Below are 115,343 nucleotides of genomic sequence, written 5' to 3' on the forward strand. Positions count from 1 at the left end.
ATGGCTGCCTGCTCTGGCGGCAACCGTCCCTCCCTTGCGGAGTGGTGCAAAGATAGGGAGTTTATTAACAAACTTCCAAGACTTTTGTTCTTATTTCTTTTATTTTTCTGCTAACTAGCTGGAACGGTGGGGGATTGTTTTTCCCAGCAGGGGGTCTAGTGGGGTACGCGGGGACAAAAAAGCTGGGTTATGTACGAATATGCGGAATTGGGGGGCGAAGGGAGTACCGGTAAAGACAGATGGTGGGTTAGTACCGGATCTGCGGCGGGATTGGGGGCGGGCTGCTGGGGTCAATGTCCATAAAACATCTATGGAGATATCAAATGGAAGATATAGAAAAAAACGGCAAGAATACAGCCGGGAGGAGCTGCATAAAAACAGGTAATATAGGCTGGTCAAAGTATACTTAATTTATCTGTTTGGTTAGGGTTTACTTAGGGTTTGTTTAGGTTTAGTTTAGGTATTGTTTAGGTAAAAGCTAATTAATACCTAACTAAATACTAATTTAAATCTAGATTATTCCCAGACTAAAGGATAATCATTCCATAAACAATTATTACTATAACCACACGTTCTTAATCTCACTTAGAAAGAATATCACTGTTAATACTGCGCTTTTAATGAAAGTCTAAAAAGGAAAGGCTGAAACCGAAATCAAATATACATTGAGCCGTTTCACAAATAACCTGAAGTGGTCGCCACCAGATTACAATTTCACTAACAAAAAATCGAAAAAAAAGATTAAGTCTCCTGAAAAGGTATAAAAGAAAAAGCAGGATTAAGCTGAACTAACATCGTCCAATTGAAGGCAGGAAAATTACTTCTCTATTACTTTAAAAACCCAAAAACGCTGAAGCGTGTAATTAAAACCTAAAGAAACAAGCAACTCGACAAATAGCTTTGACAACAAAAAATTAAAATGGTACACATCCACTAGAAAATGGATACCGGTAGATTTAAGCAGAATGCTACCACAGACAACAATCACAAACTTCCATAACTGGCTAGCAACAGAATTTTGAGTGCTACCAAAAGACCAATACCGGTTGATCAGAAAATTTACGATCGCCCCCAGGCTACCACTGATTGCATTGGAGAAGGGAGCGCTAATATGAAACAGTTTATAACAAGCAGAATATACCCCAAAATCAAACAATCCGCCCAAAAAGGCGGAGAGTTGTGCTTTCAAAAAAGGAATAATCTTTGAAGACATATTTAGCTAACCTCCTCTTGCTGTTTTTTCAATTTGTCTTCCTTATCCTTCGCATCTCCCAATTTCAACAAGAGACGTGTGTCGTTTGCATTGATAATAAAAAGTAAAATACAGATCACAAATACACACCAATTAATGGAGCCCGGCATGAGCACTTCCAATAACATTACTAAGGAAATAATTACCCGTATTTCCGTTGGCCCCAATATACCTGCATCTATGGTGTACTTATCTGTAATCCTATACCGAAGCTGGGATATAATCATTGCCCAACCATATAAGGAAACCAACGTAAATCCAAGATACTTATAATCACCTGTCGTATAAAGTACATAGCCCAATCCAATAAAGACAGTACTGATCCAATCCATTACAATATCCAACGCAAATCCATACCAACGGCGCGATTTATTCCGATAAAAAGCAATACGCCCGTCTAACGAATCACCAAACCATTGCACAAAGAAACCTGGTATCCCCAAGAGTAAATAGCGAATATCCACGTATTCTGCAAGTATAAAGCTCCCCAAAACCATTAACGAGCCAAAAAAACCGATTGCTGTAAGCCCGTCCGAAGTAATCCAGTTAGGTACCCTTGGCACGAGGTACGTAATCAGCTTTTGTTCAGGTTCGCTCAGGATATTTGTTCTTTTCCGATCTTGGAAAAGCTTTTTATTTATTTTAAACTCACTCATTGTCTGTGATTATAACCATTTATTTTCTTTATACCAAGCTAGCGACTCCATTAAGCCTGCTCTCAAATCATATTTAGGTTGGTATTGTATCTGGGTTTGAGCCAATGAAATATCACAGCCCCAATTTTCAGCTGTAAGTTCATTCAATCGCTCTGGATATAGTACAGGTATCTTTTTCGAATTTTTATATAGCCGCTCAAAGATGATGGCCACCGCCTTAACAACTCCCAGTGGAATATGCATACGAAACATCTTCTTCTGGGTAAACTCTCTGAAAAATTTTGCCATTTCATATCTGTCATACACCTGACCATCACTCAAATTGTAGACCTTTTTCCCACCTTGATCCAAGCGGCAGGCATTTAAAATCGCCTGAACCAGATCCGTAACGTAGATAAAACTCAGTTTCTGAGGAGATCTTCCAACATAGGCATCCATTCCGCCGTTCATGGTTTTGAAAAGAATAAAAATATCCTTCTCTCTAGGACCATATACTGCTGTAGGGCGTAAAATTGTCAATGGTTGATCCACAAACTCGTTCAATGCAAGTTCCGCCTTGCTTTTGCTTCGCCCATAAGCTGTTACCGGACAGTAGGGATTACGTTCATCAATTAAATCGGATGCATAAGGCACTGGCCCTATCGCAGCAAGGCTGCTGACAAAAACAAATCTGCTGATTGGATTTTTCAGAGAGAAACAAGCCGATGCCAAGTTTTTGGTGTAACCAACATTGACCTTTTCCAAATCTTCTTCGCGTTTGGCACGTGTCATTGCTGCCGCATGTACAACATAGGTATAGTTTTCCGATTCCAATAAAGCCTTTATCGAAGCTTCATCAGCGAAATCAGGATAAACAAATTTATCCACAACAGAACGAATTTCAGAAACATCACTCGACTTTCTTACAGCAGCATGAACCTCCATCCCCGCTTCCTTCGCTGCCCTCGTCAAATGATAACCTACAAAACCACTCGCTCCAGTGATCAATATTTTTTCTATCATAATGATTTTTGATACAAACGATAACGTTTGTACAATTCTCCATTCATTTGCTCAATGGCATGGTTCATCATATAATTATGTTCCAACATCCATGAACATTCAGCCCCTTTTATATTAGAATCTTTTGATTCTTTAATAATTCGGCCATATAAACATGCTTCAATACCCATCTTGCGGTAATCTTCCAATACGCCCAACATCAACACCCGAAGCAAATTGATCTTTTTCTTCCCGAACAACAATTTGAAAATACCGGTAGGAAGCAGACGGCCTTTTTTTACTTTGATCAGAATTTGGTTGATATCCGGAATACCAAGACCAAAACCAACAAGCTCACCATCCTTTTCGGCTACAATAGCAAAACGTGGGTCTAAGATCATTTTCAGGTCTTTAGCCGTATAGTTAAATTCATCTTCCGTCATCGGAACAAACCCTGAATTTTTATCCCAGGCTCTGTTATAGATATCACGAACCTTCGCAGCTTCGTTTTTGAAATCTTTTACGTTAAATTGGCGAAGAGTAATGCCCGATCTTTTTAAACGTTCCTCCAGCTTATCCAACAACTTTACAGATCGCTTATCAGCAGTTTGCTCCATGACCAGATAGGCTCTTAGATCGACCTTATGTCCGTAACCGGCATTGATAATTAAATCGATGTAATAGGGCGAATTATAGGGCATCATCGCCACGGGTGGTCTATCGAAACCTTCCACCAAAAGTCCAACGGTATCATTGGTCGATAAATTGATCGGTCCAACGATGGTGTCTCCGCCTTTGGCTTTCACCCATTTTTCGGCAGTTTCGAACAACGCGTTAGCCACCTCCTGGTCATCTATACAATCAAAAAATCCCCATTGACCTTCATTCACATGATTAAAAGCATTGTGATTGTTATTCCAAATCGCGCAGATTCGGCCAACGACTTTATCGTCACGGTATGCTAAAAAAGGCTGTGCTTGGGAATGTTTATAAAAGGGATGCTTATCAGGGGAAAGCAAATCGTTTTGTTCAAGAAATAAGGCAGGTACATAATTAGGATTTCCCTCATAGAGACTATGAGGGAAATCGATAAACAACCGTCTTTGTTTCTTTGTTTCAACGGGTACAATCTGAATCATATACGATTAGATTTTATATTAATGTTTCAACTTCGGCTTGTTTGAATACTTTAACCATCTTCTCGATTGCTTCATCAATTTGGTCATAAGTATGTGTCGCCATCAATGAAAAACGAATCAAAGACTCCTCAGCAGGAACTGCTGGAGAAACAACTGGATTAACAAATACACCATCATCTTGGAGCATTTTTGTCACCCAGAAGGTTTTTTCATTGCTACGAATAAATATTGGTAAGATAGGACTTTCCGTAGCACCTAGATCAAAGCCATGATCCAATAATTGTGCTTTGGCATAATCGGTATTTTTCCACAGTTTCTCAATATGCTCAGGTTCATTTTGGATGATCTCCAACGCCTTCAATGTCGAAGCAACAGATGCCGGCGTCATCGAAGCACTGAACATAACCGAGCGTGCATTGTGTTTCAAGAAATCAATCACATCAGCATCACCGGCTACGAATCCACCTAAAGAAGCTAACGATTTACTGAAGGTACCCATGATTAAGTCTACGTCATCATTAAGCCCAAAATGTGATGCTGTACCAGCTCCCTTGTGCCCAATAACACCCAAACTATGCGCATCGTCCACCATAACCGCAGCATCAAACTCATTCGCAATTGTGGTAAGTTCCGGCAAGTTAACAATATCACCCTCCATACTAAAGATACCATCAGTACAGATTAATTTTGCGCTTTCTTCAGGTAACCTGGATAATTTAGCACGCAGATCATCCATATTGTTGTGACCGTATTTGATGACTTTCGCAAATGACAAACGGCTACCATCGATAATAGATGCATGATCACGTTCATCCAACAAAATATAATCATTACGCCCCATCAGGCAAGACAAAGGACCAAGATTTGATTGGAATCCTGTACTAAAAAGAATAGCGGCTTCTTTACCTACGTAAGCAGATAGTTTTTCCTCCAGTTCTACGTGAATATCCAACGTACCGTTTAAGAAACGTGATCCAGCACATCCCGTACCATACTTTTCCAAAGCATCTTGCGCTGCTTTTATAATACGTGTATCAGTCGTCAACCCTAAATAAGAGTTAGAACCGAACATCAATACACGTCTACCATCGATTTTTACCTCGGTATCTTGTTTTGATTGAATAGGTCTAAAATAGGCATATAAGCCCTTAGCTTTTAACTCCTCTACAATCTTAAATTGCGATATTTTTTCGCCTAACTTTCCTTTACTCATGCGATAAAAAGGTATTTCTAAAACTATTTCTAACTTTTAGATGTTATTGTAACAAACAAAATTCTCGAATTGGACTTTTATATAAAAAACTCTGTCTTCGAATAAAAATCTGCTCTATCCACAATGTAAGTTGAAATTCTACGTTGTATATATTCACAATAATTCCAAAAAACGTTGCAAACATACGAAAACATAATCTGACTTTCGCTTAAATTTAGTCATATTTTTAACACATCGCCCCAAAACAGTTAATTTTATTTTAATACTCCGCTAACATCTCCCACACAATTCTACTATAAAATAAGACAATTTTAATAATTATATTTGCGAACTATAAATTATCCTATAATTAGTTACATTTAGGTTCATTGCAATAGCAATGGTATAGACTTACTAATATACAACAATATATGGCTTTATCTTCAGATATCAATATAAAAAATAAAAAAGCTTCTTTTGAGTATCATCTACTGGACAAATACGTTGCTGGAATTCGACTTTTAGGCACTGAAATCAAATCAATACGCGAGGGAAAGGCAAATATTAACGATAGTTTCTGTAGTTTCTTCGACGATGGTCTTTACATTCGTAACATGCATATTGCCGAATATTCCATGGGTTCATTTTACAACCATGAAGCAAAACGTGACCGTCAACTTCTCCTGACAAAAAAAGAACTGAAAAAATTAAAAGAAAAGGGAGAAGAACGCGGTTTTACAATTGTTCCGTTACGCATTTTTATCAGCTCTCGCGGTTTTGCAAAAGTTGAAATTGCCCTGGCACAGGGTAAAAAAGATTTTGATAAACGGGAAAATATTAAGGAAAGAGATGTCAAACGCGAGCTCGATCGCGTTATGAAGTTCTAATACGGCCAATGCACCGGGGTCAAAGTATCCAAGGGAATACGTTCCTTATTCCTGAACACAACAGAGCAATTGAACTGATCGAACCTTCCGCGAAGATTTTTTGGATATTTACTAACGTAATTAAATGATCACTGATCTGTCGTGAAGGACGAGTTTAAAACGGACATAACCTGACGAAACGGATAGATACAAGCAAGGGGTGGATTACCCGCCCCTTCATTGAGTTTCTAGACAGCGCCAATGCTACCTATCCTTCTACAAGGAATAGATTACTCCACATCCAAGCCTTCAAGAACAGGAATTGGCTGCTTGTTTTCATCCAAAGCAACAAAAGTAAAAACACCTTCGATCGCCAGTTCCCTTCCTTCTTTATACATATGCTCCAGAAATATTTCAACTTTCACCTTCAGGCTGGTACGTCCCACATTTTGTACCCGCGCAATTGCCTCAATAATACTCCCGGAAGGAATTGCTTTATTAAAGTCGATACGGTCGGTTGATACCGTCACTAATGTCTTGCGGCAGAATCTCGTTGCGGCCATAAAAGACACTTCGTCCATAATGGACATTGCCTTACCGCCGAATAAGGTATCGTGATGATTTGTCAAAAACGGGAATACAGTTGTGCAGACATGTGTTTCCGATAAATCAATACGTTCTTGTAAAGTCATTTATTGTTATTTTTAAGGATTCAAGAGAGCACAAATGTAAGGCTATCTAAAAACAGTTGAGTCATTTTTATCCAATATTTTCCTCGATATCTACGCCTATCCCCTTCAATAACAAAGATGCGTTGAAGATCTTACACTCTCCTGTTTTCAGCTTATAGTCAAACAGCATCTGCCCTTCATTCACCTGAATATCAAAATGATAATTTTTAATGTCATTTGGAAATTCCTGTTCTAAACTGGACAGCTGGAGATCGTGTGTAGCCACCATACCTTTGCCATCCAAGCGAGCCAGCTGCTTAATGATAGCTCGTGAACCCAGGTACTTATCAACGGAGTTTGTACCCCGTAGCATCTCATCAATCAGAAAGAAACTATCTTTGTGCGAAGCCACTGTATCCAATATAAACTTCATGCGATTGAGCTCTGCCTTGAAGGTGGAAGTACTTTCATTCAGATTATCCCGGATACGCATATAAGATACAAGCTTATAAATCGGCAATTGAAATGACGTGGCAGCAACACTTGCGCCGGCATAGGCCAAAACTGCATTGACACCGATAGTACGCAAGAACGTACTTTTTCCGGCCATGTTGGATCCGGTCACCAAGGCGACCCGATGATCATTACTGGTATAATCGTTGGCAACCACTAACTCCCTTGGGATGAGTGGATGGTAAACACCTTGCGCATCAATTTTGTCCTCACCAGGATTATTTAAGATGACAGGGTAACTATAATCCGGATGGTTCCTTTTCCAAATTGCGAGGCTATTTACAGCTTCGACTTTTGCCAAAGTATCAAACGAATTCAGAATCTCCTGTTCGTACTTGTTTTTCCAGTCGATAATCGCCAGCACCTGTCTAAAATCCCACAGTAAGAAAAGGTTCAGAAATACGCCAACAAAAACATTGTTTCGCGCATCAAGATTATTGATAAGCGCAGCGAGTTTTTTAAATGCTTTTGAAATAGGCTCAGCATGCCCCCCCTGCTTTAATTCATTAGCCATTTCCTGTAAGGAAGCGGATTTCCATGGGTGACTTTCTATAGCTTGTATCGCATCGGCGTAGGAAGCCAGTATTCCGCCAATCTTATCTATCCTTGAAGAAAATAAACCAACACTACCCGCTTTCGCGAAAGCCCAGAGAATATGAAACAAACCTAATATCGTGGCAATTGCTGCAAATTTGGAAATAAAAAAACTACCAACAAGCGCCAACACAAATAAAACGGGTCCGACGTTAACATATATACGCATGAAAGCATTCCCAAAATTAAAATTCCGATCCTGGAAATAATTGGACAAAAAAGCTTTAATATCTAATTTATGATTAAGATTTGCCAGCAGTTTAGCCTGAAAATCCCAGATCCATTCCGATTCATCTTCCAGTTCCTTCGACGCTTCCTGATTACGTTGGATCTGCTCTCTATCCAGAGGAGCATTTAACCAGGATGCCAGTAAATCAATCCCCTGTTTTGTTGTTGAGCGATTCAGTTGGGCAAATAAGGAATGTGCACCAAATACGTCCATATCTGAACTATAAGCATGGCTGCCATCCTCGAAATTCTCTCCATTAGCATACATATTTGATTTTCCACCAGCGATGTTTTGTTCATTGGAGAGCACCTTCAAATAGGCTTCAAAATAGTTCTTTTGAAGCTCCAATTGGCTCTGCCGGCGTACCAAATAGGCAAATAGAAACAACAGCGCAAAGAAACAGAAGAAAACCAATGGAAGACTTTCCAGCTGAAAAGTATAAAACAATAGAGCTCCCCCACCAAGGATGACAAAGAGTCGTGTTAAACTCAACGTATTAACCTGCTTATTTAATTTTAAGACCGTGGCGGCAATTTCTTGATGCTTTTGGTCGTATAATGTCGTTATAGGATTCATTGATACATATTTTTTCTTATTCCATCAGTTGAACAACAAGCGCCCCATCCAAAATCACAACTGTAAGAAACTATAATTTTTAAATAGAGCGAATTCACAAGGAAAAATAAAAAAAAACGATATATTTCCATTTACATGTTGTCATAAAGACAAATAAGGGACCGAAGTGCCCTTAAATTTTTCAAAACAATATGAATCACCAAGCCTGATCACCAACCAATGGCACAAAACGGAAAGTGTCTAATTCAATGCGATCAAAATCATTTTCACCTACACGAATTATTGTCACCATTTTCTGAGACTTTTCATCCCCTACCGGAATGACAAAAATCCCGCCTATTTTCAACTGCTTCAACATAATTTCAGGCACAAAGGGAGCTCCTGCAGTCACAATAATCTTATCATAGGGAGCATGTTCTTCAATACCTTTGGAGCCATCTCCGAGAAAGAAATTTGCTTTGTATCCCATATAAGGTAATACCTGGATCGTCCGCTGATAAAGGTTTTCCTGACGTTCTATCGTATACACATCGGCGCCAAGTTCGAGCAAAATACAAGTTTGGTAGCCTGATCCTGTTCCGATTTCCAGTACCTTATCTCCTTTTTTCACGTGGAGCAATTCAGATTGATAAGCAACCGTATAGGGCTGGGAGATTGTTTGACCGTCACCTATTGGGAACGCAATATCGCGATAAGCCTGATTCCAAAACGTTTCATCAAAAAAGAAATGACGTGGTACCTTCCCAATAGCTTCCAATACTTTTTGATCTTCAATACCTCTTCCTTTAAGATGCTCGACCAATTTCTTGCGTGCACCTCTTTCCCGATAATTATCAATAAACTTATACGCCATGATGTTTCAAATTTACTTTTAAAAAGGGATATTTAGCCGAACTATTCACAAATCATTTAACATCAAGCCAATACAGGCAGTACACACTGATCATTTAAAAACACTCCCGTATAAAAAAACTAGCCCCAAGATCATAAATATCTCAACAATAGCTGGATCATATCGCATTCGGAACAGTTATTATTGGCACCCTACGGTATGGAAACTTAACAAATACACGTTATTATTAATAAGGATCAACATCGATCTGCACACGAACTCCGCTATTGGTCTTATCCAGTTCAAAATCCAATAAAACCGAGCGAATCAATTCCTTTACTTTGGCAATACTTATATTTGTTCGTTCGATCTTCAATGTAATCGTCTGGATAAAATTATTGCGGACACGGGAGACCAGCGGGGGTTCAGGCCCTAATACCCGGGCACCGAGCTGCGGACGTAAAGCCGCTGCAAAACGATTCGCGGCATCATAGCATTTTTGAAAATCTATATGTTTAATATCAACACGAATAAGCCGATAAAAAGGAGGATACAGGTAATTCTTCCGTTCGGTAATTTCCGTCATAAACATCCCTTCATAATCATTGTTGACGACCTGTTCCAAAACCCGGTGATTCGTTGTATAACTTTGAATAATTACTCTTCCTCCGGCTTCCCGACGGCCAGCACGGCCAGCGACCTGGGAAAATAGGGAGAAAGAACGTTCGTAAGCCCTAAAATCCGGAAAATTAATAATGGTATCCGCATTCACAACACCAATTAAACTTACCCGTCCAAAATCCAGTCCTTTGGCTACCATCTGGGTACCGATCAGTACATCAAATTCATGTTCATCAAAAGCGGTAATAATCTTATCAAAGCCATACTTTCCCTTGGTGGAATCTAGGTCCAATCGCCCAATACGGATCTCAGGCATCAGCAGTTCCAGCTCCTCCTCGACCCGCTCGGTCCCAAAGCCTTTACTTTCGATATGCGGCATTCCACAGGCTGGGCAGACCCGGAGCGGCGGCTCCACATGTCCACAGTAATGGCAATGCATCATATTGGAGCTTTTATGATAGGTTAAACTAACATCACAATTTACGCATTTGGCAACAAAACCACAGGTATTACATTGAATCATCGTGGTGTGTCCACGTCGATTCTGAAACAGAATAACCTGTTCCTTATTTTTAACCGCGTCTTCAATAGCTTTTAACAGCGTTCCGGAGAAATAGGAGAACATATTTTCCTTTCGCCCTTCCTCGGGAATATTGACCAGCTCAATACTTGGCAGCTGTGCATTGCCATAACGTTCCAATAGCTGCACAAACCCATACTTCTTTGCCTTTGCGTTATAATAACTTTCCAAAGATGGAGTTGCGGACCCCAACAGTACTTTAGTCTGATGTAAAAATCCTAGATATATGGCCGTATCCCGAGCATGGTAACGGGGCGCTGGATCAAATTGTTTATAGGAACTTTCGTGTTCCTCATCAACGATAATAATTCCCAGATCCTGGAATGGAAGAAACACTGAGGAACGTGCACCTATAACAACCTGAAATTCATTTTTCATGACTTTATGCCACACCTCAGCACGTTCATTATCATTGAATTTGGAGTGATAAACACCCAATTTATCGCCAAAGTGCAGTTTTAATCGTGCTGTAATCTGTGCTGTCAATGCGATCTCAGGCAAAAGATACAACGCTGACTTTCCTTCAGCGATTGCCTGTTCGATAAGACGTATATAGAGTTGTGTTTTCCCTGATGCAGTTACGCCGTGTAATAGGGTCACCTCCTTTTCCTCAAAAGACTGTTGGATCTCGCTGTATGCGCGTTGCTGATTTTCATTGAATTGAAAATTAGCATCCAGTTCGATATCTTCTCCCTGAAATCTGGACACGACCTTCTCCTTTATCTCAAACACGCCCTTGTCAATCAACGCGGTAATCGCTGCATTACCGCAGCCGGAAGCCTCAGCAAGCATGGGGCGGGTTATCTCCTCGGTCTTTTTAATAAGCTGCATAAATGCCAAAACCGCATCCTGCTGCTTGGGCGCGCGGTTGAGACTATCCAATAGTTCTCGTTTGGCATCCTCATTTCTAAAGTCTGGCGCAAAACGTAAGAATGCTTTTGTTTTGGGTTTATACCGTTCTGTTATTTCCTCCGAGATTAGCACGATCCCTTTTTCAAATAATTGTTTTAATATCGGAAATACAGTTTTCTGCCCCAGTAACTTCACGATATCATTGACTTTAAGTTCCCCTGCCACCTCCAGGGCCTCTATAATCAGATACTCTTTATCAGAAAGTGTCGAACGATCAAATTCCTCTGTTATCGAAGAGATCACTTTGGTTTCACTAGCCAGTTTCAACGCCGCTGGAAGCGCAGCCTGCATGACTTCGCCCAAACTGCACATATAGTAATCTGCCAACCAATCCCACAGTTTAAATTGAGCCAGATCAACAATAGGTTTGTCATCAATGATATCTAAAATATACTTTGCTTCGTATTTCAGGGGAGCTTCTTTGCTGATCGATTTTACGACAGCCGAATAAATTTTGTTTCTTCCAAATTGTACAATAACCCGTACCCCAATCTGTATCCGGTCATTCCAGTCAACCGGAATTCGATAGGTATACGTTCTGGCCAGGGCAAGTGGCAGAACCACATCAACAAACAAAGTATCTCTTTCACTAAAAATCGAAGATTGCGGATTGGACATATTTTTTTATTATGGGATAAAAATACAAAAAAAGCGCCACAAAGGATAGTAGAGTTAGGTCCATCAAAACGAAAGCCTTCCCGGATTTTCAATCACGGAAAGGCTCTCTATCTAAACAAGCTGCAAGCTTTATTGTATCCAGGCAGAAAATTATGATTTATTTTTTAGGGCTGCGACAAAAAGGGCAATCCAACCGATGATCAATGATAAACCACCCAAGGGTGTTATAGGACCTAGGATAGCCGGATTTCCAAAGCCGGTTATTTCTCTTACGCTAAGCAGATATAAAGACCCCGAAAAAAACAAAATACCAACAATAAAAGCGATAAATGACACCTTGATCGAATAGGTCTTTGCACGTGAGAAAGTCGATAGGAATAACAGTGCAAAAGTATGATAGAAATGATACTGATTTGCAGTTTTCCAAGTTTCAAGATGATATGTACTTACCTTTCCTTCCAAACCGTGGGCCCCAAAGGCACCTAATATTACAGCTAACGCTCCCAACAACGAAGCGGCTAAAATGATTTTCTTATTCATTATTATAAAGTGAATGCTGAAAACGTGTTTCTTCGATAAATGTATTAAAAACCGAACAAAATAAGGAATATTTTGTTAAATTTATATTACAAATACCCATTATTAGCATGATTTTCTAGTGCTTCCCGCATATTTTTATTAGGTTTGTTTTACAGATGAAACCATCATGCGTACAAGCTGATGATAGCTTCATTATCATAAAAAACAAATTGATTGAAACGTGTTCACTTATACCATTAACGATGAGCACTCATAAATATTTACGCTGATGAAAAAAACAATAATCATCACTATTCTACTGTTCATAGCTGTCATTGTGGCAACGATTTATCTTTTCGGAGATTTCAATAAAAATAACAAACAAGATTCCAAGGCCTTACAATACCTACCAGAAAATACCTTGGCCATTACATCTTTTGCCAATAATGAGGCTGTAGATACAATATTTAAAGATTACGAATTATTTAAAGCAGTTCTGGGACAGGGAAATTTCAGTAACCTAGAGCAGTTAAAAGCAGAATTATTGCAAAACGAACAACTGACACCTTTCGTCGCAGGCCAACAGATATTGCTGTCTTTTCACCAAGAAAAGGATCAGATAACAGCGCTTTATAGTGTGCAGGTCGGACAGAGCCTTGACAATAATACGCTGGAAAAACTGATGGGACAGGTCGAAAACAATTATAAAGTTCAACCCTTCGATACCTTGGGCCAACGGTTCTTTGGGCTCAATAAAGGAATAAAAGACAGCACACTCTATTGTGCTTATGCACACGAAATTATTTTTGCAAGTTATTCAAAACAGGTTCTTGCACAGATTTTCGATAAGAATGTAAAAAAAATAAACAATAAGCAAATTGAGTTCTTTGTCAATCACAACAATAAGAATACACCACTCAGTTTATATTTTTTCAATGAACAGTCAGCACAAATTGCCCGGATATTGATGAAATCCAAATTTGGCACTTACCTTAATTTAATTGATTCGTTGAAAGGCCAAACTTCCTGGAATATGAATTTCAAACAGGATGCGCTGATCTTTAAGGGTGAGACAGATCTAACAGGGAGCAAAAACAGCTATCTGCAATTATTCGCCAACCAAACTGCTCAAGTACAGGCTTTAGGAAACTATCTACCTAAAAATGCGGCATCTTATATCGATTTTAGCATTTCAGATGCCGCTAGCTTTCATGCAGGATTAAAAGACCTATTGATTCAGCAAAAGGAATATGAGCGTATCAGCAAGAGCATTAAGAATTTTGAAGAGGACAGCAAAGTGTCATTCGACAGTTTGATCACACCTTTGTTTAATGACGAATTCGCTTTGGCGGAATTAGATAATCAAGACGTACTGGGCTTAATCAGTCTGTCGGATTCCAGCCTATTTGCAAATAATTTCAAGAAATTCAGTTCCGATGTTGGTGACTCGATCTATCAATTTAAATATTCCCAGCTCCTATATGCCTCCTTTGGCGAACCATTCAAAAGCTTCACAAGACCCTATTTTACTATCGTTGACAATATTATGGTAGTTGCAAGTAGAACCGGAATTTTACGGGATTATCGGGAGTCATTCCGTGAAAAGCAATTTCTATCGGGCACTGCTATTTTCAAGAACCACGCAGCAATACAAAATAGCCGGAGCAATGTCACCTTTTACTTGGAACCCAAAGCTGCTAAAAGCAATATTTTGGATAACCTAAAATCTGATTATGCGAAGAATTTCAAGGATGAAGAGCAATTTGGTTTCCAGAACTTCTATTCCTGGTCTTACCAGTTGAGTGGCAATCAAGGAACATTCGCTTCCAGTTTATATGGACTTTATAAAAGCGATACACGTCTGGGCGGAAAACCGGAATGGACGGTCCAACTTGAAAACCGCATTATCAATAAGCCATGGATTCTGGATCAGGACGGTAAAAACAAATTTATTATGATCCAGGAACAGGATCACACCGTACATGCATTTTCACCAGATGGAAAGGAGCTTTGGCAAAATCTTTTCCAAGGCGAGATTTTAGGTGAACCGATTCAATTACAAGATCTCAGTATCGTCATGGTCACCAAAAGCCGTCTCTACCGGATTATGCCTGACGGGAAAAATATCAATGGCTTTTCGGTCGAGTTGCCTTCCAGTGCAAGCTATGGCGCTACAATTACCAACTTCAATAAAGAACAACGCATCTATATCCCAGCCACGGACCGCATTTTGGCTTACACATTAGATGGTAAGAAAGTGGAAGGAATGGAGAACAATACCGTTGACAGCCGTATTCTGTTTGACCTAAAAACAACTACACTGGGACAAACCAATTACATTATAGCCGGTACCAGTACAGCTTCGGTTTATTTTTTCAATGAATATGGTAAGATTATCCGTAAGCAAACATTAGATACCGAGGGTGAAAGTATTAAGAACCCCATCGGTTTAGTCGCTGCTTCAGATGAAAAAAATTCATTTGTCTATGTAGCGGATAATAAGGGAAGTGTTTTCAAGGTGCCTTTTGAAGGTGAAGCGAAAAAAATAAAATTGGGTACCTGGGGCAAGGATGCGTTCTTTAATTTCGAAGATATTAGCGGCGGTGCAGATCGCGATTTTATCATTTTAGCCAACAATAAATTGAATGCCTATAGCGCAAGGGACTCATCTTCCTATTTCGAATATAAATTCATTGAGGAAGCGAGCAATAGGCCACTTTTCTTTAAACGTATTGGTAAATCCGATGTACTGGGAGTTGGTACCGACAATCGCATGATCTATGTCTTTGGATCGGATGGTTTGGTACAGGAAGGATTCCCAATGGAAGGGTTCTCCAAGTTCTATTATGGACCGATTAACTATGGCGACAATGCGAATTATCTGATTTGCATGAAAAAGGATTTTAAGGTTTATGTATATAAATTTTAAAATATTGAAAATCAAATTTTTAAATCCAAAACAAAACGAAATAGTATGCAGAACATGTTTATAAAAAATTTGTCTAATCTAAATTTTTTATAGTAGGTTTGCAGACTTAATATGACTATGCTAAAATCGGAAGAATTAAAAGAATTATTGGCTGAACCAAAGCGTATTGTAATTACCACACATTACAAACCGGACGGAGATGCATTGGGTTCATCGTTGGGATTATATTTTTGGCTAACTGCAAAAGGACACCAGGTCAACCTGATCGTACCTTCAGATTTCCCTGCTTTTCTAGACTGGTTGCCCGGTTTGGAAAATGTACAGATTTATACACAGGATATCAACTTACATAATCAACAGATTGAAGCTGCGGATTTATTATTCTGTTTAGACTTCAATGGGCTAGCTCGTATTCATGAAATGGGTGATCCTATCCGTCAGGCAAAAGGAATCAAATGCATGATCGACCATCATTTGGATCCGGAAGGGTTTGAAGATTATGCATTTTGGGATCCATCTGCTGCGGCAACCGCGCAATTGATCTATCGCTTTTTGGTGAATGAGATGCAAGATGCGGATCATATTAGCGCGGATATGGCGACGTGTCTATATACGGGGATTATGACCGATACTGGTTCTTTCCGCTTCCGCTCCACGACATCCGAAATTCACCGTATCATCGCAACTTTGATTGACTGTGGTGCACGAAATTGGGCGATCCATGAAGAAATATATAATAGCTCTTCGGAAAGCCGGCTCAAATTTCTGGGATTTTGTCTACTCAATCGCCTTGAAGTTATCCATGAGTACAATACGGCAGTCATTCATGTCACTAAAGAAGACCTTAATCAGTTTCAGGTTATCACCGGAGACACCGAAGGTTTGGTCAATTACGCACTTTCCATTAAAGGAATTCGATTAGCGGCGTTAATTATTGACAGAAATGAACAAATTAAACTATCTTTGCGATCGATTGGAGAAGTTCCTTGTAATGAAATCTGTAAATTGTATTTCAACGGGGGTGGCCATCTCAATGCTTCAGGCGGAAATTCGAAAGATAGCCTTGCTGTTGTGATCGCAAAATTCAAATCGATTTTACCAGATTATAAAGAAATATTAACAAAATAAGATATCGTAACATACATTAGAAAATGAAGAAAGCAATTCTATTTTTCGCGGCTGCCGGTCTTTTGATGACGTCATGCCAAAAATTCAAAAAGGCTGAAGGTGGTCTTGAGTATAAAATCGTGGATGATAATGCAAAAGAGAAAGCAGTATCAGGCGATTTATTAGCACTTGACATTGTACAATCAACAGATAGAGATTCTGTCATGAGCAGCACCTACGAAATGGGAATTCCTCAGATCGTTCAATTATATCCAGACAGTATTATTGCAAAAAATCCAGGAGACCCTACAGGTCTATTCAAATATGTTGGTGAAGGTGATAGCTTGGTTTTCAAAATTAATTTGGATTCTATGGCCGCAAAAACACATCAACCAAAACCAGAATTTGCTGACAAGTTTTTAGTTTTCTCAATCAGAGTTAAAAAGCACTTCAAAAAAGGAAAATTAACAGATCAACAATTGGGTGAACAAGTTCAAAAATACTTTGAAGAAGAATTGAACAAGCACAAAGCTGCTGAGCCTGCAAAATTGGAAAAATACATCAAGGACAAAAGCTTGAAAACAACAAAAACAGCTTCAGGTCTTCAATATGTAATTACTAAACCTGGAACAGGTGCAAATGCTAAAGTAGGGGATTCTATCCATGTAAATTATGTAGGTTCTTTGACTACTGGAAAAGTATTTGATACCAACCTTCCAGATGTTGCCAAGAAAGAGAAAATCTTCATGCCACAACGTCCTTATGAAGCATTGAAATTCCAATTGGGTGTTGACGGTGTTATCCCAGGTTGGACAGAAGCATTCCAGTTGTTCAATAAAGGTACGAAAGCAACTTTGGTCATCCCTTCATCATTGGCTTATGGCGATCGTCCATCGGGCAAGATTCCTCCATATGCACCATTGGTATTTGAAGTAGAGGTATTGGATATTAAACCAGGAAAAGTTCCAGCGCCAGCGCCAACAACTCCGGGTACAGTAGCTCCAACAGCAACTGCCCCTGCTACAAAAGCTCCGGCAGCTAAAAAATAAGTTAGCCGATAAAATCAGCTAACATAAACAAAAGAGCCATTCCAAAAATTTGGAATGGCTCTTTTGTTTGTGAGATACCGATTAAGGCTGAACCTGCTTTTGCTTATCAGCCTGTTTTAATTTCCGGATCTTCCACCATAACACAATAACCGCAAGCACAAAACAGACAATCATAATGATCGTCAAGGCCATCAGCGCTTTATTGGTATGATAGTTTTCCGCATGCTGGATAAATAGCAGTCTAAAAATCCGAAGATAATGTGTTGAAGGAATTACATTGGCTATACCCTGCACCCAACCAGGCATCAGACTTGAGGGCCATGTAAAACCACTCAAGATAAAAGCTGGCGTCGCAATCACCATCAATACTTCCGTTGATTTCAGTTGAGAAGGCAACAGCATACTCACCAGCACGCCTATAAAACATACCGCCAGCAAAAACACGAAGGTACATAGTACAAAACGGCCAAAGTCAGCATGGAGTGGCATTCGATAATATTTTCCAAAGCCCCAATACAGTAGCAATATCCCTACCGACATTAGAACATAAGGTAATATCTTGATCAGAATAAGCCCCACTGGGTTCGAAATTTTTCTGACAAGATCGGGGAACGTATTCCCCTCAAACTCCGAAGAAAAGGATAAGGCCAAGCCGAGTAACAGGACCTGTTGCAACACGGTTATGAGTACCCCCGGCAACATAAAGTACAGGTAGTTTCCACTTCGGATATTTTGCTTTACAATCGTTGTCTTAAACGGTTCATACTGTTGAGCAGCGACCTTTGCCGGTACGCCACGTTTCATTTGTGCCTGAATCTGAATACCCGCTTTCATGGTCATCGCACAAACGTTGACGGCCATTAAAGCGGTATTTGAGGTCAAGGTATTTGCGCCGTCAACAAACACGGTCACCTCTGGCAAACGGCTCTGTTGTACACCTGAAGCAAAGCCCTTGGGGATATGAACTATTGTTGTTGCGTCATGCTGAACGGCGATATCTTTTGAATCAAACAAGGATGGCAATACCTTTGCGACCTGTATGCTTTCGTTGTCTGAAAGCATATCGATAAAGGAACCACTTAAGGGGCTATTATCTTCGTCCACAACAATGACAGGCATTTTAGTCACTTTTCCCTGTTGGTACACATGACCAACCAGCACACCATATAAGACCGGAGCTCCTAAAAAAAGCATCAACAATACCTTATTGTTAAAAAAGAGCTTAAACTCCCGTTGGATTAATTCTAGAAATCTTTTCACACCCATTCCCTTTAATTCGCATGGAGAACTACCAGCGTTTTTGTTAACAAATCTTTTGTTCCTGCAATATCCTCAGGCACGACCTTCAATTCAAAAACTGCTTGCTGTGGATCAAAATCTGGGTAAGCAGAAGCGATATTGGCATAAGAATTCAAGGCTTTTACGCTAACAATCTTGGCGGACACTTTTTTATTGCTCAGATAGGGCACCTCCACTGTCACTGTCGCCCCCTTTTGGAACTTCGCAATCTGATTTTCGGGCAGTGTAAATCTAAAATAAGTAGAACGGTCAAGGGAACCGTTGACAATCGGATAGCCTGCCATCGCCAGTTCCCCCACTTTGAGATTGATCGTCTCAACACTCATGTCCTGTGGTGCAATTACATATTTCTCCTGTGCAGCGACATTAACCTCAGATACGGCTCCAAGTGCCCTTTCCTTTTGCCCTAGTGCCATAATCTGTTGCTCTTGTCTAGCTCCGCCTCTTGCTTCGGCCATTTCTGCCTGAGCAGCGAGGTATTGGTTTTTAGCGCCCTGATATTTTGCGTAAGTTTCATCATATTTTTGTTGAGGGATCAGACTATCATGCAGTAAGGCCTCAAGCCGACTGATTGATTTCTTCGCAAATTCATATTGTTCTTTTAGACCATCCACCTTTGCCTGCAGTTGAACCAGCTGTCCTTTGGTAGCGCCCTTGACAGCCATATTATATTGTGCATCTGCAGACTGTAGGGCGCCTTTCGCCTGCTCCTCCTTTGCGTCCACCTCAGGAATACTCAAAATAGCCAAGGTATCCCCTTCATGTACAAAATCGCCCTCGGCAACCAAGATCTTCGCGATTTTACCCGGTACTTTTGTGACTACAGTCACTTGTTCGCGCTCCACCTTCCCCTCGATGGGTTTTTCTTTCACTTGGTTTGTACAGGAAACAAAAATCGACAAGGATAGTATCCCATATAAAGTTTTCATGTTACTCATGTATAGTTTGTAATAATTTTCCAGATGTGTGTAATAATTCAACCGCTGCATTCCGCTGTTGCAAAACGTTGTTAAAGTAGCCCAGATTGACCTTATACCAGTCGTTTTCAGCAGCCAACAATTCTGTCACGTCAATCAGTCCCGCCTGATATTGTTTTACGGCCATGGATAAATTGTTTTCAGCAACCTTTAACTGCTGTTCCCCTACCTTTAATTTTTGATTTCCGGTACTATAGCCAACTTTATTTTTACTCAATAAGAGGTTCAGCTTTTCTTCCGTATCCTCCTTTTTTGTCGCATTAATGGTTTGATCAAGTTTGACCTGTTTAATTTTGTTATGATGCTCTCCACCGGTATAAAGGTCCCATTTTACGCCCAGCCCGACCATGAGATTCGGACTCCCCTTGATTGAATTTAGTGGAAGGTTTACCGTTCCCAACAACGGTTGGTCTTTAATACTTAATTTTGAATTGAAGACATTTAAGTAATTTGCTGACCCAAAGGCAAAAACCGCGGGCAAAGATCCCCCTTTTTCCTTTTTGTAGAGGTATTCGTAAGCTTTTGATGAAGCTTCAAGTGCTTTAAGTTCCGATCGTTGTGCGACATCATTTGGTATTTCTGACAAAAATATCGGCTTCAATCCATAATGAATGCCGGCAACCTCCTGAAAAGAAACGCCTGTTTCCTGTTCAATTTTCTGACAAAGGAGATCCCGGTTTCCAGCGACCTCAACTTTCTTCTCTTCCAGTTCAAGCAGCGCCAGTTTGAGTTTATCCCGATCATAGGGAATAGCAAGTCCATTTTGAATGGCTTTGTTGACCTTTTCTTGTTCCTTTTTCAACCTCTTTTCCGAATCTGCGATAAGTTTGTCCACTTCATCCAAAAGCATCAACTGATCGAAAGAAGCAATAATATCTTTTGAAAGCGTCTCACGGCTTGCAGATTCCAGATATTGCTGTGCAACAGCTTTCTCCTTTAGCGCCTTTATCCCATTGGGTATCTGTAATCCCGAAAAGATAATCTGTTTCACCGAAACACCAGCATATGCGGCTTGTCCGTGCATGCTAAATCCGGTCGCTCCTTCAAAAAGCCCTAAATTCAGAAGCGGAACATTCACCGTAGGGATATCCACACTACCATTACTATGCACATAGCCATATAATCCCAAGGCCGACACATGTGGTAGTTTGTTGGCTTTTACCCCTTCGGCCTCCAGCCGCGCTTTATCAACCTCATAGGCCTTTAGTTTTAATTCCTTATTTGTCTGAAAGGCTTTTTGAATAACCTCTTTGACCGAAGGATCCACCAACGATTGCGCCTGCAGCTTATTTAAACATATAACCGACGCAAAGGTGAACAACCCCATGCATAGTTTCTTATTCCTCATATGATTCATTTATTCTTTAAAAAATAGGGCAACAACCGTTATACTGTTTAACAGCAAATCATAAAGTATGTTTTACCACACATGATTTTTTCCAAGATAAGAAAAATGTATAGCCCATATATGACCCAAATTCTCTTTTTAGATTTCCCTGGTACAAATATCCCGTAATAAGAGAATCCGTTATTAATTTTCATTTTGTTAATTAATAAGTTATCTTTGGAGAACGAATTGAAATTTTGGTAATGAAGCCTACCTCTTTATTCGATAATAATAAAAAGAAGTTTTTACCCTAATCCGCTTTTGCCTCCACGCAGAAAACTATGTTGCTTACTGATACACATACACACATTTACTACCACGCAGGTACCGATAAACTACAAGAACACTTGCAACGTTGTTTAGACAACCATATAGGAAGACTGTTTTTACCAAATGTAAATAGTGCTTCCATCAAACTTGTATTCGATACCGTGACGGCGTACCCTGAACACTGTTTTCCTATGCTGGGACTACACCCCTGCGATGTCAAGGAAAACTATGTGGAGGAATTAAACAACATCCAAAAGAGCTTGGAGAACAACAAAGTCCATGCCATAGGTGAAATTGGACTGGATCTTTATTGGGACAAAAGTACGCTAAACATCCAAAAAGATGCTTTTCGAACACAGGTGAAATGGGCTAAGGAACTCGGCTTACCGATAGATATCCATTGCCGTGAGGCCTTCACCGAATTGTTCGAATTATTGGAAGAACTTAAAGACGACAAGCTATTTGGTATCCTTCATTGTTTCACAGGAACATTAGAACAGGCCCAGCATGCGATTGACCTGGGTTTTGCACTTGGCATAGGTGGTGTTGTCACTTTTAAGAAAGCAGGATTGGACAATGTTGTCAAAGAAATCGATTTAAAACATATCGTATTGGAAACTGATGCCCCTTACCTTGCCCCAGTCCCCTACCGCGGTAAAGAAAATGAAAGCAGTTACCTGGTTTATGTCGCCCAAAAGGTTGCAGACTTACATGCGATGTCTATTGAACAGGTCGCAGAAATTACAACAGCGAATTCAAAACGTATTTTTGGTATATAATTTATAGAATCCCATGCACAATATATTTATTATCTACACTGGTGGAACAATCGGAATGGTCAAAGATGAAACGGGTACTTTTGTTCCCTTTGACTTTGAGCTGATTAAACGTAATCTTCCCGATTTAAGCCGTCTGGATTATAAACTGACCGTACATTCTTTCGAGCCGATCATTGACTCCTCCAACATGAAACCGGAAATCTGGATCGAAATGGCCCAGATCATCAAAGATAACTATGCCAGCTACGATGGCTTTGTTATTTTACATGGCTCGGATACCATGGCATTTACGGCTTCAGTATTGAGTTTTATGTTAGAGGGACTTCAAAAACCAGTTATCCTCTCTGGCTCGCAGCTGCCAATCGGAGAGATCCGCACGGATGCGCGTGAGAATATGATGACGGCATTGGAAATTGCATCGGCAAAACAAGATGGTGTTTCCATCATCCAGGAAGTCTGTATCCTTTTCGATAACAAGTTGTTTCGTGGGAATCGTTCTTTCAAATATAACTCGGCTAAATTTGAGGCATTTAGATCGCCTAATTACCCTGTGCTCGTGGAGGCCGGTATCCATCTTAAATACAATAACGATGCGTTATTAAATAATATTGACAAAGAGTTTATCTTACATACCAAGTTGGACAACCGGGTTGCTGTATTAAAGCTCTTCCCGGGGATATCTGCTCAGACGATCAAATCTGTCCTTGATTCGGATGTAAGGTCTATTGTGATGGAAACTTTCGGATCCGGCAATACCACTACAGACAGCTGGTTTTTGGATCTGCTAAAAGGAGCAATAGAACAGGGCAAGAATATCCTTAATATTTCACAATGTAAAGTTGGCTCGGTCGAACTAGGACGATACGAGACCTCACAGGGTCTGAAAGCCATTGGCGTGCTCAATGGCTATGATCTTACCTTTGAAGCAGCTGTTACCAAATTGATGTATCTTCAAGGCGAGCTCGAAGACCAAAAAGAAGTTGCCTACTGGGTAGAAAAAGATATCCGTGGGGAACTGACAGTTAACGATTAAAAAAGCTGTCCAAAAGATAGGATATAAAGAACAAGGATCATGGACTGCGCAGGATAAGCTTAGGCCTATCAAGCGGACGTCTTTGATCCTTGTTCTTTAAGCTTTAGGTTCAGACTTCGCTGCTATGTCTGCCAGAACCTCAGCCACCACAAAATTACTCCCCCCCACAAAAATCAGATCGCCATTTTCATAGGCCGCTTTAGCTGCTTCAAAAGCTTCCTGTACAGAAACGTAATCTTGGCCGTTCAAATCAAAAGCTGTAGCCTCCTTGCGAAGTAAATCCGAAGGCAGCGCCCTAGGCATATCCGGTGCGGAGAAATAATAAAGAGCATCTTTGGGTAGATAAGGTAACATGTGCGATAAGTCTTTATCACGCATAGCTCCGATTACAAAGTGCAATTTGTTATACGTTGTGTTATTTAAATTCTTTATAACCTCATGAATGCCGTCCTCATTATGTCCCGTATCACAAATGACAAAAGGATCTTTGGACAGCTGTTGCCAACGCCCCTGGATACCTGTGCTCGCCTGAACATTCTTCAAGGCTTCATGTACATCAAGCGGGCTGATTTCAAAACCTTGCTTACGTAATTCATCGACTGCCAAAAGAACGCCGGCGAGATTTTTCACCTGATAGGATCCTTTGAGATCCAATTGATAAAGATCTTCAGCACCATTTGCATCGATCGCTTCAATACTTAGGTAATCCTGATCCACAAGCAGCATTTTCGTTTGATAGACCTGGGAAGCAAATTGGATAGGAGCCTGTTCTACCTGGGCCTTGTCCAAAAATACGGCTGCGGTTTCGGCAGCATATTCCGAAATCACCACTGGTGTATGCTTTTTAATAATGCCTGCTTTCTCCCCTGCAATTTCAGCCAATGTATTTCCAAGCATATTCATATGGTCAAAGCCGATGTTGGTAATGACGGACAGCAGCGGCTGGATAATATTCGTACTATCCAATCGTCCTCCGAGTCCTACTTCAATAACAGCAATATCGACCTTATTTTTTTCAAAATAGTCGAAAGCCATCGCTACGGTAATTTCGAAAAAAGAGGGTTGCACATCCTCGATCAGCGCCTTATGTTGCTGAACAAAATCCGTCACGAATTCCTGTTCACACATGGCACCATTGACACGGATACGTTCTCTGAAATCCAGCAGATGTGGGGAAGTATAGAGTCCGGTTTTATAACCTGCCTGAGCTAATATCGCCGCCAGCATATGGGAGGTAGATCCCTTTCCGTTAGTTCCGGCAATATGTAAGGTTTTGATTTTTTGCTGCGGGTTATCCAGCGCATTGCAAAGTTTGATGGTATTATCAAGGTCTTTTTTGAAGGCTGAGGCACCATCCCTTGTAAACATAGGCAATCGAGTATACAGATACTCGATTGCCTCTTTATAAGCATTCATTTGAATGATTTTTATCTTAATCTAAAATTGAATACAATCCGTCCTGTTTGGGAATCCGGTGCATTCGGCAATTGGTTTAACCGTGCACCACGGACGGCACGTTCACATTTCTCTAACAATGTAGGATCTGTAATCGTTGTACCTTTTACGCCCGCACGCGCATAGGTAATAATCCCCTGCTTGTTTACCCTGAATTCAACAGCGACCTTACCGGCCTGTTGACCATTGTCATCAATACTAGGCCGTTGGGTGAAACTACGGTTTTCAATGGATAACATCATGTTACCGTTACCGGACCCACCCTCGCCGTAATTGCTGGCCAAAGGATCTCCCAGTTTAGAGCCCTGATTTCCCGGCGTTGTACCAGTACCATCACCAGCGCCCTTACCGTTGTTTTTATTTCCTTTGAAAAGCGCTTTCGCATTTGCCTGAGGTGCCACGGCCTTTGTCTCTTTGGTCGTTTCGGGAGCTTTTGACACCACTTTCTTCTCCGTCTTGGTTACCGCTGGAGCTTCTTCCAGATCTTGTGTGACAACCGCTTTTTCAGCAACTTGCTGTGTTGGCGTAGGCGTCGGGGTCTCCACAGGATCGATACGATCCGGACGTTCGTTATTGGCATTGGGATCTACCGAAGGTTCTTCCACACTCATATAATCATCGCCCATCCCTTCCGGAGAGGTACCATAGTTGACAATCATACCGCCCATTCCATACTCATCCGGGGCCTGCGCCTTAAAAACCACAAAGAAGCCAATCAACAGCAGTGATGCCATGACCAATGTAGATATCCCCAAGGCTTTGGGGAAGTTATTTTCTTCGTGTTGAAGATGATATCTCATTGTATAAATCTCCTATATTAACATATGAGCAATAAACTTCAAAAAAGTTTAATTGCCCCTATTTATCTTTTTTGGGTTCTGTTGCCAGCACCACTTTCACTTTTAGACGATTGGCTACATCCATGACTGAAATCACGTTCTGAATAGGAACGGTATTATCGACATATAACATAATTGTCAACTCTTCGCCGCTGGCCATCTGAGATTGGATTGCCGCCTCCAAACCTTCTATTGGAACTGGGGATTTATCGATAAAATAGCCCAATTCCTTGGTGATCGATATAGTAATTGTTTTTTTCGCGACAGATTGTTCACCTGCGCTTGACTTTGGCAACAATAGCTTGACTACTTGCGGGTTCGAAACTGCCGATGCCAACAGGAAAAACAACATCAGGAAAAACATGATGTCGTTTAGCGCTGAAGTATGTACTTCGGCAGAAGGTTTATTTTTTCTACTTCGTAAGTTCATTATCTTCCTGGTTCATCCAATAAATCAATAAATTCTACTGCATCGGTTTCCATACGTAAAATCAATCGTTCAACCATCATATTTAAGATATGATAGCCTAAATAAGCCAGGATACCGACAGCAAGACCCGAAGCTGAAGACACCATTTTCACATATAGACCACCGGATACGGATGCGATATCGATACCACCCGCCAATTCTACCTCGTGGAAAATCTTGATTACCCCAAAGATAGTACCAACGAAACCAAGCATCGGTGCGATACCCGCGATAATACCAAGAATATTGATATTTTTTTCCAATTTGGCAACTTCAAGTTTACCAACATTTTCAATCGCCCCTTCAATGTCTTTGATCGGTCTGCCGACGCGCAATAGACCTTTTTGCAACATACGTCCTAAAGCCGTGTTACTGGAACGACATACAGCCAAGGCTGAGTCCAAATTGCCCGACAATACATTTGCTTTCACTTGTGACATCAAACTATTATCGTATTTGGCCGCTCTGCGAATAGTCAGGTAGCGTTCAAAAAAGATCACCAATCCAATAAAGAACAATAATAGGATTGGAATCATTATCCATCCCCCTTTGATCATCATATCGATCAAACTCATGTTTTCTGTACTAGCAGCAGCAGGTAATGGTTGTTGCGCAGCTTGATTAAACGTATCTACAGCGGCCTTTGCTGTATCTTGCACTAATGACATAATTATTAATAGTTTTATATAGTTTCTATAATGTTTCTACCCAAGCACCTTCAATTTTTTTCTCCACGGATTTCTTAGCGAGGTCAGCCTCCGTTTTTGTCATGTAGGTATTCAAGATGATTTTCTTTCTATTCCTTTTAAACTTTCCTTCCACAGCGCGTGCAGTCTTGTAGCCCAGCGCACGGAGACGTTTCGCCTCTTCCTCTGCCTGCAGCATTGTACGCGCCGAACCAATAACGACTTGATACTTTGGTTGTGCTACAGGAATAGATTCTTTGATAACCGGATCAGCCTGCAAAACCGGCGTCTTTTCTGGAGTCTTGTTACCAACAGCTACTGCTGTACCTTTTAATGAATCTGTTTTTGATTTTGCCAGAGTATCCAGTTTATTTAAACTATCCGCTGCAAGCGCATTGCCTGTTGTATCATTGGTCGACAAATTATTTTTCTGCCCAATGGTATCAACGCCAGATTTCAGGGCTGGTTGTGTTCCCCCAAACAGTGAATTTTTCAAGCCCGGGTTGGTATATAAGACACCCACGGCAATCATGACCAATACTATAGCCGCTGTTAGCCAGTACCAGATCGCATTTGAATTGCGTGGTTCCTCCTCGTAAATATTAGGAGCATAAGTAGAATTTGCTGCGGCAATCGCACCAATTTCTTTTTGCTCAATTTTCTCCGCCTCTGCGGCGAGCTGGTTATCGTTATCCTCAGCTACTGCCGACATAGCTGCAGTAGCTACAGGCTCAGCTTCAACACTGGAATCCTCATCCACAATATCCTCCTCTTCAGTTGGAGCCATAGGTTCAACCAATTCGGTAACTGGTTCAGCGGTTGTAACAGTACCCTCGCTTGCTGCGTGCAACGCATGCTGCTCGTCCGCAGCTGCCTCTTCGATCTCAGTGTCGCTGTTAAGGACAGCTATCTCCTCATCGTTCTCTTCTTCGGCAGGCTCCGGGGTGATCGGTTCGTCTGGTTCAGCAAGCCTATGCTCGTCCTCCCGCACCGGAATAACGGTTTCGATTTCTGGACCAACAAGATTGACCACCGGTTGAAAATCAAAGCCCGATAAGTCCAAAGGCTTAAATACCAAACTCGAACCATAACTAATCAATAGACCGAGATCATCAAGTTTCACCTGACCAAATTGTCCTAAGTCATTCCTTAATCCCCCGACAGTATCATCAAGAATTTGCTGCGCCTGCCCCAAACTCAAATTTTCCTGTTGTTGGATATAATGCACAATATTGAATCCATGTTGTGCAGAATAATCCAGTTCGACATAGGATATAGGCGGCAAAAACACATTGTTCTGTTTATCAAATTGGGCCGGAGAATGAATTCTTTTGAACACACCTATTCCGGGCACGTATACTTCTGCATAGCGCCTTAATAAACTGTTGATGTTTTTGCCTAGATTCATTGTTCTATGATTTAAAGTGCAAATTTATAATCTTAATTCGTTAAAACGAATAATTAAGACCACCAATTACGTTGAATCCCAATCTTGGGTAATACATGTAACGCTGATATTCCTTCCCAAAGATATTATTTGCTTTCACGAAAACACCAAATTGTTTTTTAATTCGGTATTCAGCACCAGCATTTAGATCCGCAAAGGACGCAATGGTCACTTTATGACCGCTATCCGCTATACGGCTCCCGTCGGTGTTATAATCGTAAACATATGCATAAGTATTGCCTTGGCTGGAAAGCTCGGCATCCACAAAGAATTTATCTGAGATATTGAAACGCGCATTGGCCTGTAACCTAAATTTAGGTAAGCCCCAAGCCTCTTCCTCGTCGCTCAGGTTATAGTCATCAATAAATACTTTACCACCTAGATTAACCAACTGAGACAGGCGTACATTGATCTCCCCTTCCAATCCCATATGCTTCGCTTTGTTGATCTGGCCATCATAAACCACATCAAAAGCCCAAGGAATATACCCACCTTGATCATCGCCAAAGGCGCTATTCTTAAACAAAGGTAATCCTTCGATCTGTTTGTAGAACACCTTTACTTTATAACCGAATGTTGCACCGGCGTTGCCTTTCAAACCACCATACACATTCAATTTTTCAATGGAATTGGCGATTCTGACATTTGGCGCCAAATAAGGATTTTCTTTTGCAAAGTTACGGAACGAGCCCTGTCTCACATTACCATTAACACCGGCAAATAAAGAGATGTATTCCGGAGCCAAAGAAAAATCAGCTTCCACCGATGGAAAAACATTGAAACGGGACTCGTCACCAAATTCCGAAGTCAGGTTGGCACCCAAGGTTACGTTATAGTTATCTCCTTTAAATCGGATATATGGATTGATCAAAACCAAATTGTTTTTCACATTGGCCGTGTCATTTTCGTTTTTGACATTGTTCATGGTCACACTCATGTTGGCCCCGACATTAAACGCGCTCATGCGTTTGTTTAAATATCCGGACAAAGCGAAAGAATTTTCTTTTGCTTTATAGGCATCCTTGAACAGGTAACCATCTACTTTTGCAGAATAGCTTAGCGCTTGCTCATTCTTTGGGTCAACATTGCTTGCCAGCTCACCGTTTAAATAAATATCGGTAAATGTCTGTTTGTCCGGCGATATATTCAGTAAGGTTGTTCCTGGCTGGTCAAATGTCTGACCATAGAAATTCGTACCATATCTGTTGTAGCCTAAGGTACCTTTTACCGTTACGGCATCTAGCACACGACGTCCAAAAATGCCAACATCCTGTGTACTGAATTTCTGCCCTTCGATATTTCCTTTTTGGCTCAAGTGTTTCGCAAATAAGCCAAAACGTGTATTTTCAAATTGCTCCGACGCCAAGTATGCCTCACCCAGGATCGAGTTATAATTACCTATTCCAAATTTGACATAGTTGCTGCTGTTTTCAAAAGGTTGTGCAAATGGTATCTCCTGCACATTCAATTGTTTCAGACCAGTGTTGATATCCAACTTTTTGTCAATAATATTACCATAGTTTAATTTGGGCTGATATTCCCTTTTGTTGGTCATATCAGGACTACGGCGAATTTTCACAGCATCTGCAAGAATCGGTTTGTAATCACGAACAACATCAAAAGAATCAATAGTGACCGGTTTTTCAGGATCGTTCTTCTTGCCTGTTTCCTGTGCAAAAGAATTCAATCCCACGCCCATCAAAAGCGCTGCTAAGGTATATTTCTTCACATTTCTATTTTGCAACTTCTTCATTGTATCCTATTTCTTTTTGTTGTTCAATTTATTTAGACGTTCTTTTGCGGCAGGCAAAATATCATCTTTCGCATCGTAGTTATCCACAATTGATTCCAATGTCGCTTTCGCCTGGAATGTATCCCCTTTACCTGCATAAGCATCAGCCATTGTAATAAAGCTTTTTGCTACCCAATATTCATAAGAGGAGAAATTGTCGGATAGATCCATAGCCGTTTTGATACAGGCATCATACTGCTTGTTTTCCAACTGGATAACCGCAACATTATATTTTGCTTCAGCTCCAAATACGGTACGGCTCTTCAAGGCAGCTAAGCTAAACTCTTTCATCGCCTCCGCTTTTTTGTTTTGCTTTACATAACACTTACCAGCATATAAAAAGGCATTAGCGATCTCCTCTTCCGAGGATTTCTCATAGTTTTTGACAGCGTTGGTATAGTTTAACGCCTCTTTATAATCACCGATTTCATAATAGGAAACCATCAGGTTATTGATTGCGAAGCCGTAGTTAGCTTTATATTCAGAAGTCAGCTCCAGTTTCTTCAAGAGTTGCGTCGCTTCATTATATTTCTTTTGTTTCAAATACAGATTAGAAACTGAAATCAATGTACGCTCCGTATATGGAGATGTCCAGTCATTCAAGATAATATTATAATCATGCAATGCATCTTCTGTATTACCTAAGGCCGCATTACTTTCTGCACGTACAAAACGCGCATATTTTTCTTGGTTTGGTTTCGGGAATTTATCGAAATACGCATTTACAGCTTCTACAGCACCTTGGTAATTTCCACGGGAGAACAAGGTTGTCGCTGTTGAGAATGTCCGCGAATCTTGTTCCGATTTGGAAAGATCCCCCAGGTTGGTTCCTGTTGCATATTTGATATATCCGGTTGCATCCCCTTTATCCAGGTAAATATTCTCGATGGAACGCATAGCTTGTCTCGCTTCATCCGTAGCAGCATATTGATCAACTACACGTTGGAATGTCGCTAAAGCTGCATCATTATTGTCCTGATTGTATTGAACCAAGCCAATTGTTACCAGCGCGCGAGGCACATAACTGCTTCGTGGATATTTTTCCACCATCGATTGAAGTCCCGAAATTGCCTGATCGCTTTCGCCCATCAAGAAACGTGTATATGGAATCTCAAAAGCAATATCATCTGCATAGTTTGAATTCGGGAACTGCGCGATGACAGCGTTTAAGGTTGAGATCTTACCATTATTGTCTCCTTGTAGACCTTGGATAATACCACGTTGAAACAGGGCATAATCTTGACTTGGAGCTTTTGAAGAAATCAGCTTATTATATTCGGTCAAAGCTCTACCATAGTTTTTTGATGAGAAATAAGAGTCTCCCAAGCGGGCGATGGCATCATTCCGGGTATTGATCTCCAAACCTTTTGAACCACCTGAAGCCAAGAAACGTTCAAAGTAATTCGCTGCCGTATTGTAGTTTCCATTACGGAAAGCGGCGTAAGCCAGGGCATAATTTGCGTAGCCGTATACGTCTGTTTTACTTGCTCCTGGCAAGCGTAAAAATTTATTGAAATTCGTTACCGCTTCACCGTACTTGCGTACTTCGTACATCGCTTCTGCCTTCCAGTATGTAGACAGGGCATAAATTTCTTCATCATAACGGTGTTGCTCCGAACGTATAAATAAAGAAATCGCATTTTCAAAAGCACGCTCATTATAAAACTCCAGCCCTCTGTAGTAGGTTACCTTTTGATAAGCGGCGTTTGCCTCTTTACCACGTGTCGGAATAGACTCCAGAATATCAACCGCGTCACGGTAATTTTTGGTACTCAACAAGACTTCTGCCAACAAAGTTTTTGCTTCTTCTTGACGCTTTGATTTCGGATAGGTTTTTAAATACTCCTGTGTGGAAGCCAAAGCCACCTGGTGGAACTCCAATTCATAGGAAAGCTTTGCATAGTTAAACAAACCTTCCTCTTTCATCGCCGGATCAAAATCCAGTTTTGATGCTCTGAAGAACGCGTTACGGGCAGATTGTTTATTTCCTTTTTTCAGAAAGCTATCCCCTAGGGTAATCATAGCGGATTGGTAGTAAGCATCAGGCTCTGTCATTTTTTCCAGTTCCGTGATCGCTTTATCGTAATCCTTTAGCTTGTAAGCAATATAACCGATCTGATAGCTATCCTGGTTATTTTGGGTCTTGCCCTGGTCCTGTGCCTGGAACTTATCGTAGTAATCTTTTGATGTTTTTAGATCACCTTTGATAAAGTAGGTTGCCGCGATAATACGGAACATCTCGGTCTCGTTTTCCTGCTTGGTGCGCGATAAGATTGGCAATGCATAGTCCAATACATCATCGTAACGTTTATCCAGGAAATACAGGGCCGTAATATAGTAAGGATAGCTATTTTCAAATTGTTTTGAGCCATTTAAACGCTCAAATTCATTTAATGCAGTTTTATATTCCGCATCTAAATAACATAAGTAAGCATAATAGTAGATGGACGCTTCCTGAAATTCAGTTTTCTGATCTTTTAATCCTTCAAACAATGGTTTTGCCGTCTTATAATCTTTCGTCATAAAAGAAGCATAACCCAATTTAAAGCGATATTCCACATTCTCTTTACCTGCAAGGTTTTTACTGTCGATCTTTGTGAACCATTCGATCGCCTTTACATAATCCTTTTTGGCGTAATATGATTTACCGATCTGAAAATAAGCAGCTTTAGAATTAGCGCTGACGGGGAAATCTTTAATATATTTAAGAAAACGATTCTCGGCATCCGACTCGCCCAATTCCAAGGCACAGACAGCTTGGTAATACCGCACATTTTCCTTTAATAAAGATAGCTCTTCCGTCTCGTCCAATTGTAGGTTGGATTTTGTTCGCAAGGCTTCAACGCGATCAAATTGTGCTGACGCGGAACCGAATTTTCCGCGCTCATACAATTCCATTCCAGTTTTGTAAGCCTTGTTGATTTGTTGCCATTCTGTCTGTTGCGCTAATGCCGGCGTCGCCATAACGGTTAGTGCAACTCCCACCTGGTAAATCTTCTTATACATAATATGTGAAACCTTAATATGTTATTTATCTGCAAATGTAAATGAATCTCCCTTCAAACCGAGGTAAATTTGCCTTGAACCACAAATCCATTGACTTCTTTTCGCTGATTGACTATTTTAAAACAAGTCAAAATTTATTGAAAATCAATTCAAATACCCTCCCTGTTGGAAGATAGTTTTATTCATTTTACTAAATTATACTTTAATTGAGCTATTTTACACAAAAGTTATTAACATCTGTGTATAACCCTGTATTATAACGGAAATTTTGCACAAAAAATATGCCCGACCAAAAATAAAGTCAGGCATACTATTGTTGATTGAAGAACCTTGTAATTCGGTTATCCTGTATCGATCACACTGCCTTATTCGTTCCGTTACGGAAATGCCAATTAACCGCGTTGTCCGGCCAAGAGGTACAGTACAGCCATGCGGACTGCAACGCCGTTTTCAACCTGATCCAAGATAATGGAGTGCTCACTATCGGCCACATCCGAAGTGATTTCTACTCCACGGTTGATCGGTCCGGGGTGCATAATGGTGATCGGTTTTTCCAAAGAATCCAGGATTTCCTTATTTAAACCATATAACATGGAGTATTCTCTTAAAGAAGGGAAATAAGCAATGTCCTGGCGTTCTAGTTGGATACGTAGCATATTTGCCACATCACACCAATTCAATGCTTTTCTCAGGTCATGCTCCACCTTTACCCCTAAGGAAGTAATATGTTTTGGAATAAGGGTCGTTGGCCCACAGACCATGACCTCTGCTCCCTGTTTTTGAAGACACAGAATATTGGATAGTGCAACCCGGGAGTGTGTTATATCACCTACAATGGCTACTTTACGTCCTGCAACATCACCAAAGCGCTCACGGATGGAAAAAGAATCCAACAAGGCTTGTGTAGGGTGCTCATGCGCACCATCACCGGCATTGACGATCTGTGCATCCACATGTTTACTCAAAAACACACCAGCCCCAGCATAAGGATGACGCATCACGATCATATCGACCTTCATCGCGAGGATATTATTGACGGTATCGATCAGTGTCTCGCCCTTACTTACGGAGGAAGATGAAGCCGCGAAATTAACGATATCTGCAGATAGTCTTTTTTCAGCAAGTTCAAAAGAAAGCCGCGTCCGTGTTGAATTTTCAAAAAACACATTGGCAATGGTGATATCGCGTAAAGAAGGCACCTTTTTGATCGGTCTATTTAATACCTCTTTGAAATTACTCGCTGTATCCAGAATCAATTGGATATCTTTTTCATTTAGATCTTTGATTCCCAACAAATGGCGAGTACTTAATTGTTCTACTGCAGATGACATTTTATAGTATATTCAAGTATTTACTAATCATTTTATTTTAGTGTCTGTTATGGATTTACAACTTTTTCAGTATATATCGATACAGGCACTCCGTTCGATGCAAAGGCCAATCAGCACCTCCGCTTTTTCATCAAACCTGGTCTTAATCATTAACTGGCGTTTTCTTCTCCGTTACCAGGATAATGCTATCCTGATCGTCAGATTCTTTCCAGTTCACAATCACCTTCTGAGAATCTATAGAATCGACCTGTATGCCAATATAATCGGGTTGAATCGGAATCTGTCTGGAGAATCTACGATCGACCAAAACAAGCAACTCAATTCTTCTTGCCCTTCCAAATGCCTGTACAGCATCCATCGCTGCCCGAATAGTTCGTCCCGTCCACAAGACATCATCAATAAAAATGACATCTTTACCTTCTACAATAAAATTGATATTTGTGCTATTTGCTAACAACGGACCAGCATTACCTTTTGTACGGAAATCATCGCGGTAAAATGTAATATCCAAATCACCGACCAGGATCGGTTTTTCGATCATGCGTTCAAGTTCTTTGACAATACGTTTAGCTAAGAAAGTTCCTCTTGGTTGAATACCTATGACGACAGCATTTGAAAAATCACCGTGATTCTCAATCAATTGACGACATAGTCTTTGAATGGTGATTTGAAATTTTGGTCCGTCTAATAAAATCGACTGTTTCATTATGGGAATGTTTGAGCAAAGCTACACTTTTTTTGACAAAAACTACGGCTCGTATGCCAATTAATTTCAATAATTCACTTCTCTATAGACAGGTCGTTACAGACTAGAACGACTGGTCATTAAAGTAATTCAACGGCTCCAGAAGCGTCCTTTCAGCAAGAATGTACCCCCATTCGCTTAGGACCCATTCACTGTTTTTTGTTTACCCGCATAAAAACAAAAACTATGCAACCACAAGCCGTATAAAAGCCAGACCGACAGCATATCCATTTTATTTACCCATCGTTTCGTATCATGAAACAAAAGAGGTCTGCAATTGATCCCTGTATCAGATCGACGCAACCATCCCCCCACCTCAATCATTCTTCTGATTGCCACGTGCAAAAAAATACACCGGCACTCCGATCAATACCAGTATAAAACCGGGCCAGGTATACTGCGGTTTATAAATGATCAACAGGACACAAAATACAGTACCGATCAACAGGTAGATAATAGGTGTAATAGGGAATAAAAACGTTTTATAGGAGCGTTCTATTTCCGGTCGCCGGACACGTTGAATAATAACTCCCAATACCGTGATCATATAAAAGATTACAATAACGAAAGAGATCATATCCAGTAAATTGCCATACTGACCGCTCAAACAGAGTAAGGAAGCCCAAATGCCCTGCAGCCATAGTGATCGCGCAGGCACATCATATTTGTTATTCGGAATAGCCTGTTTTAAGAACAGACCGTCTTTGGCCATCGTTTGAAAAACCCGCGCTCCAGACAGCGCGAGACCATTGACACAGCCAAATGTAGATATCATGACCAGGATAGCCATTGCAATCGTACCAGTATGCCCCAACATCTTTTCGGCTGCTGCGATAGCCACCCGGTCATTTGTCGCAAAAGCGATTTCTTCGCGGCTTAAAGCAGAAAGATAGATATAGTTACAACAGATGTACAGCAGCATGACAAGACTGGTTCCGATCACGAGCGCACGCACCACGTTACGCTGCGGATTCACAATCTCGCCTGACACGAAGGTCACGTTTTCCCAGGCAACACTACTAAAGACCGAGCCTACCATGGCTGCTGCCAGTGCTCCCATTAAAGCGCCACCTGAAATCCCCATCCAGCCCTCGCCTTTCAAGTTCTGAAAAGCATCCCAGCTGTAGGCCATATTTTCGGAGAAATGGTTTTCTTTAATCAGAAACAACCCACCTATGATCAATAAAACCAAAGCGATAATCTTTGCAGAGGTAAAAAAAGACTGTACCGACTTGCCGCTCTTGATGCCGCGGGTATTGATATAGGTCAGCAGGAGGATCACCCCCATAGCGAGTATCTGTATCCAGGTAATCTTAAAGTCTCCGCGTTGAAATATCGGTGCCGCATCATTCAATTGCGGAATTAGATAGGCTGTAAACTTACCAAAGGCAACCGCGACAGCCGCGATCGTACCGGTCTGAATAACGGTAAATAAACTCCAACCATATAAAAAGCCTACAGGCTTGCCGAACACTTCAGTGAGATAGGTATATTGTCCACCAGCCTTAGGATACATGGAAGATAGCTCACCATAACAAATTGCAGCTGCTACCGTGGCAATGGCTGTCAACAACCATACGATTGCCAGCCAGTATCCTGAGCCCAATTGCCGCATCATATCGCTCGACACAATAAAGATCCCACTTCCGATCATCGAGCCCATGACCAGCATAATCGCATCCCACAATTTCAGTTGACGTTTCATCATAATATCAGGTTGGTTTTATGCCGTTAAGCTAAGAAAAAATAATCAAAAAAAGAGCTGCCCTCAGCGACATCCTATTCAAAAGATTATTTTTTTTGAATAGGTGCAGCCCTGGGCAGCTCCTTATACTTGAAATACTGGTTGACTGATTATTCTACACCATATTGTTGTTTATACGATTTTTCGAGTTCAGTTACCTGTTGCAGCAATTGTTTCTCGGAAGTCGAAGCTAAAATACTCTTATATGCACCCAAAGCACGTAGGGCAGTTCCGATATTGGAATATTCAAGTTCCGCTTTCGTTTGTGCAATATCCTGGTACCAACGCATATTTTGTGTCATAAATTTCAGGTTGCGACTGACAATCTCATTTGCACGTTTATTTTCACCGGTTTCATATAATACATTGATGATCGGAATATAGCCTAATACGTCACGCATCAGGTACACACGTTTTGGCATCTTCTCGTACGTTTCAACAGCCACTTTACGGGCTTCATCCTTATGGCCTTCCATCATTAATTGTGTTGCCGTTCCCCCCATCACGGTATTGGTGATCATGGTGATCATGCGGTAGGATTCAGGGTCCAAATAAGAAGCATTCGCCATATTACCCCATTGATACTTTGTGGTAATATCTTTAAAGGCTGACTGTGTATCCACTAAAGTACCTTCAGCTCCCGCCGGTGCCGCAATAGGCATTAAGCGCAGCGCAAAACCTTCTTGCACCAGGTATTTATCCAATCCTAGGTAGTTGTCATTCGGAACAGTCGCCGCAAAATAAATCGGACGTTTCCAGTTATTGTTCAATAACACATTTAGGATCGACAATTCCGCTCTGGATACATAGTTCCGGTTATAGGTCCAAGTCATGGTATCGACGATGGATTCCTGCCATGCTTTTGGAACAACATTGTTTTTTAGCACAGCTTCCTTGTTCACCGGAAGGCTAAAGTTTTTGGTCGGTAAGAAGTTTTCAAATTTACCACCACGCAATTCCAGTTTATTTTTCTGGTCATCAGACAATAAGATCTGCATCACCAGATCTAGATCCACGTGTCCTGGCACCTTCATATCTTGATAATAAAGTACTTCACGAACACCTTTTTTGAATTTTTCGTCATCAATATTGATTGGCAAGCCATCGGCCTGATTGACCTTTTGCTTCATCTGGCGCATATACCAGTCAGAGCTTAAAAGACTCAGGTTGACTACCCGTACATCAGGACGATAGTTTTCAACTTCTTGTACATACCACAATGGGTAGGTATCGTTATCACCATAGGTAAATAAAATCGCATTTGGCGCACAGGAAGCCAGGTAGTTTTTCGCTAAATCACGTGCTGTTGTTTTCTCCGAGCGGTCGTGATCATCCCAGTTTTGAAATCCGAGCAATACGGGGGCACCTAACAAACAAGCTCCCGTAGCAATACCGGCCGCCATCTTTCCATCAACCTTTTTGCTCAGGTAATCCGCAATAGCGAATACGCCCAAGCCGATCCATATCGCAAAGGCGTAGAACGAACCTGCGTAGGCATAATCACGCTCACGGGGCTGTAATGGACTTTGATTTAAGTATAATACAATTGCTAGACCAGTGAAGAAGAATAATAATCCGACAATTCCGGCATCACGCTGTCTTTTACCAAAATGCCAGAATGCACCGATCAAACCAATAATCAAAGGCAAGAAATAGTATTTATTATTTGAAGGATCCGTTTTTAATGAATCAGGGATGGCGTTCTGTCCACCTACATGCATCTGGTCAACAGGTTTAGCCCCTGAAATCCAGTTCCCCTCTGTGAAGGAGCCCTGCCCCTGTTGGTCGTTTTGACGACCGGCAAAGTTCCACAAGAAATAACGGCCATACATGTGCCCGATCTGATAACTGAAGAAAAATTTCAGGTTATCCCCAAATGTTGGGGACTGCCCCTCCGGAAGCTTTAGGTAATCGCGGTAATAATCGATATGTCCTTGGTCACGGGAGCTATAAACACGCGGGAAGAACATCGTCTTATCGTATTTATAATCCATTCCGTTTTCTACTTTCGTATATCTATCCTTGTCTTTTCGATAAGTATAGGTAGGCGCAGCATCTACAACCTGTGCATCAAATGTAGGCCCATTTAAAAGCGGTTCGCTCGCGTACTGCTCACGGCCCAAATAACTGACAAAAGAAAAGGCATTATCCGGATCACTATTATTTAAGGTAGGATTCGCTTTCGCGCGTACCATGATCATCGCGAAGGAGCTATAACCGAAGATGATAAATGCGGTACTGATCAGGATCAGGTTCAACATCGGTTTTGCTTTTTTGATCGAATACCAGATACCATATACAAAAAGAGCAACCACTAAGATCAAGAAAAGATTAAATCCGGTCCCGAAGCCCATACCTAAACTATTCACAAAGAATAAATCAAAATAAGCTGCCGCCTTGACGGTATACTGAATGATCCCCCATAAGATCAGGGCCAGCACAACCACACCAATCAAAAATGCTTTGGTAGCGCCCGAAGAAGTCACCGTTTTTGAACGTTTAAAATAAATCACCAGGGCAATAGCCGGAATAACAAGTAAGTTCAATAAGTGAACCCCAATTGAAAGCCCCATCACATAAGCGATAAAGATCAACCAGCGGTCAGAGCCGGCCTCATCGGCGTGATTTTCCCATTTTAATATCCCCCAAAATACAACAGCCGTACAGAGCGAAGACATGGCATATACTTCAGATTCAACAGCGGAAAACCAAAATGTATCCGTGAAGGCATAAGCCAACGCACCAACAGCACCCGAGCCAAATATTTTGATCAAGTCTGCTGAAGTATAGGACTCGCCGACTCCTTTTGCAACGACCTTCTTTGCTAGCGCTGTGATCGTCCAGAACAAAAATAAGATTGTCAGACCACTACATACAGCAGATCCCACATTCATCCAAAAAGCGATCCGAGTGACATCACCTCCGGCAAGATTGGAGAAAATGTTCTGAATCATTAAGAATAATGGTGCTCCCGGCTGGTGCACAATTTGAAGTTTGAAGGCTGAGGCAATAAACTCACCACAATCCCACCAACTCGTCGATCGTTCGGCAGTCATGACATATGCTACTGTTGCAATGAGCGCACATATCCATCCTAAAAGATTGTTGATTTTAGTATAGTTCATAAAATGATAACTGTAAAAGTATTATAATACGGCTCGAAAATAAGGATAAGTTAATAAGAAATGAACTTTATTCTGATTTTTTAACACATATTAATTGAAAAAATTTCATTAAGCGATGCAATATTGGCTGTAAAGAAAGCCTGATAAAGGCTCCGATGAGCTTGATCAGACCAATAGCAGTACAAAAAGGCAGCATGGTTAAAGTTAATTTTAGGACAAAACAAAAATTATTTCTTTGAAAATCAAGCTCAATGCACTTTACAGCACATTTTTATTTGCAGAAATAAGAATAGTCCGTATATTTGCATCATCAAATGTGAACGACATCATCACGATAACGAACACAATTGAATTGTTTGTCCGATAGTATAAGGGTAGTACGACAGTTTTTGGTTCTGTTTGTCTTGGTTCGAATCCAGGTCGGACAACAAACAATAGAAAAGGCTTGCAATCGCAAGCCTTTTCTGCGTTATATGCAAGGCTTATTATTTATAAAAGGGTTTAGATTTTTTTTAATTTGAATTTTGATTTTTAAAACAAATCTCTATCTTTGCGTCGTCAAAAAGAAAAAAACGGAAACGTTGACTTTTTAGAGACATTGTCCGATAGTATAAGGGTAGTACGACAGTTTTTGGTTCTGTTTGTCTTGGTTCGAATCCAGGTCGGACAACTTTTAAAGTTAAGAGTATATGGATTGTGAAAACAATCCATTTTTTTTAATGTTTAACTTTAAAAAATATTAGGGAATAAAAATATTGAATAATCGACAATACAATAACCCAACATAAATATACAAAACCATGCCTTTGCAATTCAACACGGTTAAACTATTTGCAGGTTCTGGCACTACAGAACTGGCCGAAAAAATCGCACAATCTTATGGGAAACCACTAGGAGACAAAACATTATCGCGTTTCAGCGACGGTGAGATTCAACCATTTTACAATGAATCTGTTCGTGGAGCCGATGTGTTTATCATCCAATCCACCAACCAGCCTACCGACAATCTTTTTGAGTTATTGTTGATGACTGACGCCGCAAAAAGAGCTTCAGCACATTACATTACGGCGGTTGTCCCTTATTTCGGTTTCGCAAGACAAGATCGAAAAGACAAACCAAGAGTTGCCATTGGCGCGAAAATGATTGCCAATCTGTTAACAGCAGCTGGAATTCACCGTATCATGACGATGGACCTACACGCTGCACAGATCCAAGGTTTTTTCGATATCCCTGTTGATCACCTTGATGGCTCTATTATTTTTGTTCCTTACATCAAATCCCTAAAACTTCCTAACTTGACAATTGCTTCACCAGATATGGGTGGATCATACAGAGCGCGTACTTTTGCTAAATTCTTCAATGCCGAAGTGATCATCTGTGACAAACGTCGTAAACGTGCGAATGAAATCGAGTCAATGTCTATCATTGGAGATGTAACAGATCAGGATGTTGTATTGATTGACGATATCTGTGATACAGCTGGCACGCTTTCAAAAGCTGCAGCACTAATCATGGAAAACGGTGCAAGATCTGTAAGAGCGGTTTGTACACATGCTGTATTATCAGGCAAAGCCTATGAAACAATTGAAAACTCGGTATTGTCAGAGATGATCGTAACCGACACCATTCAATTGGATCCTGAAAAAGCAAAACTATCAACAAAAATCAAAGTATTATCTACAGCTGATCTATTTGCGAAAGCAATTACAAGCGTAAACCAACATACATCAATCTCTGATCTATTTGACGTAGAATAGTCTTTTTTAGTATCGAGTATTGAGAAAGTAGTATAGAGACTCTGGTATGCTAAGCCGACGGCTGACATACCAGAGTCTTTTTTATGTACCGTCTTTTGCGGTAGAAATAAAAGATCCCGATTGCATTTGTCTAGGGCTTATCGCTTCCATAAGCAGGCTACTATCGTCTAACCAGACAGGATGACCGCCAAATAAATTTTATTGGGAGTATTTCTAAAAACCTTTTATATTAGTAGCTTAAACATGCTCGTCATATGAAATCTGTATTCTCATTCCTCTTATTTTTACTTGCAATCGGTTCTGGTGCACATGCACAAGAAGGCACACCGCGCCCCAATGCTTTAGCTATTCAATATGGATTAAGCACTGTGATCATCCCAAATGAATCTGCTGGAGCAGCTTCATTGGAAGGACATAGTCATTCCATCGGGTTGCTTTACTACAAAGATATCTCTTATGATCTTGGACTGGAAACAGGTCTACGCTACAGTTTCGATGCCATGAATAAAAGTGGCATCAATGGCGAGGGCCAGCAATTTGACATCGACTATAAGGCTTCCTATATACATCTTCCGATCTTGCTACAGTATAATTTCCTAAAAGTCCTTTTTGCCCAACTTGGACCGACGGTCAGTGTACAGGTACAGAATGAAGATAACATTAATAAATCCGGCGTCGGCCTCTGGGCATCATTCGGCGCCAAGCTAGAGAAAGAACGGTATATCCTTAAGCTCAATCCTTACTACCATAGCCAGTCGATGATTGCCTTTTCGTCCAATTCCTATCAATCCCAACAAAATCTAGGGGTCAATCTAAGTGTTGGACTTAAATTTTAAATGATTATCCATTCAAAATCAACAGGATTGACGATTAATAAATTTGAATAATCCAAAAATTAGATTATCTTTGCACCTCAAAATTTATAAAAAATTAAAAGATGAAATCAATTGCTATTAGCGGTTCTGTAAGACAGAACGTAGGGAAAAGAGATGCAAAAGAATTACGTTACCAAGGTTTAGTACCAGCGGTACTTTACGGAGGAAAAGAACAAACTGCTCTTTCTGTATCCGCAGCTGATTTGAAACCAGTTCTTTACACTGCAGATGTTGTAATCGTAGAATTAAACATTGACGGTCAAACAAAAAGAGCTATCGTTCAAGACGCACAATTCCACCCATTGACTGACGTAGTTACTCACATTGACTTTTTAGAGTTATTTGATGATAAAGAAGTATCATTGAATATCCCTATCAAATTAACAGGAACTTCTCCAGGTGTTAAAATGGGGGGTAAATTAGTTCAAAAATTACGCAAACTACGCGTAAAAGCATTACCTGCTAACTTGCCACAAGAAATTGAAGTACCAATGGAATCTTTAGAAGTTGGTAAATCATACCGTGTAGCTCAGGTTCAATTGGAAAATGCAAAAGTATTGAATAACTCTGACGATACAATCGTTTCAGTTATCATGTCCCGTGCATTGCGTCAAGCTGAACAAGAAGCAGCTAAAGCAGCTAAAGGTGGTAAAAAATAATCTGAACAAGATTCTTAAGATACTACAGAAAGCACCGAAATTCGGTGCTTTTTTGTTTGTTAAAATTTCTATTTTTGCGTCATGAATTATCTTATCGTTGGATTGGGCAATATCGGCAGTGAATATGCCGACACACGACATAACATTGGATTTATGGTTGCTGATGAACTTGTCAAGCAAGCTGGTGCAAGTTTCTCATTGCTGAAATTAGCTTACTACAGTGAGTTTAAACAGCGCGGGCATAATGTGACGGTCATCAAACCGACCACCTATATGAATCTCAGCGGCAAAGCGGTCAATTACTATATGCAGCAATGTAAAGTGCCGATTCAGAACGTATTGGTGATTGTTGATGATCTGGCGATTCCATTTGGTTCTTTACGTATGAAACCCAAAGGCAGCAGCGCCGGACATAATGGACTTAAATCCATCGAGCAGCTTTGCGGTGGACAGGTGTATCCACGCCTACGCTTTGGTATCGGAGATAATTACCCCAAAGGTAGACAGGTTGATTACGTTCTTGGTCCATTTGACAAGGACGAACAAGCCGAGCTCCCGGCTTTGATCGATCACTCCGTTAAGATGATCCAAAGTTTTGTCAATATCGGCATTGAGCTGACCATGACCAATCTAAATACAAAATAATCACCCCCGTAAGCATCAGAAATAACTATATTATCAATGTTTTTCAAACTAGAAAAAGCCGAATTATTCGGCTTTTTCTAGCATACAGCTTATTCCTTTATTGTGCTATTGTTGTATCAACCTTGTTTTAAGGAAGTACTTAGACAGGTTGATCGTTGTGCCAACCTTGCTTGATTCTTGTACCATCCTTGTGCGTTTCTTGTGCCGAGCTTGTTCGTTCCTTGTGCCAGGCTTGTTCGTTTCTTGTGCCAGGCTTGTGCGTTTCTTGTGCCGAGCTTGTGCCGAATAGGGTTTTCATCTTTACAACAAGAAGAAGTCGGACTCTAATCTACGGTCGGACTATTTCCTGTTTTTTTTCTTTGGAAGCCTCAGCTTTTTCCTTTTCCACTTCGGCCTTAATTACTTTTTTTACTTTTCCTGACAGACGGTCTTCTACATCAGAAGACAGTTCAGGATGTGCCTTTACATAGGCCTTGGTATTCACAATAATGACACCATTCTCTGCCCGATCACCATATATTGCGGTAGCATTTTGATCTTTTAAAACCGTAATGTTATCAATTGTATTCGGGTCGATCTCTTTAGCCTTGACAATTTTTCCATCAACAACAAATAGCGGATCTCCTTTGACCCAATTATTAAAGGCACCGTACTTCCCCGGCCCACTACTCGCTAGTCCCCTCATATTGGAGACAATTCCCTGTGCTCTGCCCTTGAGCTCTGGTTGCTTCGCATCTGTTTTGGATTTCCCCTCAAATGCTATCTTCTTAGCATCCTGCTTGTCTTCATTCGCTTTGTAAAAGACAGCAATCGGAAGAGTCTCTCCTACTTTATTTTCAGATTTTAGTTCCCCAGAAGATTTGCTGACTTTATCCGGATTTTCCCTTGCCCATTTTTTTGTGGTTACTTCAATAACACCATTTTTCCCTTCACGTCCATATTTTACCGTAGCTAGCGCATCCTTTATAACATTAATACTTTCAATATTATTCGGATCAAAACCCTTCATATCCTCGGAACTCATCTTTACCCCATCAATCACATACAGAACATGAACAGGATACTTTATTGTATGGGATTTTGTCCTACCAAGGGAATCCTGCTTAATCATAAAACCGGTGATTTTGCCCTGAGGGTTATTTTCAGATTTTTTTGCATTTCCAACTTTAGTCGTAAGCAACACAACACCATTTTTACCTCTCTCCCCATATATTGATATAGCTGACTCGTCTTTCAATACAGTCATAGATTCTATTCGTTCCTGGGCAACTGCATCCAGTTCTTTTTTGCTAACAACTACGCCATCCAACACAAACATTGGGTTTCCAATTATGTCAGAAGTGCCTCTCAGCCTCATAGAACCAATTTTATAGCTTAATAAATCAGTTTTATTCTTGGAGCGGCTTGTATCGATCTTCACCGTATCCGTCCCCATAACTTCCTTTAACAACTCAGCCGCTTCACCTGCCACCTTCACCGAGACTGAACCATCAGCTTTCTCAACCTTATCCAAAGTCAATATAGGCGTTTCTTTAGCTTTCTCAACTACCCCTTCGATACTATTCTCTGCTTTACTAACCGTAAAAGCTGCACCCGCTAGCAGGAAAACAGGCAAGAGGAAGGCATATTTACTCAGTTCTATTTTGGATGATCTTTTCTTATTCATCATCATGATACGACGTTTTAATAGTTTAAAATTAAATTGATTACTCAATCCTATTGAAGTGCCCTTTTTGGACACATTCAATAGGCTATATTGGTACGTCTGTCTGTCAATTCCTTTATTGAGTACCTGTTGATCAGTCAGAAACTCCAAATTTTGGCGAATGGCCCTGCGCATGAACCAGACGAAAGGATTGTACCAACAACACACCAATATCATTTCAAACAATAAAATATCCAAACTGTGAAGGCCTTTCACATGAATATCCTCATGCTTAAAAATATCGATCAGTTCAGCATCCATATGCTGCCCTTTGTTGACATAAATTTTGTTCAGAAAAGAAAAGGGAACAATAGGAATAAACACATTGCGAAAAAAATATGTTTTCCATTGATCCGCAGTAGAATGAAAATGAATCCGCAGTAAACTCATTAACTGAAATAGAAACTTCAAAAACAATAAGGCTGCCCCCAAAATAAAAACCATCCCGACCAAACCGGCCAAAGTAAGCTTTTCCTGCACGGCACCGTCCTCCATATAAAATGAAATCTGCTCACCGACCACTCCAATGTCCAATCCACGCTGTACGAATAAGGACTTCAAATCCAAAAAAGGATATATAAAAGCAAATAATCCGCCTATTAAAAAATAACATCTATTTAACGAATAGAATGTCAACCCTTTCAATAGTCCCGCATACCCCAAATAGATGATGCTCAACAACAGATTGACTTGTATGATATAGGTCAGTAGATTTTCCATCATCTTTAAGATTTGTTGTTTTTGATCATATCCATGATCTCTTTTAGCTCATCGGCGGTCAGTTTTTCCTCCTTCACAAAAAAAGAAACCATCTCTTTGTAGGAATTCTTGAAATAATCGCCCACAAAGGAGTTCATAAACTTGGCTTTGTAATCCTGCTCACTGACCATAGGTTCATAACGTTTGGCATTTGCATACCGCACAGCCTTCACAAAATCCTTACGCTCCAAATTCTTAACTGTTGATGCCAAGGTCGTATATGGCATCTTCTCCCCCTTGATGTTATCCAAGATCTCTTTGATAAAACCTCCGTTTAGGCTCCAGATAGATTGCATTGCCTGCTCCTCTTGCGCTGTTAACTTTTCCATGTCTTAAATCTTTCTTTACTATTCTTTCACTAATCTACGAATAATTCGTAAATACCAAAAATATATTATTATTTATCTTATATCCCTGCACAACAGGTGATATAGACAGTATTTTCTGTAACATTACAATAGCTTTGCTTCCCCCGCGCATTTAAAATCAATCCCATCGAATATAAGTTGGCTAACCGAAAATTTGTTATTCCTTATTTTTTATTTATAACTTTCGACTGTAAAGCTTATTCTTCCAATAGGAGTTTCACTTGGATAGAAAAGGAATTTTAGATAGCAATAATTCAAAACAAATAGAATAAGATAAATGGCCAAAAGTATCAAAGCGATCAAATGTCCCCATTGTGGTAGCATAAAAGTCAGCACCATACGACCCGACTATTATAAATGTGACAGTTGTGGAACTGAATTTTTTTTAGATAGCGACGATATCAATATCAATCACAATTACAACTATCCGCGCAACAATCCAGATCAATATAAAGCAATACGTATTGTACTATTTGCCGTTGTTGGTTTTATCGCGCTCATGTTTATAATCGGAGCTTTAAGTGCCATTTTTTCCAAAAAACCTGAACCGAGTTATTCGACTTATACTTCGTCCAACACGGCTGACAAAACAGAAGAAGTCATTACGCTGGAATGGAATTACGCCTCAAACGAATTATTTTTGGACAAAAACAATATCCCCCACGTTGTCGTGGTGGGCAATGTGCGGAATTCAAAAGCGAGATTTGACGAAGGCAAAGACAATAAAGTCTATATCGGATTATTTGATCCCAAAACGGGCAAAAAGGAATGGATCAAACAATTGATGGATACTCCTGTTGAATTATCAAGTAGCGACGTTAAATTACAGGTGTTTGAAGATCAAAACCTGTACATTATCGTAAAATCCAAATATATTTATCAATTGGACAGAAATAGCCTAACTTACAAAAGTGTCCTTGAAAATTATGTTAGAGATGCACCCTCACTCAGCACCGGTATCGCCAAAGTTGAATTTAAATACGAAGATTATGGATCTTCTTATCAAATCATAAACAATGAAGGGCAAAACCTTGCTTATTACCCTTTAATCAATAAATCTATTCCGGATAAGCAACTTTACGATGAAAGGAGGAAAAAACTTCCCAATCCGACAACAAAAACTGAGTTCACTTTTTCAAGTAAATCCAGCTATTACCCCGAGGAAAAAATTCAGTTAATCCAATACAGTTATCAGTATCAATATGGATTTCCGAAAGATAGTCCACGCTTTTCCTGGGATAAAGATTATGGGGGATCCGGTATTTTTACGGATCGCGATCCTTACAAAAAGGTACTGATCAATCCATGGCAATTTAAAGGGGCCCGTCTGATCAGTTTTAAAGATTTCACTCCAGGAAGACTTTATTTTCAGCCGGAAGTGATCGCTCAGAATGACAAAACACTTTTGATTGCATACAAACCAACACCCGCAGAAGATGACCCTTTACAAATCCAGCTGTTGGATATTGCGACGGGTGCCATACAAAAAACGATCACAACAGACCTTAAATCCATCTATAAAAATGGTTATCTGTTAAACGACGGCTTCATTGTCAAAAGTTCAAGCGATTATTACTATTTTGATAATAGCGGAAAACAAATCAATAAATTCGAAGGGTATAATCCCAAATTCGACTCATTAAATTAAACATTATGGGACTATTCAATCTTTTTAACAACCAACTATCCGAGGTCATTGAGTGGAAAAATCAAGATCCCCGCATATTATGGTATAAATTTCCTTCCGAAAGAAATGAAATTAAAAATTCCAGTAAGCTTATTCTTGCCCCAGGGCAAGGTTGTATCCTCATTTATGAAGGAAAGGGGGAAAACCTACTCACAGAGGCAGGAACCTATAATTTAAAAACGGATAACCATCCCTTTTTCACAACTTTAGCGAGATTGAGGCAAAACTTCGAATCTGAGCACAAGTTGTATATCTACTTCTTTCGTACAGCAGCTATTGTCAATCAGGCTTGGGGAACAGGGAATCCGATAAAATATATTGACCCACAGTACAATCTTCCTATAGAAATAGGCTTGAACGGCACTTTTTCTTATATAATCAAGGAACCGGTACATTTTTATAAAAACATTGTTGCCAATCAAAATACGGTCAGCACAGCGGTTATCCAAGATGTCATCAACAACCGTATCCCGCAACAGATTGTTGCGCAGATCGCACAGAAAAAATTAGGGTATAATGAGATCGACAGCCAGCTCCCGCTCCTGTCTGCCGATATAAAAACAGCTGTTGAACAAGATTTTGCAGATCTAGGTCTAGCAATCACAGATTTCAAGATTCTAGGAACCCAGTTTGACGCGAACACACAACGCAGAATTGGTGAAATTGCAGACCTGACGACACAAAATCAAGCTGCACAGCAGGCCGGTTTGAGCTATGTAGAACTGGAAAAATTACGCGCCCTCAGGGATGCCGCTAAAAATGAAGGCGGACTGGCCGGTATCGGCGCACAATTGGGTGTCGGCATGGAATTGGGCAAGCAATTTGATCTTCAGAAAGAAGAGATCAAGGACAATATACAAACGGAAGATGATTTTGTCGAAAAATTGCAAAAATTACAATTGCTGCTACGCGAAAACATTATCACCCAGGAGGAATTCGACACGCTCAAAAAACAGATTCTCAACAAAATATAAACCATTATGAAATACATCTTTGGTATATTATTCACCTTGGTTATCCTATTTGTCGCTACCTATTTTCTATTGGGGCTATGGGGTATCCATCTCCTGGATGCTGAAAATTTCAGTAAAATCCTTTGGACAACCGGTATACTTACCCTAACATCCATTATTTTGGTATGCTTCGTTATCTTACCTTTTTTTGGATCGGGCAAAAATGGGAAATACGAAGATAAAGGTAAAGTCGCCCAGCGAAAAATAGATTAGCATTTCGGGCATAATAAGATAGTGTTAAATTTGAATAAACTATTTGCTTATTTGAGTAAATAGTTATTCAATATTATCCAAAATGACGCAATGATGTCATATAAATTCCAAAAGAACTTTCAGTTTTAAATATCAAATAGTTAAATTTGTGAGATTAGCATACAAAATCAGATATAAGATAACATATAAACATGTCAGATAAAGCATCTATAAATTTAGACGGTACTTCTTATGACCTTCCGGTCATTGTCGGTACTGAAAATGAAAAAGCAGTTGATATTTCCAAATTAAGAGATCTAAGCGGATTTATTACGTTAGACCCAGGATACAAAAACACGGGTGCAACAAAAAGTGCGATTACTTTCCTTGACGGTGAGACAGGTATATTGAGATATAGAGGATATCCCATTGAGCAATTGGCAGAGAAATCTACGTTCTTGGAAGTTGCTTATTTACTGATCTACGGAGAGCTTCCAAAAAAAGAGGTATTGGAAAAATTCAGAGCTGACATCAAAAAGCAAATGATGATCCACGAAGACATGAAGAATTTCTTTGCTGGATTTCCTTCCAAATCCCACCCAATGGGTCAACTTTCTTGTTTAGTGGGCGCGTTATCTGCATTTTACCCAGAATCTTTAAATCCAAACTTAACAGACGAAGAAGAAGATCAAACGATCATCAATCTTTTGGCTAAAATGCCTACTATCGTTTCTTGGATTCAAAAGAAATCTTTAGGTCATCCTGTCGTTTATCCTAAAAACAATTTGGGTTACATTGATAACTTCTTAAACATGTTATTCGGCGAGGTTAACGACGAAAAAACATTCGATCCAGTTGTTATCGACGCTATGCACAAATTGCTTATTTTACATGCTGACCACGAACAGAATTGTTCGACATCTACCGTTCGTATCGTAGGCTCATCCAATGCCAACCTGTACGCTTCTGTAGCCTCAGGCATCAATGCACTATGGGGTCCATTACATGGCGGTGCCAATCAAGCGGTAATCGAAATGTTGGAAGCCATCAAAAATGATGGTGGTGATGCTGAAAAATACCTTGCAAAAGCAAAAGACAAAAATGATCCATTCCGTTTAATGGGATTTGGCCACCGGGTCTACAAGAACTTCGATCCACGTGCTAAAATCATTAAAAAAGCCTGTGACGATATTTTAGAAAAATTAGGCGTTCAGGATCCTGTATTGGATATCGCTAAGAAATTAGAAGCTGCAGCGTTAAACGATCAATACTTTATCGACAGAAAACTTTATCCAAACGTCGATTTCTACTCGGGTATTATCTACCGTGCCTTAGGATTTAAAGCAGATATGTTTACTGTACTATTTGCTTTGGGCCGTCTTCCGGGATGGATCGCACAATGGAAAGAAATGCGTGAAAACAAAGAGCCTATCGGCCGTCCAAGACAAGTGTATGTTGGACATACAGAACGTGATTACGTTGAATTTTCAAATCGTTAATTCGATTGATTTCCATAAAAAAAGCATCCATTGGGATGCTTTTTTTATGGAGATACCATTATGGCACCTTTTTCAAAAGCATTATGCTATAGCACGTTAGGTAAACATAAAGTGTGTTATCTTTCTGACAATATCATCAGTAAGCGGCTTACATCACCAAAATCTAAATACTCAAATCTAAACACTAACATCTCTAATATGTCACGATAATCTACTTGTTAAGTATATTTTAATTTTTCCCTCTCTAAATTCCCTGTTTTTCGTTAAGTTTGCGTATTCATTGGACGCTTATTAAAAATCATTATAAATAAGGCTTGATAGATACAATACTACATATCTTGGTTCCCGTTGCTATTTTTACCTTTATAGCAGCATTTACCTTATTTGCGGTATATGCCGAGCGCAAGATTGCCGGATTTGTTCAAGACCGTCTCGGACCAATGGAAACCGGGAAATACGGTAGTCTCCAGACGATAGCCGATATTCTCAAATTACTTCAAAAGGAATTAATCTCTCCCACATCAGCCGATAAAATTCTATTTAGAATAGCTCCTATTATTATCTTCGTAGCTGTTTTTACCGGTTTCGCCGTTATTCCCTGGGCCAAGGACTTTATCCCGGCCAATACACACACGGGATTATTCTTTATCATGGCTATTATCTCCATTGATGCCTTGGGTATTCTGATGGCGGGCTGGGGCTCGAATAACAAATACTCCCTGCTCGGATCCATGCGTGCGATAGCCCAAATGGTATCTTATGAAATACCGGTGGGGCTCTCGTTGATTACCGTAGTGATGTTAACCCAGACGTTAAACCTCAATGAAATTGCCATCGGTCAGGGCATTATGACCAACGGAAGCATCAAATTTTTAGGCTTTTGGGAAGTCAACGAGATTGGTGGATTCTTCGCCTGGAATATTTTCCAGGCCCCACATTTAATTGTAACCTACATCATCTTTTTTATCGCTACGCTTGCCGAATGTAACCGGGCGCCCTTTGACATTCCCGAAGCGGAATCCGAACTGGTCGGTGGTTTCCATACAGAATACGGCGGCATACAATTTGCCTTTATCTTCTTAGCGGAGTATGCCATGATGTTTTTGGTAGCGATGTTGGGCGTCGTCCTGTTTTTAGGTGCCTGGAACACGCCGCTCCCAAATATTGGTGCGATACGGCTGGCAGATTGGACTACGGGCCTTGCCTGGGGAATCTTTTGGACCTTGGCCAAATCATTATTGATCGTCGGGGTGCAAATGTGGATCCGTTGGACATTACCCCGATTACGGGCCGATCAATTAATGAGTCTTTGTTGGAAGGTATTGACCCCTTTGGCTTTTGTTTGCATGGCTATTTCTGCCATTTGGAGAATTTTAATTATAGCATAAGATATGATATTTAAAACGGCTTCCCACGCATTTCGTACAGCAATCAAAGGCTTATCTTTGACTGTCAAGCACTTGTTTGGCGCCCGACGTTCGCGTCAGGAATTAAATATCAAAAACGACAACTACTTTGACCGTCAGGAGGGCATCGTCACGGTACAATACCCTGCCGAAAAAATGCCGATCCCCGAAGTCGCTCGCTATCAATTGCAAGTAGATATTGAAGATTGCATCGTCTGTGATCTCTGTGCCAAAGCATGTCCCGTAGATTGCATTGAAATTGAAGCAATCAAATCTCCGGAGGCGATCGGAAAAACGTCAGACGGTAGCGTCAAACGACTGTATCCAGCCAAATTCAATATTGATATGGCCAAATGCATGTACTGTGGATTATGTACGGTCGTCTGTCCTACGGAATGTATAGTCATGACCAATGAATATGACCGCAGCTCACAGAAATTAACCGACCTGATCTATGGTTTTTCAGACATGACCGACGAACAAGTTGCACAACGAAAAGCAGAATGGACACAATTTCAAGCTGAAAAGGAGGCAGCAAAGCAAAAATAAAAGATGGAAAGTATTTTGTTTTATGCCTTTGCCACATTGGCCATCGGATCCGCCCTTTTACTGGTAAATCTTAAAAATATAGCCCGCGCCTTATTTCTATTTTTCATTGTGCTCTTTGCTATGGCTGGCCTATACCTCTTTGCGCTGGCAGATTTTGTTGCCATCACACAGATTATGGTCTATGTAGGTGGTGTGCTGATCCTTATGCTATTTGCCTTTATGCTTTCCAACAAAGAACTACTGAAAGATCTTCAAGACAGCAGTGGCTCATTTTTGAGCATGCCCAGGTGGCAGGCGATTGTATTGGCCCTAGGTTTTCTAACACTGCTGATTTTGGGCATACGGGAATGGCAGCAGTCCCTCCCTACCTGGATCCAACAGGCCCGGGAAAATAATACGGAGATTATTCCAACAGATAATAACATCCAACAGATCGGCTTACGATTTATGACATTCTATGTATTGCCATTTGAAGTCATTTCCATCTTTCTGATGATGGCGCTTATCGGCGCCTCGCATTTATCCAGAAAGGAGCGTAACCGATGATTACATTGACGCATTTTTTGGTAGTCAGTGCCTGTATCTTCTGTATCGGTCTGTATACCGTTCTCTCGAAGAAAAATGCCATTATGATTCTGGTAGGCATCGAACTGATGATTAACGCGGCTATACTGAACTTTGTGGCATTTGGTAAATACGATAAAATCAGTTATGGAGGGCAGATTTTTGCCCTATTCGCCATCGTTCTGGCTGCTGCGGCAGTAGCCGTTGGATTAGCCTTGGTTTTGAATGTCTATAGACACTATAAAACCATCAATCCGGATGAAATCAATGAATTAAAAGATAAGTAAGAATTGAATCCACTTGCCTCCATATCACCGATATACACAGCGCTGCTTGCAGTAGCAGCACCATTTATTGCCTTTTTATATCAAGCGATGATGGGTAAACGTGATCAGTCCGGTATCGCCGCCCTACTTGGCATTGGGTGTAGTTTTATATTTGGCGGGCTCACCTGGCTGGCCATCTGGAATCATCCAGTAGTATCGGCCCAATTGAACTGGTTCACCATTGGTGCTTCGACTTTTAAAGTGGGTATTCTGTTGAATAACCTGAGCGTATTGATGCTTTTCCTGGTTCCTACAGTTGCTCTTCCCGTACATATCTATTCCAGGGCTTATATGAAAGGTGATCCAGGTATCCATCGCTATTGGATGTACCTAAGCCTATTCTGTTTTGCGATGCTGGGATTGGTTGTCATGGATAGCTTGCTGCTCATGTATATCTTTTGGGAATTGGTAGGTTTCGCATCTTACCTCCTTATTGGTTTCTGGTTCACACGCGAAACGGCTGTGCAGGCCAACAAGAAAGCATTTATCGTCAACCGCATCGGAGACTTAGGTTTTCTGATTGGTCTAGCCATTATATTTACGCAGTTCAACACCCTCAACCTCGTCGATCTTTTTGGTGAAGGGGGCCTGATTGACCAATCGAGCATCACAGGCGGATTATGGGTTTCTCCAGTCAACAGCATGGATCAGATCTGGCTTACGGTAGCCGGCCTGGCATTTTTCCTTGCTGCGATGGCCAAATCAGCTCAATTCCCTTTACATGTGTGGCTGCCTGATGCCATGGAAGGACCGACATCGGTATCTTCACTGATCCACGCTGCCACTATGGTCGCTGCAGGAGTTTTTTTGCTGGCAATCGTATTTCCGTTATTCAACGAAAGCGCATTGTTATTTATTGCGGTCATAGGCACAATCACCGCGGCCTCCGCAGCTTACTTTGCATTAGGTCAATACGATATTAAGCGCATCCTGGCTTTCTCAACTATCTCACAACTGGGCTTTATGATGGTCGGAATTGGAATTGGCACCTGGGATGCAGCACTTTTTCATTTGGTAACACACGCGTTTTTTAAATGTCTGTTATTTCTTTCGGCAGGAGCTGTTATCCATGAGATGGCCCACCTCAAAGCGCACAGCCAGCTCGACTTTGATCCGCAGGATCTGCGGAATATGGGTGGACTGAAAAAGTATATGCCCAAAACCTTTATCCTGATGAGCATTGCTTCATTGGCACTTGCCGGATTTCCTTTGACATCAGGCTATCTTTCCAAAGATAGTATCATCATCTCTTCCTTTGAATGGGCTTTATCGAAAGGTGGTTTTTACCTCATTATACCTGTAAGTCTCATCATCGTCAGTATAATGACCGCTTTCTACATTGGCCGCTTAATCTTTAAGGCCTTTTTAGGTGAACTTCGAATCCTGGATCGGGTTCAGGACAAACTACATGGTGCCCCTTTGCATGAGGCTTCCAAAACCATGTTGATTCCGATGATGTTATTGGGGCTTTGCTGTCTATTTCCGTTATTCTCTCTCAACCCAGTATCTTATCATGATTCCTGGTTGATGGATGGTTTATTATTGGATGAATACAGCTTTGCACCAAGCCATAGCGCCCATCTGCTTATTCCAATGCTTTTATTGATCGGTTCCGTAATCAGTTGGGTTATCGGTTGGAAATGGTACGTACAAAACAAATACCCGCTCAACACTGCTGGTTTTGCCCTAAAAGCATCATTCAATCAAGGTTATATCAATGAGCTGTATCAACGCGTATTTGTTAATGGAACACTAAAACTAGCTCAGTTCTGCTATTGGTTTGACCGTTATATCGTCGATTCGTTCGTTGCTTTTGTTCAGTTTATCGTCTTATCCCTCTCGCGGCTGAGCGTGTGGATAGACAAATATATTGTAGACGGCTTTGTCAATACTGTTGCCGCTGTTGCCTACTGGACCGGCAATCAGGTTCGTCTGGTACAGAACGGCAAATTACAGACTGCATTGTTCTCCGTTTTTCTATTTGTTTTACTTGGTTTAATTTATCTTATATTTTTTTAGGAAATGCCTATTTTATCCTTACTGATATTTTTACCGCTTCTGGCGACGGCGTTTATCCTCGCCTTACCAACACGATATAAATCGAGTTACAAATATATTGCCTTAGCAATTACAGCGGTGCAATTTGTACTTGCTGGACTATGTTATGCAAAATTTGACGCGAGCCAAACCGGCGTACAGGATTTGGCAGGATACCAATTTGTCGAACAGCTTCCCTGGATCCGTCTGGACTTGGGTTCCATAGGAAAATTAGAGATCGATTACCTGATCGGGATAGACGGTATTTCAATGCCGTTACTACTGCTCAGTGCTTTTGTGATGCTGATGGCAATCGGGGCCTCCTGGAATATACAAAAGAGTCCGAAGGGATATTTCGCCCTCCTTATGGTACTAAACATGGCTGTAATGGGTATTTTCTGTGCTTTGGATTTCTTTTTATTTTATTTATTCTATGAGGTCATGCTCCTACCACTCTACTTCCTGATCGGTATCTGGGGTGGAGCAAGACGTGAATATGCTGCCATAAAATTCTTTCTTTATACCCTGTTTGGATCAGTATTTATGCTATTGATCATTGTCGGTTTGTATTTTTCGGTTATTAACCCGGTCACGGGTGCCCATACCTTCAATATGATCTACATGATGAATCCACAGAATTATTTAGGAGACTCGATCTTCGCCTGGGATGGTTATCAGGAAATATTGGGTATTTCGGCCAGATTGGTTGGCTTTGCAGTACTATTTTTTGCTTTTGCGATCAAAGTACCCATTGTACCACTGCACACCTGGCTACCTGATGCACACGTAGAGGCGCCGACACCGGTATCCATTATTTTAGCAGGTATCCTATTGAAAATAGGTGGCTATGGCATTATCCGTATCTGCTATAGTATTTTCCCTGACATGGCAGCGCTATCCAATTGGTGGCTTGGGCTGATCGGCGTAATCTCCATTATCTATGGCGCATTAAATGCTTTGGCTCAAAAAGATCTAAAACGGATGATCGCATATTCGTCGGTATCGCACATGGGTTTTGTCTTGCTCGGTATAGCTTCATTGACAGCCGAGGGAATTTCAGGTGCTATGTTCCAAATGATTTCCCATGGGTTTCTATCGGCGGCGCTTTTCTTCCTTGTGGGTGTGGTCTATGACCGTGTACACGACCGAAATATTTATAGTTTCAGAGGACTGGCGCAGCTTATGCCGAAATATACGGGCTATGTTGCTGTTGCGTTCTTCGCTTCTTTGGGTCTCCCTGGATTCTCTGCTTTTATCGGTGAAGCATTTGTTATCATCGGTTCATTCAATGCTGCCAGTGTAGGTACTGGTCTTCCGCGTTGGATGGCGGTAGCAGGCTCAATCGGAATTCTTTTAAGTGCAGCCTATCTTTTATGGACACTTCAACGGATGTTTTTTGGACAGATCAGACTAAAAGGTGGTGAATCTTGGTCCAATGCATTGACTGATGTCAACAGCCGTGAACAGCTGGTCCTATTTCCGACCTTGGCTCTTGCGCTTTTACTAGGCGTGATGCCTTCTCTGGTATTCCATAGTCTCAATGCAAGTGTATTGAATCTTGTCAGCTTTATCCAACAATTTATCTAATCGGCATGCTCGCATTCAGTCCATATATCAGTTCATTTATTGATCAAATTATTGTTAGTATTCCCTACTTCAAACCGGAATTAATACTGATCATTACTTTTATAGGCACTATTATCGCGAGTCTTTTCGTGGATAGATATTGGGACAAGGCATCTTTCACCTTTACGGTGGCTGGGCTCTTATTAAGTGGTTGTTATCTATTGGGACAGGGATTGAGTCATGTGGAGATGTCCGGATTCTTCGATATGATCCACGTTGATACATTCGCGATATCGGCACGAATGATTATCCTGCTGTCGACCTTACTGATTACGATTTTTATCCAACAACGTCACCAGCATGAGCGTCCTCTGGGCGATTTATATGCTGTAATCCTGACCGCCACCTTAGGGCTGAACCTCTTGACCATGTCGAGCAACTGGCTGATGATCTTTATTTCCGTCGAAACCGTTTCCATTAGTTCCTATATTATGGTCGGTTATTTTTCAGCGAATAAAGCACAATCTGAGGCTGCGATGAAATATGTGCTCTTTGGGTCTATCTGTGCTGCTGTTATGCTCTATGGTTTATCCTTGCTATACGGTTTCACGGGAAACTTGAATTTTGATGCGCCAGCCCATATTGCGGGGCTGATGGAGGCGCCTAAGCTGATGATCAGCATTGCCCTCTTATTTTTATTGACTGGTATAGGTTTTAAACTTAGTTTCTTCCCTTTCCATGTGTGGAGTCCTGACGTTTACCAAGGGGCACCGACGGTAATCACTACTTACCTGGCAACGGTACCGAAAATTGCTGTTGTCGTATTACTGTCTAAGCTACTTGCGGCCTGGCTTGCTGTATCTTTTTATTTCAGTGATTTCCTAGCCTACGTGATTATCATCATTGCCATTGCGACCATGTTGATCGGTAATCTGGCTGCATTACGTCAACAGGATGCCAAACGCATGATGGCCTATTCTTCCATTGGTCACACTGGTATATTATTGATGGCAGTACTGGTTTATCAAAACAATGAATCCAACGTTTTACTGTTTTATTTATCGATTTATGCGTTGATGAATATTGCGGTCTTTATTTTCATTGATAGTTTGGAAGACAGCCTTGGCAGTACTTCAATTGACTCTTATAAGGGATTAGGTAAGCAGTCACCGTTATTATTCACCTCATTATCAATTGTTTTAATCGCGTTGATAGGCCTGCCTCCTACTGCTGGATTTGTCGGAAAGCTACTGATATTTTCAAAGGTATTCGAACAATATCAAAACTTCCAATCCTTCGGTCTGCTTGCGCTTTTGATTGTAGGGGCACTTACATCGGTGATTTCCCTTTTCTATTACTTTAAAATTCCGTTGAACGCATTCCTAAAAGACAGTGTACATCCGTATACGTCCAAATCAAATCCTATACTTCTCGGCATCGGTTTGTTATGTACCATTGTAGTTGTCTTGTTGGGGTTATTCCCGGATGTTTTACTTGCTATTTTTTAAAAAATCAATACCAATTTTTCCTCCATACTACAGTCTCCCGCTAATTACATCGTATTGATACCGGATTTGAAGTGTAGGATAACCCCATAATATATTTTATATTTGTAACATGATTAGTGCAATAGCAAATCCCATTTTTCAACGTGCTATCCAGGATTACCACGTATACGATCAGATTGATCATCCAATCCAGAATCCATACGATAAACAATCCCTAGAACATCTCCTGTACTTAAAGTGCTGGATTGACACCGTACAATGGCACATGGAAGATGTTGTACGTAATCCTTCCATTGATCCAAAGGATGGGTTATACTGGAAGCGACGCATCGATGAGTCTAACCAGTACCGCACGGACACGGTGGAATATATAGACAGCTACTTTTTACAGAAATATCAAACGATCAAGGCACAGCCTTCGGCAACAATCAATACTGAAAGTCCAGCTTGGGCCATTGATAGACTATCTATACTGGCTTTAAAGATCTATCATATGGAGCAAGAGACGCTACGTTCAGATGCGTCCGCAGCCCATATTTCTGCTTGTCAGGACAAATTGAACATCTTGTTGGAACAACGTACAGATCTTTCACAGAGTATCGACGAATTGCTGGCGGCAATTGAGTCGGGTGAAAAATACATGAAGGTCTATAAACAGATGAAAATGTACAATGATCCAGAACTAAACCCAGTACTTTATACTTCCGGAAAATAAGGACATGTCTTTACCGCAGCGAATCATAGTAACTCGATTTTCAGCTATGGGCGATGTCGCCATGGTAGCTTCGGTATTGAAGGAATTTTGCCTGCAATACCCTTCCGTCGAGATTATTATGGTGAGCCGTTCCTTTTTTGCGCCATTCTTTGATGGTATAAAGAATGTGAAGTTCCATGCAATTGAACCTAAGACAAGCCATAAAGGTTTTTGGGGCTTGGTCAGGCTAAAGAAGGAACTGGCACAGTACAATGCCGACGCTGTAGCGGATCTGCATTTCAATTTGCGTTCGCGTGTATTAGCTCTCTTATTCTCACTTTCCGGAATGAGGGTCAAACAACTGGACAAAGGCCGTTCAGAAAAAAAAGCCCTTACCCGTAAGGAAAATAAGGTTAAACATCCGTTGAAACTAACTGTAGAACGCTATGCAGATGTATTCCGGGCTTTAGGCTTTCACTTTGAACTAAGTCACAAATTGCAGTCTAATTTGCAGGATGTCCCTAAGGCTGCCTTTAGCCTATTTGGCAACTTCGAACGGAAAAAAATTGGCATTGCAGCCTTTGCCCAACACCGATATAAGATTCTCCCATTGGCAAAGATGGCCCAAATCATCGACTATCTGACACATCATGGTTATGATGTATTGCTTTTTGGCGGCGGTCAGCAAGAGTTTCAAATTGCACAAACCTGGACGGAGAGTTTTCCAAATACCTACAATACCATTGGAAAATTTACGTTAAGAGAGGAACTGGACATTATATCAAATCTGGACCTGATGATCAGCATGGATTCCTCTGGCTTACATATGGCTTCATTGATGGGCGTAAGATGTCTATCGCTGTGGGGCGCGACACACCCCTATGCAGGATTTACAGGTTATGGCCAAGAATCCGGGAACTGTGTCCAAGTGGAGCATCCCAGTCGACCGAGTTCTGTCTATGGCAACCAGCCCTGCGACTGTGACGGCACAGAAGCAATTGATTTAATTACACCAGAAATGGTGATCGAAAAAATAACAGCGGTAAGATGAGGATAGGATTTGATGCAAAGCGTTTTTTCAACAACGCCTCAGGCTTGGGTAACTACAGCCGGGATCTAATACGCATTTTATCAACCTTTGTTCCGCAAAATGACTATATCCTTTATACGCCCAGCACATCTCTTGAGCGCTATGCTAATCTAGTCAGCCCTGAACAAATTAAGAAACCACAGGGATATATCAATCAAAATTTTCCCAACCTCTGGCGAACAAAGAGAATCGTGTCAGATTTGAAAAAAGATGAGGTCAATATTTTTCATGGTCTTTCTGGAGAAATTCCGGTAGACTTGGCTCCAGCGAAAATCAAATCCGTTGTTAGTATGCACGATTTAATCTTTATGCGTTACCCTGAGCTTTATCATCCGATAGACCGCTGGATCTATAAAAAGAAATTCGCACATGCCTGCCGACGGGCAGATAAAATCGTTGCGATTAGTAAACAGACCAAAAATGATATTGTTGAGTTTTTTGATATTCCGCAAGAAAAAATAGATATCATCTATCAGGGGTGTCATGAGGCCTTTAAAATTCTAAAAACCGATGTGGAAAAGCAAAAGCTTAAGAATAGTTTAGGTCTCCCAGATGAATTTCTATTAAATGTAGGGACAATAGAAGAACGAAAAAATGCGCTATCTATCGTAAAAGCGATTGAGCATATCGATATCCCCTTGGTTATTGTCGGCAGAAGCACAAAATACAAGCTTCAGCTCCAAGAGTTTATCCGTAAGCATCGGATGGAACATAGAGTATACTTTCTTAGTGGCCTGAATATGCAGGAACTTTCAGTGCTCTATTCCGCAGCACTCGCATTTATCTATCCATCTATTTACGAAGGTTTCGGCATTCCTATTATCGAAGCCTTATATTCGGGCACACCCGTAATTACTACGGATTCAGGAGTTTTCCCAGAAGCCGGAGGCCCAACTTCGTTGTATGTACGACCGCACGATATTGAGCAGATTAAGCATGCCATTGAATCTATTTTAAATGACAGCAATTTACAGCAGCACATGTCTATAAAAGGATTGGCCCACGCACAGCAGTTTAATGATGACAACCTAGCGGCACAATGGGAAAAACAATATCTGACGCTTTAGTCTTCTGATTTCACAACAGTTACTAATTTCTGCAGTTTTTTCCAGTGTTGTGACCGATCACCGTAAATCAATAATTTGCCAAGCTTATATTTAAATTTCATTATCCCCTTGTAGTCATCGGGCACAATGCGATAAGAGACAGTCGGGTCTTCGTTGATGACATCATTGACGGCCCTTGTGTAAACTGTTGGCCCGGTCATGCCGTGCACGTCATGTGGGTATTTATTTTGCTGAATATTTTCAACAATATACTTTATTGTCCGCTCCAGAAAAGGGTGTCCTTTTTCGAATACCAGCGCCCATTGTGCAAAAAGATTTTGGTGGTTCTTTTCACGCGTAATGACAGCATGGTCATCTTCTTGCAGGTATTTATCAAGATTAACGAGAATGTCGCTATCCAGATCCAGGTATACTCCGCCATATACATATAAGACGGCATATCGAAAAAAATCGGCTTTTGCCGCTCCGATCTGCAACCTAGAATACGCTTTATATACTTCATTGTCAAATGATTCCTTTATAAATGTATCTACACGTTGGTCATCATAAAACTCATAGCGGTAATTCTTATTCTTACGTCTAAAGCGCTTGATATATAATTTTGTTAACCAAGGGATTTGGTTCGTTTTAAATGTCTGATAGATTACTTTTGGTATAGCCATGCCCTTATTTCAAAAGTTTCTTATAAAGTTCCCAATATTCATCTGCGGCTTTATCCCATGAAAACTGGGCAGCCCAGGATTTAATTTCAGGAGTACGGTCTTCCCCATGGATAATAGCCATCAGGTTGGATTTCCCAAATTCGATCAAATATTCCGGGTCTGTGGATTCTAAAAAGAAAGCTTCGGGTCCTCCGATCTCAGGAAGACAAGTATAAGTAGATAACAGCACCTTCTTGCCGAATGACATCGCCTCAATAACAGGTAATCCAAAGCCTTCTGCTATTGAAGGGAAAGCAAATAAAGCACAATTCTTTAAATAATTATATTTCTCTGTTTCTGTTATCGGCCCGGTGAGCCTTACTCTTCCCGCAACTCCAAGTTCAGCCGCTAAATCAAGAATATATTGATTATAATCCGGTTCTGCGATAATACCGCTAATGATCAGTTCCAAATCATTCCCAACCAATAAATAAAGCAACGTATGAAAATTTTTCTTGCGATTTATGGTACCGATAGAATAAATAAAGGGTTTATGGATATTATCCTGCGATTTATCTAGCTGATCTAAATATTTCTGATCAATATTATTTCCATTATAAATCACATGAAGTGGTTTTCCCCTTAAATTACAATAATCTTCGAGGTCTTTCTTTACATAATTTGATATCGCAACAATAATATCCGCCTTATCCAAATTTGCCTGTAAGCTTTTCAGATACTTCTTTTCTTTTTCGACCGATTTCTTTTCTTTCAGGAAGTTCAGGTCATGAATAGTAGAAAGAACCTTGATTTTATGATTACGTGGAAAATATGAACTAAGCTGGAAAGTAGAATGCCAAAGATCACTGTTGGAAAATCGCGGCATCCAGAATTTCTGCAATGATTTTTGCTGGTAATAGTTTGCTTCTGCTCCAAAATCCTCATTGGCGGGGTTATTCGTATAAAACACCATCTCATAGGGATCCTTTGTCTTCTTCAATAAAGCTTGACCTAATTGCTTACAAAAATGAAATAAGCCTGTATGAGGATATTTCATCCGTTCGGCATCAAATATGATCTGTTTTTTCTTCATTCGCTATCGTTCAACAAAGATAGGCTGTTCAGCTTGTTTTTCATATTTTTTATCCCCAAATCATCATTTAATATTGATAAGCAAAACTGCTACTGAATGAAATTATTGCAAATATATCGGATTATATATTCAAATTAATTTTCGTGATCTAAAACAACCCGTAGCCAAGCTTCAAATGAGTATTTTTCTACTAGTTCGGGCGTAATATCTTCATAAGATTGATTGATAAAATCAACTATCTCATTAATATTCTTGTCATCCCAAATAAAAAAATTGGCCTTATTATAAAACTCGTAGTCTTTTATTAATGGATTGTTTGTTATTAACTTCTTTTTCAAATATAAAGCCTCGAATACACGAAATGAAACCCCTTGATGAATTGTGGAATTATCAAAGTCCAAGATAGCTTTATAGTTATTTTCGGTTTCAAGAAGTTGTTTATAAGTAAGCGGCTTCTTCAAAAATTTAATACCACTATCTTTATAACGATCTAATATCTTTTTATCTGTACAATGCAAATAGATGTCACTTTTAATATTTTGCTCTTGCAGCACTCGAATTAGATTAAGTATTGAAGGCATTCTATTTTTAAGATAACTTCCTATAAAGATTAACTCTTTCTCACTCTTATTTACACCTATTTGTTTTGGATAAGGAAAATAAAAATTACTGATATAAAAAAGATTATTAAATTGTTCTTTATATTTTAAACTATCAGATTTATCAAATACAAAAAACTTATCAAAATATGGAATCCGTTTAAATACCTCAGGAAACCTCATTAGACCATCCCATTGATAAGCAACTATATGTTTCACTTTACTTTTTAACAATTTTATCGAATCAATAGATAAAAGATCGGGTCGAATAACTAAAGTGAAATCAATACTTTGATCGATATCCAATAAACTGTTTTGTAATTCTTTATTTACCGTATCATAAATTAGTCGCTTTTTATAGTTCTTATCTCCCAATAAATTTTTACAAATGAAGCTCTTTATCCTTTGTCCCCTATTTTTATATTTAAAAGCACTATCAGTCAAAAAAATAAGTTTAACTTCGTAGCCCAACTCTTTACAGGATCTGACCATTAATCGATACAATTCGAAATGCACTGGAATGATCAAAATTAGCGTTTTCGATACTTTCAACTCAATTAAATAATAAACATAATATTTGTATGACAATTTACAATTAAAATTTCGATATAAAAAACTACCAAAAATGATATCGATAAATATTCTATAAAGTAAGAGGCTTTCTTATTGTAGGTATATTTTTCTTCTTACCTTTACTGTCAAATTATAGGATATACTATGGGCTTAAGGAGAACTATCAAGAACTTTAATAGTAAAAGGAATTATTTAAAACAACTTCAAAAAAACAATGATTTATTACCGTCAATTGATGTAAACCTTACAGCCGATCAAATCTATTTTCCATCTTTTGCGATTCCTGAGATCTCTATTGTGATACCCTTTCACAATCAACATACACATACATTGAACTGCCTGTTGTCAATTGCCAATAACCTTCCTGAAGTCTCTTTCGAGGTTATTCTAATTGACGATTGCAGTAATGAATACTTTGATTATAGTGCAATCTGTAACATTTCAATTTTAAGGAACACAAAAAACCTTGGATTCCTCGAAAGTGTAAACGAGGGGATAAAAAAAGCTAAAGGGAATTACATTTATTTACTCAATAACGATACTATAGTCACAGAAGGCTTTTTAACGGAATTACTACATGTATTCCAGTCGAAAAAAAATGTTGGAGCGGTTGGCTCTATGCTACTTAATCCTGATGGTACACTGCAAGAAGCCGGATCTTTCTTTATTCGCAACGGAGTTGGGCAAGTTGCTGATATACCGACTTATTTCCCTCAAGTAAATTATACCCATAAAGCCGATTATTGTTCGGGCTGCAGCCTATTATTTAAGAGATTAAGTGATAACAGCGATCTTAATCTTTTTCACGAACAATTTGCTCCGGCCTATTTCGAAGATAGCGATTTATGTTTTACACTTAAATATATTCAGAATAAGGATGTTTATTACTGCCCATTCTCTAAGGTATATCATTTTCATGGAGTCACTTATGGTAACGAACTACGTAAGGAAACTCCCAATAGCTCAAAAATGGAATTGCTAACCAGAAATCAAAAGATATTTTATAAAAAATGGGATAGTATAATATCCAATATCCATGCAAAATTTATTCAGGAAAGAATCATAGAATTATACGGGAATAAATCACTGATTATCTTTCACGATAGGGTTCCTGAATTTGATAACAATTCCGGAGATTTACGTCTAACTGAGATTATCAAATTATTCATTGACTTAGATTACAATATTACACTCATAGTTCCTAAAAATCGTATAGAAAATCCGTATAACACCTATTTTCAACAATTAGGAGTTTGTGTATTTTATGAGCATAAGCTTCTTAATGAATACAATAGGTTTTTTAAAAAACTAGCACTTCAAACACCTATATGCTGGTTCTCAACGGGGCCCACATTTGAGCGGTTTTATAAATTGGCTAAAACACATTGGCCGAGAGGGAAGTTTGTTTTCGACATGGTAGATATCCATCATCTCAGATATCTTAGGGCGTTAGAACACGAACCAAATAATAAATTTTATAGAAAAAAATATAACGAGACTTTACGAGCCGAGAAATTTGCTTCAAAACGCGCCGATATTACGATACCTATTTCTCTACAGGAATCGGAATATATGGAGAAAACATTTGGCACCAAACGCCTAGCCGTTATCTCAAATATTCACTACAACAAAGTATCATTAAATGATGTTCCCAATTTTAACGAGCGACAAGGTATTCTGTTTATCGGTTCACAGCATCATCCAAATATTGATGCCGTGAGATTTCTGGCAGATGAAATTATGCCTATTGTTTGGCAGAATAATCCAGAAATTAAATTGAATGTGGTTGGAAATTTAGATGTATTAATCAGCGATATCAATGACCCCAATATTATATTTCATGGTTATGTCCCCGATATAACAGAATTTTTCTACAATAATAAACTAATGATTGCTCCGTTAAGAACAGGTGCTGGCGTTAAAGGAAAAATTGGTCAAGCTTTCGAATATTTTTTACCGGTAATTACAAGTAAAATTGGCGCAGAAGGTATGGCCCTAAAAAATAATTTCAATGCGATCTTAGCCGAAACCGCAGAGGAGTTCGCCGCTAGCATACTATCATTGTATACAGATGAATCTCTATGGACCTATTTGCAGTCTAATTCCGAAAAAAGTCTTGAACCGTTTTCTAAAGAAAAATTAAAAAACACATTGGAAAAAATTATTGATCTCGATGTCCTTCCCCTTCAATAACTTCCGAGATAAAATTATTCCAGCTTGCTTTTACTATTTCGGGGGCATATTTAGACATAGCTTCATGTGCCGCAATTCCAAATTCTGCTCTTTTTTTGGGGTCATTCATTAAAAGAGTTAAATAAATCTCGAAATCTGCTATGGACGAAGCTAAATACCCCGTTTTCTCGTGTTGTATAAGTTCATTTACGCCAGAACAGGAACTGAAGCCAAGACAGGGTAACCCGATAGACATAGCTTCAGTCAATGCTAAAGGAAACCCTTCATACTTACTCGGAAATACAAACAGATCCGACTTAAATAACTGCCTTATGGGATCTTTTGTAAAACCCTTCAGATAAATTCGGTCAGCCAAGTCCAAAGATTCAATCTGATCCTTTAATTGATTATAGTCGGGGCCAATGCCCCAAAGTTCCATATCCCATGTTTGGTATTTATCACTCAATCTAGAGAATATATCAATAAGAATATTTTGTTGCTTACACTCAACATCCAGTCTTGCAATATGTATTATCCGTTTCCGTGGTTTTTCTCTATCATGATTAACTAACATAGTATCTTCTATTTGCGGCACCGGATTTGGGATAACAACATACTTGCCTGTAAAACTACTTGGGAGATAATCTTTATAGCTCTCAAATAAAACTTGAATGCCCTTAAGATGCATAAACGCAGTAGTCAACAAATCCACCATAAACGGCTTCCTACTACCAAACATGTCCTTAAAATCATAATCAGGCCTACCGTTGACCGAATCAATGATCGGTATTCCAATTGAATTCTGATAAGTGATTTCTAACAAGCTTGCGATTGACATTGTTATGATGAGATCAGGCTTAACTGAATCAATATGCCGTTTCCAATTCAGCGCACGTTTCTCTAGATTGAACCGATATAGCATGCTCTCCCCACCCACCTTTTCCAATATTTTGCTATTATATCTTTTTGCTATTTTTTTTTTGATTTTATGTTTTATCCACAAAAAAGGGTTTCTCCCTTTATAATTGTATATAGGCTGTAGATCGAGCTGCTCTATTCCTGGATCAAAGATATTGGTAACCTTTATTTCTGGATATAAAGGAAACATTGCTTTTCCATTGGTATTTTCGCATGTCATTATTTCTACCTGATATCCCTGATCAAAAAAATTATTTGCCAGAAAACATGCTATTTTCTCCGTTCCGCCCGTTCCGTTCAAAAAAAATAAATGCTGAATAATTAAAATTTTCATCGATTAATAATAGTTACGTAGGTAATGCTTAACTCTTTTCTTTACCTTAGGAATTGGTATAAGTTTAGAAAATAGTAAATAAATACGTTTCTTTTGGGTGCGAAGTACTTTGTATTTTAAATAAAACTCATCAAATTTCTTATAATCAGGCGCTGCCAAAAAAAACAGAAAAGGTTTACTTAACGACTTTTTTTCTTTATCACTTAAATAACAGGACACCTTTAAATTAAAATAGGAACGGATCAAATTAAATAAATATTTTTTTTGCTCATTGTCCAACGGCATTTCTGTATACCGCAAATAAAAAGGTTCATGCTCTATAAACCTGGCTAGGTGTAGTGCTTTGTCTGAAAAAAGATGATAGCTTGAGTAAAATTTATCCAAAAGATCAAACCACTGCGGAATTTGGCGCAAAACTTTCCAGCAATTATGATGGATTTTAATATGATTTTGATTTTCATGTTTTCTATAAAAATAGACTGCTTTTTCATTGGCAGCCAATTTATTAGTCAAGGCCAATAATCGATGCGATAACAAACCATCCTCACAAGGTTGAATACCTTCAGGAAAGCGTATATCCGAAAATTCTTCAAGAAAACTTCTTTTTATAATCTGTCCACAGGTAGGCAAAGCTGTAGGGAAAGGGAGCAGGCGGGTAAAATACTCTCCTACAACTAAAATATCCGCCTGACAATCGTCGGCGATTCTAAACGAGCTTGAAAGAAAATCAGTAGCAATAGTATCATCTGAATCCAAAAAGTAAACATATTTCCCTTTTGCATATTTTAGTCCTTCATTTCTGGCAACAGAGACGCCTCGATTTTGCTGATTAAAAAAATAAATTCTCGAATCTAAAGCGGCGTACTTTCTACAAATTGCTGCGGAGGAATCAGTACTACCATCGTTGATTAATATTATTTCGAAATTTTGCAGCTCCTGATTCAGTACACTTTCGATTGTTTCTTTTAAAAATTTTTCAACATTATAAACAGGTATTATTACCGATATAGCGATATCCAGAGATATTTCCATACGATCAAAACTCGCTCTCATGAATATTAATATACAAAATTAATTTGACAATAAAGCTAATTGGGACAATCAACCAAAGAATTTTTGATTTTTTCTTTGCTTAGTGTGAATTCGCGATAACGGAATTCGCCTGATTTATTACCGATCATTGCCCCCATTTTAATTAATGATTCACTAGTTCCCATTGGAAAAATTGCACTGCGATAGGCATTATTTTTTAATAATGGCTTCGGAAAAACTTTGAAATTTATACCGTCTTTGGAATAAGCAACATATAATAATTCAGCCGTATATTTTTTTACGTCTCCGACAGCAATACATAAAAAATAATAGCCGTCAACAAAAGTTGCCTGAATATGCCAAGGTGAATTTGCAGAACTCTCTCTTAACCAAGGTTTATTAAGAAAATTGACCAGTTTACTCTCCTTAAAACCAGTAAAATTAATACCATCAGTAGAAGTTCTACGCACTACATACGAAGGTTCTTTCCCTTTAAAATTTCTCCGATTAAGGTTCAATTCTATTTCATAACTCAAAAATTGGCTTCCATTATGAATAAATGAAGGAGACAACACATGGTCATTCTTTGGAGTAAATGGTGGGTTACTAGTAAAGGCGATGTTTAAATTGGACCATCTTATACCATCCGTTGAGGTTTGTTGCACAATAGTCCGATGTGCATCTAGTTTCAAACGATCAAAATTCGTATTCGTGAGCACACATTTGCTTTTTAATGATTGCGCTGTTATAAAACTACCTCTGTAATACAGATAAAATCGATCATTCAGGAATACCCAATCTACATCGGACCAAAATCCTTGAATCGGATCCACTTTATTTTCACGAAAGCTTTCTTTTGGATATGGCGCATTAATAATTGGGTTAGTTAAACCCGGAGGATTAGTCCAATCAAGGCCATCATTTGATACGACAATACTCGGATTTTCAAATTTCTTTGAATTTTGATTGGTGCCTACTGCTCCGAAATAAGGGGTGAAAACCATCCAATATCTATAACCATTGAATTTGTTGGGAAAATACAAAACGTCCGGATGGCAGTAGCTCGCATTTACACCCGAGATATCCAGAAACTCCGTAGGGTTCTTTAACCCCATAAAATTTGCATCCGCAACAGTATGAATATTAACCAGTCCTTCATCGTTGTCAAAAGAAACAGAATCGATCGGATTGATAGTCCAAATAGGAGCTTCTACTTCTTGTGCAAAAAAATCCTCTGAACGGTGACAAGCCATAAGGACAACAACTCCATATAGGAGTATCAAAAAATTACGAATCATAGTTAAACTCAAACGGTAGATACAAAAAAATGCTACTTAACAATCGGCTTTATAACAGATAAAATAAATTGATGGCGCATGTGCGGCACAAAATTAGTATATTACCATTTAAATTTAGCAACTATTGAAAAAAAAGACATTTAGTCTTTTAACACCAACAGATTATTTTTGAGAATGCAATGCCGTTCATCTATTAAAAGCCATAAAGAATCAGGTGCACAAGTCATTGATGAGATATGCTTTTTTTTTAAAACTTCGTTTGTTATTATTTGTATTCATATGCAATAGCTAATAGTCCCGGACCGGACTACACAATGAATAGGAGTCTACGAACGTTAATATTATTAATAGGAATCAAAAATTTAATCATGGATAACAGTAAAAAATTCTATATCATCCGACACGCTAAAGCCGAAACTATTCCCGGAATCAATGATTTTGACCGCGCATTAACCTCTGAAGGCATACAACATGCAAAACAAGTCGCAGGTAAACTTGCAGCCAAACTAACACTTAATGAGAACAGTATTGTCATCAGTTCACCGGCTAATAGAGCCTTGCAGACCGCCAAAGTTTTTTTGGATGTTATGGGCTCTCCCCAATTTGATATTCAGATAGAAGATTCTATTTACGAATGCACATACAAGCATTTACTTTCGGTCATCAACACCATTCCTGATCATATCGACCATGTGCTACTTTTTGGGCATAACCCTACATTGACTGATCTGGTTGAGTATCTGACCAGGAGGCCGGCCTATTTGCGTACTTCATCTTTTGCAGAGATTAAGCTCGATGCCGGCTTCACTTTTCAAATGCTCAGTGGTAATTGTGCCGATCTTGTACAGATCGTTGATTAAATCAAATTAATTCCAAGAAATGACCAACTAACGATAGGCAATCGTTTTATCTATTTCACGGTAATTTGATTTTATTGCTTTACCAATAATGAATAGCACCGTAATCCAAATATCATCTAGCTTGGGGCACATCTTGTGAGTTATGCTATATTTACGTTCTCAAAAATTTATTTTAATTATCATACACTCTGGAGATAGCGGAATTAAATTTTCCTCCTTTTTCACTACCTTCGTCTTATGGCGAATCAACTGCAGTTTGAAAATTCCCCTTACCTTAAACAGCACGCACACAATCCCGTGGATTGGATGCCGTGGGGGACCGCAGCCTTAAACAAGGCAAAAGACGAAAATAAACTTATTATTGTCAGCATCGGCTATTCAGCCTGCCATTGGTGTCATGTGATGGAACGGGAGAGTTTTGAAAACACAGCTATCGCCCAAACCATGAACAAATTTTTCGTGTCCATCAAAATTGACCGCGAAGAACGCCCAGATATCGATCAAGTCTATATGCTTGCGGTTCAGTTGATGACCAATGCGGGGGGCTGGCCTTTGAACTGCATCTGTCTGCCGGATGGTCGCCCGATTTATGGAGGTACCTATTTCAAGCCGCACGACTGGCAAAATATCCTGTTACAGATTGCGCAGATGTGGGAAGAAAAACCTGAAGTTGCGCTGGATTATGCCAATAAATTGAATAATGGTATCCAGCGGGCCGAGAAACTTCCTATCCACCCCATCCCCGAACAATACACACACAAAGATCTCGAAGAAATTATTATTCCCTGGAGCGAAACCTTCGATAAGAAAGAAGGCGGTTATACAAGAGCACCCAAATTTCCGCTTCCCAACAACTGGTCTTTCTTTTTAAAATATGCTGTACTCTCTGGTGATCAAGCCATATTGGATCATGTACATTTTACCTTAAAAAAAATAGGCGCCGGAGGAATCTATGATCAGATTGGCGGCGGTTTTGCGCGCTATTCAGTAGATCATTACTGGCATATTCCCCATTTCGAAAAAATGTTATACGACAATGGGCAACTGCTTTCGCTCTATGCCGAAGCCTATCAACACAATAAAGACCCATTCTATAAAAGAATAATCGAGGAAACTATTGCCTGGGCTGAACGTGAAATGCTTGCTCCCAATCATGGTTTTTACAGTGCTTTGGACGCCGATAGTGAAGGCATAGAGGGAAAATACTATTCGTTTTCAAAAGCTGAATTTGACGAAATTCTGGGTGAAGATGCGGCCATATTCAATCAATATTTTAACATTACTGAGAGCGGCAATTGGGAAGAAGAACATACAAATGTCCCCATTTGCGCCATTAATGCCGATCAATTGGCGACAAAGGTCAATATGTCAGCTGACGAATGGGCAGAGTTTTTAAAAACTTCCAAAAGAAAACTATTTGATTATCGGGAGCAACGTGTTCGACCGGGCCTCGATCACAAACAATTGACCACCTGGAACGCGCTCTTGTTGAAAGGACTAGTAGACGCTTACCGTAGCCTTGGGACAGCACACTTTTTAGATCTCGCATTGAACAATGCTGCATTTATTTGTACGGAACTGGTCCAGGAAAACAGTACTATATTACATCAGCCCCAGGATAAAAACCGTGCAATATTAGGCTTTTTAGATGACTATGCTTTTACCATAGAGGCCTTTATAGCCCTCTATGAAGCCACATTTGACCAAAAATGGCTGACTATTGCCCGGCAGTTGGCTGACAAAGCCATTGCCTTATTTTATGATGGCGAGCAAAAAACATTTTACTATACCTCGGTTGAAGCAGAAGAGCTGATCGCCCGAAAAAGTGAGATCATGGACAACGTCATCCCTGCCTCTTCCTCAACAATGGTTCGTCAGCTGAAGCGCCTGGGTTTACTTTTTGATGATGAAAATTATACCGCAATTGCCGATCAATTACTGGCGAATGTATTTCCTCAAATCAAAGCTTACGGCTCGGCCTATTCAAATTGGGCAATATTATTGCTAGAAGAAATATATGGGATCAATGAAATCGCGTTGACAGGTTCGGGAGCAATTGCTTTCCGTAAGGAACTGGATCAACATTATATCCCCAACAAACTTGTTCTCGGCGGCACAGAAGAAAGTCTTCCACTCTTAGAGAACAGAATCGGAAAGGAAACAAAAGCATATCTTTGCAAGAATAAGACCTGCAGTCTTCCACAAGATTCCATAACAGCGTTAATAAATTATATTTAATAAACGGTAGCCTTAGGCTCCCAAAAATCAAAATCAGATGGCTATAAAAGCAAACGACGTCGTAGCATTGACGTACAGACTTCACACAGTAGAAAACGGTGAAAAAGTTTTCGTTGAAGAAACAACTGCAGAACAACCTTTAGACTTCTTATATGGTGTAGGTATGATGTTGCCTAAATTTGAAGAAAACATCGCTGACTTAAACGTAGGTGACAAAATTTCTTTCGAATTGGCACCGGAAGATGCTTACGGTGAAAAAGACGAAAGAGCATTCGCTCAACTACCTGTGGACATGTTCAAAGAAACAGGCCTTCCTCCAGTTGGAGAAGTATTGCCTTTGCAAGATAACCAAGGAAATCAATTCCGTGCTGTAGTTGCAGAAGTAACTCCAGAGATTGTTATCGCAGACTTAAACCACCCAATGGCTGGTAAAACATTGAATTTTGATATTGAGATCTTAACAGTACGCCCTGCTACTGAAGAAGAATTGTCTCACGGACATTCTCATGGTGTAGATGGCACACAAGGTCACTAATCAGGATATAGAACAAGGAAAGGGCGTCAATTAACGCCCTTTTTCTGTTCCTAGCTATTTACAATCTGTACCTTTCTCTCAAAAGTTCCATCATGACAACCTTTGCTCAAAAAGTAATCGCATTTAACAAACAACTTCAATATCAGGGAAATCTTCCTTCCGATTTTAATGTCATCAACCCCTACCTCGACAACCCTGAGACATTAATCGTTATGCAGCAATTTTACAATAAATACTATGACGACAATAGTAAACGTAAATTTATCATCGGTATCAATCCAAGTAGACATGGCGCCGGTGTGACGGGCGTCCCTTTTACCGATACCAAACGGTTATACAGTATCTGCGATATAAAAATGCAATCTGCCCATACGCATGAAATCTCCTCCGTCTTTATGTATGACATGATCCAGACTTATGGTGGCGCCGAACTCTTCTACAAACAATTTTACATTAATTCTCCTTTCCCACTCGCTATCGTTCGGGAGGTCAAAACCAACAGCTGGATCAATGCAAACTATTACGACGATAAACAGCTCTTTGACATGGTAAAGCCATTTATGGTCAAATCGCTAAAACAGCATATTTCAATGGGACTCGAAACTGAGGAAGTATTTGTTCTGGGAAAAAAGAATGCCTCCTTTTTGACCAAAATCAATAAAGAGGAAAAACTATTTGGAAAGATGACCACTTTGGATCACCCCCGTTATATCCAGCAATATAAATCAAAAGATAAGCTATCGTATATTGATAATTATATTCGATTACTAAGCGGCATGTAAAATGTGGACAACCATGTTAAATAGCTGAATTGCAACACAAACATTGTGAATAACTAATAATCTGAATTTTCTAGCCAACTGGCCTCTTACATCAAACCATAGTTTTTGTTTTATGTATTATTCAAAGCTTTGTCGCCCGCAACATTTCCCTTTTTCCAGGCGCACCGGGAGCCTTTTCAATAGAGAAGCCCAAAGATTTCATGCTGCGTTTGAGATTGCCGGTAATCGCATAAGTAACAAAAACACCACCCGGTTTAACGAACTGGGCGACATGTGCCAAAGCAGCATCGCTCCACATCTCAGGTTGATGTATAGCGGCAAATGCATCAAAATAGACAACATCAAATTGTTTTTCAGTTTGAAAATCCATCAATAGTGTATGGGCAATGCTAAGCTGTAAACGCTCGTGAATTTGAACTTCCTCTTGCAATGCAGTTTCGTAATGCTGCAGATATGCTGACCAAACACTTGTATCCACAGTCTCCTGGTAGCCTGTTGCTGCTACAGTTGCCAAGGGCAACGGAAATCCCTCGATACCAACATAGTCGACCTGAAATGACTTGTCCCGAATGAAGTCAGCTGTCTGCAGAAAGTTAAGCCCTGTACCGAAGCCTATTTCCAATATAGCAGCCTCCGAAGCTCCTGACTTCTGCAGGTAATGATCTAGACCCGTTTTGATAAATACATGCCTGCTTTCCTGAACAGCACCATGCTTAGAATGGTAACATTCTCCTATCTGCGCATTGTACAATGTCTTCGAGCCATCTCCGGTTGTTACAAATTCCATCTCCGTCATAATAATTTTTGATAAAGTAAATATCCTTTATGCTTCACCCGATCCAACAATCGCTGCACCTGATTCATAAAATAATATAGTGGATTCCCGCGACACAAACTATCCGCACATTTCAGCTGCCTCCAGCAATAGCAATGAACTTTGTACGCATATCCGTTCAAAGATAAAAAGCTGACACGAATAAATGCCAATTAATCTTTATGCTGAGGTTAAATGGAAATAATAGATAAATAGATTATTTTAGCGTCATAAACACGAAACAATCAGAAAACCTAATGGAATACTCAGCAAAAACTTTTATACGTAACTATGGCAGCATCCTGCTACTGCTTCTTGGCATCAGTATCGGAAGTTTAATTGGGGTATTTTTTCCACATGTGGTGAACAACCTGAAACCGATTGGCGATATCTTCCTGAATCTGCTCTTTGTAAGTGTCATACCGTTGGTCTTTTTTGCAATAGCTTCGTCTGTCGCCAATATCGAAGGTGATAGTATACTGGGGCGTATCATTGGCATGATGTCCTTTGTATTTGTAGTCGGTATCGTGGTTGCCGGAGTTACAAGCATTATCTTCCTCTATCTGTTCCCCGTCAGCTCGGACCTCCCTATCGAACAAGCAAAAGACATCATCGACACGGCTACACAGGACTCCTGGGGTGAAAAAATGGTCCGCTTCCTGACAGTTAGTGAATTTTCCAGTCTATTGTCGCGCCAGAATATGTTGGCTTTTGTGATATTCTCGTTTTTAGTGGGCATCGCCACGCGCAGATCTGGCAGCTCCGCGGATATGTTCCGAAAATTTATCAACGCTGGAAATGCCGTGATGGGCAATTTATTGGTTATGGTCATGAAGCTGGCACCTATCGGATTAGGGGCTTATTTTGCCTATCAGGTTGGCACACTTGGCCCACAGCTCTTTGGCTTTTACGTAAAACCCATCGGCCTGTATTATATCTTCAGCCTCTTCTATTTCTTTACACTGTTTAGCCTATTTGCTTTTCTTGCTTTTGGCCTAAAAGGTGTCAGACGCTATTGGAAAAATAATATTTTACCTTCGTTGACTGCGCTTAGCAGCTGCAGCAGCCTCGCTACTATGCCGGCCAACTTACTGGCCGCCAAACAAATTGGCATACCCGATACCGTCGCGAGCGTGGTCATCCCATTGGGCACAACCCTGCATAAACATGGTTCTGCCATCGCTTGTATTTTTAAGATCTATATTGCTTTGTTGCTAAGCGGAAAAGATTTTTTTGATCCGACCAACCTGGTCATGGCTGTTGGAATTACGTTGCTCGTCAGTATCGTGGCCGGTGGTATTCCAAATGGTGGATATATCGGCGAAATGCTGATCATATCCGTTTATCAGATGCCCACAGAAGTCGTTCCTTCCATTATGATTATCGCAACATTGGTAGATCCGCTGGCCACCATGCTCAACGCGACCGGCGATACCGTTGCTGCCATGTTGACCACCAGACTTATGGGACAGAAACTTTCGGATCCCCTAGCGGAAGATATTCCCCACCTTGGTTAAAACCGATACGCAAAAAATAACTGTCCATATTGATGTCGATGAAATACCGACTTAAGTTCTTTGGAATTGAAAATATAATTAATACCGTAATTGATCTTGTGGTTTGACCAACTGAAACCTACGCGATGACTGATCATCCAGGGCTCTATACGGTATAAATCGCCAACGGGATCGTCTTTCCCCAGTCCGCCCTCTATTGTTGAGTTATAAAATATCCGGGCCAGGCTGGGTTGATAAACAAAATACCATTCTTTATCGTCTTCCCCTCTAGCTTCTGTTAAATGCCCATGGGTGAAGGTAGAGGCTCGATAAGCCTTAAGTTTACCGGCACGGATTGGAACTCCAACCTCGATATTGGTATTGTTCATTCCCAATGCTCCCCTACCCATGATGCCAAGATCGAATGTGCGAGTCTGATCCCGATAAATTCCTTTCAGGTATTTCGCTTGTAGATCCACACCAAAGGCATTGCGCAATGCGGTATCCCAGCCCGTCGCCTCATACATTCCAAAAAGATGGTGGATAAACTTTTGCGCTTCCTCCCCATAAGAGCGGGAGCCGATCTGTCCCAATTCAACTTTAAGTTCAAGCACTTGATCGGCTTTCAAAAAGCGGGTTCCTGATGCGCTCAGATACAGGTACCCCGCAAATGGCCGGTCATATTTCTTATGCTGTTTACGATAATCTATAATACTGATCCCATTGTAGATGCGCTGTCCAACCTCAAAGTCCAATACAGTATTCGAAATCGCTGATGCTTCACCGGTGGGTAATGCAATACGGTAATTGACATTGATCCCGTTGGTATAATATCGATCCTGGCCGATCAATAGATAGACATCATTGTCATTTTGAAGGGAAACTTCTTGGTTGCGCAAGCGCAGTTGGCCAAAAACCAAAAAAAATGGAAATATAACTCCATATAGGAGCAGTAAAGACCGCAACGCAACATTCATACTAACAGGCAATTGTAAAATTCATGCGATATAAACTGCAATAAAATATTAAATCTCAACTTAAATTATTCAAAAGCATCCAAATATCCCTTATTTTTTCGGAGACAATCGGCTATTTAGAACAAATATAAATAATGTCGAAAACTTGCATTATTCCTTTCTTCGCAAATCTATTTGTAATTTTGCATTCGATTAAGTGTCAGTGATTGCCAAACGATGGTAAGTAATGCACTAGTTGTTGTTGAATACGTAATCCATTAAGGGAAACTTAAAGGTGGCATTGAAGGTAGCCACAAAAGCGTAAAGTAAATCATACGAATGAAATTGTCATAAGGTATAGCCTGTTCAGATCATAATCGAGCAATTCCTTAGGATAGTTTCTTCGCCGAATAAAAACAAATATTACTAATGAAAAAAAGTTCCATCATTCTAATCGCTATTATTGCAGTGGCTATTGCCATGATACTTGTGATCTATACAGATTCAAGTACCTACTCGACATTTACCGAGGCAAAAGAAAAGAAAACAGAACTATATGTCGTGGGCCAGCTCAATAAGGATAAGGCACTTCACTATGATCCGAAAACAGATGCCAACAAATTCAGCTTTTTCATGTACGACAATGACGGTACAGAATGTGAAGTTATATTCAGAGGCGCGAAACCGCAGGACATCGAGCGTTCAGAACAGATTGTATTGACTGGCAAAATGGACGGGAATGTGTTTAGAGCAAGTAAAATATTGATGAAGTGTCCATCGAAATACAACGATAAATCGGTCGTGACGGAAATCAATGCGACAGCTTTCAATAATTAATCTGTAAAATCAATTTTTCAATGGACGTTAATTACGTTGGTGAGCACCTGCTTCCTGGGCAGATCGGACAATTTTTTATTGTTCTTTCCTTTGGTGCCGCACTTTTATCTTGTATCGCTTATTTTTTCGCGACTAAAAACCCTGAAGAGACTTCATGGAAAAAGATCGCCCGCATTGGATTTTGGATTAATGCGATTTCTGTTGTAGCCATTGGTTCAACCTTATTTTATATCATCTACAATCATTTATTTGAGTACAACTATGCTTGGGCACACTCGTCCAAGACTTTACCAACATATTATATCATTTCCAGCTTTTGGGAGGGACAGGAAGGAAGTTTCTGGCTCTGGATGTTCTGGCAAACGGTATTAGGCGCGATATTGCTGTTCAAAGCCAAGAGCTGGGAGAATTCCGTGATGACCTTCGTGATGTTATGTCAGGCATTTTTGGCATCTATGATCGTGGGGGTAGAACTTTTTGGGTTACGCATCGGCAGTTCTCCATTTATTCTATTACGTGATGCGATGGATATTCCGATCTTAAAACAAGCCAATTACCTCTCGTTGATTACAGATGGAAACGGTTTAAACCCACTCCTGCAAAATTATTGGATGGTGATTCACCCACCAACCCTGTTCCTTGGTTTTGCTTCCATGATTGTGCCTTTCGCTTACGCTACCGGGGCGTTATGGACCAAACGTTATAAAGAATGGATCAATGCCGCTTTGCCTTGGGCCCTATTTGCGGTCATGATTCTCGGCGCCGGTATCATTATGGGTTCGTTCTGGGCGTATGAAGCGCTCAACTTTGGTGGTTTCTGGGCCTGGGATCCGGTGGAAAATGCATCTATTATTCCTTGGTTTACCTTAATCGCAGCAGTACACGTTATGATTGCCTATAAAAACTCTGGGCATTCGTATTTTACGGCTACATTCCTAGCCATGATCAGCTTTGTGCTGGTCATCTATGCGTCTTACCTAACGCGTAGCGGTATCCTTGGCGAGACCTCCGTACACTCCTTCACCGATTTGGGAATGAGCGGACAATTGATCTTTTTCAATGTCGCATTTTTGGCCATTATGGTGGTCTTTCTTGTTGTTAAAAAGAAGGAAATGCCGATTACAGAAAAAGATGAAGATATCTATTCCAGAGAATTCTGGTTATTTATCGGGGCGTTGGTGCTGACTGTTGCCTGTGCACAGATTATTGCCTCTACTTCTATTCCTGTATTTAACAAAATCTTTGGAACCAAGGTTGCTCCGCCTTTAGAACCGATCCAACATTATAATAAATGGCAATCCGGATTCGCGGTTATTGTCATGATCATGACGGGATTTACACAGTTTCTAAAATACAAACGCACCGATAGCCGCAAGTTTTTAGCGTCTACCGTCGCTTCCCTGGTTATTGCCATTATCCTGACAGCAATTATTTCTTATTTTACCAAAACCTACAGCAACCTGATCTACATCCTGATCACCTTTGCCAGTATCTTCTGTATTCTGGCCAATATCCGGGTGCTGGGTGACGCAGTCAAAGGTAAATGGAAACTGGCAGGTTCTTCGGTAGCCCATATAGGCTTCGGCCTATTGTTGATCGGCGCAATGGTTGCCGCCGCAACAAATGAGGTTATCTCGGTCAACAATACCGGATACATTGCTGTATCGGGTTTTGACAAAGTTGAAAAACCGGGGGAAAACTTATTCTTAACTGAAGGCCAGCCCGTACAAATGGGGGAATATAAAATCACCTATATCGGTGATAGTATCGTTGCACCAAATACTTATTACAAAATCAAGTACGAACGTGTCGATGAGGAAACGGGTAAAGTGAAAGAAGAATTTATCCTTCAGCCTTTCGCACAAAACAATGCCAAAATGGGTGGTTTGATCGGTACTCCGGCGACCAAACATTACATTACCCATGATATATATACCCTAATCACTGCAGCGGCAGCGGAAAGCCAGGCACAACATACAAAGGTTGCTGCCGAGGAGAAAACAGGTTTTGAAGATTATGAAGAACCTGCAACATACGAAGTCAATATTGGCGATACACTACGTTACCGCAATGGTTACTATGTAATCGAAGGACTTAACAGGGATGCGCATCTGGAAAAAATCCCGAAAGGCCCTAATGATGTGATGGTGGGTCTAAAAATCAAGGTTTTTTCAGCGGATAACAAACAATATGAAGTACAACCTATTTATTTGATCAAAGACGGTGGAGTTTATGATTTCAATAAAGATGTCACAGATCAAGGTCTTAAATTTAGGTTTACAGGCATCAAACCGGATAAAGATAAACTCGAAATCATGGTTTATCAAAAACCTTTGCCTGAGAAAAAATGGGTGGTCTTTAAGGCGATCAAATTCCCATACATCAACTTCTTTTGGTGCGGAACGATTGTCATGACCATTGGTTTCATCATGTCTATTGTCAGAAGAAATAAAGAGGAAAAACGAAAACTAGCAAAATAATGAACATTGTTATCTTAGGAAGCGGAAATGCCGCAACACATTTCGGGAAAGCGTTTCAACAGCTAGGACATCAGATCGTTCAAATCTATAGTAAAACAAAGGCCAATGCGGATGCATTGGCCTTTGCACTTCAATGTCCGGGTACAGACGATCTATCGCAACTGCTACAGCATGCTGACCTCTATCTGATTGCGGTAGCTGATCAGGCTATTCCTACGATTGTAGAAAGGATGTCACGGGACATCAACGGAATTGTTGTACATTGTTCTGGCGCAAGCGATATGGCTATATTGAGCCGTTTTAAGAAGTATGGCGTGATCTATCCACCACAATCGCTTTCCAAAAACAAGATTGTGGACTTTTCGCTTATCCCATTTTGTGTAGAAGGCAATGATGCAAATACAACGGAGGCCTTACTTGGGCTAGCACGTACCTTTTCCTCCCGAAGTATCCACTGCGATTCACAGCAACGGCTAGCCATCCATCTGTCTTCCGTGCTGGTCAATAATTTCTCGAATATCCTATACCAGTTTGCCTATGAATTGTTAGCGGAGCACAATCTTTCCTTTGACCTGGTCAAACCTATTATTTTGGAAACGGCAGAAAAGGTTCAAAACCACATTCCAATAACAGTTCAGACAGGTCCGGCAATTCGGGGAGACGAGACCACACAGCAAAAACATTTGAAATTTATTAGCAATAAACCAGATTTACAGCAAATCTATCAACTTTTGTCGCATCAGATTACTAAAAGAAAATAGTTTGTTAGAAACATTTATAAACTTATCAAAACTTATTCGGGCATAGTAAATATAACTATTTACTTAGGGAACTTTAGTACATTTGCTGTGTCCAAAAGCGCATTTTGGAATGCTAATTGAGCAGTAATCTATTCAATTGGACTAAACATTAAAATAGCGAATTAAAACTAAACAATCGTATTTTCTATGGAAGTTAGAAAACTCATTATTTCAATAATGATTGTGATTAATTTAATCATTGTATCATTTGGCTTTATATTTACATCAAGCTGGTTTTGGTTATTGATCATTCCATTTCCTTTATTATTAATCGCCTTATACCACAGTTTCCAAACTAAACATGCGATTCTACGCAATTATCCTTTGGTTGGCTACTTTCGTTATATTTTCGAATCCATTCGTCCCGAATTAAGACAATACTTCTGGGAATCGGATATGGATGGCCGCCCATTCAATCGAAGACAGCGTTCCATTGTTTATCAACGGGCCAAAAACCAACGCGAGACAGTTGCATTTGGTATGCAAACAGATCCGCAGGCCGTGGGTAATGAGTGGGCTGCGCATTCTGTTTTTCCCTGTCATATTGAGAATCACGACTTACGTACGAAAGTTGGGAATGAAGCCTGCAAAAAACCATATAGCTTAAGTGTGTTCAATATCTCCGCAATGAGTTACGGTGCATTGAGCAAAACTGCGATTACAGCTTTAAACAAGGGTGCTGCACTGCAGAATTTTGCCCACAACACCGGTGAAGGGGGGATAAGTGATTACCATAACAACGGCGGCGATTTGATCTGGCAGGTCGGTACCGGTTATTTTGGATGCCGTAATTCAGAAGGTAAATTTGACCCTGAACTTTTCCGTGAAAAATCAAACCGTGAGAACGTGAAAATGATCGAGCTCAAACTTTCACAGGGCGCAAAACCGGGTCACGGTGGTATCCTACCGGCAGCCAAAAATACGCCTGAAGTTGCCGCGATACGCCACGTCATCCCCGGAACAGATGTCATGTCTCCACCGGCACATAGTGCTTTCTCTTCGCCAACAGAAATGATGCATTTCATCCAACAAATGCGTGATCTGTCAGGCGGAAAACCGATCGGATTTAAAATATGTATTGGTGACAAACATGAGTTTATGGATATCTGTCATTCCATGCAGAATACGCAGATCTTCCCAGACTTTATTTCGGTCGACGGATCTGAAGGCGGTACGGGTGCTGCACCGCTGGAATTTACGGATAACCTGGGAATGCCGCTTTATGATGCATTGGCATTTGTAACCAAAACCCTGATTGCATTTGGTTTGAAAAAACACATTAAAGTCATCGTGTCAAGCCGTATCGTAACTGGTTTTGATATCTTAAAAGTTATCGCTTTGGGCGCTGACGCATGCTATAGTGCACGTGGAATGATGTTCGCCCTAGGCTGTATTCAGGCCCTGAAATGTAATGAAGACGTTTGTCCTGTCGGTGTTGCAACACAGCAACCGCACCTGTACAAAGGCTTGGATGTAAACGATAAGTATGTCCGTGTCGCGCAATTTCACCGCAATACGTTACGGGCTACAGTAGAGATTATGGAAGCCTGTGGATTCAAAACTTTATCCGATGTTTCGGCAGATAAATTTTACCGCAAAGTAGATGCGATACGCACATTAAGTTTCCAGGAAATCTATTTTGGTACAGAAGGAAAATTGGTCAATAGCCATACGGACTTTGAAAGCAAGCTATTCGAAGATTAATTCCTTAATAGCAGAAAAAACAAGAAGCCCTCAGTCTTAGCAACGACTGAGGGCTTCTTGTTTTTTTCTTTTCCCCTATTGGACTATCGGTCCAGATAATTTCTTAATACGTGTGATTCACAACAACCGCACTGTACTATTTCAAATTGAATAATACGCGATGTAGCGTGGTATGCGAAAGTGCAATCTGATCTTCGGTCAATCCACCCAAAGCCTGTTCGATCGTATTGTTAGCTTGCTTCATACCTTCTTCTTTCATCTTTCTTCCGATTTTGGTCAAGTAGATCAAATTCGACCGCCTATCGTTTTTATCGTTGACACGGATCACCAGATTAAGCCGCTCCAGGTTGTTGATCAGGCGCGTGACACTGGGTTTATCCCGGAATGTCCGAATCGCCAGCTCCTGTTGGGTCAGCCCCTCCTCTACCCACAGATTGTACATAATACTCCATTGCTCTGAAGTAATACTGAGCCCCGCCTCCTTGAGATTGCGCTGCAATCTCCGCATAACAGCAATTGAATATTTTCCGGTCAGGAAATTATAAAAATACTCTTGCGATACTAAATCTTGGTCTAACATATAAATAATGGTTATGGTTGTTTACGCAACTTAAGTTGCTAATAAATATTATGCTCAAATCAAGACAAAAAAAACTAAACTTATTTTGGCTAATACTTAGCCTAAATTACGTTTTTCTACAGTTGTGTCAAACAAATTTTATCAACATGCAATAAATAGATGTTAATAAATCATCATAAGCGATTTATAGTAAACTGAATTTAAGCATAAAAAAGGAGACAAACAAAATAAATTGCTTGTCTTTATACCTAATTCTAGCGGGAATCCCCTAGAAAGAAAGTGTTATCCGATTGTAAATGAATCCGAATCTTTTAAAAATGGAAATTTCTCCCGGGCTTCCAGTAAGTCATTGGGATTTAAAGTGAAGGTATATAAATCTTCATCTTCAGGCTTATAATAAACCACATCCCCAAGAGGTGATATACACATTGATCCGCCGGAGTAATAGATGTCATTGCCGTCGTGTCCGACACGGTTTACGCCAATAACATAGGCTTGGTTCTCAATGGCACGTGCCGGGATCAGTGCTCGCCAATGTGCTGAACGCTTGTCCGGCCAGCTTGCCGTATAAACAAGGATATCGTAGGCTGCATTTTGATTTTTGGACCATACCGGGAACCGCAGGTCATAACAGATCATGGGGCATATTTTCCAGCCTTTAATATCGACCAAAATACGTTCGTTGCCTGGTTCAAAATACTCACTCTCCTTGGATAGGCCAAAAAGATGGCGTTTATCGTATTTCACATATTTGCCATCAGGAAACATCCAAAGAAAGCGGTTGTAATATTTTCCGTCCTCCGCAATAATCAAGGAGCCCGCGACCACACAGTTTAATGAACTTGCCATTTCAAACAACCATCTTGTTGTAGGGCCGTTGGCCGGTTCGGCACATTTTTCAACGTTGTTCGTGAATCCTGTATTAAACATCTCCGGCAAAATGATCAAATCGGTTTTCTCGCGTAACGATGAAAGTCGCAACGCCAGATTATTCAGATTTTTCTCAATATTTTCCCAGAATAAATATGCCTGAAATACCGTGATTTTTAAAGGATCCATGAACGTTATTTAAAATTTATTTAATTATTTAGTACAAAATAACCATTTATTGGCAAAATACGAATTTTAATAGAATTTCTCTCTACTGCTGTCTCACCAAAAGATTGTTTGCTAACAGTAGTAACGCTTCTTTACGTTCATTTGGTACATCTAAAGCATCCATTTTTTCGAATGCACGCTGTGTATATATATCCTTTAATTCGTCTGCCGATTTCCTGACCTGATACTTATCATATAAGCCAAGCATGGCTTCAACTTTTGTCGGAATCTCATCCACAGTTGCGTTTAACAAACGCTGCATCACCGGAACATCCTCCGCTGCAATGACCTCCATCAGTTTGACCAGTAGAAAAGTTTTTTTATTGATCATAATATCGCCGCCAACGATTTTGCCAAAAGTATCGGGATTACCATAAGCATCCAATATATCATCCTGCAACTGGAAAGCCAAGCCAACATTCTCCCCAAAATCATAGATCAATTGTTGCTGCGCTTCGTTCGCTCCCGAAAGAATAGCGCCAAGCTGCAATGCGCCCCCCAGAAGTACAGATGTTTTCAAACGGATCATCTCCAAATATTCGTCCATCAGCAGTGACGCACGGCTTTCATAGTCCATATCCAACTGTTGACCTTCACAGACCTCCATCGCCACTTTGCTCAGGATCCGTAGGGTTGCGGGCAGATAAACCGGATTACATTTGGATATTTCCTCATAAGCCTTGACCAATAATCCATCCCCGGAAAGAATAGCAATATTTGCATCCCATTTTTCGTGGACAGTGGTTTTTCCCCGTCGCAAAGGTGCTTTATCCATCAGGTCGTCATGTATCAAGGAAAAATTGTGAAAAAATTCCACGGCCTTTGCCGCTGGAATAATTTCGTCCATTTCTTGCATGCCGAATAACTCGGCTGCCATCAATGTTAGCACTGGTCGAACTCTCTTACCGCTCAAAGTCAATATATACCGTATGGGATCATATAAATTTGTTGGAGTTTCGGGAAATTGACTTGTCTCTATCGCCGCTATCACGAGCTGTTGTAAATGTTGCATATATCTTTACGATCGAATCATGCGAATATAGCAATAATCATATAGAAATGGCAATTTTGTACCGTTCAATGCATTCGGGTCAAAATCGTACCTTTGCATAAGTCTTTTGTTATGCGCATACTGATTATTCATACATATTATCAAACAACAGGTGGAGAAGATACTGTCTTTCAACAGGAATCTTCACTTCTCGCACAGGACCATCAGGTCAGCACCCTGACTTTTCAAAATAAAAAAGGCTGGCGGGGAGCTTTACAGACCTTGGGCTCGATCTGGAATATTTTTGCTGCAAATAGACTGAAAAAAGCAATACGCGAATTTAAACCAGATGTCGTCCATCTCCATAATACACATTATGCTGCTGGACCAATTTTGATACGCACAATCGCCAAACAAGGTATTCCGCAGGTGATGACCCTGCACAATTTTAGATTACTTTGTCCCTCGGCAACACTATATCACCATAATCACCTATTTCTGGATTCACTCCAAGAAGAATTTCCCTGGACTGCCATCAAAGAGAAAGCATTTAATGACTCCGTCATAAAAACATTTCTGCTTGCGTTTAACTACTGGTTTCACCGCAAGATAGGCACCTGGCACAAAGTCAACCGTTATATTAATTTAAGCAGTTTTGCAAAGACGATATTTGTAGATTCCACATTGAGGGTACCAGCAAATAAATTTGAAGTAAAAGCCAATTTTGTTTTTCCTTCAACTTTACCGACGGAAAGGCCAAAACCTTATTTTATCTATGTAGGCAGGCTATCCGACGAAAAAGGAATATTAAATCTGATTGAATCCCTGAAAGGCAAGGAACTGGAGCTACACATTATCGGCGGCGGTCCGCTCGAGGACGAGGTCAAAAAGCGGATAACAGATCATGCCAACATCCACTATCTAGGCTTTAAACCCCGGAGCGAGATTTTACCATTGGTTGCTGCCGCACAAGCTCTAGTCGTTCCCTCCATCTGTTTCGAGGGAATGCCGATTACTATCCTTGAGGCCTATTCGGTTGGAACGCCGGTACTCAGCTCAAACCTTGGGCCATTGCCGGAAATGATTATCCCGAATAAAACCGGCGAGACATTCGACCCGCACAATAAAGACCAGATTGCAGCCTGTCTCGCCCGGTGGAATAGTAAAACAATGGATGAAAAAGATGAGATAAGAAAGACCTGTAAGGCCTATTATTTTAGTAATTTTACTCCTGAATTAAATGAGAGCAAACTATTAGCGGTCTATAACAACGCTATCGAAGATAAAAAACTGAACAAATGAGCATTATAATAATGGATAAGCTGGGTTTGGCAGCACAAATCCAAGCTGTTTTGGAGACGATCTATGATCCCGAATTAAAGCCTGCCAACATTGTGGACCTGGGACTGGTCTATGAAATTATCACCAAGGAAGACGGCATTGCAAAGATCGTCATGACACTGACAGCTCCAGGCTGTCCCGTTGCAGGAGAGATCATGAACGAAGTACAGGAAAAAGTTGCGGGAGTCGAGGGGGTCAAAGAAGCCTTGGTCGAATTGACTTTTGATCCACCCTGGAACAAAGAAATGATGTCCGAAGAAGCAAAACTTGAGCTTGGATTCTTATAGTCATCCTTAAAAATATGCAATGCCTCCCAAAAATTAATTTGGAGGCATTTTTTATTATAATACCATTTTAGACATATCGCAACGGCGAAAGAGCAGCGCAAAAAAGATTAGAATTACCCGGCACTGTTGTTTTCCAGATCGCTCAATTTCTTCAGCGGTTTGGCTGTATTAGCATCACTTCCAAACAGCAGTTTCCATAGCTTACGGGACTCTTTGGTCAACAGGGGTGATACAATGGAAAGGATCAACACGTAAACCACGACGAACGACTGGATAACAGGCAGCAAAGCCCCAGCCTTACCGATATTGGCCATAATAATGGAGAACTCTCCACGTGCGGATAAGGTAAAGCCAATGTCAAACGATGTTTTCGGTTTCATTCCAGAAAATTTTGCCGCAAAATAGCCCGAGGCAAGATTTCCCATCACAGTGACCAAAGCTGCTATTGAAGCCCAAAAAACTGCTCCTCCCAATGACATAATATCTATCGACAGCCCGAAGCTAAAGAAGAACATTGCCCCAAAGAAGTCTTTATAAGGCAATACCATTGCTTCAATTTTTTTGATATACTGCGAATCAGCGAGTACCAATCCCGCCATCAATGCACCAATGGCCTCCGCAACATGAATGGTTTCTGAAAATCCGGCAACGATAAAAAGCAGGGCAAAAATAACCAGTATAAATAGTTCAGAAGTTTTCTCCTTCAACAAACGGTCGATGGCCGGAACCAGCTTACGACCCAAAACCAAAAATGCCAGAATAAAACCCAATGCCAACAGGGAAGTCCCGGCAACCGTCCAAAAGGAGCTGCTCCCCGTTAATATCAATCCTGATAAAAAGGAAATATGCATTGCGATAAACAGATCGTCGAACATAATCATCCCCATGATGACCTCCGTCTCCGGGTTTGCCGTCCGTTTGAGATCTGTGAGCACCTTAGCCACAATTGCCGTCGAAGAACTCGTCATAATACCACAAAGCACCATCATCTCCTTAAAAGGCATATCCATCAGCCAGCCAATCAGCAGTCCTGAAGTAAAGTTGAGCAGTACATAGATTGTTCCTCCAGTTACGATAGCTTTACCAGATTTAATAAGCCGATTGACCGAAAACTCCAGCCCCAGATAAAACAGGAGAAATAATACCCCTAGCCTGCCCATAAAATCTATAAAGGGCTTGCTTTCCGTAAATGACAGATCCACCAACCCGATCTGGGGGGCATGTTGCCCCAATACCATCCCAATAATAATGAAAAAAGGAATAACGGAAAACTTAAGCTTGTTGGCAATCAATCCAACAATAGCGACAAGTCCGACAGCGATTCCAATTTCCAGTATTAAGGTATGTGATAGCATAGATTACAGTAAAATTTCTTTTAAAAGTTTGATGTTGTTTTTCTTTCCTGCAATGACCAAGGTGGTACCCGGCGTAATCAGATAAGAAGGCCCTGGATTGATGACCGTTTCATCGTCTCTAATCCCAGCAATAATGGACGCTCCGGTACGTTGCCGAACTTCCAGTTCTCCGATTGTTTTCCCTGCTCCTTCCCATTTGCCCTCCAGCTTGTACCACTCGATACGCAAGTCATCCAAAGCGACTTCAATTGTTTCCAAGGCCTTCGGCTTATAGGACAAACCACCTATAATGCCCGCTATCTGACGGGATTCGTCATCATTGAGCGTCATTACGCAACGTGATTCATGCTCTTCGTCATCATAGCGATACAGTTCCCGCCGACCATCATCGTGGATCACAACAACCATATTGTCTCCCGCATCGGTTTCAATTTGAAATTTCTTACCAATTCCAATCAGATCGGACTCTCTTACAATAGACATAATCTTCTATTTAAATAAATACCAATAATAACAGCAAAACGCCGTTTTACTAAAAACAAATTTAACCAAAAATTTAATGTTAAACGAATCCTCCACACACGGCATCAGGATATATGAACAAGCAGATTACCCCAATATACTAAAAAAAGATCAGAAAAACGAGCTTTAAAGGTTCTATCTCAACGTAAACGAATACGATAATTTTAATACTTATTATTGATATATGCCAACATGCTGCCTTAAACCAGCCATACATAGAGGGGACTGCCTAGTTATAGGCTCTAAAACACGGTGTTGTATTTTATTACAAAAATGAATTTCTATAACGTTTTCGTAGTTCGTGCAATCGTTTGTTCAAAGATGCAAAGAAACGGCACCGCTTAATTTCTTTATACTTGCCGCCAATAAAACTAGCGAATCTAAATTACACACTATGGTCAAAAAGAGTCACCTCATTCTACTGACACCCCTAACAATTCTCTCAGTAGCAGCGCCTTTTTATGTAGCAGCGCGTCCCAATAATCCTAAGACTGCCATTGCCCAAGCTGTCCCTCAACAATCCATTTCGGGAAAAGTAGTGGACGAAACTGGAAAACCGATCAGCGGAGTTACAGTATCAGAGAAAGGCAAAACAGCAGCCACCACGACTGGACAAGATGGTAGATTTACACTGACAGTCACATCACAAAATGCCACATTGGTCTTTAATTCCATCGGATTTATTGCACAGGAATTACCAGCTTCTCAAGTCGCTGAAGTAACCTTGAAAAAATCCGAAGACATGCTGGAAGAGGTTGTCGTTGTTGGTTATGGTAAACAGAAGAAAAGCGACCTTACTGGTAGTGTTGCCACTGTGGAAGCGAAATCTTTAGATCGGATCAATTCTCCGAATATCGTGGACAAGCTCCAGGGCAAGGTTTCTGGCTTAGCCATCAATTCTGGAAATGCTAAACCAGGAGAAACCGCAGCGATCAATATACGTGGTGAAAATTCAATTTCCGCTTCCAACAGTCCATTGATAATTTTGGATGGAATCCCTTTCAGCGGATCATTGGGTGATATTGCCTCTAATACCATTGCGAGCATTTCCGTATTAAAAGATGCCTCTTCTACGGCCATCTATGGCTCACGGGCGGCAAATGGCGTCATCCTAATCACCTCCAAAAAGGGTGCTGCCGGAAAAGCACGCATCAATTACAATGGTTATTATGGATTGCAGAGTGTAGAGCGTCGTCTGAAATTGATGAATGGTCCACAATACATTCAGTTTATGCGTGACTATCAAGCCTCTAAAGGCAAAACAGGTGACCAGCTTAACCCCGAAAACTACCTTTTTGCGAATGTACTTGAACAATATAAGAAAGGTCAAGAAGTCAATTGGCAAAATGAAGTTTTTAACAGCGGGGCTCCGATTCACGAACATCAACTCAGCTTTTCTGGTGGTACTGATAAATCCGATTATTATGCATCAGTAAGTTACCTCAATCAGGATGGTGTAGTTAAAAATACACCATACGAACGCTATAATGTCAATCTAAATCTCAATCAAAGCCTAAATTCATGGCTCAAACTAGGCTTGACCATGCAGGCTACACAGGGGAACCGTGAGGGGATACAACCCAACTTAGAGAGCGTGGTAAAACTAGCGCCTTATAGCAAAAACCGGGATGAAAACGGTACAGCAGTCACCTATCCAATGTACGCACAGACATTATGGGGTCACCCTTTCGCTGACGAAAATGGTCAATGGGATGAAACTAGACGCACTGTTTATGCAAACTCTTGGTTAGATGTCAAGCTTCCGATTGAAGGACTAAGCTTCAAGTCTACGTTCGGCACAAATTACAGAAATATCAATGAAAACTCTTATTATGGTTCAAATACCCTGACGGGCCGGGGTGTGAATGGACGTGGAGAAATAAAAAATGATCATTTCTGGGATTGGACATGGGAGAATCTCCTAACTTATGACCGGAGTTTTGGTGATCATAAAATTAACGTGGTCGGACTTTATTCCTCGCAAAAGACCAATCTCAAGACATCTAAAATGACTGGCGATGATTTTGTTTCGGACGCCGGCTACAATAACATGGCTTCTGCTTCAAAAAACCTAAAAATGGAATCGAAGCTGGAGAACACCGCGATGATTTCTTATATGGGACGGATCAACTATTCATTCAAAGATCGTTACTTACTAACTTTGACAGGCCGTTCGGATGGTTATAGCGCGTTTTCTGTTGATAACAGGTATGCTTTCTTCCCCTCTGTCGCCGGGGCATGGGTCATTTCCAAAGAAGGGAGTGTGCAAGAATACTTTGATCTGCTAAAACTGCGGGTTTCGTATGGTAAAAACGGAAATCAGGCGGTATCTCCCTATCAGACCTATGATCGTTTGACGAATATAGACTACATCTATGGATTAGACCCTGTCAAAGGGCTAGTGATGAATTTCAATGGCCGTGGGAGCAATCTGACATGGGAAACTACTTCATCTTTAAATGTCGGTTTAGATTTTGGCATTCTTCAAAATCGTCTTTCGGGAACAATTGACTATTATACATCCAAGACAACAGATCTTTTACTGAGTGAACAAGTACCGGTGATGAATGGATACAATACGATTTTGAATAATATTGGTGAAACCTCCAATAAGGGATTTGAAATCACATTGAATGCTGTTAACGTCAAAAATGACAATTTCCAATGGAATACAACAGCTAATTTTGCATACAATAACAATAAGATAACCAAATTGCGTGCAGATGGTAAGGATGATTTGACAAATGCTTGGCTTATCGGTAAACCGATTCGTATTTTTTATGATTACAAAGTGATTGGGGTATGGCAGGAAGGTGAGGATATTGCGAACTCTTATCAGCCGAAAGCGAAACCAGGTGATGCGAAATTAGCTGATTTAAATAACGATGGTAAAATAGATGCGAGTGACCGCACGGTCATGGGCAACAAAATTTCACCCTACACTCTTGGTATCGGCAATGATTTTACGTACAAAAATTTCTCTCTTTCCATTTTTATGAACGGTGCTTTTGGCGGCACAAAAGTGGATGATTTTAAAAATATAGAGCGTTTTTTACCGAACAATGGAGCTAATTATCTCGCAGATATGCCCTATTGGACCCCACAGAATCCAAGTACAGACATACCTTCTCCAGGTTACACACCTGTCAACAACCATACTTATTACATCAATTCAGCCTATTGGCGGATCCGTGATCTGAGTTTAGGTTATACATTTGAAGGTGACTTTTTAAAACGTTTGAATCTTTCCTCTGTCAGAGCATTTATCAACGCCCGCAATGTCTACACATTCTCCAAGATAAAAGGATATAATGTGGAAGCATTGGGTGTCAGTTCAACAACAGGAAATCCAACGACAACAAATATTGCCTACCCCTATCCTGTTGCCCGGACAGTCTCATTGGGATTAAATGTTCAATTTTAACATCTCTACATCATGAAGAAAAAAAATACAACTTTATATGCAGTCATTGCCGGTATAAGCTTAGTCATTAGCGGTTGCAGCAAAAATTTTTTAAACGAAGACACCAGCAGTTTTCAATCGCCAGATAATACGTACATCAATACAAAAGGTTTCGAAACTGGATTGAACGGCCTTTATGCTTACGCCCGCATGGAATTCTGGACCTGGAACAACAGCATCTTCTCTCAGGGGGCGACCCCACAGGAGGCTCTACAGGTCGGAACAGACATTGTCGCGATTAAAACTACAGGAACCGATGCAACTTTGGCACCTTTTAGCAATTATAGCCTAAACCCAGCTTCGTCTTATGTACGCAATTACTGGAAGTATGCCTATGGTTTTATCGGCAATACCAATATTATCCTGGAAGCATTAACTAAAAACACAATCCAATGGACTGACAAGGAGAATGATCCAAAACGTGTGGAAGCTACAGCCCGTTTTTTCCGTGCATATAGCTATCGTTATTTGATCAACCTCTATGGCGATGTGCCTTGGGTAGACAAGGTGTCAGCAACACCACGACGCGATTTTACCCGTACAGCGAAAGCTGAAGTCTTGGCACATATGATTGACGACCTCAAATATGCTGGAGACAACCTTCCGGACAACCCTGGGACTGTACAGGAAGGGAAATTGACAAAATGGGCCGCATTGCATTACCTTGCAGAGGCTTATATCCAGGCAGGACAGCCGGACCTCGCGGCAGAAGCAGCAAATAAGGTCATTCAAAGCGGTTATTTTAAACTGAACGATCAACGCTTTGGAGCGGAGAAAGATAAAGCGGGTGATTATTTCCATGATATGTTTATCGAAAACAATCAAAATCGCTCGTCTGGCAATCAAGAAACTATATGGGCAATTCAGCTGGAATACAATACCCAGGGAGGTGGAGACAATTATACCGACTGGAGCAAACGTGCATGGGTTCCTTTTTATTCCCAACAAAAAGGTTTTGCCCTTGCCGACTCACTAGGCGGTAGGGGTCTTGGCCACGTACGCCCTTACCAATGGTGGTTGGATAGTTATGAAAAACAAGACGTAAGAAATTCACCTTACAATATCAAACGGGACTGGTATTATAATGATCCTTCCGTTCCTGAACTTTATGGCAAAAAGGTTGAGCTAACCGATGCCATAATGTCTTCTGGCAATGTATTTCCAACCATTACCAAATTTTTCTATGGGAAAACCGCAGCAAACCCGGCATTTGAAGGTAACATGAAAGATCGGGTCAAAATCCGATTGGCAGAAACTTATCTTTTATTGGCCGAGGCATACATGCGGGCGAATAAACCGGACCTAGCAAAAGATGCCATCAATATTGTGCGCGCCCGGGCCAAAGCCTCACCAATAAATACCTCGGCAATCAACGAAGATTTTATATTGGATGAACGTGCAAGAGAGCTTATGGGCGAAGAAATGCGCAGAATGACATTATCTCGTTTCGGAGCAGACGTTTTCCTACGCCGTGTACAGGCACTTAACCCACAATCTAAAGATTTGGTCAAAAAAGAATTTATTCTTTGGCCTATCCCACAGGAAGTCATTGACAGCAATACTGACGCAGCTTTCCCGCAGAATGCAGGATATTAAGCCTTACGCAAAAGCCTCATGGATCTCAACATCCATGAGGCTTTTTGATTGGTATATGATCTATTTTCAGCTGCTTTATTTTTACTTTGCCTCGATCAGTTTGTAGCTACCATCTGGACGTTGTTGGCCACGTCCAAGGGTAATCCCTTTGGAATGATAAAACAGGAAGATCCAACCCGCTGGAGCTCCCGCTTCCCAGTACACTTGCCGTAGCTCTTTGGAGCGTCTTCCGTCAAAATCGTATTTAGCGACGTAGTTATGAACAATTTCTTCTGGCTCAGGCAGTACGTCACCTCCGAAAAAATAATGCTGTCCGTTGCTACAGATATGAAAGGCCTGGTGATGTGCTGTATGTCCGCCATTATGCGAATAGCTGATCTCCGCGTTTACCTGGCCCTCACCTTCGACCAACACAAGATTTCCACTCCGTTGGACAACATCAAAAATCTCGGTACGGTATGAAGCGGAAATTCCGGAATAGGCATCCTCCCATTCTCCCCGCTGCACAATATATTCAGCCTCCGGAAATGCAATGCGAGGGGAGCCACTTTCCATACTTACCATACCACCGGCATGATCTTTATGCAAATGTGACATCAATACATATTTTACATCATCGGGTTCATAACCCAATTTGCGGATATTGTTGTGCAACTTCAGTACACCCCGGTCATCGGTATGCCCCAAGCCGGTATCACAGAGCACAATACCTGAGGCAGTTTTAATCAAAAAAGGATGGACATGGATAAACATGGATCCCGGGCGATCTTTTGGGTCATCTACAGAAGGATCAAAAGGAACAAATTTTCTACTTTTATCAACGGAAAAAGAACCTTCATATAAAGAATATGCCTGTACCATATTTAAAACATTGGGAATATGCACGTTAAGCAACGGGTGGTCAATACCGGGTTTAGGAATTAGGTAAGTCCAGCCTTAAAACGTATATTTACACTTAAAATATTGTGCAAAGATATGCAAAAAAGGTGGGTACTAAAATCTAAAACTGATGTCAAAATAACCAACAAACTGCGCGAGGAATTAAACATCAACGCTGTGTTAGCAGAGTTGCTCGTCAACAGGGGAATTGGAAGTTTTGACGAAGCCAAACAGTTTTTTAGACCACAATTGTCCGATTTGCACGATCCTTTTTTGATGAAGGATATGGAAAAGGCCATCGCCAGAATCATTCAGGCTATCGGCAACAAAGAAAAGATCCTGATCTATGGGGATTACGATGTGGATGGTACCACCGCCGTCGCTGTAGTGTATAGCTTTTTCCGAGAATTTCATAGTCAATTGGAATTTTATATTCCCGACCGTTACGCAGAAGGCTATGGCATATCCACCCAGGGCATTGATTACGCCGCTGCCAATGGTTTTTCTTTAATTATCGCTTTGGACTGTGGGATTAAGGCTATTGATAAAATCGACTATGCCAACACAAAGGGGATAGACTTTATCATTGGCGACCACCATCTCCCGGGTGAAGAACTTCCAAAGGCTTTTGCCGTATTAGATCCAAAACGTGCAGATTGTGATTATCCCTATAAGGAACTTTCGGGTTGTGGCATTGGCTTTAAGATCATCCAGGCTTTCATTCTGACCAACGGCATGGATATCAATGCCTGTTATCAGTATTTAGACCTGGTTGCCGTCAGTATTGCGTCAGATATCGTTCCAATCACCGGTGAAAATAGGATCTTAAGCCATTTCGGACTGATCAAGCTCAACTCTAATCCCTGTGTGGGATTAAAAGCCTTAATTGACTTATCGAACAATAGAACAAAGATCTTTACGGTCAATGATATTGTCTTCCAGATCGGCCCACGTATCAACGCTGCTGGCCGCATTGACCATGCCAAGGATGCTGTCAAATTATTAATTTCAAAATCCTTACAGGAAGCAAAAGACTTTAGTTCGAGCATTGATGACCAAAACAATGTCCGCAAGGATTTTGACCTCAAAATAACCGAAGAGGCGCTGGCACTGATTGAGGACAACGTAGTTCTCAAGAGCCGGAAATCTACGGTATTATACAAATCCGATTGGCATAAGGGTGTCATTGGTATTGTCGCTTCCCGATTGACCGAAAAATATTACCGTCCCACAATTATATTGACAGAAACAAATGGTCATATCGCGGGTTCCTGCCGATCGGTGATCGGATTTGATTTGTATGAAGCACTGAGCGAATGCGCTGACCTGCTCGAGCAGTTTGGAGGGCACAAATATGCTGCCGGACTGACGATGTCACTGGACAATGTCAGTCTGTTTCAGGATCGCTTTGAAGAAGTTGTCGCCCGACGGATTAGCCCCGAGATGCTGACGCAGGAAATTCAGATCGATGCTAAGCTTCATCTGAAAGATATAGACGCCAAGTTTTTCCGTATACTTCAACAATTTGAACCTTTCGGCCCGCAAAATGAATCACCAATTTTCCTGAGCAAAAAGGTGCGTTCAGTGGGTCCGGCTTTCCCGGTAGGTACAAATCATTTAAAAATGACCATTGTCCAGGAAGATTCCGCATCTTTTGATTGCATCGGTTTTGGATTAGCGGAACATATTGACCATATCAATTCAGGACAGAGTTTCGATATCTGTTATAGCATCGAAGAGAACGTGTGGCGCAATAAAAGAAACTTGCAGCTAAATATCAAAGGAATCCAATATTAGTTTTTTTAATCTGGATAATGCATATGAGAGATTCTTAAAATAGCTGCACTCTTCAGATCTAAATACTAACATCTAAATACTTAATTCTAAAAAGATATTAAATATATTTACCATAGATTTGTACGAAAATGTTCCAACAGCAATTCACTTATCAGAGTCAGTGTGAGCTATTTTTTGATAGCTGAAAGGGGATAGATGCTCAAGGAAAGAACAATATAGCGAAAAGATAAATCAAGAAGATGATTTTAAAGGCAGAACATCTCATAAAAAAATATAAGCAACGTACAGTTGTCAACAACGTTTCCTTTCATGTGGAGCAAGGAGAAATTGTCGGATTATTGGGGCCAAATGGAGCCGGAAAGACAACATCATTCTATATGATTGTTGGACTGATCAAACCCAATGAGGGCAAAGTATTCCTGGATGACCAGGAGATCACACAGGACGCGATGTACCAGCGTGCGCAACGCGGAATAGGCTATTTGGCTCAGGAGGCATCTGTCTTCCGAAAATTATCTGTGGAAAATAATATCCTTGCAGTATTGGAGATCCATTACCCCAACAAAGAAGAACGCATGGCCAAGCTGGAAGAACTGTTATCCGAATTCAGCCTGCACCGCGTCCGTAAAAATAGAGGTGACCTTTTGTCCGGGGGTGAGCGCCGCCGTACGGAAATCGCCAGGGCCCTAGCGGCAAATCCATCGTTTATCTTATTGGATGAGCCCTTTGCGGGGGTTGACCCGATTGCCGTAGAGGAAATACAGACGATCGTTGCGAAACTCAAAACACGTAATATTGGTATCCTCATCACCGACCACAACGTACAGGAAACCTTGTCCATTACGGACAGAGCTTATCTTTTGACCGAAGGAAAGATTATGCTTACGGGCACACCGGAAGAAATTGCCGATAATGAGCTGGCACGTAAATTCTACCTCGGTCGTCATTTTGAATTAAGAAGGAAAAAATTTTAAAGCATAACGAATACTCTCTATGGCCCTATTAAACTCCATTTTTACTTGGTTCATGAAAAAAAGGATTCATCAGATCGAGCTTTTCATGAAATATCCCCACGATGTACAAGAAGAATGGTTCCAGAGTTTAATTTCCACAGCCGAGGCTACGGAATGGGGAAAGAAATACGATTATACCAGTATACTTACACCCGAAATCTTCAAAGAGCGTGTACCTATACAGGACTATGAAGATATTAAAGGTTACGTCGACCGAATGATCAAGGGGGAGCAGAATATTTTGTGGCCTTCGGACATCAAATGGTTTGCAAAATCTTCTGGAACAACTTCTGACCGCAGCAAATTTATACCGGTGAGTGAGGAGGCCTTGGAAGAATGCCACTTTCAAGGCGGCAAGGATATGTTGACAATATATTGCCACAATAGGCCTGAAAACCGCGTTTTTACAGGAAAATCTGTTGTCATTGGCGGTTCCTCGCAGATCAACAACTTTAGTCCGGACTCCTATTATGGCGATTTATCTTCAATCTTGATCCGCAATCTTCCTTTTTGGGCGGAATTCAAACGGACTCCCAATATGGAGGTCACTTTAAATCCGAATTTTGAAGAGAAAATAGAGCAAATCGCACAGATCACCATCAAAGAAAATGTCACCAGCCTGGCCGGTGTACCCACCTGGAATATCGTGATGGCCAAACGTATATTGGAAATCACGGGTAAGGACAATCTCCTGGAAGTATGGCCAAATCTGGAGTTTTATGGTCATGGTGGCGTGAGCTTTAAACCCTACCGCGAGCAGTTCCATAAGCTGATTCCTTCGGATAGGATGTACTATCTGGAAAACTATAACGCCTCTGAAGGGTATTTTGGTTTACAGGATGAATCGGATTCTGAAGATCTCCTGCTCATGTTGGATTATGGGATCTATTACGAATTCCTGCCCACGGAACGTATGCATGAGGAAAACCCGACTACGCTACGTTTGGATGAGGTAGAAATCGGCAAGAATTATGCTTTGATCATCTCTACGAATGCTGGCCTATGGCGCTATAAAATAGGTGATACGATCAAATTCACCTCCCTATCCCCCTATCGTTTTCAGATATCCGGACGTACAAAACAATTTATCAATACATTTGGTGAAGAAGTAATCGTTGACAATGCCGAACAAGCATTGGCCGAAGCAAGCAAATTAACACATGCACGTATAAAAGATTATACTGCAGGTCCGGTATATTTTAAAGATGCCGAAGCTGGAGCACACGAATGGGTCATTGAATTTGAACAGCAACCCAATGATTTTAAGCGTTTTTGTGAAATATTAGATGCTAAGCTGCGGGAAATCAATTCGGATTACGATGCAAAACGATTTAAGAACATGGCACTGCGACCGCCGATCGTTCATAATGCACCGACAGATACTTTTTATAAGTGGATGAAATCTAGAGGCAAATTAGGTGGACAGAATAAGGTTCCTCGGTTGAGCAATAACAGAGAATATCTGGATCCACTTCTAAGGATTTTGGAGAGCTGACTGGAAGCTCATACTTTGGGAGATTAGCCAGGATTTCACAATACCATCCTGGCTAATCTCTTTTTGTTTTAGGGTTTGATTGCAGTTTTATACAAAAACACAAAAAAACCAAGGATAAAATTCACAGAAATACCTTTCTTTTGAATTTCAACATCCCGCTGTAACAATTCGCGAGTTTCACCCGATGTTACTTCATTGCTTTTGTTAAGACGGTGAGTCAATTCCATACTAAGTTTATTTTATGATAAGTGATTTTATAGCGTTAGCGATCCTTTGCCCATCTATGATCGCAGTCTTTATTGCCAAACTTTATGCCATAAATAAAGAAACAGCGTTAATTAATATAAAATTAATACATTTAATCAACAGCAGCCCTCTTTTGGAAATTCCCCCCATTTATTTTTCAATTTCATAGCAGAAGTGTAGTAAATTGGAGAATGACTGTCCGAAATAAAAGGCATTTTTCTGAACGGGAAATTATCATAGCAAAGTGCGTTTTATATTTCAATTTTTCCTAACTTAGCCTAAGTAATATAAAAAATAAGATGAACGCGACAGAGAACTATTCAATTCGCGTAGAGCCAACTCAAAATTCAAGACTCTCGCAAGTAGATTTCGACAATCTAAAATTCGGAAAGATATTATCCGACCACATGCTGGTCGCAGACTATGATGATGGTGAATGGAAAGATGTCAGCATCGTCCCTTACGGAGATATCAGCATCAGTCCTTCGATGTCTGCTTTACATTATGGTCAAGCAATCTTTGAAGGCATTAAGGCCTATAAATTTGCCGATGGTACAGTGAGTATCTTTCGTCCCGATAGAAACTGGGAGAGATTTAACAAATCTGCAGCTCGTCTACAGATGCCAGAGGTTCCTGAGGAAATTTTTATGGATGGTCTAAACAAACTATTGGATATTGACCGCAATTGGGTTCCGGCTAAAGAAGGTTCTTCTTTATACATACGTCCATTTATGTTTGGTACTGAAGGTGCCTTAGGTGTGCATCCGTCCAAATCATACAAATTTATCATTATCACTGGCCCGGTAGGTGCTTACTATAGTAAACCAATCAGTTTAAAAGTTGAAACTTACTATACCCGTGCAGCTGAAGGTGGTGTTGGTTTCTCGAAAAATGCGGGTAATTATGCACTATCGCTTTATCCAACGCAATTGGCTAACGATGAAGGCTACGATCAAATCATGTGGACGGACGCCGCTGAGCACAAGTATATCGAAGAAGCTGGTACCGCAAACTTAATTTTCCGTATCGGTGATACCATCATTACGCCTCACGGTGATACTATCTTACATGGTGTAACCCGTCGCACAATTATGGAATTGGCGGAGAAATGGGGTTATAAAACCGAACAACGTAAGGTATCCGTACAGGAGCTTATCGATGGTATCAAAGCAGGAACAGTGACTGAAGCATTTGCTGCGGGAACAGCTGCAACGATTACACACATTAGCCGCATTGGATTTGAAGGACAAGATTATAACCTGCCGCCAGTAGAAGGCCGCGAGTTCTCCAATAAAGTATTAAATTATCTGAATGAATTACGCTACGGCAAAGTAGATGATCCATTTGGATGGAACTACCTGGTAAAATAATCAGGTCATCCGTTATAAAAAAAGGCAGTTGGTGATTACCAACTGCCTTTTTTTACGCTTGTTTGTCTTTTATTGACTCATTTTTTCGTTAAGGGATCAGCGCACAATCCCATCCCAGTTTATTGACTTTAAGTCCTTTGATAGATTGTCATTAGATACAACTAGCTCTTTTCCTTGTCATCAGCTAGCTTGCTGTTTATAAATTCAATAATTGCTGCAGTCTCAGTAGGTTGAAACCAACAGGTCTCTCCATATTTTTTAAACCAGGTAATCTGCCGCTTTGCGTAGCGTCTTGAATTTTGCTTGATCTTATCCACGGCTTCTTCCAACGTGATATTTCCGTCAAGGTAGTCGAACAACTCCGCATACCCTACCGTCAACAAAGCCGGTTTACTCCTAAAAGGAGCCAATGACTTTACTTCGGCCAGCAATCCTGTTTCCATCATCCGGTCTACCCGAAGATTGATCCGGGCATACAATTGGGAACGATCCATATTTAAGCCTATTGTCAGGATATCAAATGGTCTTTTCTCCATGTCTTTTTTATGATAGAATGACATGGGTTTGCCTGTTGCCTCAAATACTTCCAAAGCACGAACCACCCGCTGTGGGTTATCTACATCGGCGATTTGATAATAGGCCGGATCAATTGTTTTTAACCGCTCCTTCATCTGTTCAAGTCCCAATTGGATCATTTCGTTGTTGAGCCTTTCACGGACCTCATCCCCTGCTTTCGGAAGGTCATCCAGTCCCTCACAGAGTGCACGCACAAAAAGCCCAGACCCGCCAACCATGACAACCACATCATGCTGCTTGAAAAGTTCGTCCAACTTGAGCAAAGCCTCCCGTTCAAAATCCCCCGCGGAATAATCTTGGGTAATGGAATGTGAATTTATAAAATGGTGCGGAGCGCTAGCCAGCTCTTCCGGATCTGGCTTTGCTGTACCAATGCTCATCTCCCGATAGAACTGCCGTGAATCGGCAGAAATAATTTCGGTATTGAAATATTGAGCCAATGAAATAGCCATTGCAGTTTTTCCAACAGCAGTCGGACCTACAATGGCTATCAGTGTTTTCTTTTTTGCCATAATATCTGCTTCAAATGCGCAAAGATGCATTGAAAGCATTTTCAATTAATATTCGTCTTCGTAGCCGTTGGATCCTTCACGTTCTTCTTCGCCTTCACCCTCCTCATCTTCGTCTTCACTGTCAAAGCCATCTAATTCGTCCTCGTCATCAACACCATATTGCGTGTCGTCTTCTTCAACATATTCATCTTCTTCGACTGAATCGGACACAGGGAAATTAGCAGCTGTCATTGTTTTAGGTACTTGACCAACAGATTTGAACAATGCCGGATATTCCTTGCCCGCTTCTTCCTTTAGGATCTTGATCAGTTCAACCTGAAAATCATAAGGACGGTCAAAATTATAGATATAATAAAACTTTTGGTGCGGATCATCGATAAACTTACTCAGGCGAATATTCTCCATTAACAGGACCTCTGCATCTCTTTTTCGCTGTATTGGCTTAAAAGCAATTTCTGTTCCTTTTTTCCATTGGTCATTGCTCACGTAAAAAGAGGAAGAAGCATCCGCCGCATAACCTGTCGTTTTATGGATTTCCTCGTGCATGTCTAAAAATGTACTTTTGGAAGGCATATCTATTTCACGATATACATCTTCATAATCTTCAAAAGTAACTCTAAATCTATAAATTGCCATCTTCTATGTATTCTTCTTTTTAGCAGTTTAAAATTAATACTATATTTTAAGAATTGGAAATTTCCAACGGGATTTCTTGTTTGACCGCCAAGCCCATGTCTCCAGCTTTTTTTACCAGATATTGATAAGCTTCGATCCTGGAATTTGGAATTTCACCTTCCAAAATAGCTTCACGGATCAGATTTTTCAACTGCCCGACAACACGCCCCGGTGTTAATCCAAAAAGCGTCATAATATCTTCGCCGCTGATCGGTGGCTGCCAGTTTCGGATCTTGTCACGTTCTTCCACATCTTTTAGTTTCTGTTTGACAAGTTCAAAATTCTGGCGGTACTTTTTCTTTTTAAACTCATTCTTCGTTGTCACATCGGCATGACATAACATCATCAGGGCATCAATGTCATCACCTGCTTCAAACAACAAACGTCTGACAGCGGAGTCCGTCACAATATCCTGTGCCAGAACTATCGGACGAAGGTGCAGTTGCACAAGTTTCTGTACAAATTTCATCTTCTCATTCAGCGGCAGTTTCAATTCGGCAAAAAGCTTCGGCACCATCCGTGCCCCACGGTCTTCATGCCCGTGAAATGTCCAGCCTATCTTCTTATCAAAACGTTTTGTCGCCGGTTTGGCAATATCATGCATAATAGCGGCCCAGCGCAACCAGAGGTCATCCGACAGTTCGCACACATTATCCAACACTTCCAGCGTATGGTAGAAATTATCTTTGTGCCCCTTTCCATCAATAATGTCCACGCCATGCAAGTTGTACATGGCAGGGAAAATCAGTTCCAATAAACCTGTATCAAAAAGATATTTAAAACCTAGCGAGGGTTTCGGTGAAAGAATGATTTTATTGATTTCATCGATAATCCGTTCTTTCGAAATGATTTTGATTCGGTCTTTTGTTTCTGTTATCGCTTTAATGGCCTCAATATCAATCTTAAAATTTAGTTGGGTTGCAAAACGGATCGCACGCATCATACGTAAGGGATCATCCGAGAAAGTTTCTATTGGATCGAGCGGTGTTCGGATAATACGATGTTCAAGATCAGTTACGCCATCAAATGGATCTACCAGAGCACCATAGTCTGTCTTATTCAATGAAAAAGCCATGGCATTGATGGTAAAATCACGACGGTTTTGATCATCGGTCAAGGTACCATCTTCTACAATCGGTTTTCGCGAACTGGCGCGGTAAGATTCCCGCCGAGCACCCACAAACTCTACATTCAAGCCCTCAAACACGAGCATTGCTGTTCCAAAATTTTTGTAGACAGCAACTTTGGTATGTAGTCTTTCACCCAACAAGGCCGCAAATTCAATACCGCTTCCCACAACAACAATATCTACATCATTCTTAAACGGACGCTTCATTATATAATCGCGTACATACCCACCAATGACATAACACTCGGTATTTGTCTGCTCGGCGAGCTCTTTGATAATAGAAAATATTGGATGTTGTAAATTATCGCACATAGTTAGAACAGCGGGGTAAAAAACCAAACAGTTTGCAAAAGTAATACTTTTTTTAGTAATAAGTATTGAGATATTAGAATTGGGAGCGTGGCCGTACTAGCTGTATGCAGATAAGATGCACTTTACCTTGTCACTCAGGATTCATTATAACCCTTAATAACAGATATGATTCTCGTCATCTCTAACTTGACCTATATAAGGCTATACATTAAAAAACGGCAATTATTGCTCTCCCTAATCCCGATCTTTGGACAATTTGCGGAAGGCCAATGGATTTTTTAATAGCTCAGCTTGTTCCCGGCGGCGTTTTACAATATGGACAGCAGTAAAAATTGCTTCGACAAATGATCCTGGCGAGGCTATATTTTTACCGGCTATATCGTAACCGGTACCATGATCCGGTGAAGTACGCACGATAGGTAGTCCTGCAGTATAATTTACTCCGCCACCTTTGGCTATATGTTTAAATGGAATCAACCCTTGATCGTGATACATGGCCAATACTGCGTCAAATTTTTCATAAGCTCCTTTGGCAAAAAAACCGTCAGCTGGATAGGGACCAAAACAGAAAATACCCTGCTCATTTGCTTTTTCTATTGTTGGTCGAATAATCTGGTCGTCTTCAGTACCGATAATTCCGTGATCTCCAGCATGTGGGTTTAGGCCTAAAACCGCTATTTTGGGTTTCTCCACCCAAAAATCCTTTTTTAGAGACTCGTTCATGAGAGCCAGTTTTTTCAGTATCGCCTCTTCAGTGATATTTGCAGCTACTTCATGTAGAGGAATATGTCCTGTCACCACACCAATGCGCAGCTCGTCACAGACCATAAACATCAGCACGTCATCAGCTTCAACTTTGGCCTGTAAATATTCGGTATGACCAGGAAACTGAAATCCTTCCTGCTGAATATTATGCTTATTGATCGGGGCAGTTACCAGCGCATCAATTTTACCGGCTTTCAAATCATCAATCGCCCGCTCTAGAGACAAAAAAGCATATTTTCCGCCAATTTCGTTCTCCTCGCCCAAAGAAATCTTGACATCTTCCTGCCAGCAGTTGATCATATTCGCCCTTTTTGGATGGGCTTGTTCAGCATCATTGATGACATTGAAACTAAAATCGTTTATTCCTATCGCTTTTCGGTGAAACGAGGCAACTTTTGTATTTCCATAAACAATTGGCGTAAAAAAATCACACATACGTTGATCTACCAATGATTTAATAATTACTTCAAGTCCAATGCCGTTAATATCCCCTACGGTAATTCCGATTTTTAGTTTATCACTCATCCTTTTTAAATGCTTTGAATCAAAAATAGGGATTTTTTTTTAGTATTGAGCAGTTAGATCTGAGTATTGAGATTTTGGTCCGACAAGCCCATGGCTTACAAACTGTCTCTGCTTTTTAATTTTGACTTTTTACTTTATAAAGCTTTTAAATTTCTAATTTTGCACTATGAGTACAGTTAGAGCAAAAAAACATTTAGGACAGCATTTCTTAAACGATAAGAATGCGGCCCAACGTATAGTAGAAGCATTGGATCCTAAACTGGGCTTCAGCCAGGTACTCGAAGTTGGTCCGGGCATGGGCGTCCTTTCTGATTTTTTATTACAGAAAGAAGAATATGAGACCTATCTGATCGATGTCGATGATGAGTCGATTGCCTATTTGGATGACAAATACCCGCAATTGGGAAAAAGATTGATCCATGGCGACTTTCTAAATCTTGATTTTTCACACTATTTCGGTGAAAAGATGGCTGTTATCGGCAACTTCCCCTACAATATTTCCTCTCAGATTCTCTTCAAAATTCTGGACGAACGTCAACGTGTTGTTCAGATGGCCGGTATGTTTCAAAAAGAAGTCGCTGAGCGCTGTACAGCGAAGGCGGGCAGCAAGGAATATGGTATCCTGAGCGTGTTCTTACAGGCCTACTATAAAGTTGAATACCTCTTTACGGTAAAGGCCGGCGCATTTAACCCTCCACCCAAAGTATTATCAGGTGTCATCCGCATGACCCGAAATGACCGCGAACAACTGGCATGCGATGAAAAGTTATTTTGGCGGGTCGTTAAAGCTGGATTCAACCAGCGTCGTAAAACTTTACGCAACTCCCTTTCAGGTGTAGTTCCGAAAGATAAGATGTCCGATAATCCGCTTTATGAATTAAGGGCAGAACGGTTGACTGTCGATGATTTCGTCAGCTTGACCAACGAGATCGCAAATTGCCTCTGATATGGATTCCACAGATAACACTTTTATTATTATTGGTGGTGGGATCGCTGGGCTATGCGCAGCGATAGGCCTCCAAAAATTAGGGATTGAAGCCCATGTCTATGAAAGTGTAGCTGAACTTAAAGGTATTGGAGCGGGTTTTGGACTTGCAGCCAATGCCATGCAGGCTTTAGATCACTTGGGATTAAAAGATGAAATCAGTCAAATCGGACATTATCTAGGTTCTTATAATGTCTTGGATCAAAAGGGAAATATTTTGGTCGAGCCCAATACCAGATCAATCAGCCAAAAATACAAACAGGACAACTTCGCCATACACCGGGCTGACCTACACCGGTTTCTCTTATCAAAAATTCCCGAAAGCCATATTCATCTCGGCAAACGTGCGACCTCTTTTGAACGGTTAGGGGGAAAAGTCTGCATTCATTTTACGGATGGAAGCCAGGTTGTTGGCGGGGCACTGCTTATTGCTGATGGCGTGCATTCACTCTTACGTCAACAGCTAATCCCAGCGTCTACCCCCCGTTACGCAGGTTACACCTGCTGGCGGGCAACAATAGATAACAGCAGTATCCAGCTTAAAAAAAGCACTGAAACATGGGGGGCAAAGGGTCGGTTTGGCATGACTCCGCTTGTTGGCAACCGTATTTATTGGTACGCCTGTATTAATAGTATAGCTCAAAACAATGCATTAAAAAAATGGACTACCGCAGAATTATTCAACAACTTCAAAGAATACCACGATCCGATTCCAACGATTCTATCAGAGACTAAGGATGCTGAACTGATCTGGAACGACATTATTGATATCGCGCCGTTAGGGCAGCTCGCTTTTGACAATATTCTTTTGATCGGAGATGCGGGCCACGCTACAACGCCCAATTTGGGGCAAGGTGCCTGTCAGGCGATTGAGGATGTTGCTGTACTGCTGGATGAACTGAAAACAAGCACATCGATCCAACAAGCATTTGCCCAATTTGAAAAACGTCGCTTGGACCGTGTCAACTATATCTGTAACACGTCTTGGCAGATCGGGAAAATCGCTCAATGGCAAAATCCTTTTTTGATCGGTATGCGCAATTTTATGATGAGAATACTACCCAATAGTCTTAAGCAACAACGGCTAAACAAACTATTGTCAGTAGATTTTATGCAAATAAACCGTAATCATGAACGATCCTAATCTATTCCATCAATCGAGGAGTGATCAGAAGTATTCGGCTGAGCGCTTGCGGATAACATGAGATAAAAATAAATCTGATCGCTTCATTACAAAAAAACAAATTTAAAGGGATGAAAACTAATATTTTGATTGTCGATGACATCCATGAGATTATGTTGGAGAAATTTGAGCAGGCGGGCATCACTTATGATTACCGCCCAGATATTGACCGTGCGGAATCTGAAAAGATTATTGCGAACTATTCAGGCCTGGTCATCCGTTCCAAATTTCAGGTAGATAAAGTATTCTTTGATCTAGCACCGAATCTGCGCTTTATCGCACGTGCAGGAGCCGGAATGGATAATATCGATGATGAAATTGCGACCCAGAAAGAGATTGCTTTAATTCCGGCCAATGAAGGTAACCGGGATGCTGTAGGAGAACATATGATCGGAATGTTACTGAGTCTGATGAATAATCTCAACCGCGGCGATCGACAAGTAAGGACTGGCCAATGGTTGCGTGAAGCCAACCGAGGTTATGAGCTTAAAGGTCGTACTGTTGGCTTGATCGGTTATGGTCATAATGGTATGGCGATGGCCAAAAAACTTTCTGGGTTTGACGTGAACGTACTGGCTTATGATAAATACCGTACAAATTATACGGATCAATATGCCGTAGAAGCCAGTATGGCAACTATTTACGAACAAGCTGATATTATTAGTTTCCATATCCCCTTGACCGCAGAGACAAAAGAAATGATCGATGACATCTATTTATCGAAGTTTAACAAAGCTATCTTTTTCCTCTTGGGCGCCAGGGGTGGTATTGTACAGGTTCCCGCTGTATTGAATGGTCTTGACAGTGGCAGCATACTAGGGGCAGCTTTTGACGTACTCCCCATTGAAAAATTCCCAAAACTTGCAGAACAGAGCTGGTATTCAGACCTTATCAGCAGGGATAATGTCATTTTATCTCCCCATGTAGCGGGCTGGACATTTGAAAGCTATTACAAATTATCAGAAGTGGCAGCAGATAAGATTATTGCATTTTTAAAGCAGCAGGATACGTAACAAAAGGAGTCTGTCTGTCGATCAAGTGCTACAAAATGAAAGCCCCCGTTCTTCGATGCATACACGGGCGATGCGAGTTATTCAGTTATATTGGATCGAGGAACCGCATGCTTGTCCAAACAAAATTTTAATACCAAATACTAAGGACGACTACGATCAAAAATTGAAGGACTAGGCTACCATCCAGTAAATAGGCATAATGGTAGTGGTCCTTGGTCCTGAAAACGGCTAATTTTAAGAGTATATAAATCAGTATATTGGTTAAGACCAATCCGAACTTGACCCATAGCAGATATGGCGCAACAAGGATTAATAAACTATGTAATAGCAACAGCGTATAAGTAAGATTTTTCGCTTTCTTCTCCCCTAGCATATTCGGTAGTGTACGCAGATGATAATAGGAGTCCTGCTGAATATCACGGATATCAAAAGGTAGCGTACAGATGATCAGGAATATAAATTTCAGCACACAAAGTGCAACAAGAACCCAATGATCTATGACATCCCCGTTATTAAGGAGTTCGACATAGGGAAGTATCACACTACTACAAACCCACACCAACGCGATATGGAAGATCTTGGCACCGGGGATTTGTCGGAGCCCAACTTTTCGATCACGGAAGATAAATAAGGGCATTCCATACAATAAGCTCAGCATCCCGATAAAGCCTAAAAAAAGAAACGAGTACAGGTGAATCTGTAACAAACAGTAACCGAGCACGGCCAATGCGATAAAATTATTGAGCCACATCAGCCATTCGTTATTAAAAATCCAGCGTGTACGGGCAAATTTTGATTCTTTTGGATTTTTGGGCTTGGACCACCATAAGCTAAAATTATAGAGCAATAATGTTGCGGAGCCTTCCACCAAAACAATAGACCAATTGATCGGCCTTTCAAATAGGATATAAGTCAGTGCACATTGCGCCATAGCGGCCAATGCAATCAAAATATTCGTATAAATGCTGATATAGAATATCTTTTTTAGAAACAACATGCCTGTTTAATCTTGCTGCAAGATAACAATCTTGATAGATAAAAGTAGTTTAACATTATATTAAACATCAAATTGTTGATAAAATGGGCAAAAACCGCTAAATTGTACACCGAAATTGAAATATTAAAAACAATTTCGCAACGATAACTTTATAAATTAAAATAATTCATAATAACCCTATAACAATGAGCCTACAAATAAAATCATTTGAAGAATATCAAAGTGAATATAAGCGAAGTGTAGAACAACCGGAGGAGTTTTGGGCGAGCATAGCGGATCATTTTTTCTGGAAGAGAAAATGGAACAAAGTGTTGAACTGGAACTTTGAGGAACCTAATATCAAATGGTTTGAAGGTGCAAAATTAAACATTACCGAAAACTGCCTGGACCGTCATATTTATGCAAATGGCGATAAACCGGCAATTATCTGGGAGCCCAATGACCCCAATGAAGCCCACCGCATCCTTTCCTATAAACAATTGTTACAGAAGGTCGAGCAATTTGCCAATGTATTAAAGAACAACAATATCAAAAAGGGCGACCGTGTCTGTATATATTTACCGATGGTTCCGGAGCTTGTGATTGCGGTATTGGCCTGTGCACGTATAGGCGCCATCCACTCGGTTGTTTTTGGAGGGTTTTCTGCACGTTCGATCGCTGACCGTATCGTAGATGCGGAATGTAAATTGATCGTGACCTCCGATGGCAGTTACCGCGGTAATAAAACCATTGGACTTAAAAATATTGTGGATGATGCGTTGATGCAATGTGATACTGTGGAGAGAGTTATTGTATTAACACGTACACGCACACCAGTATCTATGATCAAGGGGCGTGATGTATGGTGGGAAGATGAGATTAAGAAAGTAGAAACCCAGGGCAATCCGGCCTGCCCAGCAGAGGAAATGGATGCCGAAGATACTTTATTTATCCTTTACACTTCTGGATCTACGGGTAAACCGAAAGGAGTAGTCCATACCTGTGGTGGTTATATGGTCTACACCGGATATACCTTTATGAATACCTTCCAGTATCAGCCAAATGATGTATTTTTCTGTACAGCCGACATCGGTTGGATTACTGGTCATAGCTATATTGTTTACGGACCATTATCGCAAGGCGCAACTTCATTGATGTTTGAAGGTATCCCGACTTTCCCTGATGCAAGCCGTTACTGGGATATTGTTGATAAATTTAAGGTTAATATCATTTATACTTCCCCTACAGCATTACGTTCATTAATGGCTTTCGGGGATCAGTTTGTCGATAAAAACGACCTGTCGTCACTGCGTGTATTGGGATCAGTGGGTGAACCGATCAATGAAGAAGCCTGGAACTGGTTTAATGAGAAAGTAGGTAAAAAGAATTGTCCTATTGTTGACACCTATTGGCAAACGGAAAATGGAGGGCACCTGATCACCTCCTTAGCTGGTGTTACACCAGAAAAAGCAAGTTATGCCATGTTCCCTATGCCGGGCATCCAACCCGCTTTAATGGATGAGAACGGCAAGGAGATTGAAGGTAATGACGTAACAGGCAATCTGTGCATCAAATTTCCTTGGCCGGGCATGCTCCGCACGACATGGGGAGATCATGACCGCTGTCGTCAGACCTATTTCTCCACTTACAAAGACATGTACTTTACAGGTGATGGATGTTTCCGCAGTCCAGAGGGGTATTACAAAATCACAGGCCGTGTGGACGACGTATTGAATGTATCTGGTCACCGCATCGGTACTGCCGAAGTGGAAAATGCTATTAATATGCATGCTGATGTTGTGGAGTCCGCTATCGTTGGCTATCCGCACCCGGTAAAAGGCCAGGGTATTTATGCCTATGTTATCGCCAATCACCATACGGATGCTGAAGCAACCAAGAAGGATATTATGGAGACAGTATCGCGTATCATTGGTCCTATTGCCAAACCGGATATTATACAGTTTGTCAATGACCTTCCAAAGACGCGCTCCGGAAAGATCATGCGCCGCATTTTACGCAAGATTGCCGAAGGAGATATCAGCAACCTGGGAGACACCTCTACGTTGCAGGATCCTACAGTAGTCGAAGGGATCATACAAGGTGCCGAAGGCTTGAAACAATAGTTCTATAACCTTTAACAAAGAAAGCCTCCCTAATGGGAGGCTTTCTTTGTTATTTAACTTTTGTTATCTCGATAAGTTAAGCCGTATTGGAATGGTATATTTCACATTAACTCTCTCACCACGCTGGATTCCGGGCTTCCATTTTCCGGCCTTTTTTATCACTCGGATTCCTTCTGCCCCCGTTCCAAAGCCTAGATCTTTTTTTACAACTGGATCTTTTATATTACCATCTTTGTCTACGATAAATTCGATCAGCACAATACCCGCTACGTTATTGCTAATTGCTCCCGGGGTGTAGTTGTAATGGCTGCTAACAAACCCCATCAGTCTAGAAATTCCACCGGGATAATCCGGCGGACTCATAAAGTTCGTGGAATCATAATTAAAAACTTCACCATTCGCTTTGGTTTTGACGCCCGACACTAACTGATCATGATTGTACGTTTCTATGAAACTGTCCTTGCCCATTTTGCCTTTCCATTCGCCCTCCCGTAAGTTGTTTTTCATTTCACCCTCTTCATAGCTCCAAACATAGTTTAACCGAATAAAACCGTTCCCATTGTCCAGCTTTTTATTGTTAAGCGAATCATAGTAAACGACGTAAATGGGCTTTTCTATCTGCAATTTCCCTTTTTTGTCTAGGCTACTTGGATAGAAAATAATTTTTTCCAGTTTATTATTGGGATAAAGATAAAATGCCGAATCTATCAGCTCACTTTCATTGCTAAAGTTTTCCAGGCTTTTTAAAGTTCCCTGTTCATAAAATTCATACTTGCGTCCCTGAAATTTAAACGGATAAAGCGCATTGCTACTGATACCACTAAGTTTGAGGGAATCATTACGCAGATAAAATTCTTCGATGCGATAAGTTTTCTCCTTCCCTCCAGCATCCACATGGATGGTTCTCATAAAATAGGCGGAGTCGCGTTGTTTAGTTTCATCGCCATCTTTTTTATGATAACTCGTAAAAGTAACCTGAGCATACAGATCCGATATACATAAAGTAGACAGAAAAAAACAAATAACTTGGGCTGTCAAATGCAGATACTTCATAATGATTGTTAATATAATGGAGCAAGTATAGTAAATCCGATAACATATAAAAAATATTTAACTCCATATTTCTTTATCGCACTTCATAAAATATCCGATTCTACTGATAAGGGGTTTTCCACATCATGTTAATAACTATGTGGAAAACATAAAATCGTGAAGATTCACGCTTTTTCCCAAGCCTGGCGATTTCTGTCAACGTCAGCACAACAATGTGATTAATATCTTCATGCAATTCCTTTATTAGCTATTGATTGATCTGCAAAGAGAGGCTTTTATAAAGAATTCTTCTGTGAATTTTAAAGCAAAAAAAATAGCCACATCATCACGACGTGGCTAAAAATAAACATATGAATTTAATTAAACAGTTGCTATTTGTATGAGTTTACCGAACTCGTGACCTTCCAGGTTCCGGCTTCATTTACCAAGGTAACCAGGTCTGTTTTTGTAAATGTTTCGAATTTCATGGTAATCTTTGCTACCATATAATTATCGGATTCCTCCAAGATTTCCGTATTGGTCGTGCAGTTTAGTTTTTCACCTTTTTGCTTTTTCAGGAAGGAAATTACTTCTGAGCGTTTATTGGTACGTCCCGTTTGGCCTTGGATCTTTTGGCTGAAATCGGAAGCGAATAGTTGCTCTACTCCACCCGATGCACCTTCTGTAATAACGGATACATAGCTATCAATAGCTAAATCAGCAGTAGATAGGTTCAATGTTTTACCTGGGTCTGCAGCCATAGTACATGTTGATACTGCGATTAGGGCTGCTGCTAAAAATGTCTTTACTAAAGTTTTCATCGTTATAATTGTTTTTTTGTGATGAAGCTATCAGATTTATTCAGTTCTTATTTATTGAATAAATCATGATGGTTTCATAATCTTTTTACTTTATATTGTTAGTTTTTTATTGTCTCTTTCTTAGTAGTCGCAGGAATATTGATTTTGTTGCAACATTTCCCTCAACATTCTGATTCAAAATTAAGACAACGCAGCCTACGATTTCATTACATTTAGATTAACATTCGGAAAAAGTCGGTGAATAAGGGGGAAAGGGCGGTGAAAGATTATGGCTGTAGAAAAATTGTATATCAAAAGCACAATTTCGCGCTCCAACTTTGACATTTCCCCCAGTA

General features: G+C 40.5%; 94 protein-coding genes. 46 read left to right on the forward strand and 48 right to left on the reverse strand.

Annotated elements, in window-relative coordinates; genetic code table 11:
* Window positions 1–817: 817 nt before the first annotated feature.
* From ACK8HY_RS11065 to spt, 5 genes are read right to left on the reverse strand one after another with little or no spacing between them, the layout of a single operon-like run.
* The gene (locus tag ACK8HY_RS11065) at window positions 818–1,213 is read right to left on the reverse strand and encodes a GtrA family protein (protein WP_077438896.1); all 396 of its coding nucleotides are present in this window, start codon (window positions 1,211–1,213) and stop codon (window positions 818–820) included.
* Window positions 1,214–1,215: 2 nt separating this feature from the next.
* Entirely contained in the window at window positions 1,216–1,908 is a 693-nt protein-coding gene (locus ACK8HY_RS11070) for a CDP-alcohol phosphatidyltransferase family protein (RefSeq protein WP_077438895.1), read from the reverse strand.
* A gap of 9 nt (window positions 1,909–1,917) precedes the next feature.
* The gene (locus ACK8HY_RS11075) at window positions 1,918–2,910 is read right to left on the reverse strand and encodes an NAD-dependent epimerase/dehydratase family protein (RefSeq protein WP_416133668.1); all 993 of its coding nucleotides are present in this window, start codon (window positions 2,908–2,910) and stop codon (window positions 1,918–1,920) included.
* Window positions 2,907–4,028: a hypothetical protein gene (locus ACK8HY_RS11080; RefSeq protein ID WP_077438893.1), complete on the reverse strand. Its 1,122-nt coding sequence runs from the start codon at window positions 4,026–4,028 to the stop codon at window positions 2,907–2,909. Before ACK8HY_RS11080 ends, ACK8HY_RS11075 begins: the two co-directional genes overlap by 4 nt.
* A gap of 13 nt (window positions 4,029–4,041) precedes the next feature.
* The gene (gene spt / locus ACK8HY_RS11085; protein ID WP_077438892.1) at window positions 4,042–5,241 is read right to left on the reverse strand and encodes a serine palmitoyltransferase; all 1,200 of its coding nucleotides are present in this window, start codon (window positions 5,239–5,241) and stop codon (window positions 4,042–4,044) included.
* A gap of 410 nt (window positions 5,242–5,651) precedes the next feature.
* Between spt and smpB the strand changes: the two genes are divergently transcribed.
* Window positions 5,652–6,107: an SsrA-binding protein SmpB gene (gene smpB / locus ACK8HY_RS11090; protein WP_077438891.1), complete on the forward strand. Its 456-nt coding sequence runs from the start codon at window positions 5,652–5,654 to the stop codon at window positions 6,105–6,107.
* A 269-nt stretch (window positions 6,108–6,376) separates the two neighbouring features.
* Here the strand turns inward: smpB and ACK8HY_RS11095 are convergent, their stop codons facing one another.
* The 5 genes from ACK8HY_RS11095 to ACK8HY_RS11115 form a co-directional block, all read right to left on the reverse strand.
* Window positions 6,377–6,778: an acyl-CoA thioesterase gene (locus ACK8HY_RS11095; protein WP_077438890.1), complete on the reverse strand. Its 402-nt coding sequence runs from the start codon at window positions 6,776–6,778 to the stop codon at window positions 6,377–6,379.
* 67 nt (window positions 6,779–6,845) lie between these two features.
* On the reverse strand, window positions 6,846–8,669 hold the full coding sequence (locus tag ACK8HY_RS11100; protein WP_077438889.1) for a MutS-related protein: 1,824 nt from the start codon (window positions 8,667–8,669) through the stop codon (window positions 6,846–6,848).
* 196 nt (window positions 8,670–8,865) lie between these two features.
* Window positions 8,866–9,522, reverse strand: a complete 657-nt coding sequence (locus ACK8HY_RS11105; protein WP_077438888.1) for a protein-L-isoaspartate(D-aspartate) O-methyltransferase — start codon at window positions 9,520–9,522, stop codon at window positions 8,866–8,868.
* Window positions 9,523–9,748: 226 nt separating this feature from the next.
* Complete coding sequence (gene priA / locus ACK8HY_RS11110; protein ID WP_416133669.1) at window positions 9,749–12,232, reverse strand: primosomal protein N'; 2,484 nt, start codon at window positions 12,230–12,232, stop codon at window positions 9,749–9,751.
* A 150-nt stretch (window positions 12,233–12,382) separates the two neighbouring features.
* Window positions 12,383–12,772, reverse strand: coding sequence for a DUF423 domain-containing protein (locus tag ACK8HY_RS11115; RefSeq protein ID WP_077438886.1), 390 nt, complete (start codon window positions 12,770–12,772; stop codon window positions 12,383–12,385).
* A 268-nt stretch (window positions 12,773–13,040) separates the two neighbouring features.
* On the opposite strand from ACK8HY_RS11115, the gene ACK8HY_RS11120 reads away from it, so the two are divergent.
* From ACK8HY_RS11120 to ACK8HY_RS11130, 3 genes are all read left to right on the forward strand, one after another.
* Window positions 13,041–15,680 carry a hypothetical protein gene (locus ACK8HY_RS11120; protein WP_416133670.1) on the forward strand — a complete coding sequence of 880 codons (2,640 nt, stop codon included), beginning with the start codon at window positions 13,041–13,043 and terminating at the stop codon, window positions 15,678–15,680.
* Between the two features lie 117 nt (window positions 15,681–15,797).
* The gene (locus tag ACK8HY_RS11125; protein WP_077438884.1) at window positions 15,798–16,808 is read left to right on the forward strand and encodes a DHH family phosphoesterase; all 1,011 of its coding nucleotides are present in this window, start codon (window positions 15,798–15,800) and stop codon (window positions 16,806–16,808) included.
* Between the two features lie 23 nt (window positions 16,809–16,831).
* Window positions 16,832–17,836, forward strand: coding sequence for an FKBP-type peptidyl-prolyl cis-trans isomerase (locus tag ACK8HY_RS11130; RefSeq protein ID WP_416133671.1), 1,005 nt, complete (start codon window positions 16,832–16,834; stop codon window positions 17,834–17,836).
* 81 nt (window positions 17,837–17,917) lie between these two features.
* Here the strand turns inward: ACK8HY_RS11130 and ACK8HY_RS11135 are convergent, their stop codons facing one another.
* From ACK8HY_RS11135 to ACK8HY_RS11145, 3 genes are read right to left on the reverse strand one after another with little or no spacing between them, the layout of a single operon-like run.
* On the reverse strand, window positions 17,918–19,096 hold the full coding sequence (locus ACK8HY_RS11135; protein ID WP_416133672.1) for an ABC transporter permease: 1,179 nt from the start codon (window positions 19,094–19,096) through the stop codon (window positions 17,918–17,920).
* A gap of 11 nt (window positions 19,097–19,107) precedes the next feature.
* A complete protein-coding gene (locus ACK8HY_RS11140) occupies window positions 19,108–20,064 on the reverse strand; it encodes an HlyD family secretion protein (protein ID WP_077438882.1) in 957 nt (318 codons plus the stop codon).
* Between the two features lies 1 nt (window position 20,065).
* Window positions 20,066–21,460 carry a TolC family protein gene (locus ACK8HY_RS11145; RefSeq protein WP_416133673.1) on the reverse strand — a complete coding sequence of 465 codons (1,395 nt, stop codon included), beginning with the start codon at window positions 21,458–21,460 and terminating at the stop codon, window positions 20,066–20,068.
* A 320-nt stretch (window positions 21,461–21,780) separates the two neighbouring features.
* Here ACK8HY_RS11145 and ACK8HY_RS11150 point away from each other — a divergent pair, with 320 nt between their 5' ends.
* Both ACK8HY_RS11150 and ACK8HY_RS11155 read left to right on the forward strand, forming a co-directional pair.
* Window positions 21,781–22,548: a TatD family hydrolase gene (locus ACK8HY_RS11150; RefSeq protein WP_077438880.1), complete on the forward strand. Its 768-nt coding sequence runs from the start codon at window positions 21,781–21,783 to the stop codon at window positions 22,546–22,548.
* Window positions 22,549–22,561: 13 nt separating this feature from the next.
* The gene (locus tag ACK8HY_RS11155; RefSeq protein ID WP_416133674.1) at window positions 22,562–23,581 is read left to right on the forward strand and encodes an asparaginase; all 1,020 of its coding nucleotides are present in this window, start codon (window positions 22,562–22,564) and stop codon (window positions 23,579–23,581) included.
* Between the two features lie 96 nt (window positions 23,582–23,677).
* On the opposite strand, the gene ACK8HY_RS11160 is transcribed toward ACK8HY_RS11155, so the two are convergent.
* The 11 genes from ACK8HY_RS11160 to ACK8HY_RS11210 form a co-directional block, all read right to left on the reverse strand.
* Window positions 23,678–24,997: a bifunctional folylpolyglutamate synthase/dihydrofolate synthase gene (locus ACK8HY_RS11160; RefSeq protein ID WP_416133675.1), complete on the reverse strand. Its 1,320-nt coding sequence runs from the start codon at window positions 24,995–24,997 to the stop codon at window positions 23,678–23,680.
* Window positions 24,998–25,008: 11 nt separating this feature from the next.
* Window positions 25,009–25,836, reverse strand: coding sequence for an energy transducer TonB (locus ACK8HY_RS11165; protein WP_077438877.1), 828 nt, complete (start codon window positions 25,834–25,836; stop codon window positions 25,009–25,011).
* Between the two features lie 58 nt (window positions 25,837–25,894).
* On the reverse strand, window positions 25,895–26,305 hold the full coding sequence (locus ACK8HY_RS11170) for an ExbD/TolR family protein (RefSeq protein ID WP_077438876.1): 411 nt from the start codon (window positions 26,303–26,305) through the stop codon (window positions 25,895–25,897).
* Window positions 26,305–27,012, reverse strand: coding sequence for a MotA/TolQ/ExbB proton channel family protein (locus ACK8HY_RS11175; RefSeq protein ID WP_077438875.1), 708 nt, complete (start codon window positions 27,010–27,012; stop codon window positions 26,305–26,307). Before ACK8HY_RS11175 ends, ACK8HY_RS11170 begins: the two co-directional genes overlap by 1 nt.
* A 25-nt stretch (window positions 27,013–27,037) precedes the next feature.
* Window positions 27,038–28,438 carry a hypothetical protein gene (locus tag ACK8HY_RS11180; RefSeq protein ID WP_416133676.1) on the reverse strand — a complete coding sequence of 467 codons (1,401 nt, stop codon included), beginning with the start codon at window positions 28,436–28,438 and terminating at the stop codon, window positions 27,038–27,040.
* A gap of 40 nt (window positions 28,439–28,478) precedes the next feature.
* Window positions 28,479–30,230 (reverse strand): TonB-dependent receptor, encoded by a 1,752-nt coding sequence (locus ACK8HY_RS11185; protein WP_077438873.1) that lies wholly within the window; start codon window positions 30,228–30,230, stop codon window positions 28,479–28,481.
* A 6-nt stretch (window positions 30,231–30,236) separates the two neighbouring features.
* On the reverse strand, window positions 30,237–33,275 hold the full coding sequence (locus tag ACK8HY_RS11190) for a tetratricopeptide repeat protein (protein WP_077438872.1): 3,039 nt from the start codon (window positions 33,273–33,275) through the stop codon (window positions 30,237–30,239).
* A 392-nt stretch (window positions 33,276–33,667) separates the two neighbouring features.
* Window positions 33,668–34,606, reverse strand: coding sequence for an aspartate carbamoyltransferase catalytic subunit (locus ACK8HY_RS11195; RefSeq protein WP_077438871.1), 939 nt, complete (start codon window positions 34,604–34,606; stop codon window positions 33,668–33,670).
* Window positions 34,607–34,748: 142 nt separating this feature from the next.
* Window positions 34,749–35,312, reverse strand: coding sequence for a bifunctional pyr operon transcriptional regulator/uracil phosphoribosyltransferase PyrR (gene pyrR / locus ACK8HY_RS11200; RefSeq protein WP_077438870.1), 564 nt, complete (start codon window positions 35,310–35,312; stop codon window positions 34,749–34,751).
* Between the two features lie 355 nt (window positions 35,313–35,667).
* Window positions 35,668–37,059, reverse strand: coding sequence for an APC family permease (locus ACK8HY_RS11205; protein ID WP_254846310.1), 1,392 nt, complete (start codon window positions 37,057–37,059; stop codon window positions 35,668–35,670).
* Window positions 37,060–37,205: 146 nt separating this feature from the next.
* Window positions 37,206–40,220, reverse strand: a complete 3,015-nt coding sequence (locus ACK8HY_RS11210; protein WP_077438869.1) for a DUF2723 domain-containing protein — start codon at window positions 40,218–40,220, stop codon at window positions 37,206–37,208.
* Between the two features lie 800 nt (window positions 40,221–41,020).
* Here ACK8HY_RS11210 and ACK8HY_RS11215 point away from each other — a divergent pair.
* The 4 genes from ACK8HY_RS11215 (at window position 41,021) to pth (ending at window position 44,156) form a co-directional block, all read left to right on the forward strand.
* Window positions 41,021–41,977, forward strand: coding sequence for a ribose-phosphate pyrophosphokinase (locus ACK8HY_RS11215; RefSeq protein ID WP_077438868.1), 957 nt, complete (start codon window positions 41,021–41,023; stop codon window positions 41,975–41,977).
* Window positions 41,978–42,231: 254 nt separating this feature from the next.
* Window positions 42,232–42,813, forward strand: coding sequence for an outer membrane beta-barrel protein (locus tag ACK8HY_RS11220; protein WP_077438867.1), 582 nt, complete (start codon window positions 42,232–42,234; stop codon window positions 42,811–42,813).
* A gap of 101 nt (window positions 42,814–42,914) precedes the next feature.
* Window positions 42,915–43,511: a 50S ribosomal protein L25/general stress protein Ctc gene (locus ACK8HY_RS11225; protein ID WP_077438866.1), complete on the forward strand. Its 597-nt coding sequence runs from the start codon at window positions 42,915–42,917 to the stop codon at window positions 43,509–43,511.
* Window positions 43,512–43,592: 81 nt separating this feature from the next.
* On the forward strand, window positions 43,593–44,156 hold the full coding sequence (gene pth, locus ACK8HY_RS11230; RefSeq protein WP_104383967.1) for an aminoacyl-tRNA hydrolase: 564 nt from the start codon (window positions 43,593–43,595) through the stop codon (window positions 44,154–44,156).
* 328 nt (window positions 44,157–44,484) lie between these two features.
* Here pth and ACK8HY_RS11235 read toward each other — a convergent pair whose 3' ends face one another.
* Both ACK8HY_RS11235 and ACK8HY_RS11240 read right to left on the reverse strand, forming a co-directional pair.
* Window positions 44,485–46,584, reverse strand: coding sequence for a TonB-dependent receptor plug domain-containing protein (locus tag ACK8HY_RS11235; protein ID WP_416133677.1), 2,100 nt, complete (start codon window positions 46,582–46,584; stop codon window positions 44,485–44,487).
* Window positions 46,585–46,586: 2 nt separating this feature from the next.
* Window positions 46,587–46,949, reverse strand: coding sequence for a BlaI/MecI/CopY family transcriptional regulator (locus ACK8HY_RS11240; protein WP_077438863.1), 363 nt, complete (start codon window positions 46,947–46,949; stop codon window positions 46,587–46,589).
* A gap of 316 nt (window positions 46,950–47,265) precedes the next feature.
* Between ACK8HY_RS11240 and ACK8HY_RS11245 the strand changes: the two genes are divergently transcribed.
* From ACK8HY_RS11245 to ACK8HY_RS11310, 14 genes are all read left to right on the forward strand, one after another.
* A complete protein-coding gene (locus ACK8HY_RS11245) occupies window positions 47,266–48,636 on the forward strand; it encodes a transposase (protein WP_416133678.1) in 1,371 nt (456 codons plus the stop codon).
* Between the two features lie 5 nt (window positions 48,637–48,641).
* Window positions 48,642–49,649: an SPFH domain-containing protein gene (locus ACK8HY_RS11250; protein WP_416133679.1), complete on the forward strand. Its 1,008-nt coding sequence runs from the start codon at window positions 48,642–48,644 to the stop codon at window positions 49,647–49,649.
* A 6-nt stretch (window positions 49,650–49,655) separates the two neighbouring features.
* Complete coding sequence (locus ACK8HY_RS11255) at window positions 49,656–49,901, forward strand: hypothetical protein (protein ID WP_416133680.1); 246 nt, start codon at window positions 49,656–49,658, stop codon at window positions 49,899–49,901.
* A 191-nt stretch (window positions 49,902–50,092) separates the two neighbouring features.
* On the forward strand, window positions 50,093–51,379 hold the full coding sequence (locus ACK8HY_RS11260) for a citrate synthase (RefSeq protein ID WP_077438859.1): 1,287 nt from the start codon (window positions 50,093–50,095) through the stop codon (window positions 51,377–51,379).
* Between the two features lie 314 nt (window positions 51,380–51,693).
* A complete protein-coding gene (gene nuoH / locus ACK8HY_RS11265) occupies window positions 51,694–52,767 on the forward strand; it encodes an NADH-quinone oxidoreductase subunit NuoH (RefSeq protein WP_416133681.1) in 1,074 nt (357 codons plus the stop codon).
* 3 nt (window positions 52,768–52,770) lie between these two features.
* Complete coding sequence (locus ACK8HY_RS11270; RefSeq protein ID WP_416133682.1) at window positions 52,771–53,334, forward strand: NuoI/complex I 23 kDa subunit family protein; 564 nt, start codon at window positions 52,771–52,773, stop codon at window positions 53,332–53,334.
* Window positions 53,335–53,337: 3 nt separating this feature from the next.
* Complete coding sequence (locus tag ACK8HY_RS11275) at window positions 53,338–53,880, forward strand: NADH-quinone oxidoreductase subunit J (protein ID WP_416133683.1); 543 nt, start codon at window positions 53,338–53,340, stop codon at window positions 53,878–53,880.
* Window positions 53,877–54,185, forward strand: coding sequence for an NADH-quinone oxidoreductase subunit NuoK (nuoK, locus tag ACK8HY_RS11280; protein ID WP_077438855.1), 309 nt, complete (start codon window positions 53,877–53,879; stop codon window positions 54,183–54,185). The genes ACK8HY_RS11275 and nuoK overlap by 4 nt, the downstream gene beginning before the upstream one ends.
* A 3-nt stretch (window positions 54,186–54,188) precedes the next feature.
* Window positions 54,189–56,243, forward strand: coding sequence for an NADH-quinone oxidoreductase subunit L (locus ACK8HY_RS11285; protein WP_416133684.1), 2,055 nt, complete (start codon window positions 54,189–54,191; stop codon window positions 56,241–56,243).
* Window positions 56,244–56,246: 3 nt separating this feature from the next.
* A complete protein-coding gene (locus ACK8HY_RS11290; protein WP_416133685.1) occupies window positions 56,247–57,848 on the forward strand; it encodes a complex I subunit 4 family protein in 1,602 nt (533 codons plus the stop codon).
* 5 nt (window positions 57,849–57,853) lie between these two features.
* Window positions 57,854–59,335 carry an NADH-quinone oxidoreductase subunit N gene (locus ACK8HY_RS11295; RefSeq protein WP_416133686.1) on the forward strand — a complete coding sequence of 494 codons (1,482 nt, stop codon included), beginning with the start codon at window positions 57,854–57,856 and terminating at the stop codon, window positions 59,333–59,335.
* Window positions 59,336–59,444: 109 nt separating this feature from the next.
* Complete coding sequence (locus ACK8HY_RS11300) at window positions 59,445–60,050, forward strand: DUF4254 domain-containing protein (RefSeq protein ID WP_343565949.1); 606 nt, start codon at window positions 59,445–59,447, stop codon at window positions 60,048–60,050.
* Between the two features lie 4 nt (window positions 60,051–60,054).
* A complete protein-coding gene (locus ACK8HY_RS11305) occupies window positions 60,055–61,080 on the forward strand; it encodes a glycosyltransferase family 9 protein (RefSeq protein ID WP_416133687.1) in 1,026 nt (341 codons plus the stop codon).
* Complete coding sequence (locus tag ACK8HY_RS11310; protein WP_077438849.1) at window positions 61,077–62,186, forward strand: glycosyltransferase family 4 protein; 1,110 nt, start codon at window positions 61,077–61,079, stop codon at window positions 62,184–62,186. The genes ACK8HY_RS11305 and ACK8HY_RS11310 overlap by 4 nt, the downstream gene beginning before the upstream one ends.
* Here ACK8HY_RS11310 and ACK8HY_RS11315 read toward each other — a convergent pair.
* From ACK8HY_RS11315 to ACK8HY_RS11325, 3 genes are all read right to left on the reverse strand, one after another.
* Window positions 62,183–62,848, reverse strand: coding sequence for a glycosyltransferase family 32 protein (locus tag ACK8HY_RS11315; protein WP_416133688.1), 666 nt, complete (start codon window positions 62,846–62,848; stop codon window positions 62,183–62,185). The two genes, ACK8HY_RS11310 and ACK8HY_RS11315, sit on opposite strands and share 4 nt — an antisense overlap.
* 4 nt (window positions 62,849–62,852) lie before the next feature.
* Window positions 62,853–63,920, reverse strand: a complete 1,068-nt coding sequence (locus tag ACK8HY_RS11320) for a glycosyltransferase family 4 protein (protein ID WP_416133689.1) — start codon at window positions 63,918–63,920, stop codon at window positions 62,853–62,855.
* A 134-nt stretch (window positions 63,921–64,054) separates the two neighbouring features.
* On the reverse strand, window positions 64,055–64,963 hold the full coding sequence (locus ACK8HY_RS11325) for a glycosyltransferase family 4 protein (RefSeq protein ID WP_139351267.1): 909 nt from the start codon (window positions 64,961–64,963) through the stop codon (window positions 64,055–64,057).
* Between the two features lie 273 nt (window positions 64,964–65,236).
* On the opposite strand from ACK8HY_RS11325, the gene ACK8HY_RS11330 reads away from it, so the two are divergent.
* Window positions 65,237–67,285 carry a glycosyltransferase gene (locus ACK8HY_RS11330; RefSeq protein WP_077438845.1) on the forward strand — a complete coding sequence of 683 codons (2,049 nt, stop codon included), beginning with the start codon at window positions 65,237–65,239 and terminating at the stop codon, window positions 67,283–67,285.
* Here the strand turns inward: ACK8HY_RS11330 and ACK8HY_RS11335 are convergent.
* Genes ACK8HY_RS11335 through ACK8HY_RS11345 form a run of 3 tightly spaced genes read right to left on the reverse strand, consistent with a single transcriptional unit; the run spans window position 67,254 to window position 70,846 of the window.
* On the reverse strand, window positions 67,254–68,516 hold the full coding sequence (locus ACK8HY_RS11335) for a glycosyltransferase (RefSeq protein WP_077438844.1): 1,263 nt from the start codon (window positions 68,514–68,516) through the stop codon (window positions 67,254–67,256). The genes ACK8HY_RS11330 and ACK8HY_RS11335 overlap by 32 nt on opposite strands.
* A 3-nt stretch (window positions 68,517–68,519) precedes the next feature.
* On the reverse strand, window positions 68,520–69,569 hold the full coding sequence (locus ACK8HY_RS11340; RefSeq protein ID WP_254846309.1) for a glycosyltransferase family 2 protein: 1,050 nt from the start codon (window positions 69,567–69,569) through the stop codon (window positions 68,520–68,522).
* A 35-nt stretch (window positions 69,570–69,604) separates the two neighbouring features.
* Window positions 69,605–70,846, reverse strand: coding sequence for a hypothetical protein (locus ACK8HY_RS11345; RefSeq protein ID WP_077438843.1), 1,242 nt, complete (start codon window positions 70,844–70,846; stop codon window positions 69,605–69,607).
* A 368-nt stretch (window positions 70,847–71,214) separates the two neighbouring features.
* Here ACK8HY_RS11345 and ACK8HY_RS11350 point away from each other — a divergent pair, with 368 nt between their 5' ends.
* The 4 genes from ACK8HY_RS11350 (at window position 71,215) to ACK8HY_RS11365 (ending at window position 75,261) form a co-directional block, all read left to right on the forward strand.
* A complete protein-coding gene (locus tag ACK8HY_RS11350) occupies window positions 71,215–71,706 on the forward strand; it encodes a SixA phosphatase family protein (RefSeq protein WP_175992137.1) in 492 nt (163 codons plus the stop codon).
* 237 nt (window positions 71,707–71,943) lie between these two features.
* The gene (locus ACK8HY_RS11355; protein ID WP_077438841.1) at window positions 71,944–73,944 is read left to right on the forward strand and encodes a thioredoxin domain-containing protein; all 2,001 of its coding nucleotides are present in this window, start codon (window positions 71,944–71,946) and stop codon (window positions 73,942–73,944) included.
* A 37-nt stretch (window positions 73,945–73,981) separates the two neighbouring features.
* A complete protein-coding gene (locus tag ACK8HY_RS11360; RefSeq protein ID WP_077438840.1) occupies window positions 73,982–74,479 on the forward strand; it encodes an FKBP-type peptidyl-prolyl cis-trans isomerase in 498 nt (165 codons plus the stop codon).
* A 92-nt stretch (window positions 74,480–74,571) separates the two neighbouring features.
* Window positions 74,572–75,261, forward strand: coding sequence for an SMUG2 DNA glycosylase family protein (locus ACK8HY_RS11365; RefSeq protein ID WP_416133690.1), 690 nt, complete (start codon window positions 74,572–74,574; stop codon window positions 75,259–75,261).
* A gap of 121 nt (window positions 75,262–75,382) precedes the next feature.
* Here the strand turns inward: ACK8HY_RS11365 and mnmD are convergent, their stop codons facing one another.
* Entirely contained in the window at window positions 75,383–76,048 is a 666-nt protein-coding gene (gene mnmD / locus ACK8HY_RS11370) for a tRNA (5-methylaminomethyl-2-thiouridine)(34)-methyltransferase MnmD (RefSeq protein WP_416133691.1), read from the reverse strand.
* Window positions 76,049–76,332: 284 nt separating this feature from the next.
* Here mnmD and ACK8HY_RS11375 point away from each other — a divergent pair, with 284 nt between their 5' ends.
* Window positions 76,333–77,592, forward strand: coding sequence for a dicarboxylate/amino acid:cation symporter (locus ACK8HY_RS11375; protein WP_416133692.1), 1,260 nt, complete (start codon window positions 76,333–76,335; stop codon window positions 77,590–77,592).
* Here ACK8HY_RS11375 and ACK8HY_RS11380 read toward each other — a convergent pair.
* Complete coding sequence (locus tag ACK8HY_RS11380) at window positions 77,589–78,548, reverse strand: lipid A-modifier LpxR family protein (RefSeq protein ID WP_416133693.1); 960 nt, start codon at window positions 78,546–78,548, stop codon at window positions 77,589–77,591. The two genes, ACK8HY_RS11375 and ACK8HY_RS11380, sit on opposite strands and share 4 nt — an antisense overlap.
* 408 nt (window positions 78,549–78,956) lie before the next feature.
* Between ACK8HY_RS11380 and ACK8HY_RS11385 the strand changes: the two genes are divergently transcribed.
* The 4 genes from ACK8HY_RS11385 to ACK8HY_RS11400 all read left to right on the forward strand — a co-directional run bounded on the left by ACK8HY_RS11385 (window position 78,957) and on the right by ACK8HY_RS11400 (window position 84,348).
* Entirely contained in the window at window positions 78,957–79,364 is a 408-nt protein-coding gene (locus ACK8HY_RS11385; RefSeq protein WP_077438836.1) for a cytochrome c maturation protein CcmE, read from the forward strand.
* A gap of 20 nt (window positions 79,365–79,384) precedes the next feature.
* Window positions 79,385–81,844 carry a heme lyase CcmF/NrfE family subunit gene (locus ACK8HY_RS11390; protein WP_416133694.1) on the forward strand — a complete coding sequence of 820 codons (2,460 nt, stop codon included), beginning with the start codon at window positions 79,385–79,387 and terminating at the stop codon, window positions 81,842–81,844.
* Complete coding sequence (locus ACK8HY_RS11395; protein ID WP_416133695.1) at window positions 81,844–82,605, forward strand: Rossmann-like and DUF2520 domain-containing protein; 762 nt, start codon at window positions 81,844–81,846, stop codon at window positions 82,603–82,605. The genes ACK8HY_RS11390 and ACK8HY_RS11395 overlap by 1 nt, the downstream gene beginning before the upstream one ends.
* A gap of 186 nt (window positions 82,606–82,791) precedes the next feature.
* Window positions 82,792–84,348, forward strand: a complete 1,557-nt coding sequence (locus tag ACK8HY_RS11400) for an FMN-binding glutamate synthase family protein (RefSeq protein ID WP_416133696.1) — start codon at window positions 82,792–82,794, stop codon at window positions 84,346–84,348.
* Between the two features lie 136 nt (window positions 84,349–84,484).
* Here ACK8HY_RS11400 and ACK8HY_RS11405 read toward each other — a convergent pair whose 3' ends face one another.
* From ACK8HY_RS11405 to ACK8HY_RS11415, 3 genes are all read right to left on the reverse strand, one after another.
* Window positions 84,485–84,928, reverse strand: coding sequence for a MarR family winged helix-turn-helix transcriptional regulator (locus ACK8HY_RS11405; RefSeq protein WP_077438832.1), 444 nt, complete (start codon window positions 84,926–84,928; stop codon window positions 84,485–84,487).
* 282 nt (window positions 84,929–85,210) lie between these two features.
* Window positions 85,211–85,987, reverse strand: coding sequence for an amidohydrolase (locus ACK8HY_RS11410; protein WP_077438831.1), 777 nt, complete (start codon window positions 85,985–85,987; stop codon window positions 85,211–85,213).
* 82 nt (window positions 85,988–86,069) lie between these two features.
* Window positions 86,070–87,038, reverse strand: a complete 969-nt coding sequence (locus ACK8HY_RS11415) for a polyprenyl synthetase family protein (protein ID WP_416133697.1) — start codon at window positions 87,036–87,038, stop codon at window positions 86,070–86,072.
* Window positions 87,039–87,149: 111 nt separating this feature from the next.
* Here ACK8HY_RS11415 and ACK8HY_RS11420 point away from each other — a divergent pair, with 111 nt between their 5' ends.
* Entirely contained in the window at window positions 87,150–88,319 is a 1,170-nt protein-coding gene (locus tag ACK8HY_RS11420) for a glycosyltransferase (protein ID WP_416133698.1), read from the forward strand.
* A gap of 11 nt (window positions 88,320–88,330) precedes the next feature.
* Window positions 88,331–88,645, forward strand: a complete 315-nt coding sequence (locus tag ACK8HY_RS11425; protein WP_416133910.1) for an iron-sulfur cluster assembly protein — start codon at window positions 88,331–88,333, stop codon at window positions 88,643–88,645.
* A gap of 113 nt (window positions 88,646–88,758) precedes the next feature.
* On the opposite strand, the gene ACK8HY_RS11430 is transcribed toward ACK8HY_RS11425, so the two are convergent.
* Both ACK8HY_RS11430 and ACK8HY_RS11435 read right to left on the reverse strand, forming a co-directional pair.
* Window positions 88,759–90,000: a cation:proton antiporter gene (locus tag ACK8HY_RS11430; protein WP_077438827.1), complete on the reverse strand. Its 1,242-nt coding sequence runs from the start codon at window positions 89,998–90,000 to the stop codon at window positions 88,759–88,761.
* Between the two features lie 3 nt (window positions 90,001–90,003).
* Window positions 90,004–90,483: a cation:proton antiporter regulatory subunit gene (locus tag ACK8HY_RS11435; protein ID WP_077438826.1), complete on the reverse strand. Its 480-nt coding sequence runs from the start codon at window positions 90,481–90,483 to the stop codon at window positions 90,004–90,006.
* A gap of 433 nt (window positions 90,484–90,916) precedes the next feature.
* Here ACK8HY_RS11435 and ACK8HY_RS11440 point away from each other — a divergent pair, with 433 nt between their 5' ends.
* A complete protein-coding gene (locus tag ACK8HY_RS11440; RefSeq protein ID WP_416133699.1) occupies window positions 90,917–93,946 on the forward strand; it encodes a SusC/RagA family TonB-linked outer membrane protein in 3,030 nt (1,009 codons plus the stop codon).
* 12 nt (window positions 93,947–93,958) lie between these two features.
* Window positions 93,959–95,581, forward strand: coding sequence for a RagB/SusD family nutrient uptake outer membrane protein (locus tag ACK8HY_RS11445; RefSeq protein WP_416133700.1), 1,623 nt, complete (start codon window positions 93,959–93,961; stop codon window positions 95,579–95,581).
* An 81-nt stretch (window positions 95,582–95,662) separates the two neighbouring features.
* Here the strand turns inward: ACK8HY_RS11445 and ACK8HY_RS11450 are convergent, their stop codons facing one another.
* Window positions 95,663–96,442 (reverse strand): MBL fold metallo-hydrolase, encoded by a 780-nt coding sequence (locus ACK8HY_RS11450; RefSeq protein ID WP_416133701.1) that lies wholly within the window; start codon window positions 96,440–96,442, stop codon window positions 95,663–95,665.
* Between the two features lie 114 nt (window positions 96,443–96,556).
* Here ACK8HY_RS11450 and recJ point away from each other — a divergent pair, with 114 nt between their 5' ends.
* The 3 genes from recJ to ACK8HY_RS11465 all read left to right on the forward strand — a co-directional run bounded on the left by recJ (window position 96,557) and on the right by ACK8HY_RS11465 (window position 100,765).
* A complete protein-coding gene (recJ, locus tag ACK8HY_RS11455; RefSeq protein ID WP_416133702.1) occupies window positions 96,557–98,257 on the forward strand; it encodes a single-stranded-DNA-specific exonuclease RecJ in 1,701 nt (566 codons plus the stop codon).
* A gap of 239 nt (window positions 98,258–98,496) precedes the next feature.
* Window positions 98,497–99,231 carry an LPS export ABC transporter ATP-binding protein gene (lptB, locus tag ACK8HY_RS11460; protein WP_104383903.1) on the forward strand — a complete coding sequence of 245 codons (735 nt, stop codon included), beginning with the start codon at window positions 98,497–98,499 and terminating at the stop codon, window positions 99,229–99,231.
* A gap of 19 nt (window positions 99,232–99,250) precedes the next feature.
* Complete coding sequence (locus ACK8HY_RS11465; RefSeq protein ID WP_416133703.1) at window positions 99,251–100,765, forward strand: GH3 auxin-responsive promoter family protein; 1,515 nt, start codon at window positions 99,251–99,253, stop codon at window positions 100,763–100,765.
* 68 nt (window positions 100,766–100,833) lie between these two features.
* Here ACK8HY_RS11465 and ACK8HY_RS11470 read toward each other — a convergent pair whose 3' ends face one another.
* The gene (locus ACK8HY_RS11470; protein WP_167457296.1) at window positions 100,834–100,992 is read right to left on the reverse strand and encodes a hypothetical protein; all 159 of its coding nucleotides are present in this window, start codon (window positions 100,990–100,992) and stop codon (window positions 100,834–100,836) included.
* Window positions 100,993–101,310: 318 nt separating this feature from the next.
* Between ACK8HY_RS11470 and ACK8HY_RS11475 the strand changes: the two genes are divergently transcribed.
* On the forward strand, window positions 101,311–102,381 hold the full coding sequence (locus ACK8HY_RS11475) for a branched-chain amino acid aminotransferase (RefSeq protein WP_077438819.1): 1,071 nt from the start codon (window positions 101,311–101,313) through the stop codon (window positions 102,379–102,381).
* A 161-nt stretch (window positions 102,382–102,542) separates the two neighbouring features.
* Here ACK8HY_RS11475 and miaA read toward each other — a convergent pair whose 3' ends face one another.
* From miaA to pdxA, 4 genes are all read right to left on the reverse strand, one after another.
* A complete protein-coding gene (gene miaA / locus ACK8HY_RS11480; protein ID WP_416133704.1) occupies window positions 102,543–103,469 on the reverse strand; it encodes a tRNA (adenosine(37)-N6)-dimethylallyltransferase MiaA in 927 nt (308 codons plus the stop codon).
* Window positions 103,470–103,514: 45 nt separating this feature from the next.
* The gene (locus tag ACK8HY_RS11485) at window positions 103,515–104,105 is read right to left on the reverse strand and encodes an IS1096 element passenger TnpR family protein (RefSeq protein ID WP_077438818.1); all 591 of its coding nucleotides are present in this window, start codon (window positions 104,103–104,105) and stop codon (window positions 103,515–103,517) included.
* Window positions 104,106–104,151: 46 nt separating this feature from the next.
* A complete protein-coding gene (locus ACK8HY_RS11490) occupies window positions 104,152–105,585 on the reverse strand; it encodes a CCA tRNA nucleotidyltransferase (RefSeq protein ID WP_416133705.1) in 1,434 nt (477 codons plus the stop codon).
* A 234-nt stretch (window positions 105,586–105,819) separates the two neighbouring features.
* The gene (gene pdxA, locus ACK8HY_RS11495; protein ID WP_077438816.1) at window positions 105,820–106,875 is read right to left on the reverse strand and encodes a 4-hydroxythreonine-4-phosphate dehydrogenase PdxA; all 1,056 of its coding nucleotides are present in this window, start codon (window positions 106,873–106,875) and stop codon (window positions 105,820–105,822) included.
* A gap of 166 nt (window positions 106,876–107,041) precedes the next feature.
* On the opposite strand from pdxA, the gene rsmA reads away from it, so the two are divergent.
* From rsmA to ACK8HY_RS11510, 3 genes are all read left to right on the forward strand, one after another.
* A complete protein-coding gene (gene rsmA / locus ACK8HY_RS11500; RefSeq protein WP_077438815.1) occupies window positions 107,042–107,821 on the forward strand; it encodes a 16S rRNA (adenine(1518)-N(6)/adenine(1519)-N(6))-dimethyltransferase RsmA in 780 nt (259 codons plus the stop codon).
* Between the two features lies 1 nt (window position 107,822).
* Window positions 107,823–109,004 carry an FAD-dependent monooxygenase gene (locus ACK8HY_RS11505; RefSeq protein WP_416133706.1) on the forward strand — a complete coding sequence of 394 codons (1,182 nt, stop codon included), beginning with the start codon at window positions 107,823–107,825 and terminating at the stop codon, window positions 109,002–109,004.
* A 110-nt stretch (window positions 109,005–109,114) separates the two neighbouring features.
* Window positions 109,115–110,056: an NAD(P)-dependent oxidoreductase gene (locus ACK8HY_RS11510; protein WP_416133707.1), complete on the forward strand. Its 942-nt coding sequence runs from the start codon at window positions 109,115–109,117 to the stop codon at window positions 110,054–110,056.
* Between the two features lie 127 nt (window positions 110,057–110,183).
* Here ACK8HY_RS11510 and ACK8HY_RS11515 read toward each other — a convergent pair whose 3' ends face one another.
* A complete protein-coding gene (locus ACK8HY_RS11515) occupies window positions 110,184–111,053 on the reverse strand; it encodes a hypothetical protein (protein ID WP_416133708.1) in 870 nt (289 codons plus the stop codon).
* Window positions 111,054–111,238: 185 nt separating this feature from the next.
* On the opposite strand from ACK8HY_RS11515, the gene acs reads away from it, so the two are divergent.
* Window positions 111,239–113,155: an acetate--CoA ligase gene (gene acs / locus ACK8HY_RS11520; RefSeq protein WP_416133709.1), complete on the forward strand. Its 1,917-nt coding sequence runs from the start codon at window positions 111,239–111,241 to the stop codon at window positions 113,153–113,155.
* Window positions 113,156–113,218: 63 nt separating this feature from the next.
* Here acs and ACK8HY_RS11525 read toward each other — a convergent pair whose 3' ends face one another.
* Window positions 113,219–114,208: an energy transducer TonB gene (locus ACK8HY_RS11525; RefSeq protein ID WP_416133710.1), complete on the reverse strand. Its 990-nt coding sequence runs from the start codon at window positions 114,206–114,208 to the stop codon at window positions 113,219–113,221.
* Between the two features lie 371 nt (window positions 114,209–114,579).
* Window positions 114,580–115,008 carry a nuclear transport factor 2 family protein gene (locus ACK8HY_RS11530; RefSeq protein ID WP_077438809.1) on the reverse strand — a complete coding sequence of 143 codons (429 nt, stop codon included), beginning with the start codon at window positions 115,006–115,008 and terminating at the stop codon, window positions 114,580–114,582.
* Window positions 115,009–115,343: the final 335 nt, after the last annotated feature.

Origin of the sequence: Sphingobacterium sp. NGMCC 1.201703, from assembly GCF_047784615.1 — a bacterium.
Taxonomy (GTDB): domain Bacteria; phylum Bacteroidota; class Bacteroidia; order Sphingobacteriales; family Sphingobacteriaceae; genus Sphingobacterium.

What these genes read in the sequence shown, in the direction of transcription:
- ACK8HY_RS11275 (WP_416133683.1), top strand. Translation starts at nt 53,338, where the DNA reads ATGGAAAGTATTTTGTTTTATGCCTTTGCCACATTGGCCATCGGATCC.
- ACK8HY_RS11120 (WP_416133670.1), top strand. Translation starts at nt 13,041, where the DNA reads ATGAAAAAAACAATAATCATCACTATTCTACTGTTCATAGCTGTCATT.
- ACK8HY_RS11295 (WP_416133686.1), top strand. Translation starts at nt 57,854, where the DNA reads ATGCTCGCATTCAGTCCATATATCAGTTCATTTATTGATCAAATTATT.
- ACK8HY_RS11395 (WP_416133695.1), top strand. Translation starts at nt 81,844, where the DNA reads ATGAACATTGTTATCTTAGGAAGCGGAAATGCCGCAACACATTTCGGG.
- ACK8HY_RS11390 (WP_416133694.1), top strand. Translation starts at nt 79,385, where the DNA reads ATGGACGTTAATTACGTTGGTGAGCACCTGCTTCCTGGGCAGATCGGA.
- ACK8HY_RS11470 (WP_167457296.1), bottom strand. Translation starts at nt 100,992, where the DNA reads ATGGAATTGACTCACCGTCTTAACAAAAGCAATGAAGTAACATCGGGT.
- ACK8HY_RS11125 (WP_077438884.1), top strand. Translation starts at nt 15,798, where the DNA reads ATGCTAAAATCGGAAGAATTAAAAGAATTATTGGCTGAACCAAAGCGT.
- ACK8HY_RS11250 (WP_416133679.1), top strand. Translation starts at nt 48,642, where the DNA reads ATGGGACTATTCAATCTTTTTAACAACCAACTATCCGAGGTCATTGAG.
- ACK8HY_RS11320 (WP_416133689.1), bottom strand. Translation starts at nt 63,920, where the DNA reads ATGAAGAAAAAACAGATCATATTTGATGCCGAACGGATGAAATATCCT.
- ACK8HY_RS11160 (WP_416133675.1), bottom strand. Translation starts at nt 24,997, where the DNA reads ATGAATGCTTATAAAGAGGCAATCGAGTATCTGTATACTCGATTGCCT.
- ACK8HY_RS11515 (WP_416133708.1), bottom strand. Translation starts at nt 111,053, where the DNA reads ATGTTGTTTCTAAAAAAGATATTCTATATCAGCATTTATACGAATATT.
- ACK8HY_RS11245 (WP_416133678.1), top strand. Translation starts at nt 47,266, where the DNA reads ATGGCCAAAAGTATCAAAGCGATCAAATGTCCCCATTGTGGTAGCATA.
- ACK8HY_RS11290 (WP_416133685.1), top strand. Translation starts at nt 56,247, where the DNA reads ATGCCTATTTTATCCTTACTGATATTTTTACCGCTTCTGGCGACGGCG.
- ACK8HY_RS11065 (WP_077438896.1), bottom strand. Translation starts at nt 1,213, where the DNA reads ATGTCTTCAAAGATTATTCCTTTTTTGAAAGCACAACTCTCCGCCTTT.
- nuoK (WP_077438855.1), top strand. Translation starts at nt 53,877, where the DNA reads ATGATTACATTGACGCATTTTTTGGTAGTCAGTGCCTGTATCTTCTGT.
- mnmD (WP_416133691.1), bottom strand. Translation starts at nt 76,048, where the DNA reads ATGGAATTTGTAACAACCGGAGATGGCTCGAAGACATTGTACAATGCG.
- pth (WP_104383967.1), top strand. Translation starts at nt 43,593, where the DNA reads ATGAATTATCTTATCGTTGGATTGGGCAATATCGGCAGTGAATATGCC.
- ACK8HY_RS11140 (WP_077438882.1), bottom strand. Translation starts at nt 20,064, where the DNA reads ATGAAAACTTTATATGGGATACTATCCTTGTCGATTTTTGTTTCCTGT.
- ACK8HY_RS11440 (WP_416133699.1), top strand. Translation starts at nt 90,917, where the DNA reads ATGGTCAAAAAGAGTCACCTCATTCTACTGACACCCCTAACAATTCTC.
- ACK8HY_RS11490 (WP_416133705.1), bottom strand. Translation starts at nt 105,585, where the DNA reads ATGTGCGATAATTTACAACATCCAATATTTTCTATTATCAAAGAGCTC.
- acs (WP_416133709.1), top strand. Translation starts at nt 111,239, where the DNA reads ATGAGCCTACAAATAAAATCATTTGAAGAATATCAAAGTGAATATAAG.
- ACK8HY_RS11305 (WP_416133687.1), top strand. Translation starts at nt 60,055, where the DNA reads ATGTCTTTACCGCAGCGAATCATAGTAACTCGATTTTCAGCTATGGGC.
- pdxA (WP_077438816.1), bottom strand. Translation starts at nt 106,875, where the DNA reads ATGAGTGATAAACTAAAAATCGGAATTACCGTAGGGGATATTAACGGC.
- ACK8HY_RS11155 (WP_416133674.1), top strand. Translation starts at nt 22,562, where the DNA reads ATGCACAATATATTTATTATCTACACTGGTGGAACAATCGGAATGGTC.
- ACK8HY_RS11145 (WP_416133673.1), bottom strand. Translation starts at nt 21,460, where the DNA reads ATGAGGAATAAGAAACTATGCATGGGGTTGTTCACCTTTGCGTCGGTT.
- ACK8HY_RS11190 (WP_077438872.1), bottom strand. Translation starts at nt 33,275, where the DNA reads ATGTATAAGAAGATTTACCAGGTGGGAGTTGCACTAACCGTTATGGCG.
- ACK8HY_RS11235 (WP_416133677.1), bottom strand. Translation starts at nt 46,584, where the DNA reads ATGATGGAAAATCTACTGACCTATATCATACAAGTCAATCTGTTGTTG.
- ACK8HY_RS11410 (WP_077438831.1), bottom strand. Translation starts at nt 85,987, where the DNA reads ATGGATCCTTTAAAAATCACGGTATTTCAGGCATATTTATTCTGGGAA.
- ACK8HY_RS11100 (WP_077438889.1), bottom strand. Translation starts at nt 8,669, where the DNA reads ATGAATCCTATAACGACATTATACGACCAAAAGCATCAAGAAATTGCC.
- ACK8HY_RS11270 (WP_416133682.1), top strand. Translation starts at nt 52,771, where the DNA reads ATGATATTTAAAACGGCTTCCCACGCATTTCGTACAGCAATCAAAGGC.
- ACK8HY_RS11430 (WP_077438827.1), bottom strand. Translation starts at nt 90,000, where the DNA reads ATGCTATCACATACCTTAATACTGGAAATTGGAATCGCTGTCGGACTT.
- ACK8HY_RS11355 (WP_077438841.1), top strand. Translation starts at nt 71,944, where the DNA reads ATGGCGAATCAACTGCAGTTTGAAAATTCCCCTTACCTTAAACAGCAC.
- ACK8HY_RS11510 (WP_416133707.1), top strand. Translation starts at nt 109,115, where the DNA reads ATGAAAACTAATATTTTGATTGTCGATGACATCCATGAGATTATGTTG.
- ACK8HY_RS11095 (WP_077438890.1), bottom strand. Translation starts at nt 6,778, where the DNA reads ATGACTTTACAAGAACGTATTGATTTATCGGAAACACATGTCTGCACA.
- ACK8HY_RS11345 (WP_077438843.1), bottom strand. Translation starts at nt 70,846, where the DNA reads ATGATTCGTAATTTTTTGATACTCCTATATGGAGTTGTTGTCCTTATG.
- ACK8HY_RS11170 (WP_077438876.1), bottom strand. Translation starts at nt 26,305, where the DNA reads ATGAACTTACGAAGTAGAAAAAATAAACCTTCTGCCGAAGTACATACT.
- ACK8HY_RS11505 (WP_416133706.1), top strand. Translation starts at nt 107,823, where the DNA reads ATGGATTCCACAGATAACACTTTTATTATTATTGGTGGTGGGATCGCT.
- ACK8HY_RS11330 (WP_077438845.1), top strand. Translation starts at nt 65,237, where the DNA reads ATGGGCTTAAGGAGAACTATCAAGAACTTTAATAGTAAAAGGAATTAT.
- ACK8HY_RS11115 (WP_077438886.1), bottom strand. Translation starts at nt 12,772, where the DNA reads ATGAATAAGAAAATCATTTTAGCCGCTTCGTTGTTGGGAGCGTTAGCT.
- ACK8HY_RS11400 (WP_416133696.1), top strand. Translation starts at nt 82,792, where the DNA reads ATGGAAGTTAGAAAACTCATTATTTCAATAATGATTGTGATTAATTTA.
- ACK8HY_RS11150 (WP_077438880.1), top strand. Translation starts at nt 21,781, where the DNA reads ATGTTGCTTACTGATACACATACACACATTTACTACCACGCAGGTACC.
- ACK8HY_RS11360 (WP_077438840.1), top strand. Translation starts at nt 73,982, where the DNA reads ATGGCTATAAAAGCAAACGACGTCGTAGCATTGACGTACAGACTTCAC.
- ACK8HY_RS11415 (WP_416133697.1), bottom strand. Translation starts at nt 87,038, where the DNA reads ATGCAACATTTACAACAGCTCGTGATAGCGGCGATAGAGACAAGTCAA.
- ACK8HY_RS11185 (WP_077438873.1), bottom strand. Translation starts at nt 30,230, where the DNA reads ATGAAGAAGTTGCAAAATAGAAATGTGAAGAAATATACCTTAGCAGCG.
- ACK8HY_RS11365 (WP_416133690.1), top strand. Translation starts at nt 74,572, where the DNA reads ATGACAACCTTTGCTCAAAAAGTAATCGCATTTAACAAACAACTTCAA.
- ACK8HY_RS11525 (WP_416133710.1), bottom strand. Translation starts at nt 114,208, where the DNA reads ATGAAGTATCTGCATTTGACAGCCCAAGTTATTTGTTTTTTTCTGTCT.
- pyrR (WP_077438870.1), bottom strand. Translation starts at nt 35,312, where the DNA reads ATGAAACAGTCGATTTTATTAGACGGACCAAAATTTCAAATCACCATT.
- ACK8HY_RS11340 (WP_254846309.1), bottom strand. Translation starts at nt 69,569, where the DNA reads ATGAGAGCGAGTTTTGATCGTATGGAAATATCTCTGGATATCGCTATA.
- ACK8HY_RS11445 (WP_416133700.1), top strand. Translation starts at nt 93,959, where the DNA reads ATGAAGAAAAAAAATACAACTTTATATGCAGTCATTGCCGGTATAAGC.
- ACK8HY_RS11405 (WP_077438832.1), bottom strand. Translation starts at nt 84,928, where the DNA reads ATGTTAGACCAAGATTTAGTATCGCAAGAGTATTTTTATAATTTCCTG.
- ACK8HY_RS11315 (WP_416133688.1), bottom strand. Translation starts at nt 62,848, where the DNA reads ATGGCTATACCAAAAGTAATCTATCAGACATTTAAAACGAACCAAATC.
- ACK8HY_RS11375 (WP_416133692.1), top strand. Translation starts at nt 76,333, where the DNA reads ATGGAATACTCAGCAAAAACTTTTATACGTAACTATGGCAGCATCCTG.
- ACK8HY_RS11205 (WP_254846310.1), bottom strand. Translation starts at nt 37,059, where the DNA reads ATGATGAAACGTCAACTGAAATTGTGGGATGCGATTATGCTGGTCATG.
- ACK8HY_RS11485 (WP_077438818.1), bottom strand. Translation starts at nt 104,105, where the DNA reads ATGGCAATTTATAGATTTAGAGTTACTTTTGAAGATTATGAAGATGTA.
- ACK8HY_RS11215 (WP_077438868.1), top strand. Translation starts at nt 41,021, where the DNA reads ATGCCTTTGCAATTCAACACGGTTAAACTATTTGCAGGTTCTGGCACT.
- ACK8HY_RS11300 (WP_343565949.1), top strand. Translation starts at nt 59,445, where the DNA reads ATGATTAGTGCAATAGCAAATCCCATTTTTCAACGTGCTATCCAGGAT.
- rsmA (WP_077438815.1), top strand. Translation starts at nt 107,042, where the DNA reads ATGAGTACAGTTAGAGCAAAAAAACATTTAGGACAGCATTTCTTAAAC.
- ACK8HY_RS11450 (WP_416133701.1), bottom strand. Translation starts at nt 96,442, where the DNA reads ATGGTACAGGCATATTCTTTATATGAAGGTTCTTTTTCCGTTGATAAA.
- ACK8HY_RS11260 (WP_077438859.1), top strand. Translation starts at nt 50,093, where the DNA reads ATGTCAGATAAAGCATCTATAAATTTAGACGGTACTTCTTATGACCTT.
- ACK8HY_RS11220 (WP_077438867.1), top strand. Translation starts at nt 42,232, where the DNA reads ATGAAATCTGTATTCTCATTCCTCTTATTTTTACTTGCAATCGGTTCT.
- ACK8HY_RS11180 (WP_416133676.1), bottom strand. Translation starts at nt 28,438, where the DNA reads ATGAATCTAGGCAAAAACATCAACAGTTTATTAAGGCGCTATGCAGAA.
- recJ (WP_416133702.1), top strand. Translation starts at nt 96,557, where the DNA reads ATGCAAAAAAGGTGGGTACTAAAATCTAAAACTGATGTCAAAATAACC.
- ACK8HY_RS11240 (WP_077438863.1), bottom strand. Translation starts at nt 46,949, where the DNA reads ATGGAAAAGTTAACAGCGCAAGAGGAGCAGGCAATGCAATCTATCTGG.
- ACK8HY_RS11075 (WP_416133668.1), bottom strand. Translation starts at nt 2,910, where the DNA reads ATGATAGAAAAAATATTGATCACTGGAGCGAGTGGTTTTGTAGGTTAT.
- lptB (WP_104383903.1), top strand. Translation starts at nt 98,497, where the DNA reads ATGATTTTAAAGGCAGAACATCTCATAAAAAAATATAAGCAACGTACA.
- miaA (WP_416133704.1), bottom strand. Translation starts at nt 103,469, where the DNA reads ATGGCAAAAAAGAAAACACTGATAGCCATTGTAGGTCCGACTGCTGTT.
- ACK8HY_RS11070 (WP_077438895.1), bottom strand. Translation starts at nt 1,908, where the DNA reads ATGAGTGAGTTTAAAATAAATAAAAAGCTTTTCCAAGATCGGAAAAGA.
- ACK8HY_RS11465 (WP_416133703.1), top strand. Translation starts at nt 99,251, where the DNA reads ATGGCCCTATTAAACTCCATTTTTACTTGGTTCATGAAAAAAAGGATT.
- ACK8HY_RS11335 (WP_077438844.1), bottom strand. Translation starts at nt 68,516, where the DNA reads ATGAAAATTTTAATTATTCAGCATTTATTTTTTTTGAACGGAACGGGC.
- ACK8HY_RS11385 (WP_077438836.1), top strand. Translation starts at nt 78,957, where the DNA reads ATGAAAAAAAGTTCCATCATTCTAATCGCTATTATTGCAGTGGCTATT.
- ACK8HY_RS11380 (WP_416133693.1), bottom strand. Translation starts at nt 78,548, where the DNA reads ATGAATGTTGCGTTGCGGTCTTTACTGCTCCTATATGGAGTTATATTT.
- ACK8HY_RS11130 (WP_416133671.1), top strand. Translation starts at nt 16,832, where the DNA reads ATGAAGAAAGCAATTCTATTTTTCGCGGCTGCCGGTCTTTTGATGACG.
- ACK8HY_RS11105 (WP_077438888.1), bottom strand. Translation starts at nt 9,522, where the DNA reads ATGGCGTATAAGTTTATTGATAATTATCGGGAAAGAGGTGCACGCAAG.
- ACK8HY_RS11080 (WP_077438893.1), bottom strand. Translation starts at nt 4,028, where the DNA reads ATGATTCAGATTGTACCCGTTGAAACAAAGAAACAAAGACGGTTGTTT.
- ACK8HY_RS11350 (WP_175992137.1), top strand. Translation starts at nt 71,215, where the DNA reads ATGGATAACAGTAAAAAATTCTATATCATCCGACACGCTAAAGCCGAA.
- ACK8HY_RS11210 (WP_077438869.1), bottom strand. Translation starts at nt 40,220, where the DNA reads ATGAACTATACTAAAATCAACAATCTTTTAGGATGGATATGTGCGCTC.
- ACK8HY_RS11175 (WP_077438875.1), bottom strand. Translation starts at nt 27,012, where the DNA reads ATGTCATTAGTGCAAGATACAGCAAAGGCCGCTGTAGATACGTTTAAT.
- smpB (WP_077438891.1), top strand. Translation starts at nt 5,652, where the DNA reads ATGGCTTTATCTTCAGATATCAATATAAAAAATAAAAAAGCTTCTTTT.
- ACK8HY_RS11425 (WP_416133910.1), top strand. Translation starts at nt 88,331, where the DNA reads ATGGATAAGCTGGGTTTGGCAGCACAAATCCAAGCTGTTTTGGAGACG.
- ACK8HY_RS11420 (WP_416133698.1), top strand. Translation starts at nt 87,150, where the DNA reads ATGCGCATACTGATTATTCATACATATTATCAAACAACAGGTGGAGAA.
- ACK8HY_RS11165 (WP_077438877.1), bottom strand. Translation starts at nt 25,836, where the DNA reads ATGAGATATCATCTTCAACACGAAGAAAATAACTTCCCCAAAGCCTTG.
- ACK8HY_RS11225 (WP_077438866.1), top strand. Translation starts at nt 42,915, where the DNA reads ATGAAATCAATTGCTATTAGCGGTTCTGTAAGACAGAACGTAGGGAAA.
- priA (WP_416133669.1), bottom strand. Translation starts at nt 12,232, where the DNA reads ATGTCCAATCCGCAATCTTCGATTTTTAGTGAAAGAGATACTTTGTTT.
- spt (WP_077438892.1), bottom strand. Translation starts at nt 5,241, where the DNA reads ATGAGTAAAGGAAAGTTAGGCGAAAAAATATCGCAATTTAAGATTGTA.
- ACK8HY_RS11435 (WP_077438826.1), bottom strand. Translation starts at nt 90,483, where the DNA reads ATGTCTATTGTAAGAGAGTCCGATCTGATTGGAATTGGTAAGAAATTT.
- ACK8HY_RS11195 (WP_077438871.1), bottom strand. Translation starts at nt 34,606, where the DNA reads ATGTCATCTGCAGTAGAACAATTAAGTACTCGCCATTTGTTGGGAATC.
- ACK8HY_RS11310 (WP_077438849.1), top strand. Translation starts at nt 61,077, where the DNA reads ATGAGGATAGGATTTGATGCAAAGCGTTTTTTCAACAACGCCTCAGGC.
- ACK8HY_RS11530 (WP_077438809.1), bottom strand. Translation starts at nt 115,008, where the DNA reads ATGAAAACTTTAGTAAAGACATTTTTAGCAGCAGCCCTAATCGCAGTA.
- ACK8HY_RS11255 (WP_416133680.1), top strand. Translation starts at nt 49,656, where the DNA reads ATGAAATACATCTTTGGTATATTATTCACCTTGGTTATCCTATTTGTC.
- ACK8HY_RS11475 (WP_077438819.1), top strand. Translation starts at nt 101,311, where the DNA reads ATGAACGCGACAGAGAACTATTCAATTCGCGTAGAGCCAACTCAAAAT.